The sequence below is a fragment of the bacterium genome, from assembly GCA_016124905.1.
Taxonomy (GTDB): Bacteria; Pseudomonadota; Alphaproteobacteria; order Rickettsiales; family RI-342; genus RI-342.
The window spans coordinates 1-112,883 of sequence record WGMV01000020.1 but is presented as its reverse complement, the minus strand read 5'-3'; the positions used below and the strand labels follow the sequence as shown (position 1 = coordinate 112,883).

General features: G+C 57.1%; 103 protein-coding genes, 1 tRNA gene and 1 pseudogene. 57 read left to right on the top strand and 48 right to left on the bottom strand.

All coding sequences use genetic code 11. The annotated features are described in order from the left end of the window. Window positions 1-3,027: acyl-[ACP]--phospholipid O-acyltransferase (locus GC177_06250; GenBank protein MBI1275555.1), on the top strand; the 3,027-nt coding region annotated here is incomplete at its 5' end. Here the strand turns inward: GC177_06250 and GC177_06245 are convergent. From GC177_06245 to GC177_06225, 5 genes are read right to left on the bottom strand one after another with little or no spacing between them, the layout of a single operon-like run. Beyond that, on the bottom strand, window positions 2,991-3,782 hold the full coding sequence (locus GC177_06245; protein MBI1275554.1) for a hypothetical protein: 792 nt from the start codon (window positions 3,780-3,782) through the stop codon (window positions 2,991-2,993). The two genes, GC177_06250 and GC177_06245, sit on opposite strands and share 37 nt — an antisense overlap. Next, window positions 3,779-4,486 carry an alpha/beta fold hydrolase gene (locus tag GC177_06240; protein MBI1275553.1) on the bottom strand — a complete coding sequence of 236 codons (708 nt, stop codon included), beginning with the start codon at window positions 4,484-4,486 and terminating at the stop codon, window positions 3,779-3,781. The genes GC177_06245 and GC177_06240 overlap by 4 nt, the downstream gene beginning before the upstream one ends. Continuing rightward, window positions 4,479-5,069, bottom strand: coding sequence for a TetR family transcriptional regulator (locus tag GC177_06235; protein MBI1275552.1), 591 nt, complete (start codon window positions 5,067-5,069; stop codon window positions 4,479-4,481). The genes GC177_06240 and GC177_06235 overlap by 8 nt, the downstream gene beginning before the upstream one ends. Before the next feature lie 60 nt (window positions 5,070-5,129). Further along, window positions 5,130-7,340: a penicillin-binding protein 1C gene (locus GC177_06230; protein ID MBI1275551.1), complete on the bottom strand. Its 2,211-nt coding sequence runs from the start codon at window positions 7,338-7,340 to the stop codon at window positions 5,130-5,132. Further along, window positions 7,337-13,348, bottom strand: a complete 6,012-nt coding sequence (locus tag GC177_06225) for a large extracellular alpha-helical protein (protein ID MBI1275550.1) — start codon at window positions 13,346-13,348, stop codon at window positions 7,337-7,339. Before GC177_06225 ends, GC177_06230 begins: the two co-directional genes overlap by 4 nt. A 422-nt stretch (window positions 13,349-13,770) precedes the next feature. Here GC177_06225 and GC177_06220 point away from each other — a divergent pair, with 422 nt between their 5' ends. Beyond that, window positions 13,771-14,415, top strand: coding sequence for a DJ-1/PfpI/YhbO family deglycase/protease (locus tag GC177_06220; GenBank protein MBI1275549.1), 645 nt, complete (start codon window positions 13,771-13,773; stop codon window positions 14,413-14,415). A gap of 241 nt (window positions 14,416-14,656) precedes the next feature. Here the strand turns inward: GC177_06220 and GC177_06215 are convergent, their stop codons facing one another. After that, window positions 14,657-14,836, bottom strand: a complete 180-nt coding sequence (locus tag GC177_06215) for a hypothetical protein (protein ID MBI1275548.1) — start codon at window positions 14,834-14,836, stop codon at window positions 14,657-14,659. A gap of 155 nt (window positions 14,837-14,991) precedes the next feature. Between GC177_06215 and GC177_06210 the strand changes: the two genes are divergently transcribed. From GC177_06210 to GC177_06195, 4 genes are read left to right on the top strand one after another with little or no spacing between them, the layout of a single operon-like run. Then, complete coding sequence (locus GC177_06210) at window positions 14,992-16,089, top strand: hypothetical protein (protein ID MBI1275547.1); 1,098 nt, start codon at window positions 14,992-14,994, stop codon at window positions 16,087-16,089. 4 nt (window positions 16,090-16,093) lie between these two features. Continuing rightward, entirely contained in the window at window positions 16,094-16,855 is a 762-nt protein-coding gene (locus tag GC177_06205; GenBank protein ID MBI1275546.1) for a hypothetical protein, read from the top strand. 18 nt (window positions 16,856-16,873) lie between these two features. Next, window positions 16,874-17,263 carry a hypothetical protein gene (locus tag GC177_06200; protein ID MBI1275545.1) on the top strand — a complete coding sequence of 130 codons (390 nt, stop codon included), beginning with the start codon at window positions 16,874-16,876 and terminating at the stop codon, window positions 17,261-17,263. 60 nt (window positions 17,264-17,323) lie between these two features. Beyond that, window positions 17,324-19,303, top strand: a complete 1,980-nt coding sequence (locus tag GC177_06195) for an AsmA family protein (protein ID MBI1275544.1) — start codon at window positions 17,324-17,326, stop codon at window positions 19,301-19,303. 21 nt (window positions 19,304-19,324) lie between these two features. On the opposite strand, the gene GC177_06190 is transcribed toward GC177_06195, so the two are convergent. Continuing rightward, the gene (locus GC177_06190; protein MBI1275543.1) at window positions 19,325-20,179 is read right to left on the bottom strand and encodes an SDR family oxidoreductase; all 855 of its coding nucleotides are present in this window, start codon (window positions 20,177-20,179) and stop codon (window positions 19,325-19,327) included. Window positions 20,180-20,366: 187 nt separating this feature from the next. Here GC177_06190 and GC177_06185 point away from each other — a divergent pair, with 187 nt between their 5' ends. Together GC177_06185 and GC177_06180 are read left to right on the top strand one after the other, a co-directional pair. Then, complete coding sequence (locus tag GC177_06185; protein MBI1275542.1) at window positions 20,367-20,639, top strand: hypothetical protein; 273 nt, start codon at window positions 20,367-20,369, stop codon at window positions 20,637-20,639. Between the two features lie 67 nt (window positions 20,640-20,706). Next, window positions 20,707-21,285 carry a polyisoprenoid-binding protein gene (locus tag GC177_06180; GenBank protein MBI1275541.1) on the top strand — a complete coding sequence of 193 codons (579 nt, stop codon included), beginning with the start codon at window positions 20,707-20,709 and terminating at the stop codon, window positions 21,283-21,285. Between the two features lie 2 nt (window positions 21,286-21,287). On the opposite strand, the gene GC177_06175 is transcribed toward GC177_06180, so the two are convergent. Further along, window positions 21,288-22,538 (bottom strand): MFS transporter, encoded by a 1,251-nt coding sequence (locus GC177_06175; protein ID MBI1275540.1) that lies wholly within the window; start codon window positions 22,536-22,538, stop codon window positions 21,288-21,290. A gap of 95 nt (window positions 22,539-22,633) precedes the next feature. Here GC177_06175 and GC177_06170 point away from each other — a divergent pair, with 95 nt between their 5' ends. Beyond that, window positions 22,634-23,713 carry a PA0069 family radical SAM protein gene (locus GC177_06170; GenBank protein ID MBI1275539.1) on the top strand — a complete coding sequence of 360 codons (1,080 nt, stop codon included), beginning with the start codon at window positions 22,634-22,636 and terminating at the stop codon, window positions 23,711-23,713. Between the two features lie 3 nt (window positions 23,714-23,716). Here the strand turns inward: GC177_06170 and GC177_06165 are convergent, their stop codons facing one another. Together GC177_06165 and GC177_06160 are read right to left on the bottom strand one after the other, a co-directional pair. Next, window positions 23,717-24,178 carry a hemerythrin domain-containing protein gene (locus GC177_06165; GenBank protein ID MBI1275538.1) on the bottom strand — a complete coding sequence of 154 codons (462 nt, stop codon included), beginning with the start codon at window positions 24,176-24,178 and terminating at the stop codon, window positions 23,717-23,719. A 99-nt stretch (window positions 24,179-24,277) separates the two neighbouring features. Beyond that, window positions 24,278-24,919, bottom strand: a complete 642-nt coding sequence (locus GC177_06160) for a carbonic anhydrase (protein MBI1275537.1) — start codon at window positions 24,917-24,919, stop codon at window positions 24,278-24,280. Window positions 24,920-25,036: 117 nt separating this feature from the next. On the opposite strand from GC177_06160, the gene GC177_06155 reads away from it, so the two are divergent. From GC177_06155 to GC177_06135, 5 genes are read left to right on the top strand one after another with little or no spacing between them, the layout of a single operon-like run. Beyond that, window positions 25,037-26,506, top strand: coding sequence for an NAD(P)-binding protein (locus GC177_06155; protein MBI1275536.1), 1,470 nt, complete (start codon window positions 25,037-25,039; stop codon window positions 26,504-26,506). Further along, complete coding sequence (gene gltB, locus GC177_06150; GenBank protein MBI1275535.1) at window positions 26,496-31,043, top strand: glutamate synthase large subunit; 4,548 nt, start codon at window positions 26,496-26,498, stop codon at window positions 31,041-31,043. Before GC177_06155 ends, gltB begins: the two co-directional genes overlap by 11 nt. A 12-nt stretch (window positions 31,044-31,055) precedes the next feature. Next, window positions 31,056-31,298 (top strand): N-acetyltransferase, encoded by a 243-nt coding sequence (locus tag GC177_06145; GenBank protein MBI1275534.1) that lies wholly within the window; start codon window positions 31,056-31,058, stop codon window positions 31,296-31,298. Beyond that, a complete protein-coding gene (locus GC177_06140; GenBank protein MBI1275533.1) occupies window positions 31,298-32,620 on the top strand; it encodes a mechanosensitive ion channel in 1,323 nt (440 codons plus the stop codon). Before GC177_06145 ends, GC177_06140 begins: the two co-directional genes overlap by 1 nt. A gap of 32 nt (window positions 32,621-32,652) precedes the next feature. Further along, window positions 32,653-34,479, top strand: coding sequence for a potassium transporter (locus GC177_06135; protein ID MBI1275532.1), 1,827 nt, complete (start codon window positions 32,653-32,655; stop codon window positions 34,477-34,479). Here GC177_06135 and GC177_06130 read toward each other — a convergent pair. Next, window positions 34,476-35,027, bottom strand: a complete 552-nt coding sequence (locus GC177_06130) for a YbhB/YbcL family Raf kinase inhibitor-like protein (GenBank protein ID MBI1275531.1) — start codon at window positions 35,025-35,027, stop codon at window positions 34,476-34,478. The two genes, GC177_06135 and GC177_06130, sit on opposite strands and share 4 nt — an antisense overlap. Before the next feature lie 111 nt (window positions 35,028-35,138). Between GC177_06130 and GC177_06125 the strand changes: the two genes are divergently transcribed. After that, the gene (locus GC177_06125; protein MBI1275530.1) at window positions 35,139-35,675 is read left to right on the top strand and encodes a DUF1993 family protein; all 537 of its coding nucleotides are present in this window, start codon (window positions 35,139-35,141) and stop codon (window positions 35,673-35,675) included. Between the two features lie 172 nt (window positions 35,676-35,847). On the opposite strand, the gene GC177_06120 is transcribed toward GC177_06125, so the two are convergent. Together GC177_06120 and recQ are read right to left on the bottom strand one after the other, a co-directional pair. After that, window positions 35,848-36,546: a deoxyribonuclease V gene (locus tag GC177_06120; protein MBI1275529.1), complete on the bottom strand. Its 699-nt coding sequence runs from the start codon at window positions 36,544-36,546 to the stop codon at window positions 35,848-35,850. Window positions 36,547-36,801: 255 nt separating this feature from the next. Then, window positions 36,802-38,622, bottom strand: coding sequence for a DNA helicase RecQ (gene recQ / locus GC177_06115; GenBank protein ID MBI1275528.1), 1,821 nt, complete (start codon window positions 38,620-38,622; stop codon window positions 36,802-36,804). 84 nt (window positions 38,623-38,706) lie between these two features. On the opposite strand from recQ, the gene GC177_06110 reads away from it, so the two are divergent. The 4 genes from GC177_06110 to GC177_06095 all read left to right on the top strand — a co-directional run bounded on the left by GC177_06110 (window position 38,707) and on the right by GC177_06095 (window position 42,550). Continuing rightward, complete coding sequence (locus tag GC177_06110) at window positions 38,707-39,153, top strand: hypothetical protein (GenBank protein ID MBI1275527.1); 447 nt, start codon at window positions 38,707-38,709, stop codon at window positions 39,151-39,153. Further along, entirely contained in the window at window positions 39,143-39,817 is a 675-nt protein-coding gene (locus tag GC177_06105) for an HTTM domain-containing protein (protein MBI1275526.1), read from the top strand. Before GC177_06110 ends, GC177_06105 begins: the two co-directional genes overlap by 11 nt. 264 nt (window positions 39,818-40,081) lie before the next feature. Next, entirely contained in the window at window positions 40,082-40,996 is a 915-nt protein-coding gene (locus tag GC177_06100) for a hypothetical protein (protein MBI1275525.1), read from the top strand. A gap of 222 nt (window positions 40,997-41,218) precedes the next feature. Next, on the top strand, window positions 41,219-42,550 hold the full coding sequence (locus GC177_06095; GenBank protein MBI1275524.1) for a DUF2254 domain-containing protein: 1,332 nt from the start codon (window positions 41,219-41,221) through the stop codon (window positions 42,548-42,550). A gap of 209 nt (window positions 42,551-42,759) precedes the next feature. On the opposite strand, the gene ligD is transcribed toward GC177_06095, so the two are convergent. The 4 genes from ligD to GC177_06075 form a co-directional block, all read right to left on the bottom strand. Continuing rightward, window positions 42,760-45,321, bottom strand: coding sequence for a DNA ligase D (ligD, locus tag GC177_06090; GenBank protein MBI1275523.1), 2,562 nt, complete (start codon window positions 45,319-45,321; stop codon window positions 42,760-42,762). Between the two features lies 1 nt (window position 45,322). After that, window positions 45,323-46,216 carry a Ku protein gene (locus GC177_06085; GenBank protein ID MBI1275522.1) on the bottom strand — a complete coding sequence of 298 codons (894 nt, stop codon included), beginning with the start codon at window positions 46,214-46,216 and terminating at the stop codon, window positions 45,323-45,325. A 244-nt stretch (window positions 46,217-46,460) separates the two neighbouring features. Next, on the bottom strand, window positions 46,461-47,543 hold the full coding sequence (locus GC177_06080) for a saccharopine dehydrogenase (GenBank protein ID MBI1275521.1): 1,083 nt from the start codon (window positions 47,541-47,543) through the stop codon (window positions 46,461-46,463). Further along, entirely contained in the window at window positions 47,536-48,564 is a 1,029-nt protein-coding gene (locus tag GC177_06075) for a DUF4166 domain-containing protein (GenBank protein ID MBI1275520.1), read from the bottom strand. The genes GC177_06080 and GC177_06075 overlap by 8 nt, the downstream gene beginning before the upstream one ends. A gap of 17 nt (window positions 48,565-48,581) precedes the next feature. Between GC177_06075 and GC177_06070 the strand changes: the two genes are divergently transcribed. Further along, window positions 48,582-49,043 carry a DUF2269 family protein gene (locus tag GC177_06070; protein MBI1275519.1) on the top strand — a complete coding sequence of 154 codons (462 nt, stop codon included), beginning with the start codon at window positions 48,582-48,584 and terminating at the stop codon, window positions 49,041-49,043. 54 nt (window positions 49,044-49,097) lie between these two features. Here GC177_06070 and GC177_06065 read toward each other — a convergent pair. The 6 genes from GC177_06065 to greA all read right to left on the bottom strand — a co-directional run bounded on the left by GC177_06065 (window position 49,098) and on the right by greA (window position 53,522). After that, window positions 49,098-49,171 (bottom strand) — tRNA-Gln (locus GC177_06065). Window positions 49,172-49,260: 89 nt separating this feature from the next. After that, entirely contained in the window at window positions 49,261-50,181 is a 921-nt protein-coding gene (locus GC177_06060) for a LysR family transcriptional regulator (GenBank protein MBI1275518.1), read from the bottom strand. A gap of 124 nt (window positions 50,182-50,305) precedes the next feature. Further along, a complete protein-coding gene (gene trxB / locus GC177_06055) occupies window positions 50,306-51,253 on the bottom strand; it encodes a thioredoxin-disulfide reductase (protein ID MBI1275517.1) in 948 nt (315 codons plus the stop codon). 69 nt (window positions 51,254-51,322) lie between these two features. Next, the gene (locus GC177_06050; protein ID MBI1275516.1) at window positions 51,323-51,925 is read right to left on the bottom strand and encodes a redoxin domain-containing protein; all 603 of its coding nucleotides are present in this window, start codon (window positions 51,923-51,925) and stop codon (window positions 51,323-51,325) included. Window positions 51,926-52,034: 109 nt separating this feature from the next. Then, on the bottom strand, window positions 52,035-53,030 hold the full coding sequence (locus GC177_06045; protein ID MBI1275515.1) for a hypothetical protein: 996 nt from the start codon (window positions 53,028-53,030) through the stop codon (window positions 52,035-52,037). Between the two features lie 15 nt (window positions 53,031-53,045). Then, entirely contained in the window at window positions 53,046-53,522 is a 477-nt protein-coding gene (gene greA, locus GC177_06040; protein MBI1275514.1) for a transcription elongation factor GreA, read from the bottom strand. A 2,663-nt stretch (window positions 53,523-56,185) separates the two neighbouring features. On the opposite strand from greA, the gene GC177_06035 reads away from it, so the two are divergent. The 3 genes from GC177_06035 to GC177_06025 all read left to right on the top strand — a co-directional run bounded on the left by GC177_06035 (window position 56,186) and on the right by GC177_06025 (window position 59,690). Then, the gene (locus GC177_06035; protein ID MBI1275513.1) at window positions 56,186-57,463 is read left to right on the top strand and encodes a hypothetical protein; all 1,278 of its coding nucleotides are present in this window, start codon (window positions 56,186-56,188) and stop codon (window positions 57,461-57,463) included. A 65-nt stretch (window positions 57,464-57,528) separates the two neighbouring features. Beyond that, complete coding sequence (locus GC177_06030) at window positions 57,529-58,521, top strand: polyprenyl synthetase family protein (GenBank protein ID MBI1275512.1); 993 nt, start codon at window positions 57,529-57,531, stop codon at window positions 58,519-58,521. Beyond that, a complete protein-coding gene (locus GC177_06025) occupies window positions 58,521-59,690 on the top strand; it encodes a coproporphyrinogen III oxidase (GenBank protein ID MBI1275511.1) in 1,170 nt (389 codons plus the stop codon). Before GC177_06030 ends, GC177_06025 begins: the two co-directional genes overlap by 1 nt. On the opposite strand, the gene GC177_06020 is transcribed toward GC177_06025, so the two are convergent. Then, complete coding sequence (locus GC177_06020) at window positions 59,677-61,008, bottom strand: ABC transporter substrate-binding protein (protein ID MBI1275510.1); 1,332 nt, start codon at window positions 61,006-61,008, stop codon at window positions 59,677-59,679. The two genes, GC177_06025 and GC177_06020, sit on opposite strands and share 14 nt — an antisense overlap. A gap of 69 nt (window positions 61,009-61,077) precedes the next feature. Between GC177_06020 and rsmI the strand changes: the two genes are divergently transcribed. Genes rsmI through GC177_06005 form a run of 3 tightly spaced genes read left to right on the top strand, consistent with a single transcriptional unit; the run spans window position 61,078 to window position 62,901 of the window. Then, complete coding sequence (gene rsmI / locus GC177_06015; protein MBI1275509.1) at window positions 61,078-61,932, top strand: 16S rRNA (cytidine(1402)-2'-O)-methyltransferase; 855 nt, start codon at window positions 61,078-61,080, stop codon at window positions 61,930-61,932. Beyond that, window positions 61,925-62,284 carry a hypothetical protein gene (locus GC177_06010; protein MBI1275508.1) on the top strand — a complete coding sequence of 120 codons (360 nt, stop codon included), beginning with the start codon at window positions 61,925-61,927 and terminating at the stop codon, window positions 62,282-62,284. Before rsmI ends, GC177_06010 begins: the two co-directional genes overlap by 8 nt. Beyond that, the gene (locus GC177_06005) at window positions 62,266-62,901 is read left to right on the top strand and encodes a BON domain-containing protein (GenBank protein ID MBI1275507.1); all 636 of its coding nucleotides are present in this window, start codon (window positions 62,266-62,268) and stop codon (window positions 62,899-62,901) included. Before GC177_06010 ends, GC177_06005 begins: the two co-directional genes overlap by 19 nt. Here GC177_06005 and GC177_06000 read toward each other — a convergent pair. Continuing rightward, entirely contained in the window at window positions 62,898-63,347 is a 450-nt protein-coding gene (locus GC177_06000) for a cyclic nucleotide-binding domain-containing protein (GenBank protein ID MBI1275506.1), read from the bottom strand. The two genes, GC177_06005 and GC177_06000, sit on opposite strands and share 4 nt — an antisense overlap. Before the next feature lie 107 nt (window positions 63,348-63,454). Here GC177_06000 and GC177_05995 point away from each other — a divergent pair, with 107 nt between their 5' ends. The 5 genes from GC177_05995 (at window position 63,455) to GC177_05975 (ending at window position 69,518) form a co-directional block, all read left to right on the top strand. Then, the gene (locus GC177_05995; GenBank protein MBI1275505.1) at window positions 63,455-63,862 is read left to right on the top strand and encodes a hypothetical protein; all 408 of its coding nucleotides are present in this window, start codon (window positions 63,455-63,457) and stop codon (window positions 63,860-63,862) included. 24 nt (window positions 63,863-63,886) lie between these two features. Beyond that, on the top strand, window positions 63,887-66,787 hold the full coding sequence (locus GC177_05990; GenBank protein ID MBI1275504.1) for a hypothetical protein: 2,901 nt from the start codon (window positions 63,887-63,889) through the stop codon (window positions 66,785-66,787). A gap of 124 nt (window positions 66,788-66,911) precedes the next feature. Further along, complete coding sequence (locus GC177_05985; GenBank protein ID MBI1275503.1) at window positions 66,912-67,670, top strand: cyclic nucleotide-binding domain-containing protein; 759 nt, start codon at window positions 66,912-66,914, stop codon at window positions 67,668-67,670. Between the two features lie 343 nt (window positions 67,671-68,013). Beyond that, window positions 68,014-68,751 carry a response regulator gene (locus tag GC177_05980; GenBank protein MBI1275502.1) on the top strand — a complete coding sequence of 246 codons (738 nt, stop codon included), beginning with the start codon at window positions 68,014-68,016 and terminating at the stop codon, window positions 68,749-68,751. A 107-nt stretch (window positions 68,752-68,858) separates the two neighbouring features. Beyond that, window positions 68,859-69,518: a hypothetical protein gene (locus GC177_05975; GenBank protein ID MBI1275501.1), complete on the top strand. Its 660-nt coding sequence runs from the start codon at window positions 68,859-68,861 to the stop codon at window positions 69,516-69,518. On the opposite strand, the gene GC177_05970 is transcribed toward GC177_05975, so the two are convergent. From GC177_05970 to GC177_05935, 8 genes are all read right to left on the bottom strand, one after another. Next, complete coding sequence (locus GC177_05970) at window positions 69,519-70,364, bottom strand: chemotaxis protein CheR (protein MBI1275500.1); 846 nt, start codon at window positions 70,362-70,364, stop codon at window positions 69,519-69,521. Then, window positions 70,361-70,951 (bottom strand): hypothetical protein, encoded by a 591-nt coding sequence (locus GC177_05965; protein MBI1275499.1) that lies wholly within the window; start codon window positions 70,949-70,951, stop codon window positions 70,361-70,363. Before GC177_05965 ends, GC177_05970 begins: the two co-directional genes overlap by 4 nt. 36 nt (window positions 70,952-70,987) lie before the next feature. Continuing rightward, entirely contained in the window at window positions 70,988-71,371 is a 384-nt protein-coding gene (locus tag GC177_05960; GenBank protein MBI1275498.1) for a response regulator, read from the bottom strand. Between the two features lie 7 nt (window positions 71,372-71,378). Then, a complete protein-coding gene (locus GC177_05955; GenBank protein ID MBI1275497.1) occupies window positions 71,379-74,117 on the bottom strand; it encodes a response regulator in 2,739 nt (912 codons plus the stop codon). Window positions 74,118-74,121: 4 nt separating this feature from the next. Further along, window positions 74,122-74,802 carry a hypothetical protein gene (locus GC177_05950; protein ID MBI1275496.1) on the bottom strand — a complete coding sequence of 227 codons (681 nt, stop codon included), beginning with the start codon at window positions 74,800-74,802 and terminating at the stop codon, window positions 74,122-74,124. A 128-nt stretch (window positions 74,803-74,930) separates the two neighbouring features. Beyond that, the gene (locus GC177_05945) at window positions 74,931-76,337 is read right to left on the bottom strand and encodes a response regulator (protein MBI1275495.1); all 1,407 of its coding nucleotides are present in this window, start codon (window positions 76,335-76,337) and stop codon (window positions 74,931-74,933) included. Between the two features lie 80 nt (window positions 76,338-76,417). Further along, the gene (locus GC177_05940; protein ID MBI1275494.1) at window positions 76,418-77,083 is read right to left on the bottom strand and encodes a ribulose-phosphate 3-epimerase; all 666 of its coding nucleotides are present in this window, start codon (window positions 77,081-77,083) and stop codon (window positions 76,418-76,420) included. Window positions 77,084-77,097: 14 nt separating this feature from the next. Beyond that, window positions 77,098-78,555 (bottom strand): methyltransferase domain-containing protein, encoded by a 1,458-nt coding sequence (locus GC177_05935; protein MBI1275493.1) that lies wholly within the window; start codon window positions 78,553-78,555, stop codon window positions 77,098-77,100. Here GC177_05935 and GC177_05930 point away from each other — a divergent pair. Together GC177_05930 and GC177_05925 are read left to right on the top strand one after the other, a co-directional pair. Beyond that, complete coding sequence (locus GC177_05930; GenBank protein ID MBI1275492.1) at window positions 78,554-78,718, top strand: DUF1674 domain-containing protein; 165 nt, start codon at window positions 78,554-78,556, stop codon at window positions 78,716-78,718. The genes GC177_05935 and GC177_05930 overlap by 2 nt on opposite strands. 70 nt (window positions 78,719-78,788) lie before the next feature. Beyond that, window positions 78,789-79,352: a hypothetical protein gene (locus tag GC177_05925; GenBank protein ID MBI1275491.1), complete on the top strand. Its 564-nt coding sequence runs from the start codon at window positions 78,789-78,791 to the stop codon at window positions 79,350-79,352. Window positions 79,353-79,356: 4 nt separating this feature from the next. Here the strand turns inward: GC177_05925 and GC177_05920 are convergent, their stop codons facing one another. From GC177_05920 to GC177_05905, 4 genes are read right to left on the bottom strand one after another with little or no spacing between them, the layout of a single operon-like run. Continuing rightward, window positions 79,357-80,151, bottom strand: coding sequence for an NAD kinase (locus tag GC177_05920; GenBank protein MBI1275490.1), 795 nt, complete (start codon window positions 80,149-80,151; stop codon window positions 79,357-79,359). 57 nt (window positions 80,152-80,208) lie between these two features. After that, window positions 80,209-81,363 (bottom strand): DUF2336 domain-containing protein, encoded by a 1,155-nt coding sequence (locus GC177_05915; GenBank protein ID MBI1275489.1) that lies wholly within the window; start codon window positions 81,361-81,363, stop codon window positions 80,209-80,211. Then, window positions 81,356-81,991 (bottom strand): 3-oxoacid CoA-transferase subunit B, encoded by a 636-nt coding sequence (locus tag GC177_05910; GenBank protein ID MBI1275488.1) that lies wholly within the window; start codon window positions 81,989-81,991, stop codon window positions 81,356-81,358. Before GC177_05910 ends, GC177_05915 begins: the two co-directional genes overlap by 8 nt. 1 nt (window position 81,992) lies before the next feature. Beyond that, the gene (locus GC177_05905) at window positions 81,993-82,691 is read right to left on the bottom strand and encodes a 3-oxoacid CoA-transferase subunit A (GenBank protein MBI1275487.1); all 699 of its coding nucleotides are present in this window, start codon (window positions 82,689-82,691) and stop codon (window positions 81,993-81,995) included. 306 nt (window positions 82,692-82,997) lie between these two features. Here GC177_05905 and rpsP point away from each other — a divergent pair, with 306 nt between their 5' ends. The 11 genes from rpsP (at window position 82,998) to GC177_05850 (ending at window position 91,174) form a co-directional block, all read left to right on the top strand. Next, window positions 82,998-83,465, top strand: a complete 468-nt coding sequence (gene rpsP / locus GC177_05900) for a 30S ribosomal protein S16 (protein ID MBI1275486.1) — start codon at window positions 82,998-83,000, stop codon at window positions 83,463-83,465. 69 nt (window positions 83,466-83,534) lie between these two features. Beyond that, a complete protein-coding gene (rimM, locus tag GC177_05895) occupies window positions 83,535-84,056 on the top strand; it encodes a 16S rRNA processing protein RimM (protein ID MBI1275485.1) in 522 nt (173 codons plus the stop codon). After that, on the top strand, window positions 84,053-84,766 hold the full coding sequence (gene trmD, locus GC177_05890; GenBank protein MBI1275484.1) for a tRNA (guanosine(37)-N1)-methyltransferase TrmD: 714 nt from the start codon (window positions 84,053-84,055) through the stop codon (window positions 84,764-84,766). Before rimM ends, trmD begins: the two co-directional genes overlap by 4 nt. Before the next feature lie 80 nt (window positions 84,767-84,846). Further along, window positions 84,847-85,242 carry a 50S ribosomal protein L19 gene (locus tag GC177_05885; protein MBI1275483.1) on the top strand — a complete coding sequence of 132 codons (396 nt, stop codon included), beginning with the start codon at window positions 84,847-84,849 and terminating at the stop codon, window positions 85,240-85,242. A 140-nt stretch (window positions 85,243-85,382) separates the two neighbouring features. After that, a complete protein-coding gene (gene leuC, locus GC177_05880) occupies window positions 85,383-86,795 on the top strand; it encodes a 3-isopropylmalate dehydratase large subunit (protein MBI1275482.1) in 1,413 nt (470 codons plus the stop codon). Window positions 86,796-86,798: 3 nt separating this feature from the next. Continuing rightward, the gene (gene leuD, locus GC177_05875; protein MBI1275481.1) at window positions 86,799-87,428 is read left to right on the top strand and encodes a 3-isopropylmalate dehydratase small subunit; all 630 of its coding nucleotides are present in this window, start codon (window positions 86,799-86,801) and stop codon (window positions 87,426-87,428) included. After that, entirely contained in the window at window positions 87,428-88,576 is a 1,149-nt protein-coding gene (gene leuB, locus GC177_05870) for a 3-isopropylmalate dehydrogenase (protein ID MBI1275480.1), read from the top strand. The genes leuD and leuB overlap by 1 nt, the downstream gene beginning before the upstream one ends. A gap of 18 nt (window positions 88,577-88,594) precedes the next feature. Beyond that, entirely contained in the window at window positions 88,595-89,146 is a 552-nt protein-coding gene (locus tag GC177_05865) for a hypothetical protein (protein MBI1275479.1), read from the top strand. Then, entirely contained in the window at window positions 89,136-89,612 is a 477-nt protein-coding gene (locus GC177_05860) for a hypothetical protein (protein ID MBI1275478.1), read from the top strand. The genes GC177_05865 and GC177_05860 overlap by 11 nt, the downstream gene beginning before the upstream one ends. Before the next feature lie 19 nt (window positions 89,613-89,631). Beyond that, window positions 89,632-90,672 (top strand): aspartate-semialdehyde dehydrogenase, encoded by a 1,041-nt coding sequence (locus GC177_05855; protein ID MBI1275477.1) that lies wholly within the window; start codon window positions 89,632-89,634, stop codon window positions 90,670-90,672. Between the two features lie 55 nt (window positions 90,673-90,727). Beyond that, window positions 90,728-91,174, top strand: a complete 447-nt coding sequence (locus tag GC177_05850; protein ID MBI1275476.1) for a hypothetical protein — start codon at window positions 90,728-90,730, stop codon at window positions 91,172-91,174. Here GC177_05850 and GC177_05845 read toward each other — a convergent pair. Beyond that, window positions 91,171-91,638 (bottom strand): RidA family protein, encoded by a 468-nt coding sequence (locus GC177_05845; GenBank protein ID MBI1275475.1) that lies wholly within the window; start codon window positions 91,636-91,638, stop codon window positions 91,171-91,173. The two genes, GC177_05850 and GC177_05845, sit on opposite strands and share 4 nt — an antisense overlap. Before the next feature lie 74 nt (window positions 91,639-91,712). Here GC177_05845 and GC177_05840 point away from each other — a divergent pair, with 74 nt between their 5' ends. From GC177_05840 to GC177_05830, 3 genes are all read left to right on the top strand, one after another. After that, on the top strand, window positions 91,713-92,066 hold the full coding sequence (locus GC177_05840) for a hypothetical protein (protein MBI1275474.1): 354 nt from the start codon (window positions 91,713-91,715) through the stop codon (window positions 92,064-92,066). Window positions 92,067-92,084: 18 nt separating this feature from the next. Further along, the gene (locus GC177_05835) at window positions 92,085-93,659 is read left to right on the top strand and encodes a hypothetical protein (GenBank protein ID MBI1275473.1); all 1,575 of its coding nucleotides are present in this window, start codon (window positions 92,085-92,087) and stop codon (window positions 93,657-93,659) included. A 98-nt stretch (window positions 93,660-93,757) separates the two neighbouring features. Then, window positions 93,758-94,879, top strand: coding sequence for a hypothetical protein (locus tag GC177_05830; GenBank protein MBI1275472.1), 1,122 nt, complete (start codon window positions 93,758-93,760; stop codon window positions 94,877-94,879). Between the two features lie 14 nt (window positions 94,880-94,893). Here GC177_05830 and murB read toward each other — a convergent pair whose 3' ends face one another. The 5 genes from murB to GC177_05805 all read right to left on the bottom strand — a co-directional run bounded on the left by murB (window position 94,894) and on the right by GC177_05805 (window position 100,777). Next, complete coding sequence (gene murB, locus GC177_05825; protein MBI1275471.1) at window positions 94,894-95,790, bottom strand: UDP-N-acetylmuramate dehydrogenase; 897 nt, start codon at window positions 95,788-95,790, stop codon at window positions 94,894-94,896. A 32-nt stretch (window positions 95,791-95,822) separates the two neighbouring features. Further along, on the bottom strand, window positions 95,823-96,686 hold the full coding sequence (locus tag GC177_05820) for a hypothetical protein (protein ID MBI1275470.1): 864 nt from the start codon (window positions 96,684-96,686) through the stop codon (window positions 95,823-95,825). Between the two features lie 3 nt (window positions 96,687-96,689). Further along, window positions 96,690-98,165 (bottom strand): UDP-N-acetylmuramate--L-alanine ligase, encoded by a 1,476-nt coding sequence (locus GC177_05815; GenBank protein ID MBI1275469.1) that lies wholly within the window; start codon window positions 98,163-98,165, stop codon window positions 96,690-96,692. Window positions 98,166-98,210: 45 nt separating this feature from the next. Continuing rightward, window positions 98,211-99,299, bottom strand: coding sequence for an undecaprenyldiphospho-muramoylpentapeptide beta-N-acetylglucosaminyltransferase (murG, locus tag GC177_05810; GenBank protein MBI1275468.1), 1,089 nt, complete (start codon window positions 99,297-99,299; stop codon window positions 98,211-98,213). Between the two features lie 164 nt (window positions 99,300-99,463). Then, window positions 99,464-100,777 carry an adenylosuccinate lyase gene (locus tag GC177_05805; GenBank protein ID MBI1275467.1) on the bottom strand — a complete coding sequence of 438 codons (1,314 nt, stop codon included), beginning with the start codon at window positions 100,775-100,777 and terminating at the stop codon, window positions 99,464-99,466. A 246-nt stretch (window positions 100,778-101,023) separates the two neighbouring features. Here GC177_05805 and GC177_05800 point away from each other — a divergent pair, with 246 nt between their 5' ends. The 5 genes from GC177_05800 (at window position 101,024) to GC177_05780 (ending at window position 103,961) form a co-directional block, all read left to right on the top strand. Next, on the top strand, window positions 101,024-101,371 hold the full coding sequence (locus tag GC177_05800; protein ID MBI1275466.1) for a hypothetical protein: 348 nt from the start codon (window positions 101,024-101,026) through the stop codon (window positions 101,369-101,371). 165 nt (window positions 101,372-101,536) lie between these two features. Then, the gene (locus GC177_05795) at window positions 101,537-101,923 is read left to right on the top strand and encodes an NADH:ubiquinone oxidoreductase subunit NDUFA12 (protein MBI1275465.1); all 387 of its coding nucleotides are present in this window, start codon (window positions 101,537-101,539) and stop codon (window positions 101,921-101,923) included. 4 nt (window positions 101,924-101,927) lie between these two features. Continuing rightward, a complete protein-coding gene (mlaD, locus tag GC177_05790; GenBank protein ID MBI1275464.1) occupies window positions 101,928-102,512 on the top strand; it encodes an outer membrane lipid asymmetry maintenance protein MlaD in 585 nt (194 codons plus the stop codon). A 6-nt stretch (window positions 102,513-102,518) separates the two neighbouring features. Continuing rightward, window positions 102,519-103,259: a DUF2155 domain-containing protein gene (locus GC177_05785; GenBank protein ID MBI1275463.1), complete on the top strand. Its 741-nt coding sequence runs from the start codon at window positions 102,519-102,521 to the stop codon at window positions 103,257-103,259. Continuing rightward, a complete protein-coding gene (locus GC177_05780) occupies window positions 103,260-103,961 on the top strand; it encodes a phosphatase PAP2 family protein (protein MBI1275462.1) in 702 nt (233 codons plus the stop codon). 1,154 nt (window positions 103,962-105,115) lie between these two features. On the opposite strand, the pseudogene GC177_05775 reads toward GC177_05780, so the two are convergent. Further along, window positions 105,116-106,825 (bottom strand): annotated as a pseudogene (locus tag GC177_05775) (TraM recognition domain-containing protein). Between the two features lie 196 nt (window positions 106,826-107,021). On the opposite strand from GC177_05775, the gene GC177_05770 reads away from it, so the two are divergent. The 4 genes from GC177_05770 (at window position 107,022) to GC177_05755 (ending at window position 109,831) form a co-directional block, all read left to right on the top strand. Continuing rightward, window positions 107,022-107,312 (top strand): hypothetical protein, encoded by a 291-nt coding sequence (locus GC177_05770; protein ID MBI1275461.1) that lies wholly within the window; start codon window positions 107,022-107,024, stop codon window positions 107,310-107,312. A 133-nt stretch (window positions 107,313-107,445) separates the two neighbouring features. Continuing rightward, window positions 107,446-107,679 carry a hypothetical protein gene (locus GC177_05765; GenBank protein ID MBI1275460.1) on the top strand — a complete coding sequence of 78 codons (234 nt, stop codon included), beginning with the start codon at window positions 107,446-107,448 and terminating at the stop codon, window positions 107,677-107,679. Between the two features lie 101 nt (window positions 107,680-107,780). After that, entirely contained in the window at window positions 107,781-108,455 is a 675-nt protein-coding gene (locus tag GC177_05760) for a response regulator (GenBank protein ID MBI1275459.1), read from the top strand. A 2-nt stretch (window positions 108,456-108,457) separates the two neighbouring features. Next, the gene (locus GC177_05755; GenBank protein ID MBI1275458.1) at window positions 108,458-109,831 is read left to right on the top strand and encodes a HAMP domain-containing protein; all 1,374 of its coding nucleotides are present in this window, start codon (window positions 108,458-108,460) and stop codon (window positions 109,829-109,831) included. Window positions 109,832-109,843: 12 nt separating this feature from the next. Here GC177_05755 and GC177_05750 read toward each other — a convergent pair whose 3' ends face one another. The 3 genes from GC177_05750 to GC177_05740 all read right to left on the bottom strand — a co-directional run bounded on the left by GC177_05750 (window position 109,844) and on the right by GC177_05740 (window position 112,188). Beyond that, window positions 109,844-110,212 (bottom strand): hypothetical protein, encoded by a 369-nt coding sequence (locus tag GC177_05750; GenBank protein MBI1275457.1) that lies wholly within the window; start codon window positions 110,210-110,212, stop codon window positions 109,844-109,846. Between the two features lie 117 nt (window positions 110,213-110,329). Further along, the gene (gene virB11, locus GC177_05745) at window positions 110,330-111,319 is read right to left on the bottom strand and encodes a P-type DNA transfer ATPase VirB11 (protein MBI1275456.1); all 990 of its coding nucleotides are present in this window, start codon (window positions 111,317-111,319) and stop codon (window positions 110,330-110,332) included. Further along, complete coding sequence (locus GC177_05740; GenBank protein MBI1275455.1) at window positions 111,316-112,188, bottom strand: hypothetical protein; 873 nt, start codon at window positions 112,186-112,188, stop codon at window positions 111,316-111,318. Before GC177_05740 ends, virB11 begins: the two co-directional genes overlap by 4 nt. Between GC177_05740 and GC177_05735 the strand changes: the two genes are divergently transcribed. After that, window positions 112,187-112,390 carry a hypothetical protein gene (locus tag GC177_05735; GenBank protein MBI1275454.1) on the top strand — a complete coding sequence of 68 codons (204 nt, stop codon included), beginning with the start codon at window positions 112,187-112,189 and terminating at the stop codon, window positions 112,388-112,390. The genes GC177_05740 and GC177_05735 overlap by 2 nt on opposite strands. A gap of 163 nt (window positions 112,391-112,553) precedes the next feature. Here the strand turns inward: GC177_05735 and GC177_05730 are convergent. Next, a partial coding sequence (locus GC177_05730) for a hypothetical protein (GenBank protein MBI1275453.1) occupies window positions 112,554-112,883 on the bottom strand: 330 nt, incomplete at its 5' end.

The window sequence follows — 112,883 nt, the reverse complement described above, 5'->3', positions numbered from 1 at the left end:
TTTTTTGGACCGCTGAAATATTCCCTGCTGCCGGATCATCTGAAAGAGGATGAACTGATGGCCGGCAACGGCCTGATTGAAGCGGGCACGTTTCTGGCCATCCTTACCGGAACCCTGCTGGGCGGGCTGCTTATTCTCAAGGAAGGCGGCGTGCTCGGCATCTCCACGATTGTTGTCGCTATTGCATTGCTGGGCTGGGCGGCAAGCTTCTATATCCCCAAGGCGCCTGCACCGGCGCCGGAGCTGCGCATCAATCCCAACCTGTTTGTGGAAACCTGGCGCATTGTCGGCCATGCGCGCGCCAACCGGGACGTGTTTCTTTCCATCATGGGGATTTCCTGGTTCTGGCTGGTGGGGGCGACGTTCCTGTCGCAGTTCCCGACCTTCACCAGCAAGGTAGTGGGTGGCAATGAAGAGGTGGTGACGCTTTTTCTCATCATGTTCTCCGTCGGGGTGGGGATCGGTTCCATGCTGTGCAACAAACTGTTGAAAGGCGAGATAAGCGCATCCTACGTGCCGCTTGGGGCGCTCGGCATTACGCTGTTTACGGTGGATATCTATTTTTCCAGCAGGGGGCTTCCCGCGCCGCATGGCGAGTTGATTGGTGCCATGCAGTATCTGATGAATCCGGATTATTTCCGCATCAATATCGACATGGTGATGATCGCCATTTGCGCAGGCATTTATATCGTGCCGCTTTATGCCATCATGCAGGTGCGCAGCACGCCAGAGCAGCGCGCGCGCATTATCGCCAGCAATAACGTGCTGAATGCCTTGTTCATGGTGGTTTCCGCCGTTGGCACGGTGGTGATGTTCGAACATGGGTTCGATGTGGCGGAAGTGTTTTTGACCATGGCCATTCTCAATGGTCTGGTTGCCATCTATATCTGCAAGCTTTTGCCAGGGCGCGTGCTGCGCGGTGTGTTGCGGATGATTTTCAGGCTGTGCTTCGGCGTGCAGGTGGAAGGCATGGCGCATTTCAAGAAGGCCGGAAAACCGCTCATCATTGTTTCCAACCATACGTCGTTTCTGGATGCCGCGCTGATCGTTGCCTATATTCCTGAAAAACTGACATTCGCCATCAATACGCAGCAGGCGAAGAAATGGTACATCAAGCCGCTCTTGTCGATGGTGGAGGCGTTCCCCATTGACCCGACCAACCCGCTTGCCACGCGCGCGCTGATTGAGAAAGCCAGGAGCGGCGCCAATATCGTTATTTTTCCAGAAGGCCGGTTAACGGTGACCGGGTCGCTGATGAAGATTTATGAAGGGCCGGGAATGATTGCCGATAAATCCGGCGCGGAGATTCTGCCCATTCGTATTAACGGCGCCCAATATTCACATTTTTCGCGTTTGAAGGGGAAAGTCCATCTGCGCTGGTTCCCTACCATCCGTATGACAGTGCTGGAGCCGCGCCGCTGCGTGGTTTCCGACGAGCTGCGCGGGCGTCATCGTCGCCGTATGGCTGGGGAGAAGCTGTATGACATCATGTCCGACATGATGTTTGAAAGTGGTGATTACAAGCGGACGCTGTTTAAGGCATTGCAGGATGCATGCGAAGTGCATGGTTACTCGCATGTGATGGTGGAGGATGTGAACCGCGAACCAATGACCTACGGCGACCTGCTGGTTCGCAGCGCGGTGCTGGGCCGCGTGCTTGCCCGTATCGCCAAGCCCGGGGAAATCGTAGGCATGTTGTTGCCCAACATGGCCAGCACGATCGTGACATTTTTTGCCGTGCAGCGCATCGGCTCGGTGCCTGCCATGCTTAATTATTCCACGGGTATCCAGAATATTCTTTCGGCATGCCGTACCGGGGTTATCCGCCAGGTTTACAGCTCCCGCCGGTTTGTGGAGCTGGCGAAACTCGGGGATATGGTCAATGCGCTGATCGATGCGGGCGTGAAGGTGTATTTCCTTGAGGATATGGTTTCCTGCGTCGGTCTGGTTGATAAAATAGCGGGTAAGTTCGGCTACGTTCGAAAGTCGCGTTCCAAGCCGGGTGATGCGGCCGTGGTGCTGTTTACCTCGGGGTCCGAAGGGGTGCCCAAGGGAGTGGTGCTCAGCCACAGCAATATTCTCGCCAATTGCAGCCAGCTGGCCGCGCGGGTGGATTTCGGTCCGAAGGACATTGTGTTCAACGCGCTGCCGGTGTTCCATTCCTTCGGCCTGACGGGCGGAACGCTGCTGCCGCTGCTGCATGGCATCCGCACGTTTTTCTATCCGTCGCCCCTGCATTACCGCATTGTGCCGGAACTGGTTTACGATACCAATGCCACCATCATGTTCGGCACGGATACATTCCTTTCCGGCTATGCCAGGTTTGCTCATCCATATGATTTCTACAGCCTTCGTTATGTGTTCGCCGGGGCAGAGAAGCTGAAGGAGGATACGCGCAAGGCGTGGTCTGAGAAGTTCGGCGTGCGGATATTCGAAGGTTATGGCGCAACGGAAACGTCGCCCGTGCTGGCCACCAACACGCCCATGCAGAATAAGCCGGGCACGGTGGGAAGGCTGATGCCGGGGATTGCAAGCAGGTTCGAGGCGGTGTCCGGTGTGACGGAGGGTGCCAAGCTGCTGGTGAAAGGGCCCAATGTCATGAAAGGCTATCTGCTGTCGGATAAGCCGGGTGTCGTGGTGCCACCCCAGGATGGGTGGTATGACACGGGGGATATCGTGCAGATGGATGAGGCGGGGTATATCACCATCAAAGGGCGTGCCAAGCGCTTTGCCAAGATTGGCGGAGAGATGGTGTCTCTTGCGGCGGTAGAGGCTTATATTTCTGCCCTTTGGCCGGGATACATCCATGCGGTTGTCAGCATTCCGGATGCCAAAAAGGGCGAACAGCTGGTTCTGGTGACGCACCATGAACAAGCCGGGCGTGAGGCGATTATACGCCACGCGCGTGCAAACGGCATCGGCGAGCTCAGCATCCCGCGTGACATCGTGGTGGTGAAGCAGGTGCCGCTGCTTGGCAGCGGCAAGGTTGATTACCCTGCCGTCAAGGCGTTGGTGACCACGGGTTGACGCTGCCTAATGTATTGCACCACGAAGGCCACGCCCATGGCGGCGGCCAGGTGCTTCAGCGTATGTCCGCTGACGGTGCCGTCGGTCAGGGCAAACAGCTGGTGATCAAAATGCTCCAGCAGCTTGGATGCGGCATACCAGCCCAATGTGAAATACAGGCATGTGCTGCCGGTATAACGCGGACGAGTGCACAGCAGCAGAAAGGGAATGACTAGCATGGGAAAAAACTGAATGAAGGCATAAGGACGCACATCACCCCGGCCCAGGCTTTCGGTATAATCCCAATACCAGACGCTGCCGATGCCAAGAAGGATGAGGGAAGGGAAGAAGCGGATGCCCGCCGTTGCGTCGATGCGTTCCATGATCAGGTAGGAAAAAAGAGCCATGAAGGCAATGGTCATGGGCAGCCGGTCCCATACCAGCGTGGCGTTGCCGGGCGTGAGGTGATAATAGCTCGAACCGAAACCAACCAGCGCTGTGCCCGCAAAAAATATATACCAGATATATTTTTCCCCGCGAAACTGGAACAGCTGCCTGCGCCAAGTCATGGCCAGCCCCCAGCAGCCAACCAGTATGAAGGCAAGGTTTCCTGCAACATCCCCAAAATTGGGAATGCCGTAAAAGGCACGCTTGTCGGCAAAATCATGGTAGGCTGGATCCTGTGGGATGGGGCCCTGCCAGTATAGCGCCGTTGCGGCGATCAAGGCGATGACGGCCATTGCGATGAGGGATTGCTTCTCGGAAAGCTGAATCATGAATCTCTCCTGAATGTACCGTGTTTGAGGAAATACAGGGTTTGTTCCAGCACATCCGTAGAGCTGGTGAAAAAGGTGTGACTGGCATGGACGGTAATGTGATCCTTCATGCCATCGACCCTTGTGCTTTCCACGGAAACTTTACCGTCATTGGGCCCGGGGATCAGCAGGGAACAGATGGGATCGATCGTTGCATCGCCGGCAATGACACCCAGTTCATAATCCACCGTGCCAAGCAAGGCGTTTAGGCTGTCCTGCCTAGTAGTGAGCTGCTGACCGGCGGGGCCGTAGAAATGCCGGTATAACGGGTTGTTCAGCAGATAATCCGCTATTTCGCTTCCGCCATTGGGCGTTGCCAGCAGCAGCACTCGGCCTAGCCTGACCGGGCGATGACGGTTAAGAATGCCGCGCACCAGCAGTCCACCCATCGAATAGCCGATAAAATGGACAGGGCGCGATTTGTCGGGCGTGTGTCGGTCGACGTAACGGCTGATATGTTCCACCAGTTCTTCCAGAGAATGTCGGGTGGAAGGGTAATTGAGATTCAAGACATAATAGCCCGCGTGGCCCAGTTTCTTTTCCAATGGCGCCATATGGCGCCGCGTGCGGGCAATGCCGTGCAACAGCACCACGTAATCACCTTTGCGGTTTTTAAAATGCTGGCGGATATATGGGGCGGAAAGCCAGCGGGACCATCTACGCATCTGCTTTCAGTCCTGTAAGGAAGCTGCCGACAAACATATCGGCCAGTTTGCCCGCGGATGCAGGGCCGGCTACATCCAGTTTGCCGCTGAGGGAAAGGGTGCAGATGCCGTGAAGGCCGGCCCATAATACCTGCGCGGCCTTGCGGGCCGTAGCTCTGGTGGTGCCGAGTTCTTTCATGACGGCCTGTTCCAGCAGGGTAAAGATGGCATCGATCTTCTCCTGATACCAGTCGGGCAAAGCGGCGCCTTCGGGCAGGCGATGCTCGAACAGAAGGCTCCAGCGGCGCAGGTGCGCGCGGCTGTAATCCATATAGCTGTGCGCCATACGGGCGATGGGATGTTTCCCGTCTTCGGCCAGGCGAAGTTTTTCCAGCAGTTCTTCCAGCGTGACGGCGTTGATGTGCAGCACCACGTCATCCAGGCTTTTGAACATCTGATATAGCGTACCGACCGTGTAGCCCATGCGGCTGGTGATGCTGCGCACGGTCAAGGCGCCAAGCCCTCCTTCATCCACAATGGCACGGGCCGAGGAGAGTGCGAGTTCCCGAAGTTCTTCCCGTGTGTGATCACTGCGGCGCGCCATGGTGAACCTATAAATTAATCATTGTTTATTTTTATGCCCTGGCGGCTGTTTTTTCAAGCATTACTTTACGCTGAAATGTACTGGAGGGAGTGCATTGGCCGGGCCGCCGTCCGGCTGGAGAATGTAGGCGGTCACGGTGAAGTCGCCGCGTTTCACCGGCCATGAATAGTCGGGCCTTTCCGTGCGGCCCAGGTAAATGCCATTGAGATGCCATTCCACGCTTTGCCCGGGTGGGAGTTTGTTAAGGCGAAAGGTGAAGAACTGGTCTGTCGCGGGGATGCGCGGATCATAGGCCAGTTGAAGTTTCTCGGTGGGGCGGAGGATGGCGGTGGATTCCACCGGAGCCGCATTTGCCTGGGCAATGGGTTGCAGACCGGCAGGCATGAAATATTCCCGGCGTTTGAAACATGCGTGCGATGATGGCTGATTGATGCCGGCCGGGGAAGGAAGGCAGACATCCTGCTGCACCAGCCGAGGGCTTAAATAAAGCGGCGCGGTTTCATGTTGCTGGTTGAGTTCGGCAAAGATGGAGCGCAACACGAGCGCTGGGCCGGAAGAGCCGGTAATCTTGTGCATGGGGGTCTGGTCGAGGTTTCCCATCCAGACACCGACGACGAAGCGGTTATTGTAACCGACGGCCCAGGCATCGCGGTAATCGGTGGAGGTGCCGGTTTTGACAGCGGTCTGGGTGGGAAGGTTCAGGACGCTGCCCGCGCCGAATTCCAGACGTCTGGCCCAGGGGTCCGACAGGATGTTGCCGATGAGGCTTGCGGCCTCTGGCGAGAATGCCTGGACAGTTCGGGCTGGCTGATCGTTCGAGGCGATGGCATGAAGCGGGCGCAGGCGGCCCTTATTGGCAAGGCCAGCATAGGCGGTGGTGAGTTCCAGCAGGGTAACCTCGCCATTGCCGAGCGCCAGGCCGTCGTCATAGAACCAGTCGGCTTTGGTGAGGCTCGCGAAGCCGAGCTGGTGCAGCTTGGTGAGAAAGGGATCGACCCCGACAAAGGCGATGGCGTGCAGTGCTGGGATATTCAACGAGTTGCCTAAGGCTTCGCGAAGGGAGATATTACCGTAGAAGCTCTGGCTGTAATTGTTGAAATGGTGCAGCCCGTTGCCCACGGCGCTGGCCAGCGGTGCGTCCTCCAGCAGGGTGGCGGGGCCCCAGCCTTTGTCGAAGCTCATGGCATAGAGAAAAGGCTTGAGCGTTGAGCCGGGCTGGCGGGGGGTCAGGACGGCATCCACCTTGGCGGCGGGGGTGTCGGCATGGGCCAATGGCCCGTTGCCGCCGATTACCCAGGCGAGGATTTCACCCGTCTGATGATCTGCCACCAGGACGGCGGCGTTCTGGACATGTTTTGACGTCAGCGCGCCGAGCCGTGCATCGAGCAGAAGCTGGACCTCGCGCTGCAGGTCGGCATCCAAGGTGGTGCGCAGGCTGTTGCGGCCGTCGGCCAGGTGGTAAGGCTGTTCGCGCAGGTAGCGGATGAAATGGCTAGCTTCCACCGGCGAGGCAGGCAGGTCGAGCATCAGATTGTCATCGAGAATGGTTTGGTATTCATCGGGTGAGAGAAGCCCCTCATCTTTCATGGTGGTGGCAAGTTGCTTTGCCGCGCGTTGCACACGGCCGGGGTGTGTGTGCAAGTCCCAGGCGGAGGGAGCGCGCGGCAGCACGGCAAGGGTCACCATTTCCTGGCTGGAGAGGGTGCCGACATCGCGGTCGAAATAATAGCGGGCAGCCTGTGCCACGCCGCGCCGGTTGGCAGCATAGGGCACCTGGTTGAGGTAGCATTCGAGGATGTCGCTTTTGCTGTTATTTCGCTCCAGCAGCGCGGCCTCCCAGCCTTCCAGCCAGCGGGACCAGAGGGTGCGCGGGCGCGGGTTGATGATGCGGACGACCTGCTCGGTGATGGTGCTGGCACCGCGGACGGATTTGCCCGCGCGGAGGTTCTGCCACAGGGCGGCGAGGCGTGCGCGCCAGTCCATGCCGTGATGGCCGTAGAAATGACGGTCCTCCGAAAGGATGAAAGCCTGCTGCAGGCGAAGCGGTATTTCGTGCAGCGCTCGGCGGTCGTTCTGGTTCAGCGGTGCCTGGTAGCTGGCGGTGAGGGGAATGCCGCTCCGGTCGGTGATGCGTGGCAGGGAGGTGCCACCGCCATATTCCCGCAAGGGCTGATCCAGCGGTTTCAGGCTGAGAATGGTGGCGATGGCGAACACCATGGCGCTGCCGAAAAGGCAGGCCAGAAGTGTTCCGAACGCTGAGCGGCGCGTCATGGTTTTGCGTCGGCTTCCGGCGGCATGATGCTGAAGCTGCCACCGGCGGCTTTGCCATAGACATCCGTATCATACATTTCCTGCGCCAAGGTGGGGGCGGCCGTGAAGCTGCCGCTGGCAATGGTCTGTGCCATGTAGGAAAGGTGATAGTTGCCCTGGGGCAGATAGTCGGCATAGAAGCGTGCGGCATCGTGCCGGAGTTCCTGATGGTAGAAGCTCCAGAAGCTGGCGTTGAAGCCGGTCCAGTCATTATGCTGGAACCAGAAGGATGCCTGGGCGGCTTCGAAACCCGCCTCATTCGCATCAACCGTGGAGCTGTTGGTGAGCTGCGTGTTCACCGGCTCCAGGCCGCCCGGGATGGGATCATCCACCACGACGAAGTTGCGGGCGGCGGGAAGGGACAGATAGAGATCCACCCGCACCAGCGCGCCGCGCTTGAGCTGCTCGCCGGGTTGAAGCAACTGCCATTTGCCGTCTTTTTTGATGCTGTATTCGCGCGTGACTTCCATGCCCGCATTGGCGGGTTTGCTTTGCGTGGCAGGCATGGCGTAGCTGAGTGCCAGGCCATAATAGAGCCTGCCCGTGCCTTCACGTGCAATGGAGACGGATTGCGGCTGGCCGATGAGGGATGGCGAGACGGGTTTGCTAAAGGTGACGGCGGGGTCCCTCCGGCTGTTGAAGCTGGTATTGCCGAAGGGTGTCTGGCCCAATGTGGCAGTGACGCTTATGGCCGGTGCGGCCTGTTCGTACTGGCGTGCGTATTCTGCCAGAGCCTGCGTGCAGAAGATGTTTTCCTGCGTGTTGGCCCAATGGGTTTTGGCGCCGCGCGTCTGGGTGATGGTGCGCACCAGTTTGAAGGGGATATCGCCCGCCAGCGTTTTGCCTTCCTCCGTGGCGGCCAGCGCGGTGAAAGCGCTCAGGATGGCGCAATTGTCGCGCATGGGGGTGACCATCAGCCAGTCATAGCCGGTATCAAGCGATTCCTTGAACTGGAACTTGCCGCCGGTCTGGCCGCTGCTGGCAAGCAGATTCTTCGCCGTTTCGAGGGCGGCGGGCATCTGATGCATTTCAAGCGCGGCCTTCAGGAAGAAGGCTTTGCCGAGCAGGCTCATTTCCGGCATGTGGGAGCGATAGCGGGCGATGTCCTCTGCGGTGGCACGGTCATCCTCCGCCAGTGCCGCCAGTGCCACGGCGCGCACGGTAGAGCGCATGCCGTTGGTGTAATGATCCGGCGTGGCATCGTTCTTCAGCAGGTTCTCCAGGTAGGCATTCAGTTTATCGGAAACGGTTTCCGGTATGGTGTGGCCTGCATCCGAGAGCCAGTTGAACGCCACGGCGGTGAAGGCGCTGAGATAAGGATCGCTTCGTTCGTCGGTGGGGACGAAGAAGGCCATGCCGCCGTTCGGCGCCTGGAAACTGGCGGCTTCATCCAGCGTGGTTTGCGGCAGGTTGTCGCTTTCCTTCCAGGGGGCGGCGGAGGCAGGTAAATAATCCTTCAGTTGCGTGTAGGTGGAAGCCATGACTCCTTTGGAGATTTTCTGCTCCCAGCACAGATAGGGATAGGTACGCATGTAACTGAATGCGCCTTCCAGATTGCCGATGATGGTGGGTGAAAGGGACAGGCTGATGCTGCCCTTGTCCGGCAATGCGCCTTTGGGGATGGAGATAGATTCCTTCGCCGTGTCCTGATCCGTGGTGCCATAGGTGGCGGCGAAGGAGAGGTTACGGTATTTCTTTACCGGTACATGGTGGGTGGTGGCGTCGCCATCGGCAACATCCTGTGCGCTGACATCAAAGGTGATGTCACCGGCATCCGCATCCCGCGAGGCGGGCAGCGTGGCTGCTTTCACCGGCAGGTAGACGATGCCGCGTTTGTAGGGCTCAAGCGTCAGGGTTTTTTCCAGGATGTTGTTTTTGCCCTCAATATCACCGCCGGCATTGAGGCGGATGGTGATGTCGCGTTTCTTATCCGTGCGATTCATGACGCTGAAGCCTGCATGGAAACTGTCGCCTTCCATCACCTGGCTGGGCATAACGGGGCGGATTTCCGTCGGGCGGTTTACCTTGAAACTACCCTGGCCAAGGCCGAAGCGATCGTGCGGGGTGGCGGCGATGGCAAGGACGCGCCAGCCGGTGAGGTTGTCGGGCACGGGGAATTCGATGGTGGCCTTGCCCTCCTTGTCCGTTTTCAGGGACGGGTTCCAGTAGCTGACGAATTTGAAGAGCGAACGCATGGACAGATCGTTGCCACCGTCGCCGCCCTGGTTGGCGCCTTTTTTCTCGAACTTCTGACGACCGATGAGCACATTCAGCAGGCTGTAGTTGCGGACGTCCAGCTCATCAAGCTGGTAGATGTGTTTTTGGGGGTCGTAATAATCTGTGCCTCCGGCAATGAGGTCGAGGATGGCTTCGTCCACCACGGCGACGGCGAGTTCCACCGGCTGGCCGCCCGCTTCGGGATGTGGAACGGTGGCCTGAAGCTGCACTTTCACCGTGTCGCGCGGTTTATAGACTTCCTGCGCGGGGGTGGCGGTGACGGTGATCTGTTTGTAGGGATCCACCACGTTTAGCTTGAGGTAGCCCATGCGCATGGCGGGTTTGCCGAGGTCGATCTGCCCGACGGGGACCAGGGGTTTTTCCACGCGCGGTGACACCACCATCACGGAAAGGTATGCACCGGGCAGCATGTCGGGCGTGATGGGGACGGTGATGACGGGTGTGTTGCCTTCCAGCTTTTGTACCTGATGGTAAAGGATGCCATAGCGTTCCACGCTGACGAGGGCCTGTGCACCCGGGTAGGGGTTCTTGATCAGGAATTTCGCCTGGTCGCCGACCTTATACTGGCGTGCCTCGGGGATGATCGGCAGGCCGGTCTGGTCGCCATTGTCCCACACGAAGCTGGAGGCGCCGCTGACGTAGAAATAATGGCTGGTGCTGTGCTTGACGCCGTGTGTATCGGCAATGGTGGCGGTGGCCTTGTAGTAACCGGCCTTGGGCGGGGTGAAGCTGCAGCTTCCCGGTTGCGCGGCGGAGGTGCCTTCGCAGCTGGAGATCTGCTTCCATTCGTTATTATATTCCGTGGTGTAGGCGTTGCCTGCACTTTTGACGCGCGCAGCTTTCGTTTCCTGCCGTTCGAACGTGAGGTTGACATCGGTGCCGGGAGTGGGCGCGCCTTTGGGGTCCACCACGAGATATTCCATGGTGCCGGGTTTGTTTTCCTCATAGAGCCATTGGGTGGGGTGGAGGCCGACAAGGCGGTTCACGCCCGTGTAATCCGCCTGCGCATAGCCGGTGATGAATTTGCCGCGTTCATCCTGCACCGCGCTTTCGACGGTCATTTTGCCATAGGCGATGTTGGTGTCCTCCGGCGTGAAGGAGGTAACCAGCTCACCACGATCGCCGACCTTGTCGGAGGTCTGGTAGATCTGCTGGTTGTCGGCCTCGCCTTCAAAGCTATCGAAATGGAAGGGGCGCGCGATGGTATTGGTGGGGGTGAAGGGGCGGCTGTCGAGAATGGCGGTGACGCGCGCGGTGGCGTCGGTGTAGGCGCCGCCGGAATGGAGTTCCGCCCGGGTTGTGACTTCTACCTTATCGCCTGCGTTGAAATGGTCGCCATTAAGCTGGCCGGTGACTTTGAAGGGGGCAGTGGTGAAATCGCTCACCAGCACACGCATGGGGTTGTAGGCTCGGGTTTGCGGTTCGCTTTCGCCTTCGGCTTCAGGCATGGTGGCGGTCAGCTGGAACTCATACCAGCCCACGGGGGCCTGTTTGCCTGTGGTGAATTCGCCACTGTAAGTACCGAATTCATTGAAGCGCACATGCTCGATATGCTCGGCGCTGGTGCCGGTGGGGTCCATGATGTCGAGCGTGTATTCCAGATCCGGCGGGGAAGTGAGGCCGCCATTTTCCTGATCGCGCAGGTAGAGCTTGTATTGAATGGTATCCCCGGCGCGGTAGATGCCCTGGGCGGTGGTGCCCCAGCTGCGCATGTGGCCGTGGATGCGTTCCGGCGAAGACCAGACATAATCCTCGCCTTCGGGAACTTGCGTGCTGATGCTGTAATTATAATCCACCGGAAGCAGGGCCATATCGCCGTCCTTGTCCACACGGACGAAGAGGCGTTCCTGGTTCCATTCGTAACGCTGCGTGGATTGCAGATTTGGGTCGATATCCACAGTGCCGGGCAGCCAGGCGGTTCCGTCTGGCCCGGTGATGGCGGTGCCGATGGCGCCGCCGCCGTTGCCAAGGCTGGTGTAGCTGTCGGTATAAAGCGACACATCGGCATTGCTCACCGGCTGGCCAGTGGCAAGGTCCGTCACCCAGAGCATGCTTTTGAAATGGCCTAGCTTCAGATGGACTTCGTAAGGCGTGACCTGTGCGAAGAGTTCCTGCGTGCGTTTAATGGTCCGGTTGCCGGCTTTGTCCAGAATATCCGGATTGGTTCCGACGATGCCATAGACGGCGCCGCTTTTACCGTGCAGGATATCGCGCAGGCCGAAGGGGACAGCGAACTGCTTATCCTGTACAGCGGGAACGGTCCGCTCATAGGTCTGGTTTGCTTTCGCATCTTCCGGCGTGAGGCTACGGTAATGAAAGCTGAAACCTTTGAGGTTGTTGACGTAGAAGGGAATTTCGCTGTCGGTCCGCATTTCCAGCAGGGCATGGCTATAGGCGAGCACAAAATTGGGGCGGCGCTCGCTGTTGTTGAAGCTGATGCGCAGATCATTCTCAAGCGGGCGGCCGAAAATATCGGTAATTTCAAATTGAGGCATGGGGGCTTTGGTGAAAAGCCCTTTCAGCCACAACCACCAGCGCTGATAGAAGGGAAGCGCATCGCCAAGCGGCATGCCTTCGTAATGCTGCCTGGCCAGCAGGCCGTAGGGCAGGTTGATGCGGTAGGTTTTATCCTTGTAGTGGGCGATGCGGAACATGTAGGAGGTGCCGTCATCCTCACTTTCATCATCGGCTTCCTCCTCGCGCTTCGGGAGGTTGATGACCGGTTTGAAGGCCAGGGCATGAAGCTGATTACGCATGATAGGCGCATTGAACACCAGGGAGATGGAGGCCATGGGGTCGCATTTCCGTTCGCCTGAGTCATTACCTGCGGGAATGGAGATGGAGGTTCCTTCCAGATCGGCGCATTCGATGCCGATGAATTGCGGTTTGGGCAAGGTGTCGAATTCAAAAACGCTTTCATTCTGGTTGCCGCCTTCCGTGCCGTAAAGCGAGCGAAGGCCGGGGCTGGCGTAAAGCAGGTAATGGGTGTCTTCCCTCAGGTGGCGGGAAGGATAGACCAGCCAGCTGGTGCGGCCTTTGTTGCCGTTTGAAACCTCTTTGGCTTTTTCTTCTGGAAGGTCGGTCACTACCAGCTTGCCGGTAGAGCTTTTGCTGACGGTGAAATAGCTGGGATACATGTCATCGGGGTCGGGGTCCGTGATGACGGTGAGGTGGATATCCTTCGTATCCGGTTCCTCGCGCAGGCTGATATGGTCTTCCACCTCATCTTCCGTAACCGGCTGGTTGAAGGTGAGACGAAGAACGGGCATTTCAGGCCCCTGCCAGCGGATGAAGCGGCCATAGCTCAGTTTGGGCAATGTGGTGGTAAAGCCATGTTCCACAGGTTCTGCGATGGTGGCGCCATCTTCGGCCTTAATACCGGGCTTTACCACCATGGTGTAATGCGTGGCCGGCTGCAATGCGTCTTTCTCACCGAGGTTGCAGGATAAGGCGCTGGTGTTCAGCCAGCGCCATTCGCAATTCAATGGTGGCGCGATGGTGATCGGAATTTCCCCGGCATCGCGCTCCATTCTGCCCAGGGGAACGACGGCACGGTTGAACTGCAGCACAATCTGGCGGCCTGCCTCTGCATTTTCGCCATCCGGGGTGATGCGGTCGATGCGGAGCGGTAGTGCTTCTGCATAAGACGACAAAGGCAGCATACTGACCAGCAAGGCCAAAAGCGCCATGCAAGGTTTGGCCATTCGGTAGGTCGTGTGTAGGGTCGTCACTGCCGCACCTCAGCATGCCGTTTAAGGCAATGGTTTTACCATGGTTTTTGCGATGCGCCAGTTTTATGCCGCTTGCCGGTTTAATGTTTGCCGGATCCGGACTTCTTACCACCGCCATCCTGTTTATTGACGGTGGCCCAGCCTATGCGTTCAGCCTTCTTTTTGGAAGCTCCCTTGTCTTCATAGGATTCCTCAATATGTTCGGCCTGACGTTTTTGCTTATCGGTATAAGCGGCTTTGCTACCACGTGGCATAGGATTCTCCTGTATCAGGGAAGGGTGAGAGTTTGTTATGGCAGGGTTTGTTTCAATGCGCCGTTTTCTTTTGAAGAAGGAATGTAAAAATTCAGCAGGGGGAGTTACTCCGCATGGATTCTTTATCCGAATCGGCATTGATTGGGGGTGCACATAAAGGAGGCGCGTATGAATCTCTTTGGAGCATCCGATAAGGAAAAAGACACCCTTGTTGCCGCACCCATACCCGAGGCCATCAAGAAACAGGCCAAGGTCGTTATCATCACCGCGGACGATACACAGGATCTGGAATTTTTTTATCCCTATTACCGATTTACGGAAGAGGGTTACCACGTGGATGTAGTGACGCCAAAAGGCGGGTCCTTCAAAGGCAAATATGGTCTGGGCCTGTCTCATACCAAACCCATTGGCGGTGTGAAGCCGGATGATTATGCCCTGCTTTACATACCCGGCGGCAAGGCGCCGCAAGAGCTGCGCCGTAACCGTGAAGTGCTGGCATTCATCAGTGCTTTCGCACAGACCGGAAAACCTATCGCCGCCATTTGCCATGGGCCGCAGGTGCTGATCGAATCCGAAGTGGTGTTTGGCCGCCGTATGGCTGCATGGCCTGAGGTTGCGCAGGAATTGCAAGATGCTGGCGCGCATTTTGTGGATGAGGAGCTGGTGATCGACGGGCCGTTCATCACGTCGCGCATGCCGGGTGATCTGCCGCGGCATCTGGCTGGCACGCTTGATTATTTGAAGCAGCTGGAATCTTCCGCACAGGATGATTCCTCCAAACATACCGACCGTCACTATTCAGCGGCGGCATAGGAGGCCCACCATGGTACCGTTTGACCCACAGCCTGGAATGATCGACCGGTTTGAAGCCCATCACCTTACGGGAGATCGCCATATCGGCTTTCCGATTACGGGAAGAGGGAATGCGACCCCGGTATCGCCACCGGTTTTTCCCGGCTTCTCACACTATCCATCCAGAAATATTTTTTAGCAATTATTGCCCATAATAAAAAAAGCCGTTCGTTTCCGAACGGCTTTTCTTTTTGCCCTTTTATTATTGGGGCATTTTTTCCGGCATGTGCCGATGTGGCTGTTCCTTGGTGGGTATTTCCGGCTTGTTGCGTTCCGTATCCTGTTTTCTCGTGGGAACGGTTGGCGGATTGTCAATGCTGCCGTGGTTGGCAGGATAGGCCGCGTTCATGTAAATCTGCGGGTAGGTTGAGGAATGAAACATAACGTCTCCTGTGTGAATGAAGCATCATTAAACCTCTATCCATCTAAAGCTGCGAGCCGCCTTTCCATCCTGCTCATAATATTCCCATAAAGTCTCATCCTGTATGGAATTTTTACTTAGCCCCATGTTTCATAAGCCTATGATAAAAGGCATTTATGATGAAGTATTCCGCTCATATGGAACATAGCGAATGGACCCTTTACCGCAGCCCCGCCGAGACGTGGGAGGCGATGTATGATGATTGCCTTCAGGCACGTATCTCGATTGAATTTGAGCAGTATATTTTCCAGAATGATGCGCTTGGTGGACGTTTTTTAAGGCTTTTTCTGCGAAAGGCGAAAGAGGGGGTGGCCATTCGCCTGCTGCTGGACCGCGTGGGCAGCCGTAGCCTTTATCAAAGCAGAAAGCTGGCATTGCTGCGCCGCTATGGCGTGCGTGTCGTTTTCTTCAATGCCGTTAAAGGATGGCGGCGCTTTCGACTTTCTGAATGGTACCCGCGCACACATGCCAAGCTGATGCTGATCGATTCCGCCATTGCCTATGCCGGGGGCGTGTGTTTCGATGCATCCATGGCGCATTGGCGGGATACGCATATGCGCAGCACGGGTGCGGTCGTGCAGGAGATATGCGCGGCATTCAATCATACCAACAAGCGTTTCTTTAATTTGCGCGCGCGGCGAGCCACCGTTCCTTTGCCACGATGTAAGGGTGATATTCATTTCGAAATCAGCCGCAAACGGCGTGAGCGTAACGGCATTTATCATGAGATGCTTAATCATTTTTCAAAGGCGAGTCAGTCGATTGAAATTGTCTCACCCTATTTTATTCCCAACCGTAAGCTTATTTATGCGTTGATAGACGCACGGCAGCGCGGTGTTAGGGTGCGTGTCATGCTGTCGGAGAAAACGGACAGTCTTTTGGCAGATATTGCCATTCGCCGGTATCTGCCTGCCTTGCTGGAAGCAGGGGTGGAGGTGCATTATTACCTGCCGGTGCCGCATCATGCCAAAATCGTGCTGGTTGATGACGCATGGGCCACACTGGGCAGCATGAATCTGGATTATCTCAGCCTGTTCCGTAACCGCGAGAGCAATTATCTTATCACCGATAAGGCATTGATTGCGGCGTTGCGAAAGGATTTTCAGGAGGATTTGAAAAAATGCAGCCGTATGACGCTGGCAAAGCTGGCCAAGCAGCCTTTCTATTATCACCCTATCGGCTGGGCGACCCATATGCTGCGCGGTTTTATGTAGGCCTATGACCGAAGCCCATACCATCATGATGTCCAACATCGGCTATGCGCGCGATATCGACGGATCACTGGCGGCGCATGTTTTGAAGTCTTACCGTCACCTGTGGTGTTCCAGCCGCGTGCAGCAGCGGGTGATTGGCCAGGTGAAAACCATCATGCGGCATTATGCGGTGGACTTGTGCTGCCTGCTTGAGGTGGACACGGGTATCCCCTCGCTGCCCTATAGCAACCAGCACCGTGCGCTGATGGATGAGGAATACCGCTTTGGCGATGCGGAGAATAAATATTTAGAGAACAGCCGTTTGCGTAAGCTGCCCATCACCATCGGCAAGAGTAACGGGTTCGTAGCGAGGCGGGATTATCCGTTTCAGAAGCTGTTTTTCAGCCGGGGCACCAAACGCCTGATCTATCGGGTGCAGCTTGAAAAGGGCGTGAGCCTTTATTTCACGCATTTTTCCCTCAATAACGCCATCCGCGAGGCACAGCTGGCAGAACTGTTCGACCTGGCCGATCAAAGCCCGGATGAGGTTATTCTGATGGGGGATTTCAATATTTTCGGCGGGCTGGATGAAGTGCGGCCTTTATTGCAGCGTCGGGATCTAACGCTTCTGAATAATCCGGAAGAGTTTACTTTTAAATTTCATCAGCGTTCCATGCTGCTGGACCTGTGCATCTGTTCTAATTCCTTGCTTGGTCGGGCGAAGCTTACCATTGTGCCGCAGCATTATTCCGACCACGCCGCGCTCGTGTTACATCTAACGGCATGAGATTTATGGGAATCGGATATGAAGCCCCGGCTCGCCGCTCGTTTTCTTATCCGGCGGCGGTTAATTCTGGTTCATCCGCTTGATTGGCAAGCGGCCATTTTAAAGCCTGCATTCCGGAGAAGCACCATGAGTAATTCCCAGCAATCACGCACCCAGAAAGTGCCAAACGATCAATATTCCAAACAAACAGACGATGTGAGCGGTAAAGGCTACAAAGATGCGAATTCATCCAGCCGACAGTCGCAACCACAGTTTTCGCAGACAGAGAACTGGGACCGCGCCGCGAATGAACGCAGCCGGTCAGACACCGCAAAAGGCGGCATGCGCAACGAAGGCGAAAATGCCAATGTAAAAACCACTGACGATCAGCATGAGGCGGATCAGCTTCAACAACAAAAGAACCGTTAGTCTTATTCGATCAACAGGCCGGTATCCTACCGGCCTGTTTTTATTTAAAGGAGAAGAAGGGTGAACCCCCGATCGTCACGGCTATCATGGCACGCTGTCCAACGCTTTTTACTTTGGGTGATCTGTGTGTTCGCCCTGCTTATTGTCAGTGCTATCGCATTCATTGCCAGTCCGTATTTCGCGCCGAATCTTTCCAACTGGCTTTCGGGCAAAAGCGGCAGGACCATTTCGTTTGAGAAGGGGATACATATTTCCTGGGGAAAGGATACACGCATCCGACTGGGTGATGTAAAAATTGCCAATGCCGACTGGGCCTCAAGCCCCAGTATTTTTGAAGCGGAGCGTATTGAACTGGTTATTCGGCTCCCTTCTTTATTAAAAGGCAAGCTGGTCATTCCCGAATTTGTCGCCATCCGCCCTGTGATTGCGCTGGAGAAAAATGAAAAAGGGCAAAGCAACTGGGACCTGACGCAAAACCCCGAAGCACTTGCCGCCAAGGCTCCCTTGCCGGAAGAGCGCGGCGAAATTCCTCTATTCGGCAGGCTTTACATTGAAGAAGGCAAGCTTACCTATATCGATAAGCCGGGGCATATTTCCACGAATGTGGATATTTCCACCGTGCGCGGCAAAAGCGACGGTGAAGAGGAGAATATTTCCGTCGCCGGTAAGGGTGAATATCAGAAACAGCCCTTCAGCCTTTCCATGCGTGGGGCATCGCTGCTCCAGCTGCGCAATAACGATACGCCTTATCCGTTCAACCTGAAAATCGGTGTCGGTAAAACCCATGCGGAAGTCAAGGGTACGGTGCAGGACCCCATCAAGCTTGAGAAGCTGGATATCACCCTGCTACTCAAAGGCGCCAATGCAGCGGACCTTTACACCCTCACGGGGATTGCTCTGCCGCCCACGCCGCCCTACGAAGTAAAAGGGCACCTGGTGCGCGAGGCGGATTACTGGAATTTCAGCCCGTTCAGCGGCCGCCTCGGCAGCAGCGATCTGCATGGCAGCGTGACGTGGCACCCAGAGCAGAAACCGCCCTATTTCCAGGGCGAATTCCTTTCTGAAAACCTGGATATGAATGACCTTGCGGGGTTTGTAGGGGCTGATAAGAAACCGGTGGATGAAACCCGCGTAATTCCCGATACACCCCTTGATATCAGCAGACTGGCGGCAATGAATGCCGATGTGGTGTTTCGCGGCAAGCATGTAAAAGCCCCTGACCTTCTGGATGATTTTTACATGAACCTTTCCCTCAAGGATAAGGTGCTCACCGTAAAGCCGGTGTCATTCGGGATGGCTGGTGGCAGCATAGACGCCAATCTTATCATCGATGCCAACCGGCAGCCGCTTGATACGAAAATGGACGTGAACTTTCGGCGCCTTTCCCTGACGAAGCTGTTTGCGCCGCTGGCCAAACGCTATGGTGAGAAGAATGTCAGCGCCGGTTATCTGGGTGGTAAGGCCAAGCTGGAAGGCAAGGGAAAATCCCTGCGCGACATGCTGGCCACCTCCAACGGCAATATCGGTATGGCCATGGAAGGGGGCGAGTTAAGCCGCCTGCTGCTTGAGCTGGTCGGGCTGGACATTTTCAAATCGGCGCAGTTGCTGGTAACCGGCGACAAGCCGGTTCCCATCAGCTGCCTTGTGGGTGATTTCGGCGTTACGGACGGTATTATGAAAACCCGCGAATTCCTGGTTGATACCAAGGTCACCAATATCCGCGGTGAAGGGCAGATCAACCTGAAGGATGAAGGGCTGAATATGCGGCTGGTGGTTTATCCGAAAGACGCCACGCTGATTTCCGCGCGTTCTCCTATCAATGTGACGGGTACCTTGAAGAAGCCCACGGTAGGGGTTGACCCTGTCGCGTTGACATTGAGGGGAGGCGCTGCCGTTGTGCTGGGTGCGCTGCTGACGCCCGCAGGCGCATTACTGGCATTTGTGGAGCCCGGTTTGGGAGATGAAGGGGACTGTGCCACCTTTATCCGCAATTACGGCAAGGATGTGGCCGCTAATGCAAAAGCGTCACCTTCCAAATAAGGAAAGTGACGCTTTCGTCTTCTAGCCATTCACGATTTCGCCGCCGTTGGGATGCATAACCTGACCCGTCATGTAGGATGCGTCCTCCGACGCTAGGAAGATATAACTCGGTGCCACTTCATCGGGCTGACCGGGACGGCCCAGGGCGGTGTGTTTGCCGAATTCAGCCACCTCCTCGGCGCTGAAGCTTGCTGGTATCAGTGGTGTCCAGATAGGACCAGGCGCAACCGCGTTCACACGAATGCCCTTTTCTGCCATAGATTGCGAGAGGGACCGTGTAAAGGCCACAACGGAACCTTTTGTCGCTGCATAATCCATCAGTTGTTTTTTGCCTTTATAGGCGACGACCGAGGCCGTGTTGATAATGGAGGCACCTTTCTTCAAATGCGGCAGGGCGATCTGAGTCATGTAAAACATGGCGAAGATGTTGGTGCGAAAGGTGCGTTCCAGCTGTTCGGGCGTGATGTCTTCCAGCCGTTCCTGCACATGCTGTTCACCGGCATTGTTGACCAGAATATTGAGTTTACCGAATGTGCGGACGGTTTCTTCCACGATGCGTTTGCAGGTGTGGATATCGCCCACATCGCCCTTCAGCAGAAGGCATTGAACGCCAGCTGCTTCGATATGTTTCCGTGTAATCCGGGCATCTTCATTCTCTTCCAGATAGCAAATGGCGACATGGGCGCCTTCCTTTGCGAAGCCGATAGCCGTAGCGCGGCCAATGCCGGAATCGCCTCCGGTGACCAATGCGACCTTTCCCTTGAGTTTTCCTGCTGGTTTATACTGTTCCATCAGGCTTTTTGGCGGTGGGTCCATGAGGTTCTCATTGCCGGGCTGGTGGGGCTGATGCTGCGGTTTGAGTTTGGTAACGGGCATAAATTTCTCCTTTGTTATACTCCCGCATGCTCCATCTTTCGGCTTAAGTATGCGCTGCTCAACCTTGGTGGCCGTATAAGCAGCCCGTAAGTGAAATTAGCGGTATTTTTATATGAGGGCTAAGAAGCTGCATGGCTTTCTGACGCATGCAGCTTCAACATAAGGGATGATATTTTAGGAGGCTTTTATGCGTCGTTATCTACCTTTATTCATTATGCTGGCGATTATCATTCCCGTGGTGGCCTATCTGATTATGCATGGTGTGGTGCAAGTGGTGCCCCTTTCCGAAGATAATTTCGGGCTGCAATTATTCCTGACGCTGTTTGTGATCGGCCTTGGCGTGACCGCGCCTTATCTCATGCTGAAAACGGCGTTCTTTTCCGCCCATTTGAAGAACAGCGAAGAAAAGGAACTGCATCTACGCGATATTCCCAAAGATAAGCGGCAGGCTGGAAAATAATAATCCAGATGGATGCGGATACTGAATTGCGTTATCTTCCACCATCTGTTTTTACAAGGATATTGCCATGAAGCACGCCACCCGCATCCTGATGCTGACCTCTGTCATGCTTTCGTCATCGCCTGTCTGGGCGGCGGACATGTATGAGTTTGATCCCATGCACAGCAACATTGTGTGGCAGGCCAACCATTTTGGATTTTCCAGCCCATCAGGTCGTTTTACCAAAGCCGAGGGAACCCTGACGCTGGATGAGGAAAAGCCCGAGCGCAGCAAGGTGGAAGTGGTGATTTACCCCGGCAGCGTGAATACGGGCATTGAGAAGTTCGACGATCATTTGCGCAGCAAGGATTTTCTGGACAGTGAAAAATTCCCCACGGCGCGCTTTGTCAGTACCAGTGTGGAGGTGACAGGAAAAAACACGGCCGATGTAACGGGCGACTTTACCCTGCATGGCGTCACCAAACCCGTGGTGCTGGAAGTGACGCTGAACAAGCTGGATGAAAACCCCATGTCGCACAAGAAAACAGCGGGTTTCAGCGCCATTACCACCATCAAGCGTTCCGATTTCGGCATTAACACGGCCTTGCCCGGCGTGTCCGATAAGGTGAATATTGATATGGAAATTGAGGCGATTATCAAAAAATAGGCTTAGGCCGGCTTATCTGCTTCCACCACCACGCGGCGCAGCTTGGGCACCAGCGTTGCGGTGGAGATGGCCACTACCAATGTGCATAGGCCGCCGAAAACCACTGATGGCACCAGACCCAGCAGGCTGGCTGCCGCGCCGGATTCAAACGCGCCTATCTCATTGGATGAAATGATGAACATGCTGTTGACGGCGGAGACGCGGCCGCGCATCGAGTCCGGCGTGAGGAGCTGCATGATGGTGGCGCGCATGACCACGCTGATGCTGTCGAACATGCCGCCCAATGCCAGGAACAGCATGGAAAGCCAGAATAGCTGGCTAAGGCCAAAACCGATCATGCAGCATCCAAAGCCGGTAACCGCGCATAGCAGCATGGTGGCGCGAATGCGCTTCAGCGGCCAGAGGGCCAGTATCAACGCTGTAACGATGGAACCCAGCGCAGGTGCCGCACGCAAGGCACCCAGGCCCTGAGAGCCGACATGCAGAACCTGGTCCGCGAAGGCGGGCAGCATGGCCACCGCACCGCCGAACAACACGGCAAACATATCCAGCGCCATGACGGAAAGAAGTACGCGGTTATGCCAGATGAACACCCATCCAGCCTTTATGCTCTGGATGGCGGCCTCGCGTTGCTCGCGGCTGCGGTAAGAGCGAGGTTTACCGCTGATGCTAGCCAGCGCCATGAATGCCATGCTCATGAAGCTTACCGGCAAAATCCACGCCACCTGAACGCCGTAGCCGCCATAAATCAGCCCCGCAATGGCCGGGCCTGAAATGGCGGCAATCTGAAAGCCGCTGTTGAGCCAGGCGGCTGCGGCCGAAATTTTCTCCCGCACAACAATCTGTGGCAACAGGGAAAAGGATGCCGGCATGATGAAGCTGCGCGCTAGGCCTGAAATAAACACCCCGCCATAAATCCAGGGCAGGATGTTTTGATGGTCGTGATTGCCAAGCAGGCCCCCTGCCATGATGAAAAGCATGAGGCTGTTCAGCACCAGTACCGCCATGCAGATTAAGTATATCCGGTGGGGTCTTCCATTATCCACCACATGCCCTGCGAAAAAGGCGCAAATGATGGCGGGGATGGCTTCCGTCAGGCCCGTGAGGCCCAGCATGAAAGGATCGCGCGTGATGGAATAAACCTGCCAGCCGACGATCACGGCCTGTGACTGCAAGGCCATCATGCCAAAGGTGCGGATGCAGAGCAGCAGCCTGAAATCGCGTGATCGCAAAACATCGAATGAAAGGGCCATGAGTAACTCTGCGCGGTGGACTGGTAGTTGCTTAAAGAGGGAGGGTGGCTAACGCAATGGTTTGCTTCATGCCTATTTTCTGTTACAAAAAATATATGAGTGACGGAATTTCCAAACATGAGCATGCCGGCATTGCGGTGCGTGGCCGGGGTACGGGGGAATTGCCCAAAGGGCGGTTCGAACGGTTTGAGGTTACGTATGAGCAAGGTGAAGCGACGCAGGTGCGAACGGAATGTTTCCATGACCGCTCAAAAACAATCCTGGCGACGAATGACAGTCCGGATGTGGGATTTGGTGTGACGTTGAATCCTTATCGCGGGTGTGAGCACGGGTGCATTTATTGTTACGCGAGGCCGACGCATGAATATCTCGGCATGTCCGCCGGGCTGGATTTTGAACGCAAGCTGATGGTGAAAATGGATGCCCCGCAGCTTCTGCGTGAAAAGCTTGCCTCGAAAGCATGGCGACCGCAGGTTATCGGCATGAGCGGCGTGACCGATTGTTATCAGCCGGTGGAAAAGACACTGGAGTTGACGCGTCAATGCCTGCAGGTGCTGGCGGAGTTTCGCAATCCCGTCGTTATTATCACCAAGAACCAACTGGTTACGCGGGATATCGACCTGCTGAAAGAGCTGGCAACCTATCAGGCGGTGCATGTGGTTGTTTCCGTCACCAGTCTGGAAGATTCGCTGGCGCGCCGTATGGAACCCCGGGCCTCCACCCCGCAGCGAAGGCTTGAAGCCATTCGTATGTTGAGCGAGGCCGGAATTCCCGTCAGCGTCAATGTGGCGCCGATCATTCCCGGTCTAACGGAGCATGAAATTCCCGCCGTGCTCAAGGCCGTTGCCGAAGCAGGGGCGCGCAATGCGCATTATGTGATGCTGCGTCTTCCCTATGGCGTGAAGGACCTGTTTCAGGACTGGCTGGAAGAGCATTATCCGCTTCGGAAAAAGAAGGTGCTGAGTCATCTGACGGATGTGCGAAACGGCAAGCTTTATACCGCTGAATTCGGCGATCGGATGCGCGGGCAGGGCCCTTATGCGGAGCAGGTCGCACAGATGTTTGCGCATTATAAAAAGCGTTACGGTCTCTCTTCCTCCACCATAAGGGTTTCTGCCGAACATTTTCGCAGGGTAAGGGTGGATGCGCAGATGTCGTTGTTTGAGGAGGGTTGAGGCCTATGCCGCCAGGGAAGATTGCGGAGGATTGCGTTTTAGCTCCAGCATTTCCACGGCAAGTTCCACCGATGCCTGACGGCTTAATATCTGCTGGGCTTTTTTGAAGATTTCCACTTCCTCGCGTTTCATGTGCTGATCAATGGCGTGCTTGAATTCGCCAAACGTCTCAAGCCAGCGGTCGCTGCCGACTGAGAGACGGGAGAGTTTGCTGATGTATTGGTTGATTTCCTGGTGGTTTTCCGCGGCCTGATCCATCAGTGAGCGGGTGTAGGGGTGACGCTTCAGGACGGCATAGAATGTCGCTTCTTTTGCATCCATATGCTGAATGAGCTCCTGCTTGATTTCATCAAATAGGGATTTGCGATGCGCATTGCTGCGGCATGCAATGAGCTTCTCCATCCACTCGCTCAGATGGCGGTGATCTTTTTCCAGATAGTTATAAATATTCATGGGATGCTCCATCTGTGCGGATGTCGTCGCACAGCATCATGGCAAGGGGGCCCATAAATTTTCTATTTCGCTTTAAGGACGAAAGATAAAACCCGCATTATTCAGCGGCGACTATTTCCCTTCGGCAATGTCGTTGAATTCCGAGGTGGTGTGGTCATATTCCGCAATCCGTCCCGTATTCATATCGAAATACCAGCCGTGCAGCTTCAGGTCGCCTGCTTTTACCCTGCTGCTCACCCAGGGGAAGGTCATCAGGTTGTCCAATGAGGTGAGGATCAGCGTTTGTTCCAGCGCGCGGTGCTGCTTGTCCTCGGGTGCGTCGGCCAGTTTTTCCATCACGGCTTCACGGGCGGATTTGCCAATGCCGATCCATTGACCAAGGAAATCATAATTTTCCTTGGTGTTTTCATGGTCGGCCAGGGCGCGGGCGCCGCCGCACAGGGCATGACCCAGCACAATAATGTGCTTAACCTTCAACGTGCGCACAGCAAATTCAATGGCGGCGCTGGTGCCGTGGTGGCGGTCATCCACTTCGCAGGGGGGGACGATGGCGGCCACGTTACGCACCACAAACAGGTCTCCCGGATCGGCCTTGGTGAGAAGGGCAGGGTCCACCCGTGAGTCGGAACAGGCAATGACCAGTGTTTCCGGCTGCTGACCTTCTTCTACGAGCCTTTTATACGTCTGGCTGAGGGAGCCGAAATGGCTTTCGTAAAATCTGTCGTAGCCGTCGAGAAGCTTACTGAAGGACATGGTTCTTTATCTCCCGGCACATTTATCTGGCGGATTCCTTAACAGCCATGGATGGCGGTGGCAAGCCCGTGCCTTTATGAATTAAGGATTTACTTGAGAAGGCTTAGTCCGGGCGCTATGCTGCGTTGCAAAAAGGCGGAATGCCGCCGAACCAAGGCAGGAGATAAGGCGTTGCTGAATTTTGTGAATGAGCCTCAGGCATATCCTGAAACCCGGCCTGCCAGCTTGCGTCGAGAAGATTTTCATGAGGTTTATAACCGGTTTGCGCTGAATGCGGCCAAGCAGCAGGCTTCGCGCTGTTCCCAGTGCGGCATTCCGTTTTGCCAGCAGCATTGCCCGCTGGGTAATCATATACCCGACTGGCTGAAGCTTGCCGCCGAAGACAGGCTGGAGGAAGCCTATCTGCTTTCCAGCTCCACCAACAGTTTTCCTGAAATCTGCGGGCGTATCTGCCCGCAGGACCGTTTGTGCGAAGGCAATTGCGTGATCGAGAAGGGTTTTGGTTCCGTCACAATCGGCGCGGTGGAGAATTTCATCACGGAGACGGCCTGGGAAAAGGGCTGGGTGAAGCCCATCAAGCCAGCGAGGGAACTTGGTTTTCATGCGGCCATCATCGGCTCCGGCCCGGCAGGGCTTGCCGCGGCTGAGACGTTGCGCCGCAAGGGCTGGAAGGTGACGATCTATGACCGGCATGACCGGGCCGGCGGGTTGTTGATTTACGGCATTCCCAATTTTAAACTGGAAAAAAGCGTGGTGCAACGCCGGGAGGAATGGCTGAAACAATCGGGCGTCACGTTTGTGCTTAACCGTGAAGTGGGCAAGGATGTTACGTTGACGGAGCTGCAACAGCAGCATGATGCCGTGCTAATTGCCGCGGGTGTTTACAAGGCGCGCCACTTGCAGGTGCCGGGGCTTGAACTGGAGCCTATCGTGCCGGCGCTGGATTTCCTGATTGCCAGCAACCGGCTGGGTCTGGGTGATGCCATCAAGGATGCGCCATCTGCCGAGGGCAAGAAGGTGGTGGTGATCGGCGGGGGTGATACGGCGATGGATTGCGTGCGCACGGCGGTGCGGCAAAAGGCTGCTTCCGTCACCTGCCTTTACCGGCGCGACCGCGCGAATATGCCGGGTTCCGCGCGTGAGGTGAAGCATGCGGAAGATGAGGGGGTCATCTTCAAATGGCTTTCACTGCCCAAGGCATTCCTGGGAGAGAAAGGCAGACTGCAGAAAATCACCATCGGCCATATGCGGCTTGGTCCGCCGGATGCAACCGGCCGTCAGCAGGCGGTGGAAGTGGAGGGCAGCAAGGAGCAGGTGCCCGCCGATATGGTGATTAACGCGCTGGGGTTTGAACCGGAGGAATTACCGGTCCTGTTCAACGAGCCGGAGCTTCATTGCCATGAGGATGGGCGCGTGTTGGTGACGGATGCGGATGAGACTTCCCTGCCCGGGGTATTCGCGGCGGGCGATATTGTGCGGGGCGCGTCCCTGGTGGTATGGGCTATACGCGACGGCAGGCAGGCGGCGGAGAACATGCACCGCCATGCCATGAAAAAGCAGCAGACGGAGGTGGCCCATGCCGCATAATTTGGGGCAGTCTGATCTGTTTGATATTCCGCTTTATCACCGCAATGTGGAAAAGCTGGCTGAGCATGGCATTCATGACCCGGATTTCGAGAAGGATGCCTGCGGTATCGGCATGGTTGCCGCCATCGATGGGCAACCGCGCCGCGAGGTGGTGCAAAAGGCCATTCAGGCGTTGAAATCCGTCTGGCACCGCGGGGCGGAAGCCGCCGACGGCAAGACGGGCGACGGCGCGGGGATCCATCTCAGCATTCCCAAAAGCTTCTTTGCCGATTACCTGGCCAGCATCGGGCGGGAATCCGTCCAGCGGGCGCTGGGGGTGGGGATGGTGTTTCTGCCGCGCAAGGACATGCACGCGCTGGAAGCCTGCCGCTCTATCCTCGAGCAGGAAGTCATCCGCATGGGGCATGGTATTTATGGCTGGCGGCACGTGCCGGTGAACCCGTCGGTGATTGGCGATATCGCCAATGATTCCCGCCCGGAGATCGAGCAGATCATGGTGTCTGACCTTAAGGGACTGGATGAGGCGGCGTTTGAGCGGGACCTGTACCTGATACGCAAACGCGCAAGCAAGGCGGCGCGCGAGGCGGGCATCAAGGAATTTTACATTGTGTCGCTTTCCTGCCGTTCCATTGTCTATAAGGGGTTGTTCAAGGCCGAGCAGCTGACGGAGTTTTACCCCGACCTGGCGGATGAGCGGTTTGTTTCCAATTTCGCCATTTTCCACCAGCGTTTTTCCACCAACAGCGCGCCCGCCTGGGCGCTGGCGCAGCCGTTTCGCGTGCTGGCGCATAATGGCGAGATCAACACGCTGCGCGGCAACATCCAATGGATGAAAAGCCACGAAGCCAACATGCACAGCCCGATTTTCGAGGGGCATATCGAGGACCTGAAGCCGGTGATTGAGCCAGGCCTGCTATCCGACACGGCGGCGCTCGACATGGCGATGGAGCTGCTGGTGAAGGGTGGGCGCTCATTGCCTTACGCCAAGCATATCGTGATGCCGCCGGCCTGGGGGTATGACACGCATCTGGATGAGGAATTGCGTGCTTTCTACAGCCATTGCAATAGCACCATGGAGCCGTGGGACGGGCCCGCGGCCATCGCCGGGTATGACGGCGAATGGGTGATTGCCGGGATGGACCGCAACGGGTTGCGACCGCTGCGTTACACGTTGACCAAGGATGGGCTGCTGCTGGTAGGGTCGGAAACCGGGATGGTGCCGGTGGAGGAAATCGACATCATCCGCAAAGGGCGCATCGGGCCGGGGCAGATGATCGGCGTGCATTTGCCGAAAGGCCGCTTTTATCAGGATGCGGAAATTAAGCACGAGCTGGCGGGGAGTCAGCCTTTCAAGGAATGGACGGCCGGGTGCAAATCCTTGCATAGCCTCGTGCAGCCGAGCAAGCATCAGCCGATTTCCGGCGAGACGCTTCTGCGCCGTCAATATGCGGCCGGCATGACGCATGAATATCTGGAACTGATACTCGACCCCATGGCCGTTACCGGCAAGGAAGGTGTTGGCTCCATGGGCGATGACACGCCGCTGGCGGTGCTGTCGTCCGGCTATCGCGGGTTGCATCATTTCTTCCGGCAGAATTTCAGCCAGGTGACCAACCCGCCAATCGATTCGCTGCGCGAGCGTTATGTGATGACGCTGACGACGCGGTTTGGCAATACGGGCAATATCCTCGACCTTCAGCGGCCGCATTCGCCGCATCTGCTGCTGAAATCGCCCCTGTTGCTGGATGCGCAGTATCAGGCGCTGATGCATTATCTGGGGCACCATGCCGTGCTGCTGGACGCCACCTATCCGGTGAATGACGATGCGGATGCACTGAAGCTTGCCTTGCGTGCGCTTCAGCACCAGGCGGAGAAGGCCCTTGGCGAAGGGCGCATGGCGTTCATTCTAAGTGATAGCAAAGCGGGGCCGGAGCGCATGGCCATCCCGATGGTGCTGGCGGTGGGCGCGCTGCAGTCGCTGTTCGTACGGCTGCACAAGCGTAAGCAGGTTTCCATTGTGGCGCATACGGCTGAATGCACGGATGTGCATGCGTTTGCGGTGATGGTCGGCGTGGGCGCAACGGCCGTTGCGCCGTATTTGCTGGAGGACACTGTGCGTGAGCGGCATGCGCGCGGGCTCTACGGCAAGCTGAGTGAGACCGAGGCGCTGGCCAATTTCACCAAGTCGATGGAAGACGGGCTGCTGAAGATCATGGCCAAGATGGGCATCTCGGTGGTGAGTTCCTATCGTGGCGGGTGCAATTTCGAGATTCTGGGGCTGGCGCGTTCGCTGGTGGCGGAATATTTCCCTGGGCTGCAATCGCGTATGTCGGGCATCGGGTTGCGCGGTATCCACAAGAAAATCCTGGCCTTGCAGGAAGAGGCCTATGACCCGGCGCGAATGATTCTGCCGGTTGGCGGTTTTTACCGCCAACGCGCGGGGCAGGAAGTGCATGGCTATGAGGCGAGTCTGGTGCATCTGCTGCAAAGCGCGGTGGAGAAGGGCGCATACCAGCTCTACCGCAAATATGCCGACGGGGTGAATGCGCAGGCGCCGATCCATCCGCGCAGCCTGCTCGGCTTTGTGAGCGGGCGCACGCCGGTGCCGCTGGAGCAGGTGGAATCCATCACCGATATCCGCAAGCGTTTTGTGACGCCCGCCATGTCGCTTGGGGCATTGTCGCCCGAGGCGCATGAAATCCTGACCATTGCGATGAACCGTATCGGTGCCTCTTCCAACTCCGGCGAAGGTGGGGAAGACCCGGGCCGTTATGAAGTTCAGGCAAACGGAGATAATTTGAACTCCACCATCAAGCAGGTGGCGTCAGGCCGGTTTGGTGTGACGGCGGAATATCTTAATGCCTGCCGTGAGATCCAGATAAAAGTGGCGCAGGGCGCCAAGCCGGGTGAGGGGGGGCAACTGCCGGGCTTCAAGGTGACGGAGATGATCGCCAGGCTGCGACATGCCACGCCGGGGGTGATGCTGATCTCCCCGCCGCCGCATCATGATATCTATTCCATCGAAGATCTGGCGCAGCTGATTTACGATTTGAAGCAGATCAACCCGACGGCGATCGTATCGGTCAAGCTGGTGTCGCAGGCGGGCATCGGCACGATTGCCTGTGGGGTGGCCAAGGCGAAGGCGGATAAAATCCTCGTGTCCGGCCATAGCGGCGGCACAGGGGCGAGCCCGCATTCCAGCATCAAATACACGGGCTCTCCGTGGGAACTGGGGCTGGCGGAAACCAACCAGATGCTGACCATGAACCAGCTGCGTCACCGTGTGGTGCTGCAGACGGATGGCGGGTTGAAAACCGGGCAGGATATCGTGATTGCGGCCATGTTGGGGGCGGAGGAATTCGGCATCGGCACGGCATCGCTGGTGGCGATGGGCTGTTTGCTGGTGCGCCAGTGCCACAGCAATACATGCCCGGTTGGCATCTGCACGCAGGACCCTGCCTTGCGCGCCAAATTTGAAGGTACGGTGGATAAGGTCATCAACCTGATGAGCTTTATTGCGCAGGATATTCGTGAGATTCTTGCTTCGCTCGGCTTTACCAAGCTGGAGGATGTGATTGGCCGGTCTGACCTGCTGACACAATTGAACCGAGGCGGGCGTGACCTGGTGGATTTGGACTTGAACCCAATGCTGATCGGGGCGGATCCTGGCCCACATGCGCGTTACTGTACATTGGGCGGTCGTAACGAAGTGCCAGCCAGCCTGGATAACCGCATGCTGGAACATGCCAAAACGGCGCTTGAAAGCGGACAGAAAATTCAGCTGGATTATCTGGTGAACAACACTTATCGCAGCATCGGCGCGCGGCTTTCGAGCTATATCGTGCGGCATTATAAAGGCCGTGCCCTGCAGGACGGGCATATCCATCTTGGTTTGCGCGGCAGCGCGGGACAGTCGCTCGGGGCGTTTCTGGTAAAGGGTATCAAAATTGCGCTGCGCGGGGATGCGAACGACTATGTGGGCAAAGGGCTTTCCGGTGGGGTGATTGCCGTGCAGCCGACGCCATCCTCACCCCTTGTACCGCAGGATAATACCATCATCGGCAATACGGTGCTCTATGGCGCCACCAGCGGCAAGCTATTTGCCAGCGGTCAGGCGGGCGAGCGGTTCGCCGTGCGCAATTCCGGCGCCACCGCCGTGGTGGAGGGATGCGGCGCGCACGGGTGCGAATACATGACCGGGGGGCTGGTGGCCGTGCTGGGCGAGGTGGGCGATAATTTCGCCGCCGGCATGACCGGAGGCATGGCCTTTGTCTATGATCCGGAGAACCGGCTTTCCATGCGCATCAATGCCGAGACCGTGGTGCACCAGCCCGTTGCCAGCAGCCACTGGGAAGGGGTGTTGAAGGCGCTTTTGCAGGAACACCAGCGGGAGACCGGCTCGATCATGGCGGGGCGCATCCTGCATGACTGGGATGAGCATCTACCGTATTTCATGCAGGTGTGCCCCAAGGAGATGCTCACCCGCCTCGATCAGCCATTGACCGAAGAGCGGCCTGGTAAGAAAAAAGCATCCTGACAGGAGGCGGCCATGAAGGACAACCAAGCGGCGCATCGCTTTGAACTGCAAGAGCAGGGGCACACGGCGTTTGCCGATTACCGGCTTGATGGTTCGACGCTTCATATCCTGTATGTCGAGGCACCACCCGCCTTGCGCGGCACCGGCGCGGCAGGCCGCCTGATGCAGGATATCGCCGATCATGCCCGGCAACAGCATCTCACCATCCATCCCGTCTGCGGTTATGCACGCAGCTGGCTGCAAAGGCACGCATGATGCTCGATCACCTTATTGACCGGATCAAAGATTCTCCTTTTTCCATGAGCATGCTGGCGCTGGGTGGATTGATTTTTGCCGTATGGGCCACTCATTTTCTGGTGAAAGAACTGTTGCTGCGCGGGTTTGACCGGCTGTTGCGCAGCACATCCTTCGGCAAGGACGAATCGTTGCGCGGCCACGGCATCATCGGCCGTCTGGCTAATATCGTGCCCATTCTGGTGCTGCTCACCGGCCTTCGGCTGGTGCCGGAACTGCCCGCGCCGATCGTGCAGGTGGTCACCAATGTCAGCGTTGCCTTTATTATTCTTTCAGTATCGCTTGCGCTGAGCGCGTTTCTCAACCTGGTGAACACGCTTTATTACCGCCGCCCCGATGCGGGCAGCAAGCCGATCAAGGGCTATATCCAAATCGCCAAAATCGTTATTTTCCTCATGGCGACCATCCTTATCATTGCCGCCCTGGTAGACCGTTCTCCGCTTATTCTGCTGTCCGGCCTGGGGGCGATCACCGCCGTGCTGATCCTGATTTTTCAGGATACGCTGTTGTCGTTCGTTGCCAGCGTGCAAATCTCTTCCAGCGATATGGTGCGTATCGGGGACTGGGTGGAAATGCCGCAGCTGAACGCCGACGGCGATGTGATCGACATCGCCTTGCATACGGTGAAGGTGCAGAATTTCGACAAGACCATCACCACCATTCCCACGCGCAAACTAATTACCGATTCCTTCAAAAACTGGCGCGGCATGCAGGAGGCCGGCGGCAGGCGCATCAAGCGGTCCCTGTTCATTGATCAGAGCAGCATTCATTTTCTGAACCAGGAAGAATATGACCGGCTGAAACGCTTTCGCCTGCTGGAAGAATATCTTCGCGATAAGGGGAAGGAACTAGCGGACTGGAACGAAAAGCTGGGCGAGCACGGCAAGGAATCGGTCAATACGCGGCGCATTACCAATATCGGCACGTTCCGCGCATATGTAGAGCGCTATTTGCGCACGCACCCGTCGGTGCATCAAGGCCTGAACCTGATGGTGCGCCAGCTTGCGCCGACGGCCGAGGGGCTGCCGCTGGAGATCTATTGCTTTACCAACAGCACGGTCTGGCCGATCTATGAAAATATCCAGTCCGATATTTTCGATCATCTTTATGCCATCCTGCCGGAATTTAACCTGCGGGCCTTTCAGAAGGCGGGCGGATACGACATCCAGCAAGGGCTGGCGGCCAAGCGTGGGGGTGAAGCGCCCGCTTATATGGAGGCCCCGGTAGCCGCCAAAACACCCCGACCGGTTCGGAACACTGGTAGATCGCGTAAAAAGCGCTAACATGGGCGCTAGCATCATTCAGGGACAGAGACGTGGATCATAGCTGGCTGGTCAATATTTTCGTGTTTCTGCTGGCGGGCAGTGTGGTGGTGCCGCTGGTCGGCCGCTTCAAGCTCGGGTCCGTGCTGGGGTATCTGGTGGCAGGGGTGATGATTGGTCCATTTGGTCTGGCATTTATCCAAAATCCCGAACAGATTATGCATTTTGCCGAATTTGGCGTGGTGATGATGCTGTTTCTTATCGGCATGGAGTTGGAACCCGAGGTTCTCTGGAGGTTGCGCCGTACCATCGTTGGGCTTGGAGGATTGCAGGTGGTGGCCACCAGTGCAGTGTTTGCGCTGATAGGTGTGATGCTTGGTTATGACTGGCGCATCAGCCTGACATGCGGCATGGCGTTATCCTTGTCGTCCACGGCCATCGTGCTGCAGATGCTGCAGGAAAAAGGACTCATCAAAAGTTTTGCGGGTGAGAGTTCATTTGCCGTTCTGCTTTTTCAGGATATTGCTGTCATCCCTATTCTGCTTATCATTCCATTATTGGCCGATGCCGCCGATGTGAAGGGGGTCAATGAAAGCCTGTTATCCGGCTTTCCTGCCTGGCTGAGGGCTGTGATCGTCAGCGGGGTGATTGCATCGATCGTCGTAAGCGGCAAATATTTTTCGCGGCACGTATTTCGCTTCATTGCCAAAAGCAATTTGCGCGAGGTGTTTACGGCGACCTCGCTGGCGCTGGTGGTGGGTATAACCCTGCTCATGCAAAGCATCGGCGTGTCTCCGGCTTTGGGGGCGTTTCTGGCGGGTTTGGTACTGGCTAACTCGGAATATCGCCGCACACTGGAGACGGATATCGAACCGTTCAAGGGATTGTTGCTTGGGCTGTTTTTCCTTTCTGTTGGCATGAGCATTGATTTTGGCATGTTTGCCGCACATCCCGTTGCCGTGCCTCTGGCCGTGCTTACTTTGGTGCTGGTGAAAGCGCTGGTGCTTTCCGTTTTGGGGTTCGGGTTTGAATTGCGAAGCGAACAGAACGGAATGTTTGCGCTGGCGCTGGCGCAGGGGGGGGAATTTGCTTTTGTGCTGTTTCAATATGCCTCCAGCTTTAATGTGCTGAACCTTGAGCAGTCGGGGTTTCTTACGCTGGTTGTGGCTTTGTCGATGGCGCTGACGCCGTTTTGCATGATGTTTAATGAGAAGTTTCTGGTGCCCTGCTTCATGAGTGTGCTGCCGGACAGGGAATTTGATACCATCGAAGAGAGTAACAGCGTCATTATTGCAGGCTATGGGCGATTTGGGCAGATTATCGGACGTTTTTTGCGTGGGCAGGGCGTGCCGGTGACGATTCTGGAAAAAGACCCCGACCAGATTGAATTGCTTCGCAAATTTGGTGGCCGCGGCTATTTCGGCGATGCCTCACGGCTGGATCTGCTGCAAAATGCCGGGGCGGATAAAGCCACGCTGTTGGTGGTGGCGGTGGATGATGCGGATAAATGCCTGGAGATCGTCAAGCTTGCGAAGGAAAACTTTCCCAGGCTCAAGGTGTTGGCGCGCGCGCGCAACCGGCGCCATGCTTATGAGTTGAGTAAGGCAGGTGTGGATTATTTTCATCGGGAATTGTTTGATTCCTCGCTTACCATGGCACAGCAGACGATGATCATGCTGGGGTATGATCCCGCCAAGGTAAAACAAAAGGCCAAGCGCTTTCGCCAGCATGACGAGAAAACGCTGCGTGAAAGTTTTCCCTTCTTCGACAAAGAACCGGAGCTTATCAGCTTTGCCCGACAGGCCAGCGGAGAGCTGGAGCGCATCCTTCAGGAAGATGAAGTGGACGATGCGCCGGCCCTTCGCGTGGTGGCTTCCTAGCGGGCGTAGGTCGCCTGCAGGGTGGCCGTTTCGATTTTATGCTGGTTCAGGTAGTAACCCACCTGTGCTGCTGGCGTGTTTGGGCCGAGCGGAAGGCTTTCCGTATCCAGCGCCCATAACGTAAAAATATAATGGTGCGGCTTGTCGCCCTTGGGCGGGCAGGCGCCGCCGAAACCGGGCTTGCCGTAATCGGTCATGCTTTCAATGGCGCCGGATGGCATGTTGGAACCGCTGGCCGCCGTTGGCAATTCGGTGGTGCCGACGGAGATGTTGAACACGACCCAGTGCCACCAGCCGCTGCCCGTCGGCGCATCGGGGTCATAGGCCGTGATGGCAAGGCTCTTGGTCTTTGCCGGGATGTTTTTCCAGCTCAGCTGGGGGGAGAGGTTTTTGCCTTCGCAACCAAAACCGTTGAAAACCTGATCGGCCGACAGGGTCTGGCCTGCCTTGATGTCCTTGCTGGCCAGGGCGAGGGGCTCGGCCGCGTTCGCCAGTGGCATGGCCAGCAATGCCGCGCCGCACAGAGATAAAGCCAGGGATTTTTTCATCGTCACCTCCAGATCGTATGCGTGGGCAGTATAAATGCATTGCAATGGAAGCGCTATTTCCTTTCAGGCAAAAAAGGTTAAAATGCGCTCTCATCTTTGCGGAGTTTTTTTATGTCGCTTTCCATGTATCAGGCATCTGCCCCCGTATTCGTACGCTTTCTTGAGAATTTCGCCCTTATTCTGGAAAAAGCGGCCAAACACGCCGAGGCCAGGAAGATCAACCCTTCCGTATTCGTTCAGGCCCGTCTGGCGCCGGATATGTTTCCGCTGGCACGGCAGGTGCAGATTGCCAGCGATATTGTGAAAGGCGGCATCGCAAGGCTGGCCGGTGTGGAGGTGCCCAGCTACGCCGATACCGAAAGCAGCTTTGCTGAATTGCAGGAGCGCGTGGCCAAAACCATTGCCTTTATTCAAAGCATCCCGGCCGACAAGGTGGATGGCAGTGAAGACCGTGCCATCAGCCTGAAGCTGGGCGGGCGGGAAGTCAGCTTTCAGGGGCAGCCCTATCTGCTGAATTTCGTCATTCCGAATTTCTATTTTCATCTGACCGCTGCCTACGCCATTTTGCGCCATAACGGCGTGGATATTGGCAAGCAGGATTTTCTGGGCGCGATGGATAGTCTGGGCGGATTAAAAAAAGCAGCCTAGTTCGCAGAACATAGCATCGCTCACATCAGGGTAAGGTTATGGATGTTGCTGAACTCGCTAAATACCTGGTGCTGGATAATTTGCTGGAAGCCTTGTGCTGGGGCGCCATCCTTGTGATTGTCGGGACGACGCTTCATTCCATCCATGTCACCCTCACCAACCCTCGGTAACGTTACGCTTCCAGAAGGCTTGTCTGACGAGGTTTTGTTTTTGGGCATTTGGAGAATTTATCGGCCAGGCGGGTGGGTTCTGGAAGCTTGTAGCGGGTTAGGCAGCGCAGGGTAATGTCTACCGCGCGTTGCATGGTCATACGATGGCCGGGAGAAATGAATAGCGGGTTTATATTGTCTTTGCTGCGGAGAACCACCCCGATCTGCTCCTTGTCCACCATCAGGGGGCTTTGGCTGCCCTTGGCGGTGGCAGGCATCTCGAACCTGCCGGTTAGGCGTGATTTGGCAACGCCCATGCTCGGCATATCGAGGATGACACCCAGATGCGCGGCAATGCCCATGCGCCTGGGGTGAGCAATGCCATGCCCATCCACCATCAGCAGGTCAGGTGCTTTTTTCAATTGAGCTAAGGCGGCCAGAATGGCGGGAATTTCGCGAAATGCCAGCAGGCCGGGGATATAAGGAAAATCCACCGGCACATCATGCTGGATCTGCTCAACCGGTTTCAAATCATCGGGATACATGGTGACGATGGCGGCGTGCGCCAATCCTCGCCTATTGTCATACCCCACATCGATGCCGGCAATGAGCCCTGTTTCCCCGCCATCATCCTGAAGCAGGATGTTTGCGCGCAGGGCATCCTGCATTTTGCGCGCCTGCGCTTCGGATGATGGTAGATGGAATGGAGCGGCTATTATCATCAAGCGCCGGAACGGGTTGGAAAAATGCGCCAGATATGCTGAGGCGCCACGCCATTGGGTTTATGAACATCGATGCCATAGGTCGTATGGTAGGTGCCGGATTTCCCGGTTACATTGGAAGCGCCCCACATGGAGGTGTTTTTGTTCTGATTGTCAGCCATAATTTTGCTCCTTATTTTTGAGTAAGGGCACCGTATCTTCGGCAGTCTAAAATAAAAGCATCCATCATGCGTAAAAAGATAAAGACCCTGTCAGTTATGCGGTTTCCTCCGCATATTGCCGGATGATAGCCAGAAACTGCTCGCCGTAGAGGCGTATTTTCTGTTCCCCCACGCCACTGATGCCGCGCAGGGCGGCAACGCTGGAAGGTTTTTGGCTGGCCATTTCATGCAATGTCTTGTCATGAAAAATAACATAAGGCGGAAGGTTCTGCGCTTTTGCCAGGCGCAGGCGCTCTGCTTTCAAGGCGTGGAACATGCCGGTATCGGACGGGGCCTGTGTTTCGGAAGAATATTTTTTTTCCTGCGCCAGCCCTTTGCGTTTCACGGTTATTCTTCGCAGTTGGAGATTCTGTTTTTCCTTGAGAAAAGCGAATCCTTCCGGCGTGATGCTCAATCCGCCATGACCCATGCTGTCTACTTTCAGGAAATGCCGGGCAACAAGCTGGCGGAAGATGCTCTGCCATTCCTGTGCGGAATGTTCCTTCCCAATGCCAAATGTGCTTACTTTGTCATGGCCGAATTGCCGCATGCGTTCATCCGGCTTGCCGATGAGCACGTCGATGGCGTATTTTGCGCCGAAACGCTGCCCGGTGCGGTATACGCAGGAGAGCGCCTTCCGGGCGGATTCGGTTCCGTCAAAAGTTTCGGGCGCGCTGTTGCAGTTGTCGCAATGGCCGCAGGGGGCGCCGCTGTCGCCGAAATAGTTCAGCATGATCTGTCGGCGGCAGCCCGCGGCTTCGCATAGGCCGAGCAGGGCAGAGAGCTTCTGCCGTTCAATGTGCTTCTGCGGTTCCGGCGCGGTGGAGTCATCGATGAAGCTGCGCTGCAAGGCAGCGTCACCCATGCCGTAGAACATGATGGCGCTGGCGGGCAGGCCATCGCGGCCCGCACGGCCTGTTTCCTGGTAATAGGCTTCGATGTTTTTGGGGATGCTCATGTGCGCTACAAACCGCACATCGGGCTTGTGGATGCCCATGCCGAAGGCGATGGTGGCCGCCATGACGATGTTTTCTTCCTGGAGGAAACGCTGCTGATGACGGGTGCGGGCTTCGCTGTCCATCCCCGCGTGGTAGGCAAGGGCGGTGATGCCCTGTTCCTTCAGCCAGGCGGCTGTTTCTTCCGTTTTTCCGCGTGAATGGCAATAGACAATGCCGCTGTCTTCGGCATGTTTCTCCCGAATGAACTGCAGCAGTTGCTGCCTAGCGTTGTTGCGAGGCAGGATGCTGTAATGAATGTTGGGCCGGTCGAAACCGGCGACGAAATGCCTGCCTTGCTTCAGCTGCAGGCGCTCGATGATGTCCTTGCGCGTGGGGGCATCCGCCGTGGCGGTCATGGCGATGCGCGGCACGTTGGGAAAACGCTCTGCCAGTAAAGAAAGCTGTGTGTAATGCGGACGGAAATCATGCCCCCATTGCGAGACACAGTGCGCTTCATCGATGGCAAAAAGCGCGATGCGCGTGGAATCCAGCAAGGTCAGGAAATCATCCATCAGCAGCCGTTCCGGTGCGACATAGAGCATGTCGAGCGCGTTTTCCTGAAGCTGGCGGCGTATATAACCAATCTCGCCGCTTTCTATGCCGGAATGAATGGCGGCCGCTTTTATGCCGAGCTGCTGCATGGCGGCCACCTGGTCCTGCATCAGGGCAATCAGCGGCGAGACGATGATTCCAACGCCCGGACGCATGAGGGAAGGAATCTGATAACAAAGGGATTTGCCGCCGCCCGTCGGCATCAACACAAAGGCATGGCCGCCCGATGCAACATGGGCGATGATGGCCTCCTGCTCGCCACGGAATTGTGGATAGCCATAGGTTTGCTGGAGGATGAAGGTGGCTTGGCGGCTTGTGTCTGTCATGGTGGTATCCAAGCATTCTGCGAGAATCGGCGCAACAGAAATCATGCCCTTGCTTATCGCGCTTAATCCTATGCATATAGGGCCATGCTGCATCATCTGAAGCTGTTATTGCCGGCGCTGGTTCCATCATGGCGATTCTTTGACTGGATTGCCCCGTCACCGCGTATTGAGATTCGGTTATATGAACGGCCCGACGCTGCCGGCGGTGACTGGAAGGAATTTCGACCAAGGCCTGAACGGCTGACAATGGGCCGGATGCTTGGGCGCTTGTTTTGGAATCCACGCTGGAACGAAACGCTTTTTCTGGTCAGCTGTGCCGAAAGGCTGATGCAAAACCCTGCGGAACACAGCAGCCGTGAGATCATGATGCGTATAGTCCTGGACCTTGAGCGGTCTGCCGATGCTCATGGGTTTCCCTATGTACAGTTCAGGCTGATGTTTCTGGTGCGACAGGGCAGTGAGATCGAACGGCACGAGGCATTTGTTTCCGGTATTACGCGTTATCATAAGGGGGGCGGCCATGAACCTTGATGCTGCCATGCGTATGACGGAAATATTGCTGGCATTGGCCTTTTTGCAGCAAAGCGCGGAGCATTTTGCATCCATTCGCGAAAGGCGTTTATTTTTGCCGCGTCTGCTGTTGAGTGCGTTGCTGCTGGCTGGGGTTCAGACGCCATGGGTGCTAATTGCGTTGGTGGCGCATGCGCTGGCTGTGTTGAGGCGGTTTCAAGGGCCCTATAATGGTGGCAGCGACCGGATGAGCCTGCTTATTCTCTGCTGCCTCTGCCTTGCTCGGTTTGTACCAGCATGGCAGGAATATGCGTTTGGTTATCTGGCTGTGCAGGTGGTGCTTTCGTATTTCATGGCGGGGTGGGTGAAAATCGTGAACCCCGAATGGCGAAGCGGGCAGGCTTTGCGCGATGTGTTTCTTTTCTCGGCATACCCCGCCAGCGAAAGCCTGAGGGGATGGGCTGAAAACCTGCGCCTGCTATGGGCCATGTCATGGGCCGTGATGCTGTTTGAACTGCTCTTTCCTCTAACCCTTCTTACCCCGTTCACGCTTATGCTGGGGCTTACCGTTGCCGCCACATTCCATCTGGCCAATGCCTGCCTGTTCGGCCTGAACCGCTTTTTCTGGTGCTGGCTGGCGGCTTATCCATCGCTGCTGTGGTTACAGCAGCGTATGTTTATGTGATGCTGCGGGCGATGTGGCGATGGGAATGATATTTTGACTGTCAATGGCGTCTATGTCTTTACATATCGTGCGACTTCGAATAGCGGGAATACGCGCGGATGTAGATGGAGATGAAGTGACAGATTTTGAAGTCCAGCTTACAGGGCTTCATAGTTTGATTGCTGCGGATTTCGTTTTATCAGTCTTTCATAGACAAGCGGCTTTCTTCAGGGCTTTTGCTTGTCATCCATGCTGGCGGTGCTATGACAATCCCAACATTATGGGATGGATAAGGTGTTTAAGAAACTTAAACAGAAAACAGACGATGTGAAGGTCCTCTTTAGAAAATTCTCTCATATCGGCCAGTTTGTCCAGCACTTGAGTTGGGCGTCATCTGACATTGCTCGGTTTACCTATGCTGTGCGTGAAGACGCAGCGGCGCGCTATGAGGATGAATTGCTTGAACGAGAATTGGCTAAACATGGCGATAAAACCATCAACCGGTATAATTGCCATGTTTTTTCTCAGAACTTCGAGGATGCTATCATCTCCGAAATTTACAGCCGGATTGGTGAGAAAGAACGCAGTTTTGTAGAAATTGGCGCGGGTAACGGGCTGGAAAATAATACGCGTTATTTGCTTACTCTGGGCTGGAGCGGCCTTTGGGTGGAAGGCAGTGAAGCAAATGTGGAATTTATCCGCAAGCGGTTTGCCCGCGAGATTGAAGAAGGCCGCCTCAAGGTGGTACAAAGCTTCATTACCAAGGAGAATATTCAGGAAATTCTCGATGCTAATGGCTATGGAGAATATGTCGATTATTTCAATATCGACATCAATCAGAACACATCGCATGTCTGGCGCGCGGTAAAAACCAGATGCCGCGTTGCATGTATAGAATATAACGCCAATTTTCATCCATCTGTTTCGTATGAAGTAGAATATGATCCCAATAAAATATGGGATAAGACGGCTCTCTATGGCGGTTCTTTAAAGAGCATGGAACTTATCGGACGCGAAAAAGGGCTGAGCCTGGTTGGATGTGATCTCAGGGGCATCAATGCATTTTTTGTGAAGAATGATGAGGCGAAAGGACGCTTCGTTGAGCCGTTTGATGCAGAAACGCATTATCAGCCAACGCGCTATACGCTTGCGCGCGTTCGCGGCAATACACGCGAAAAAGCACCTTGGTTACCTGTGTAGGGGTAATATTATCAAACTTGCGGCTTTTTGCATGGCTGACAAAGATGCGGACGGCCCAATTATATGGGCATGAGCGGCGGCTGCTAAAACTGGCAGCAGCCTCAATAGCGAGTGCACCTTCGCTAATCAGAAAAAATTGAGTATTTCATAAGGTTAGATCCTTCCGGCATTGAAATTTTATAATTTCAATGGGTTTAATGAAGGATAAGAGGAAGTCATAACATGAAAATCTTGTTACAGAATTATTGGGAAGCTTTGCGTTCAAGCTTCTGGTTCATCCCTTCTTTAATGCTTGCAGGCGGTATAGTTTTAGCCTTGGTGATGTTGAACCTTGATCGGATGCTTGAAGCCGATTGGTTTAAAGCAATTGGCTGGGTGTCGCTGCGCGGGCCCGAAGGCGCAAGAGCGTTGCTTTCATCGGTAGCAAGCTCAATGATGACCATTGCCAGTTTGACGTTCTCCATGACCATTATCACCCTTCAACTGGCTTCCACTCAGTTCGGGCCTCGCCTTTTACGAAATTTCATACGTGATCGTGGTAATCAGATGGTGCTGGGAATGTTTATCACCACGTTCGCGTATTGCCTTATGGTGCTTCGCGCGGTGAACGGCACAAAAGATCATCAATTTGTTCCCGAGCTTGCCATCACGACAGGTATTGCATTGGCGATGCTAAGCCTTGGTGTTTTGATTTATTTTATTCACCATATTGCCAGTTCCATTCAGGCAGGGTCTGTAATCGCCAAAGTGGGTGATGAGCTGCATTACGCCATGCACAGGCTTTATCCTGAAGAGCTTGGCGATGATGCGGACACGGTGGGTCCTAATGCGGACATGCCTATTGCTGATTTCAGTCAGCCGCCACATGTTATTTCTGCTTCCCAGAGTAATTATCTGCAATCAGTTGATAGTGATAGGCTGTTTGAATTGGCGAAAGAGCAAAAATTTGTTTTAAAAATCCTATACCGGCCGGGACACTTCATCATTAAGAATGCGGCACTGGTTCATGCATGGCCAACGGAGCGGTTGAACGATGAGGTGATCGAATCGATACAAGATGCATTTCATTATGGTAACATTCGTACTCTCACCCAGGATATTGAATTTGGTATACATCAGTTGGTCGAAGTTGCAGTGCGCGCCTTGTCGCCTGGCATCAATGATCCTTTCACGGCCGCGTCCTGCATCGATCGGCTCAGTGCAGCCATTGCGGAATTAAGCACGAAGAAATTCCCTTCGTCGTTACGTTACGATGAAGAAGGACATTTACGTATCGTGGTGAATGTATTGTCCCCGAGCGATATCATTGACAAGGCCTTTCATCAGATTCGCCAGGCATCGTATAAGATTCCTGCTACGACGCTTCATCTGCTGGGAACATTTGAGCGACTCCTGGAACATAGGTTGCCACGGGCCTTTCATGATGCGATCCTGAATCATGCTGGATTGGTATATGAGGGCAGCAAAAAGGGACTTGCCTATGTATGGGATCGTGAAGAAGCAAAAACCTATTATCGCCGTGTTATAGATATTTATGACAACGCAAGGGTTTAAACGCCTTTTGATTCATGATTCTCTCAAAAAACCGTACTAGAGAATATATGTGCTTTGCCAGGTAAGAGAATGGTCAAAATGAGGGGTGAATGGCGAAATAACAACAGAATGCGACGTTTATTTGTTTTCTAGTCTGGTGATGTTCAAGCCGGGGGTATATTGGTTGCGCAAGGGTGAGTTGGATCAAAGAGCTCCCAGTATACTATTGATTATAATCTATTATTTTGAGGTAATTTAGGGAGGGTTTGCTTGGTATGAAGGAAATCCTCCCATGGATCGGTCCTTAACTTGGCTAGGCGCTTCGGCAGGGAGTCGATGTTCCATTGATTCGCCGCTTTCACTTTTGGCAGTTCTTTCCAAGTGAGCGGAACGGAGACAGGTGCGCCGTCGCGTGCACGGGTGGAATAAGGAGCGATGGCGGTGGCGGTCTCGCCATTACGCAGGTAGTCAATGAAGATGCGGTTCTTGCGCTCCACTTTGCGCATGTTGGTAGTAAAGTGATCAGGGTCTTCGTCCTCGACCATCTGCGCAAAGCGACGCGCCCATGCTTTGGCATCATCCCAATTCAGTTTGGGGGTAATCGGTACGACTACATGCAGGCCCTTGCCGCCTGTAGTTTTGACGAAGCTCTCGAGTTTGAGTTTTTTTAGGCGTGCGCGAAAAGCAAGAGCAGCCTTCTTTACAATAGTGAACGCCACGCTAGGGTCAGGATCAAGATCGAATACGATGAAGTCAGGCCTATCGGCTTCATTCGCTTTGCTACCCCAGATATGGGTCTCGAGTACGCCCATCTGCACCAGTGCTTGCAGGCCTTCCGCGTCATCGATGACGAGATAAGGATCATGCGTCTTGGGGCCGATTTTGAGGGTGCGGATATGTGGCGAAAGACCTTTATCGGCATGGCGCTGGAAGAAACATGGCTTGGTGCTTCCCGAAGGGCAGCGCACTAGGCTGAGCCCCCGATTGGCGACGTAGGGTAGCATCCACTCTGCAACTTTTTGATAGTAATCCGATAAGTCTTGCTTGGTGTAATGCTGGTTAGGGAAGAGAACTTTTTCGGGGTGGGTGAGGGTGACGTTATCGTCAATGACGGGCTCGCTTTTAACGATACGGTGAGGACTGCGCGTAGCGGCAGTTTTTTTCGCGGCTTGCTTCGGCGCGATGGGAATGTCGCGTGTGATCTTGTTCGCAGGCTTATCCTCGCGCATGCCTTGGAAGGAAGGGTGACGAAGCGCGCCGTCTTCGGTCCATTCAGTGAATTCCACTTCACACACAAGCTTTGGTTCTGTCCAGAATACACCGCGTTTCCAGCCGGGTCCACGCCGTCCGGCATCGGAATATTTGGTATAAGGCATGGTCTTGCGAGTGAGTTTCTTTAATGTCTTCATCAACTCGTGTGCCATCTTATGGTCGAAGCCGGTCCCGACACGTCCGGCATAGACGAAATCTTTTCCTTCATAATAACCGAGAAGCAGCGAGCCGATCATGGAAGCACTTGCGGTGGAAGATGTATAGCCGCCTATAACGAATTCCTGACGTTTATGGCATTTCGTCTTGAGCCAGTCGCCGCCGCGACCAGAATGATAGGGCGCATCGGCACGTTTGGAGATGACGCCCTCAAGGCTTAAGGAGCAGGCTTTTTGATAGAAGCTGTCATCGTGGCTGGAAAAATGTTCGCTTAAGAATATTTTGGCATGCGTGCGTTTATCCAGAAGTGCGGAAAGCTGTTTCTTGCGCGCAAGCAGCGGTAGTGTGCGCAGGTCTTCGCCGTTCAAATACAGTAGATCGAAGGCATAGTAGGTAAGATCATCGCCCGATTCGGAAAGGGATTGTTTGAGGGCGGAGAAGCTGCTGATATGTTTGTCATTCAATGCAACCAGTTCACCATCGAGTATGGCGTTATAACAATCGAGCTTGGCGAGTTCACCGGGAACAGGCCCGAATTTTTTCGTCCAGTCGAGGCCGTTACGCGTATACATGGTGACCGTACCGTCATTTAGATAAGCAAGTACGCGATACCCATCGAACTTCACTTCATGAATCCATTCCTTACCCGTTGGCATTTCGGTAACGAGGGTGGCAAGCTGGGGAGCGATAAAGTTGGGAAGTTTTGATGCCTTTTTTGTTTTGACGGGTTTCTTTTTCGTAGCGGGCTTGCTGGCGGATTCGGTTTTACCCCAGACACGATCCCTCGCTTGGGCAATAGCATCCATCTTGCGTTTAGTGGTGATGGACGTGTTGTTCTTTTCGAGATACGCCTCACCCTGGCCGCGTTTGGCATAAGCATCATCATGTTTGATAAGCAACCAGTTATTACGACCTTTATCTTGCGGGCGAGCCTTCATGCGCACGAGTGCCCATTCACCCTTCAAACGTTTGCCTTTTAAACGGAATTTAAGAGAACCATTCTTAAGATCTTTTTTTGGATCACCCAGCGGTTCCCAACTACCCTGGTCCCATAGCATTACGGTGCCGCCGCCATATTCGCCTTTGGGAATAGTGCCCTCAAAATCGCCATAAGCCACGGGATGATCCTCGACCTCAACGGCTAAACGTTTATCGGCAGGGTCTAAGCTAGGGCCGCGGGTGACGGCCCAGCTTTTAAGCACGCCATCGAGTTCAAGGCGGAAATCGTAATGTAGACGTGTGGCGGCATGTTTCTGAATGAGGTAGCTGAAACCAGAGGTGCTGCGCGCTACTTTGCCAGAGGGTTCGGCAGTCTTCTTAAAATCGCGTTTTTTGTTATACAGGCTGAGCTTGCGCGGGGTCATATCAACCTGCCTTACGTCGCTTGGTACTGGTACTGTGCTTGGGCCTAGGGATGGCAGTAACCTTGCCGCTCGGCTTTTTCGCAGGATTTTTGGTGGATTTCTTGGTCATTTTCTTAGCAGAAGATTTTCCGGAAACGCTCTGACGCAATGCATCCATGAGGTTGATAACCTTGCCATCATCACTGGGCGATTCTTCGTATTCGGGTTCGCGATTCTCAAGCTTGGCGTCGATTAGTTCGCGCAACGCTTCGCGGTAATGATCATGAAAAGTCTCAGGCTTGAATTCGGCGTTTTTCTTTTTAATGAGCTGCTCGATAAGCGAAAGCTCATCCTTGCCGACCTTGCTGTTCTCGATGTCTTCAAAATACTGGTCGGCCTTGCGGATCTCGTCGCGGTAGCGAATGGTTTCGAGCATCATGCCACGCCCACAGGGTTTAAGTGCGCAAAGACGCTCTCTGCCAGCGATGGTGAGCTGTCCAAGACCGTAAGTACCAGTCTTGCGCAGACCCTCGCGGATAGTGGCAAAGGCATCTTCTGCATTATCGTCCTTAGGAACAACATAATATGGTTTATCGAAATACAGAGGGTCGATCTCGGTGCGCGGAACGAACTGTACGATCTCAAGCGTATCTTTCGAGGGAAGTTTTAGAGCCTTGATCTCATCCGGCTCAAGCAGGACATAGCGGCCCTTCTTGTATTCGTAGCCTTTAACAACATCATTCCGGGTGATCTTTTTATCACCGGCAATGAGCTGATGCTGAACACGGTCTCCGGTCCTGCGGTAGATCTCATGCATAGGCAAATTTCGCACTGCTTCGAGAGCGGCAAAGATATTTACTGGTACAGCGACCAGTGAAAGGCGGATCTGACCGCTCCAATAAGGACGAGCTGCCATTGGATGACTCCTTTAGTCGTTTATGCCAATAGCAACGCTTGACGCATAAAAGGACTATGGGAGATGTCTGGCAGAACAATAAAGGGTACGAAAGTCCATTCGCCATAAATAAGTATTTCGATAATGGCGGGTGAAGCGCTAAAATTGTGGTGGAACTTGCGACTAATTCGAGTTCTCTCGCGAGAGATTATGTGTCGAACTGAAAAATGTTGGCTGGAGAGAAACGATTTAGCTTGGAGCATCCTCAGTATACCATGGTTTCAATGGGATACTCCTTTAGCTCTGTCATATATTCCTCAAGCGTCACTTGTGCTACGCATGCATAAGCGCCTGGTTCGGGAGGCATGCCCATTGCAATTTTTTTAGCAAGCACAATGGCTGGAATGGTGGGGATGTGGGGGCCATAGCCATCTTTTGCGATAATGAACCATTTTCGTGCATGCAGTGTTCCATCCGGTGCTGTGCCATTGATGATTATGTGCATACCGCCATCGGCGTTACCGAAATGGTCGAACCAATTGCTTGCTTTTAATAAGGCTGCAGCATGGTTCGGCAAATTAATCGGCGCGCCGAACCGTACCAGCCATGAAAGCGCCCATAGCCCAAGATGAAGGGGAGCAAGTTGCAGACCGGCAGAGAATTGAATCGACTTGATTCTGTAAAACTCAGGCAACAGATCGAGATCAGGAATGTCGCAGTTTGCCATCCATCGTTCGCCGAGGTGAGGATATTCCTGCTTATATATATTCTGCCAGCCATAGGCATTTGCATGTCCTGCAAAAGGAGCTAACTTTTTGCCAACATAGGTGAGAATGCCCTCGGTGGTAGCAAGACCGCGTTCGGCTTTCTGACCCGGGCTGATTCCAAATCGCAAAGATTCGATGCTGGCAAACTCGTGTTTGAAGTGCTCAAGCACAGCAGAAGAAAGCCCAGGCACTGTGCTTGCGCCGCTGACGATGCTTACGCCTTTAGCTTTGGCAGCATCGTTCAGTTTCGTAATGCCGGTAACGAACGCGCGGCCATCGGCAAGATCAATGTAATGAACATCATTTGCAATGCAGGCTTCGGCTGTTTGGTAATCTGCCAGTTGAAAGGGACCGCAGGTATTTATTACTATGCCGGATTGAAGGCGTCTTAGCTGCGCGGAAAAGTCCTGATTCACATCTAACGCGGCTGATTGGGCATATACACCTAATTCTGAAGCAAGCACTTCGGCCTTTCTCGGGTCGCGTCCTGCAATGATAATTGGTATCTGTGCCTTTACCAGTGCCTGTGCGATGCGTTTGCCAAAATTACCGTAGCCGCCAAGGATAACGACCTTATGCATTGAGCTTAACCTCTTTCACATCGAAACTGCCGGAATAAGCGTAGATTACACCAAACCATGGATGCCGAATGTTCATGTGCATGCGAAAGCTCGAGCCACAGGTGGCTTCTTCCTCGGCATATCCTTGACCGAACAACCAATGCAGCGGGATTGGGATATTGTAACCAAGCACGCGCCAGACATAGCCTCGGTGGGTGAGGGTGACCTTACCATCCTTAAATTTGTAAGCGGCGCGCCAGCCAATGCCAACGCTCATATGTTCGATCACCTCGTTGCCGCCTGCGGGCAGCATGCGTGAACGGAAATGGTAAGGTATTTTACCAGGAAAACGAAACTCACGATCAAACACGAACGCGCGTGAATCTGGCTCGCTGCGAAAGGTAACGGTTGTTGGCACCTGCACTCCCTGATAGGGGACCAACATGCCTGCAGCCTTCATCAATGGCGTGAAAAGCCGCATAAGCTGTGATGCATGCACGTTCATCATGCCTTCAACAACCACTGTATCGCGCGTATAAGGCCGGTTTGCATAATGCTGATGCATTACCGGGGGCATTTTATGCCAGGACTCGCCAAAAATCGGCTGAAAGATTGGCTGTTTGTGGGTGCCGGTTCGCTTGTTAAGCTTTGATACGCCCTTTACGCGAATGAGCGTATTGCGCATGCCCCGCATTGCTGGGTATAGAAATGCCGCCATGCTTGGAGAGCGAAACAGCATGGCATTTATGCGGTTGAACCAGCCAATGTTGCTGCTGAGAAGCGCCATTATGCCAAGCGCATCTTTACCTTGATAATATTTGCCGCCGAATTTGATGACCATGCCATCATCCAGGTCGTAGCCTAGCTGGGTCACTTCCTGCACAAGTGAGTGGTTTTTGCCTTCACGGGCGTTGATGAGGTGAAGTGTCCCCGCTGCATCTCGAATACGCAATGCGTGTGCGGCCATTGAGCAGATGGGGCATTCTCCATCATAGATGAAGTACACATCGCCTTTTAATTTTACTGTTGCAGCTGGCTCCATGCTGTTAGGTATAATGCATGGATTATCTCTGGCTCAAATTGATTCATATATTAAGTGCCACTATCTTGTTTGGCACCGGCATCGGCAGTGCATTTTACATGTTTATGGCAAACCGGCGCAAGGATATCGCAGGCATTTACTTTGCCACCCGGCATGTTGTAATCGCAGATTGGCTGTTCACTACGCCAAGCGTCATCATCCAGTTCATCACGGGTGTGGCGCTTGCGCATCGGCTCGGATTGCCGCTGACAGACGGCTGGGTGTTCTGGGCGCTTATCCTCTACCTCTTCGCCGGCGCATGCTGGCTGCCAGTGGTATGGATGCAAATTAAAATGCGCGACATTGCTAAAGCTTCCCTCGAAACCGGTGCTCCCTTGACCGATCGATATTGGAAACTCGACCACTGGTGGACCATCCTGGGCTCGATGGCCTTCCCAGCGGTGGTTGTCATTATTGGGTTAATGGTGATCAAACCTTAACAGGCTAATTTATTTGCGTTCTCAGTCTGGATGAATGTTCGAACTTGGAAATGTTGGCTGGGGCGCCAGGATTCGAACCTGGGATGGCGGTACCAAAAACCGCTGCCTTACCGCTTGGCTACGCCCCAATAGGCCTGTTTGTGCTCTGACCGCAATGCGGTGAGGGAGGTTAGTTACAACAGCAAAACCGCGACGTCAATTGAGGAAATAAAGGAAATCAGACGGCGGTGGCCAGTTTTGCGTCGGCTTGTTTGTTGTGTTCAAGGGCTTTGCGCACCATGAAATCGCGGAAGACGCGCAGGCGCTTGGAATGGCGGAGCTCGGCGGGGTAAACGAGGTAGACGTCCACGGGGGGGCCTTTAAGCTCGTCCAGAATGCGGGTGAGCTTGGGTGAATGCTGCACCATGTAGCCGGGGAGGCCGGCAATGCCTAAGCCTGCCTCGCATGCCTGGCCAAGGGTGACCAGGTTATTCACCTTCATGGCGGGTTTGCGATCCAGGCCGGGCTTGGCACCGGCGTTCAGCACCCAGTTCACATTGTCATACGGGGTGCGCTGGCCTTCGCCGAACCCGATGATCTTATGGCTGTCCAGGTCTTCCGGTTTGGAAGGCACGCCATTGCGCTTGAGGTAGTCCGTTGAGGCGTAAACGCCGTTTTCGAATTTCATCAGGTGACGGTGGACCACGTCCGGCTGTTTGGGCTGAAACATGCGGATGGCGACATCGGCCTCACGCATGGCGAGGTCCAGTTCGCCTTCTTCCATCAGCAGGGTAACCTGGATTTCGGGATACATGTCGATAAATTCGGGCATCATGGGGGAGATCCATGCCGCGCAGAGCGAGGAGGTGACCGTGACGCGTAGCGGCCCCTTTGGACGGTCCTTGCTTTCGGTAATGGCGTTTTCAGCGGTGGCGAGCTTGGTGAATATGTCTTTCACCGTCTGGTACAGGATGTCGCCCTGTTCGGTGAGGATGAGGCCGCGGGCGTGGCGGTGGAAAAGGGAAACGCTCAGGCCGTCTTCCAGTTTGCTGACCTGACGGCTGATGGCGGACTGGCTGAGGCCGAGCTTGTCACCCGCCTTGGTGAAGCTGCCCGATTGCGCAACGGCATAAAAGACCTTCAACCTGTCCCAATCCATGACCTTACCTATGCAATAGGGGCATTAGAATATCTCCAATGCCGCATTATGGGTGCCATGTAATACGCTAATTATGCATTGTAAAGCTAATTTCCATGCCTAAATGGCATGGCTTGCCGGGTGTTTAAGCCGCGTGTTCGTTCAGGAAACGCTCGGCTTCCAGCGCTGCCATGCAGCCGGTGCCGGCGGCGGTGACGGCCTGGCGGTAGACGCTGTCCTGCACGTCGCCTGCGGCATAAACGCCTTCGATGGTGGTTTTGGTACTGTCGGGCGCGGTTTTTAAATAGCCGGTCTCGTCCATTTCCAGCTGACCTTTGAAGAGCTCCGTATTGGGGCTGTGGCCGATGGCGACGAAGACGCCGTCTGCCGCGTGATCGGTCACGGCATTGGTCTTGACGTTTTTGATGCGCACGCCGGTGACGCGGTTGGGATTCTGCTCACCGGTAATCTCTTCCAGCGCGCTGTCCCACATCACGGTGACGTTCGGCTTGGCCAGCAGGCGTTCCTGCAGGATTTTCTCGGCGCGAAAGGTATCACGGCGGTGAATGACCGTGACATGGGCGGCGATGTTGGAAAGATAGAGGGCTTCTTCCACGGCGCTGTTGCCGCCGCCGACGACGAAGACCTTCTGGTTCTTAAAGAAAGGGCCGTCGCAGGTGGCGCAGGCGGAAACGCCGAAGCCGGAATAGGCCTGCTCGCTCGGTATACCGAGCCATTTGGCGCTGGCGCCGGTGGCAATCACCAGTGTATCGGCCAGGTAGGTATCGCCGGATTCGCCAAGGCAGGTGAAGGGGCGTTTGCTCAGGTCCACGCTTTGGATGTGGTCATATACCAGGGTGGTGCCCACATGTTCGGCCTGTTTTTCCATCTGTTCCATCAGCCATGGGCCCATGATGGGTTCGGCGAAGCCGGGATAGTTTTCCACATCGGTGGTGATGGTGAGCTGCCCACCGGGCTGCATGCCCCGCACCAGCATCGGCTTGCGTCCGGCGCGGGCGGAATAGATGGCGGCCGTCAGGCCTGCCGGGCCGGAACCAAGGACGAGAAGCTGGGTTTTGTGCGTGGTGGGCATGGTGATTCCTGTGTCATCTTGTAAAAGACAAATAGGGCGGCAGAAGCCGCCCTACAAGTAGCGAATGGATTAGAGAGCCTTCGCTTTTTCGGCGAGGTAGCTGGCCACGCCTTCGGCAGTCGGCTTCATGCCTTTCTGGCCTTTGTTCCAGCCGGCGGGGCAAACTTCGCCATGCTGCTCGTGGAACTGGAGGGCATCCACCATGCGGATGGCTTCGTCCACGTTGCGGCCGAGCGGCAGGTCGTTCACCAGCTGATGGCGCACCTTGAAATCACCGTCGATCAGGAACGTACCACGGAAGGCGACGGATTCGTTGGTAAGCACGTCGTAATCGCGGGCGATCTGTTTGGTCAGGTCGGCCACCATCGGGAATTGCACATTGCCGATGCCGCCTTTGTCCACCGGGGTATTTTTCCAGGCCAGGTGGGTGAAGTGGGAATCCACCGAAACGGCGATGACTTCAGCTTTGCGCTGCTTGAATTCGGCCAGGCGGTTGTCGAACGCAATGATCTCGGACGGGCAGACAAAGGTAAAATCCAGCGGGTAGAAGAAGAGCACGCCGATTTTGCCCTTGATGTAGGATTTCAGGTTGAATTTCTGCTCGATGCTGTTGTCGGGCATCACGGCGGCGGCGGTGAAATCGGGGGCGGTTTTGCCAACAAGTACGGCCATGGGGGAACTCCTTTTGCTTTGTCTTGGGGAGGGGGTATTTAGAAGGCTCTGAAAGCCAGAGATTTGTGTTAAACCTCTAACGTCCCGGCTGCAACTGATTTTAGGGGTTCTAAAGTCCCATACGCTGCTGGATGAGGCCGGTGATGCGGCCCATTTCGTCCAGCGGGGCGGCGTTGAATGCCAGGGGAGGGGGCGTTTCCAGCATCATGGCATGGTCATGCTCCATCAGTTCCAGATGCAGGCGGTGATGCTTGGGGGCGATGGCCGGGCCGATATCGGCAATCCAAACCGGTTTTCCGGTAAGGCAGGCCTCCGACAGCATGGACATGGATTCGCCCGTCACGACGATCTCGTCTGCCAGGCCGAGCATGCCGGGATAGGGGTTGGTCTCGCGCGTCATGTCGGCATGCCAGAGCCAGTAATGATGCGGAACGGTCAGCCCGGCGAGGAGGCTGTCGGTCGCGGCCTGGCCGGTGCGGCGGCTGGTGGTGATGAGCAGGGTGGCGTGGCGGTCTTCCGCCAGGGCGTTGAGCCGACGCGCCAGCCTGGCTGCATCGGCTTCCGTAAATTCGCCATAGCGTGTGCTGCCACCGATGACGACCGCGATGAAAGGGGCTTTGTAGGCTTTGACATCCGGCTTGCGGGTGCGTGCTTCCTGTTCGATTCGCTGCGGCGTAAGGCGGTGCAGTGCGCCGCGGCACAAAAGGATGTTGGCGTGTTTGGCGGCAAGCCCTGCGGCGTGGGTGTCGTGTGTGGGGAGGATGAGCAGATCGAAATCCTGCCGATGCGCGCCGGGGTCCATCAGTTGAATCAGTTTCACCCTGCCGCCCAGCCGTTGTTTGAAATGGCGCGCTGCCAAGCCCGCGCGGCGACCGGCGGCAATGATGATATCCGGTGTGCCGTTTGGAAGTCTGGCAACGGGCATGGTAGCAGGCAACAGGCAGGAAGGCAGCCTGACCGGCCAGCGATAATCAAGCGGTACCTCGCGCCAGGCCTCGATACGGTCGGATGCATCGGTCAGGGCGGCGGCCAGCCCGGTGGACTGGCTGTTGTTGCCAGGGCGGCTGTCCGTCAGTGCCCAGATGACCGTTGCGGATGCCGGCACCGTGTATCCTTGTGGTTAGGCGACGTATTTGACCGCCAGAATTTCGTAATAACGGAGGCCGCGCGGGGTGTGGACTTCCGCCGTGTCGCCTTCCGTCTTGCCAATAAGGGCGCGGGCGATGGGGGCCGTGACGGAGATTTTGCCGTTCTCAAGGTCAGCCTCGTATTCCCCGACGATCTGGTAGAGCACCTCGTCTTCGGTTTCTTCGTCCACCAGATGAACGGTGGCGCCGAACATGACCCTGCTGCCCGAAAGGGTGGCCACGTCGATGATCTCGGCACGGGCGACCTTGTCTTCCAGCTCTATGATACGGCCTTCGATGAAGCTTTGTTTTTCTCGCGCGGCGGCGTACTCGGCGTTTTCGCTCAGGTCGCCATGGGCGCGCGCTTCGGCGATCGCCTTGATGACATTGGGGCGCTCGACGGTCTTGAGGGTCTTGATTTCCTCTTCCAGAAGGGCATAGCCCTTGGAAGTAATCGGGAATTTTTCCATCTTTATCCTGTTAATGTAGGGGGCGGAATTTCTGCGCATAATGGCGAGGCTGCCCCGAAAATGCAAGCGAGGGCGATAAAATTGCTCTTATCTACTTGTTCTTCCTGTCATTAGGTCGCATTTGTCATATTTTGTTAACATTTTATCAAGTGTTGCGTGCCAAGCTGAAGGATGAGGTGCTGTGGGCAAGGGGCAAACGCATGCAATGGAATGCAGCCTGTAACAAGAAAAATAATCGGGAATCGGGCTTTAATTTATTGGAATTGTCACTCGTTCTGGTGGTGGTGGGGCTCATCATTGCCGGGGTGTTTCAGGGCGCCAGCATGGTGGAGCGCTCCAAGCTTTCCGGTATTGTGAGCGACGCCAAAGGCGTGGCCGAAGCTGTGGCCCAGTTTCAGAAAACCTACCATGGATTGCCGGGCGATTTGTTGAATGCGTCAACCCTTTTGCCAGGCAGCCCGGCGGGGGGCAATGGTAACGGCAAAATCGAATCCACCACCGGTAACCGTGAGGATCTGCTTTTCTGGCAGCATTTAAGCGCTTCCGGTCTGCTAAAAAAGGAATTCACGCCGCGCAGCCTTACCCCGACGGAAACGGTAATGGCGGGCTCTAAGGATAATAGCGGCTTTGTTGCCGGTGAAAGTGACAATATCGGCGTGTTTCTCGCCCTAAGCGGTGTAATGCCAAGCGGCGCGCCCGCCATTACAGATACCCAGCTCAATGCTCTTTATTCGCCCACCAGCTTTGCCGCGGTGAAAGCCTATCCCGTGCTTTCGGGCAAGGAAGCGAAGGACATCGACACGCGTTATGACGACGGCAACCCGACCTCCGGCGCTATCCGCGCCCAGCCGGGGCTTGTTTATTCCGGCGGGGCATGGGGGCTCAGCACCTGCAGTTACACTGCCACCACCGACACGCAGGATTGCGCGCTGGTGTATGCGACCGAAAATAAATCCGCCCAGGTGCAGCAGGCCCGAAGCGTGGCCTGCGGTATTGTGGGCGATACGCGCAAATCCTCCGCGCGTAGTTGCGAGGTGAATGCATCGGGCACGCGCACCGGCCTGGTGGGTGATTATATCGAAACCTGCAATGAAAACGGCGCGTGGGAACTGAGCGGCCACACCTGCCGCAGCGTGAATTGCCCGGGTGGATCTTTCGCCCAGACACGCCAGGTCGCATGCCCGGCCAATTACGGATCCGGCAGCGTGACGCAGATCTGCGATGAAGGCGGTGAGTGGCTGACGCAAAACTCCACCTGTAACCCCGCCAGCGGCGATGCCTGCACCACAGCAGGCCTGCAGCGTGTGAAAGCCTGCCCCATCAACCAGACGGGCGCGGTATATGAAACCTGTAACGGCACCAGCTGGGACGTATCCAGCAATAACTGCGTGAACATCGCCTGCGCAGGCGGGCAGGCGGTGGGCAGCCATCGCACAGGCACATGCCCCTCTGGTTTTACAGGCAATACGTCGGAAACCTGTACCGCCAACGGCACCTGGGCGTCGACCTACAGCAACAATTGTCAGCCCAATGGCACTGCCTGCACTACCGTGGGCGCCACCCGCAAGATCAATTGCCCCACGGGCATGAGTGGGCCGGATAACCACGCCGATGCCATCAGCCAGGAATGCCGCCTGGTAAGCGGCTCCAACCTATGGGTGACGACTTCCAATAAATGCGTGATGCTGAAATGCGGCGATTATCAGGTCGGCCAGTCCCGCAAGGCGGATACGCCCTGCCCGAATCACCAGGTGGGTGATGTGATGGAAATCTGCACCGCCACGGGCAACACGGCAACCTGGGTGACCAGCACCCTGAACTGCGCGGCCGCGCGATGCATCGCGCAAAGCAATGTGGGTAACGCCAATTGGCCGGATACGAACCCGGGCGTGACGGCTACCGCCTCTAGCTGCGCATCGGGCTATGCCGCCAATGGCAGCCTGCCCACACGTGCCTGCAACACGGACGGCTCATGGGGGGCGGTGATCAACCCATGCGTTCCCGGCGCGCCGAGCATTAATTTCAGCTTCCCTGATATGGCGTATACCACCTGGACGACCGGTAGCGTGCCTACCTATGTGGATGATGGGGTCACGATTACCAACATGACGAATACCAACAGTATCAGTGTGACCTTCCAGGGGGCATATGATTCTGCCAATGATTTTCTGCAATTCGTCAATAACGATGCCACGGCCTATGGCAATATCACGGGTACGTATAATGCCGGCACAGGGGTGCTGAACCTTCTCAGCGCCGGCGGTACGGCCACCAACGCCCAGTGGCAGAACGCGCTTCGGCATGTGAGCTTCCGCAACCGTGAAATGCCGCTTTCGTGCAGTTACCGCACGTTGAGGTTCGCGGCGATGAACGCCTTTGGTTCCGCCAGCGCGGATATCAATGTCTATGCTCTGCCGCAGGAAGATTTCAGCGCCGCCTGGTTCGGCACGGTGTTGGCGTGGCTTGATGCAAATTCGGGCACCAGCACTAAAGTATCGGGGGCCCAGATTTCCAGCTGGGTCGGGCGGAATGGCTACACGGTGAACGGTTCCGGCACGGCACGACCGATTTTCTCAGATGCCGCGGTAAATGGTAGGCCGGTGGTGACCTTCTTCCGCACCCATAATCTTGATGGGGCAACCAATCTTGGCCTTAGCGGCAATATGGCGGTTAGCGACTTTGTGGTGACGAAGAGTGAATTTACCAGTAGCAGTTGTACCACTGCGGGTGGCGCGGGTTGCCGCTATCCTTGCGTCTATGGCTTTTATAACGGCGCAGCATGTACCGCCGGTGTGGCATGTACCTGGATACCGCATATCTATAATAATGGTACCACCTATCTTTATTTTGCAGGAAATGTCGCCGGCAGCGGGATTACAAGTCCGGTGTCAGGTGCGCTTCCGGCGGAATATTATATTCACAGCAACGTAAAGGCCGCAGGTAACGTGGGAACCACGTTGACCTCAAGGCTTAACGGTGCGGCGATGGCCACTTCACTGGGGGGACCCGACCAGGCCCCGAGCTTTGGCAATGCGCCGTTGTCTCTGGGGCAGTGTTACATCAGCTGGGCGGGGGCGGCGAAGTACGAGGGCTCGATTGCGGAAATGATCATTTACGGCACGGCCATTCCCAATTCATCGCGCGATGTGATTGAGAGCTATCTGGCTGGTAAATGGTGGCGCGACAGTTATTACTATACGGCACTGGGGCCGGTTGCATCGCATATGGCCGGGGTGCAGAGCATCACGGGCAGCCCGACCAAGCTGGTGATTTATCAGGCGCCGACCAACTGGGTGGCCACGCCGTGCAGCCCTTATGGATCCGGCTGGCAGGCCGCTACGAATTACAGCAGCTGTAAGGCGGCAAGGGCGGCGGGCAATACCACCAGCGGTACTTATACCATTGATCCTGATGGTCCTGGTGGCAACGCTCCTTTCAGTGTGTATTGTGACATGACGACCAGCGGTGGTGGCTGGACCGTGGTGTGGGTTGGCATTGGCGGCCAGAATAAAACCAGCCTTTCGACCACGGCTGCCTTCAACACCGCCGGTGCGACCACCGTGTCCCAGACCTTTAAATTCGATGACAATACCATCAACAGCCTGTTGACCGAGGGGTATATGCTGCGTTCTACCGGGCTTTATAATAACGTTCGTTATATGTCGTCCAGTTGCGAGTTTGCCGCCATGACGGCCACCACCCGTGCACCGTCGCCTGCCTGCGGTGTATCCTACACGAGCATGGCCTGGGCAGGTGCGGCTGGAAATCCCTTTACACACACGGAATGGACCGGCTTAAGTGATTGTAACAGCAATGCCTGTTACTTCCTGACGCGCCAATTGAACGCCACTTACAATACCTGGATCACCGGGAATGGCGTGAGTGGTGTATGGTGCAATGGCGGCCAGGCCAATTGCAACATGGTGATGTATGTCCGTTAGGCTATTGCCCTAAGCATGGCTTGCCCGCTATAGGTTGCCGCTGAAGCAACCGATACGGGCCATTCGTGAACGCCGTTACCCAACTACAGAGCTTTTGCGCCAGCCGCATGGAGGCGGTGAATGACCGCATCACCCATGCGGCGGGGCGACATGCGGAGCTGATTCCGGCCATTGCCTCGCATATCGGGGCGGCGGGTGGCAAACGGCTGCGGCCGATGCTGACGCTGGCCTGCGCCAGCCTTGGCGGCTACCATGGGCAGGGGGATGTGCCGCTGGCGGCGGCGGTGGAATTCATCCATACTGCCAGCCTGCTGCATGATGATGTGGTGGATGAGAGCCAGAGCCGACGGGGAAAGACCACGGCCCATGCCATCTGGGGCAACAAGGCGGCCGTGCTGGTGGGGGATTTTCTGTTCTCCAAAGCCTTTCAATGCATGGTGGAAGCCGGCTCCATCGAGGCCATCCGCGCGCTTTCCGATGCATCGGCCATTATTTCCGAAGGGGAGGTGATGCAGCTGGAATCCATGTACAGCCTGCAGATCACCGAGGCGGATTATTACCGGGTAGTGGAGGCCAAAACCTCCGCGCTGTTTGCCGCCGCCTGCGAGGTGGGAGGCATCGTCGCCGGGAAGGACAAGGATTTCATCACCCGGCTTTATACCTATGGGCAGATGCTCGGCACGGCATTTCAACTGACCGACGACTGGATGGATTATGCCTCCACCGGCGCGGCGATGGGCAAAGATGCGGGGGACGACTTTCGCGAAGGCAAGGTGACGCTGCCCGTGTTGTTTGCCTATAAAAAGTCAGGCCAGGAGGAACGCAGCTGGATTCAGCAGGCATTCTCCGGCGATGTGATGCCCGATGAGGCCAGCCTCGGGAAAATGCAGGGCATCCTTCATCAAACCGGCGCGCTGGACGCGGTGAAACAGGCCGCGCTCGCCAAGGCCGTCGAGGCCAGGAAGGCCATCCTGTCCATTACGCCCGCCGGGGGGATGGAGCCCCTGCAGGCGTTGCTGGGCGCGGTGGCGGATGCCTGCGTGGAACGGATCGCCTAGTGAACTGGCATCAACCCGCCGATGGCATCGCGCTTTATGTGCATTGGCCCTTCTGCAAGGCCAAGTGCCCCTATTGTGATTTCAACAGCCATGTGCGCGAGCGTGTGCAGCAGGATGAGTGGCGCCAGGCGCTGTTGGCAGAATTGCGGCACTGGCAGGAGCGCTTGCCCAATCGCAGGCTGACCAGCATTTTCTTTGGTGGGGGCACGCCCTCGCTGATGGAGCCGGAGACGGTGGCCGCCATTGTGGCGCAGGCGAAATCCGGCTGGAAGCCGCTGGATGATGTGGAAGTGACGCTGGAGGCCAACCCCACCTCAGTGGAAGCGGCCAAGATGCAGGAATTCGCCTTTTGCGGCGTCAACCGCGTGTCGATGGGTGTGCAGGCCTTAAAGGACGAAGATCTGAAATTTCTGGGGCGGGAGCATAGCGCGGCGGAGGCGCTGGCGGCGTTCGACAAGGTGGCGGCGGCGGTGCCACGTACTTCGTTCGATCTGATTTATGCCCGGCCCGGCCAGAGTGTGAAGGACTGGCGCGAGGAGCTGGCCATCGCGTTGAGGCATACGGGCAACCATGTGTCGGCCTATCAATTGACCATCGAGCCGCAAACGCCGTTTTACCTGCGTTACAACCGTGGTGATTTTGCCTTGCCGCCGGAAGACAATATGGCCGAGCTGTTCGACGTGACGAACGAGCTATGCGGGGCGGCGGGGCTGGCGCGGTATGAGGTTTCCAACCATGCCGCACCGGGACAGGAATGCCGCCATAACCTCACCTACTGGCAGGGCGGCGACTGGGTGGGCATTGGCCCCGGGGCGCACGGGCGCTTTCTCTGGAAGCAAGATAAACGGATGGCCAGCGTGACGCTCAAGGTGCCCGAAAAATGGCTTGAGCAGGTGAATGCGCAAGGGCATGGCGTGGTGGACGGCATGAGCGAAAGCATGCAGGATTTCGCGCTGGAGATCCTGATGATGGGGCTGCGGCTGGAGCAGGGGATCGACCGTGCGCATTTCGCCGCGCGTTGCGGCTATATGGTGGAAGATGTGATCGACGAGGATGCGCTGGCGGTGCTGGAAGCGGAAGGGCTGATGGTCAATGACACGCATCTGCGCGCCACCGCAAAAGGCCTGCCGGTGCTGAACCATCTTCTCTACAAGCTTATTTCTGCATGAAATATTCCGGCGCGCGGTCGATCATCCTCGCGCCTTCTTCCGTCACTTCCATGATGGTGAGCCCACGTTCGCAGGCGCCGTTCGGCATGAAGCGGAAGATGCCATCCGCCGGGCCGTTGAAGCCGGCCGGCTGGGTGAGGTTTTTTGTGCTGAAGATGGCATCGGGCGTGGCGGATGGCTGGCTGACCACCAAGGTGCTGGCCAGCGCGATGGCATCATAGGCCAGGCTGCCGAGGCGCACGGGCTGGTAATTGTAAACGCGCTGGAAATGCTGCTCAAACCGGGCATGCTTGTCCGGGTCGGCGGTGGCGAACCAGCTTCCGGCCAGGCTGGGCTGGATGCGGAAGGCGGGGTCGTCCCACTGGCCGGAACCGAGGATCTTGATGGATTTCATATCGATGCCCATGCGCTGCATGTCGCGCGCGATGGCGTTTAAGCGCTCGCCGCCCTCGGGAATCAGCAATGCCTGGAAATTGGGTTTGGGTTTGTTGCCGGGACCGATAGGCGGGAAGAGCTGCTGAAGCTCCTTGGTCACGTTGACCGAGGTTTTGGGATAATAGGCCAGGCCCGAAAGCGTCATGCCCAGGCGGGTGCCTTCGTTGTAGGTAATGGCGCCGACGGCCTCGCCGTAATTGTCGTTCGGCAGGATGGCGGCAATGGACTGGATGCCCTTGTTGCTGGCATAGGAAAGAATGCGGCCGATCTGCTGCTCGGGCAGAAAGCTCATGAGCAGGATGTTCTTGCCTGCCATGTCCTTATTGTTGGAGAAGGCAATGGCCATGATATTGCGCTCGGCCAGCAGGGGTTGGATGGCGCGCATCTGCGGGCCGAAGACGGGGCCGAGCACCAGCGATACGCCCGCCTTGTTCAGCTCGCGCATGGCGTTCAGCGCACTTGCTTCATCCTGGCCACTATCCTTGGGAATCAGCACGATCTGCGTTTGCTGGCGTACATTGGCGGGCAGGGAGTTGTATTTGTCGTTCAGGGCGAGGAAGGCGGCATCCTGCAGGGACTTTCCTAAGTTGGCATTAGGGCCGGTGAGTGGCACAAGCAGGCCGATTTTTACGGTGCGCGCGGCCGTCATGGGGGCTGGTTCTGCCGCCTGTTTCGCATTGCCGACGGCCGGTTGGCGCGGAGGTGTTACCGGCTTAACCGTGGCCGTATTGCCGACGGGCTGGCGCGTTTCGGCGGCCGGTTCATCCGGCGATGAGAAGAAGGGGATATCCCACTGGGCGCAACCCGAAAGCGTCAGCATGGCCAGGGCCAGCAGGCTGAACCGCAGAATGCCGGTGCGGGTTTTCATGGGCGTCTCCCTCATTTTTGTCCCTGTTGTATAGCCAATGAAGGTCGGATGCTATAGATAAAAACCATGGAACAAACCTCTGTTATGCTCCGGCCTCTCATGCCCGGCCTGTATGTCGTCGCTACGCCGATCGGCAATCTGCGCGACATTACCTTGCGCGCGCTGGACGTGCTGAAGGCGGCGGATGTGGTGGCCTGCGAGGATACCCGCACCAGCGGGGTGCTGCTTAAGCATTACGGCATCCGCACCAAGACGATGTCGCTGCATGAGCATAATGAGTTTCAGCGCCTCGGCATGCTGGAGGAACAGGTGAGAAGCGGCCAGTCGGTGGCGTTGATTACCGATGCGGGCACACCGCTGATTTCCGACCCGGGTGGCAGGGTGGTGGCGCATATGCGCGAGAAGGGATTGCCGGTTACCACCGTTCCAGGCGCCTGCGCGATGGTGGCGGGATTGACGCTTTCCGGCCTGCCGACGGAGCGATTCCTGATGGCAGGCTTCCTGCCGCAAAAAACCAAGGCGCGCTGCGACAACCTGCGTATGCTGGCGGCGGTGGATGCCACGCTGGTATTCTATGAATCCCCGCACCGGATGGAAGCCAGCCTGGCCGATATGGCCGCCGTGCTGGGTGGCGCACGCATGGCGGCGGTGGCGCGGGAGATCACCAAACTGCATGAGGAAGTGCTGCGCGGCACGCTGGATGAGCTGGTAGCGGAATGGCAGCGCCAGCCGCGCAAGGGCGAGATGGTGATTGTGGTGGAACCGCCAGCCGCGGCGCCCGCCGTGACGGGAAATGAAGAGGAGGTGCAGGCGCATCTGGCACATCTGCTGGAGGAGCATTCGGTAAAGGATGCCGCGCGTATGGCCGCCGAGGCCTTTGGGCTGTCGCGCAACAAGGCCTATGAACTGGCGCAGGCGTTGAAGGGCGGGAATGGATAGGCGGCGGCTTGCCCATTTTTTTGGACAGGCGGCGGAATGGCTGGCGGTGATATTCTACTGGCTGCAGGGTTACCGGCTGGTGGCATGGCGGTGGAAAACGCCGTCTGGCGAGGTGGATGCCCTGCTGACGCGCGGGCGCTGGCTGGTGGCGCTGGAAGTGAAGGCGCGCTGGCGTTCCGACGGCACAGTGCCGGTTGCGCCCATGCAACTGGCGGGCATTGGTCAGTCGCTGGAGCGGTTTCGGAGCAAAGAAAAACGATTTCGCCGCTGCTTCTGCCGCGTGGATGTGCTAACCATCAGCACCAACCGCCTGCCGCGGTGGATTCGCCATGCATGGGAGGAGCCGACATGAATCGTTTGAAACCTTCGTCCATTTTAGTGTGCGGCATGATGCTTGCCCTGAACGGATGCCCCGGATTTTCGGTCGCCACCACCGCTGGCAGCGCCGCTTATGCGGTTGTAGATGAGCGTTCGATGGGGGAGATTGTGGATGACGGTGTTATCCGCACCCAGATACTCCACAAGTTCTTTCAGCAGGACATGAACGACATGTTCGCCAATGTGGAAGTGGATGTGACGGAAGGGCGCGTGCTGTTGACCGGTGAGGTGGATCATGAGGAAACCATGGTGGAAGCGGTCCGCATGACATGGGAAATTCGGGGCGTGCGCGAAGTGATCAACGAGATCCATCCGACGGACAGTCATTATACCTTCGCTCAGCGTTCGTCCGATGCCTGGATCACCACCCAGGCGAAAAGCAAACTTCTGGCTGAAAAATACGTGCGTTCCGTCAATTACAGCGTGGAAACGGTCAATGGCGTGATCTACCTGATGGGTATCGCCCAGAGTGAGGAAGAGCTTAAGCGTGCCACCAACGTGGTTTCCCGCGTGCGGGGCGTCAAGCGCGTGGCGAGCTATGTGCGCCTGAAAGAAAGCGTGTATCGCAAGGGGCTGGAGAGCAATCTCTAGGTCTGGTCCGCCGGTTTTTCGGGGGCCGCCTGCGGTGCGGCCTTGGCATCGCCCAGGGAGGGCTGCACTTCATCCACACGCGGGGGCAGGGCGCTTTCCTGCGGGGGGTTAAGCCGCCGCACATTTTCGGACAATACACGGAAAATGCCGCGCAGGAAGGGGTCCATTTCGCGCAGTTTCTTTTCGAAACCTGCGCGGCTCAGCACGATCAGCTCGCTGACCTTGGTGGCCACGGCCGTGGCGGAGCGGGCGCGGTTGTCGATCAGCGCCATTTCGCCAAATACCGAATTGGGGCCAAGCTTGGCCAGAACCAGGCGTTCTCCTTTGTGCGTGCGGTATACTTCTACTTCGCCCTTTACGATCAGGTAGACTTCCGCCGTGTTCGTTCCTTCCCGGAAAATCAGCTGGCCTTCGCCAAAGGTGCGGCGGACGATGTCTTCATTCATGGCAACCTCGTTTATGTCTGTAACTATATAATTCAGAGTAGGTTAACTCTTTATTTACGGCGAACGTGGCATGGTGGGAGGCTATTGTTTGTCGTGGGGGTACATTCGTGAAACGCCTGAGGGGCCTTTTGTTCAGCGCTGTGCTGATGGCGGGCTTTGCCATTGCGCCTGTGGTGGCGCATGCGGCCACCGATGCGGACAAGGCCGCATTCGAAACCGCGTTTCAGGACATGCTGGCCGACCCCACCGATAAGGCAAAAACCCTGCATTATGCCGATATGGCCGACCGTGTGGGCGACCATGAAGCCGCCGTGCCGCCGCTTGAGCGGCTGCTGATGCAAAACCCCAATCAGCCTGACCTGATGGTGCGTATCGGCTATCATTATTACCACCTGCAATCCTATGCGATGGCCAAAAAATATCTCAACGACGCACTGGCCATGAAATCCATCCGTTCCAATGACCGTAACGAAGCCAATGCGCTTCTCGCTGATATTAAGTGGAAAGTCTATTAGCGCGCCTGACAAAGGATAAGAACCATGAAAGCAAGGACACTCCGCCATTTGCTGCTCAGCAGCGCCGCCCTGGTGCCTTTTTGCGCATTCGCTGACACGGAGCTTCCAAAAGTGGGGGTAGTCGGCGCTGAAAAGCAAACGCTGGAAGCCGCCGCGGCCCAAGGCACCAAGCGGGTGCTGAAGGCGGGTGACAGTGTCTTTTTCAAGGAACGCATCACCACCGACGCCAAGGGCACGAGCCAGATCATCTTTATCGATAAATCCACGCTGACGGTCGGCCCCAATTCCGACATCACGGTGGATGAATTCGTGTTCGACCCAAAGGCATCCACGGGTAAGCTGGTGCTTTCGGGCACCAAGGGTGTGTTCCGTTTCGTGGGGGGCGCATTGTCCAAAAAACAGCCGGTGACGATCAAGACGCCGGTGGCCACCATCGGGGTGCGCGGCGGTATTGCGGATGTGTCGATGAATGCGGAAACCGGCACAGCGGACGCGGCGCTGGTTTTCGGCAATAGCCTGACGGTGACGAACGACCAGGGCACCATGACCACGACGCAGATCGGGACGCAGATTTCCGTTCCCACAAACGGCGCGCCCATGCCGCCGGTTCCCTATCAGCCGCAGACGATCGCCAGCACGGTGAATGTGAATCCTCCGGCAACGGGCGGCGCTAATACGGGGGGCGAGGGCGGCCCTAATGGAGGCGGCAGACCAGAAAATGGTGGTGGTGCTGGACCCACCAACGAGGCGAACGGTGGCGGTAACCCCCCTCCGCAAAGCCCCGGTGCCGATGGGCAGGCGAATAATGGCGGGCCGGGCAGCCCTCCTCCGCCACCGGTTCCTACCAACGATGTGACGCAGAACTCCGCCGCCGTGCAGCAGGGTAACGCCCAGACCATCGTCCAGACATTCAATGATCAGGGGATCGATCCCAATTCAGTGCCGGGGGTCAATCCGGCGGTCATCACCCAGTATAATAACACCAACCCCATACCATTGACGGGGCGCGCTATTGATTACGGATGGGGCGGAAGTTACCTGGATGACATGGTCGGTTATCGTCAGGGCGGCAGGCTTGCTTTCAGAACAACCGATTATGACGAGCTGAATTTCGTTTTCGACAATTACAATTTTGCGGGCGGCTTGCAGCCCACGCGGAATTTCCTGCTTTCAGGAAGCCCGTTTACGGCGCGTTTCTTCAACTCCCCGACCGGGGCGATGAATTATTATGTCATCAGCGATAATCATCCCGATCTGATGACGCGCAAAACGCTGCACGGGGTTGTGGGTACCAAGCTTGCGGCATCCGCCCTGCCCAATGCCGGTGTGAGCTTTTATAAATTCCTGCCGGATTTCTCTTATGATTATGGGTATGATTCGCTGAACCCTAATGATGACCTGGGTTTTGACAGTTCCCTGGCGGCCATTGGCATGCTGCCCCAACAGATTGCGGCGACCTATGCTGGAAAACAGGCCCCCTATGGTCTGGCGATTGACTGGCAGCAGAACCGGATTCACGGCGGCGGCATCCTCTGGAGCTACCAGACCGACACTGTGAATGAGAGCGGCATCCTGGCCATTCGCGGCAAGGTGGACCGCAGCACCCTCAGCATGGTTCCCCTTGTGATGGGAAGTTACGGCATGTCCTTCTCCTCCACCAATACGGCAGGAATGTCTGATTTTGATGCGGATTACTCCAATGTCGATGTTTCCGGCGATCTGATGTATGGCGTCAACAGCACGCGCGTACTGGACGGTTTCGTGATGACAGGGGTGGACCATGATATCTATCCCCTGCAAGACAGTTACGATATCAACCAGGCCGCCGTCCGTGTGACGGACCCACAACTCGTGCCGCAGCCTGCGCCGCAATTGAATGTTCAAAGGGGGTTCGCCGCCGGGGTAATCGGCACATACAACTCTTCCACGGATGAGTATGATTCCTACAGCACTGTGATGAATGACTGGGATGCGGGCAATAGCCAATATGGCGTCTCCGTTACGGCAGGCATTCCAAACCGAACGGTGGAAGCGACGATGAAGCTCAAAAAAGTGGGCACCATCAATACTTCCAGCGTGATGGGAGGCGGCGGGACCGAGTATGTCGAGGCGCATTTCGGTAATCTGACCAATACCGATGACAGTTACCTGGTGTCCGACCGAACTTTCATTGCCGATCAGGATATTTACACCAATCAGTTTGTGGATACGACCGGCAGCAGTTCATTTCCCAACGTGCAAGGCGTTATGGCGGCTATGCCGGATACATCCGCGGTGACGGATTCGATTGTCAACAACACCAGTCTCTACGGCGATCTCGGCAATCTTCAGCAGGTGCAGAGTGCCATGAAATGCAGCAAATGCCAGTTTACCACCTGGGGTGTGTGGGCAGGCAATATGGCGGGCACGCATAATGGCAGTGTCCCGATCGAGCAGGTGGCGATGCTGATTCCGTTTGTGGTGGGTGCGCCCACTCAGAATCTGGGTTCGGTTGCGCTGACGGGTAATATAACCTATTCCGGCCAGGTGATCGGCCATCAGCAGAATGTGGTGGGCGGGGTTACGCAATCGACTGTGGCGCGCGCAGGTTATTTCAGCTCCGTCATCAATATGGGAACGCCTGATAAACGCCTTAACAAGCTTGATATACGTTTTGCCGATGAACGTTTCGGGATGAATAAGGGCGCCGCGGGCCCGACTTTTCCGAATACCGGCGTGGCGAACCTGAACGGCGTGGTGTTAAAAAAGCTGGATGCCGCCGGTGCGGAAACAGTTGTGAACGGTAAGATCAACGGTATTGCCAATATGGCGTTGTTCGGCCCGCAGGCCAATAACCTTGGCGGTAACTTTACCGCGGCGGTCAATAACTCCGATAACTCGCAGGTGCAGAAAATCATGACCGGCGTGTTTCGCGGCGGCAGGTAAAGGCCCGGGCATATCTGAACGGGTATGCGGCATAGGGGAACTATCGTCCCTGTTAACCAAAGGGAACTTGAACAAGCGCATGCTTGTTGACATGATGAACCTGTAACAACGGTTTCAGGGGCTCATGCAGCGCGTTCAACTGGAAGCAGGCCAGCTGGTCTTTAAAGAGGGCGATAAGAGCGATGTCGCCTATGTGGTTGAATCCGGCAAAGTGGAAATTCTCAAAAAAGCACCGCATGGCGATGTAAGCCTGGCTACCCTGGGGCCGGGCGAAATGTTCGGAGAGATGGGGCTGTTTGAAGACAGGCCAAGATCCGCCACGGCGCGAGCGGTGGAAATCACCATCCTCAATGTGATGGATCATCAGGCCGTGATGCAGATGGTCGAGCAATGCAGCCAGCCGCTGCGGCAACTGGTCAAAACAGCTTTTGAGCGTTTGCAGGCTGCAAATCAGAAAATCACGGAAAAGGACAAAGCCGTGACGGTGGTGGAGTGCGATTTCGACAAGGTGGTGATCATGCCCGATTGTGAGAAGCTCGCCACTATCTTCACGCCTGTTGAGGTGCCGGTCAACAAGCTGCCGTTTCGCATAGGCGGCTATTCACATCAGGAAGAGGCGCCGGGGGCCGGCAGTTCGCAAAACCACCTGGAGCTGCCCAGTGAGGGGCCGCCGCTGATGATTTCTCGCAAGCATCTGCAAATCGAACTGCAGGAGAATGTGGCCTATCTGGTGGACCGGGGGAGCCGTTTTGGCACCATCGTCAACGGCAAGGCCATCGGGCGCGGCAAGGGTGACTATAAGCACGCCCTCGCCAAAGGGGAATTCGCGGTGCGCCTGGGTGGCGTCCATTCGCCCTATCAGATCAAGCTGGTCTGTCAGTAAAGCCATTTTGAGGTGCGGCGCAGCACCAAAGCCCCTGTTGGCGGGGGTTGAGCAGCTTTATAACCATAGTGCTGATAGTCGCGCATGCGGTATGTTAACCGCTGGCGTTCATGTTAATTATTGATGGGGGTATAAAGGTAAATATCCACATCTAGATATAGGGGGTAAAGGCTATGCTCCATACCAGATAAGAATTTTTTGAATAAAATTTGTCGTTTGTTTAACATTTATCTGGAAAAAATACTTAACATCATGTAGAGTGCCTCTATTAACGCTTTAGTAACGGGTTGGGCTGGCTGATTCGGCTGGGAAAACCTCAGTAAATGCTAGTTAGGGGGCATACATGCGCGTATTGTTGGTCGAAGACGATCCATCAACCGCCAAGGCGATCGAGCTGTCGCTCGCATCCGAGGGCATCATTTGCGACACCACCGAATTCGGTGAGGAAGGTCTGGAAATCGGCAAGCTGTATGATTACGACATCATCGTGCTTGACCTGATGCTGCCGGATATCGACGGTTACGAAGTGCTGCGCCGCCTGCGCGCCGCCAAGGTCACCACGCCGATTCTTATTCTCTCCGGCCTTTCCGGCCCGGATAACAAGATCAAGGGCCTGGGCTTCGGTGCCGATGATTACATCACCAAGCCGTTCAATAAAGGCGAACTTATCGCCCGCATTCAGGCCATTGTCCGTCGTTCCAAAGGCCATGCCGAATCCGTGATTCGCACCGGCAAGCTGGCGGTCAACCTTGATACGCGCTCGGTGGAAGTGGATGGCAAGGCCCTTCACCTCACCAGCAAGGAATATGCCATTCTTGAGTTGCTGTCGCTCCGCAAGGGCACCACGCTGACCAAGGAAATGTTCCTGAACCACCTTTATGGCGGCATTGATGAGCCAGAATTGAAGATCATCGACGTGTTCATCTGCAAGCTGCGTAAAAAACTGGCTTCCTACACCAACGGCGAAAATTACATCGAAACCGTGTGGGGCCGTGGCTATGTGCTGAAGGATCCGCCGCAATCGGCTGAGGAAAAGGCACAGGAAAAAGCCTCAAAAAAGCTTGAACCGGCTGGCGTGTAAGCGTTAACGGTTGAATGAGAGGGCGGCCTTTGGGCCGCCCTTTTTGTTTGCGCCATTGAGCCACCGGATGATCCGTGCATAATTACCTCCATACAGGAGGCTTTATCATGAAAACGCTCGTTCTTTGCCTGATGCTTCTCATCCTGCCGCAGGCAGTGCAGGCCGCGGAAGCCACGGCATCCAAAAGCTTCAAGCATGTCATGCCGCTGTATGAGCATTTCGTGGTGGTTCCCATGTCGGCAGACTGGCCAATGACGTCGGCATTTCAGAAAAAGGACAGCGCCTTTTTCATCGCGGAGTTTGTACCGCGAAAGCAGACGATTGACCAATGGAGTGAGATGATCAGCATCACGGCTTATCCCACCTCGCCTACGGCGACGGCGAACGAATATTTTGCCAAGCTGAATTCCATCCTTACCAACCTGTGCGGGGCGGAAAATACGAACGCCAAAACGCTAAAAAACGGGCAGGATGAAATGGTGGCCATGCTGGCATGCGGCAGGCTGAAGGATAGCGCATCGGGCTTTGGCGGGCTTGGCAAAGGGCAGGGTGAACTTACGCTTTACCGCATCTTGAAAACGGAAAAGGGGCTGGTTTCCATTTTCTATTCCTGGCGGGGCGATGGGTTTGATGTGAAGAACGAAACGCACTATCCTGTCAGCCAGAATGTGATTGGCAAGGCGCGTGTGGCGCTGGATGAAATCATGCTCTGCGATATCAAGAAGCCCAAAGGCGACTGCTCGACTTATGTCAAATTTGTGGAATAATCAGGCGGACGGTTTGCAGTAAGTGGCGCTGAGGCCTGAAACCGATTTAACGGTATCGGTGATGCCGATCAGGCTTTCCGCGCTGCCGACGATGATATGGCCACCCGGTTTCAGTTGCGCGGCGAGACGATCCACGATGGCTTTTTTGGTCGGCACATCAAAATAAATCAACACGTTGCGGCAATAGATGATGTCGAACTGGCCCATGTGGGCGCAGGTGCCGAGCAGGTTGTGGGTGTCGAAACGGACCATGCGTTTGATGTCGTCTTTCAAAAGCCAGATATTTTCATTCTGGGTGAAATATTTCACCAGGTAGGTGATGGGTAGGCCGCGCTGAACTTCAAATTGCGAGAAGCTTGCCTCGCGCGCCTTGTCGACGATGGACTGGGAAAGATCGGTGGCGATGATTTCCGGCCGTAATTTGTCTTTGGCATCGGGCATGTCGCTCAACATCATGGCGAGCGTATAGGGCTCCTGCCCGGAGGAGCAGGCCGCGCTCCAGATACGAAGCGGCGCACGCCAGTCCGCTTTGGCGCGGATGTCGGGGATCAGTCTGGTGCGGAATTCCTCGAAAGGTTTCTGGTCACGGAAAAAAAGCGTTTCATGCGTGGCGATGGCTTCGTCCACGGCTCGCAGAATGGGGCTGTTGCGGTTGGCCAGCTGTTCGGCCGTGCCAAGGGTCATGAGGTTGCGCACCAGGCCCTGCACGCCTTCCAAACCTTGGGTGCGGGCAACGGGACCAAGGCGTGAATCGAGCAGGTAGAATTTATCGTCCGTCAGGGCGATGCCGGTTCGCCGCTTGATCAGGTCCGTCAGAAACTGCATGTCCTGTGCGGGAAGGCTCATAATTTGATTCCAAAGCAATCGAGCAGGTAGGGCGCTACCTGATCATCGGAAATAATGACATCGGCAAGCCCGGCATCCACCACGGCCTTGGGCATGCCGTAAACCACGCAGCTTTCCTGCGACTGGGCAACCACTACGCTGCCGTTCTTGCGGGCGATCTCCGCACCCAGCATGCCGTCTGAACCCATGCCTGTGAGGATGATGACCAGCAGGTGCCTGCCATAGACTTCACTTAGGCTGCGCAGCATGACATCCACGGAAGGTCGGCAGAAATTTTCCGGTGGTTCCTTGTTGAGGTGCAGGGTGGAGCCACCTTTTTCGTCCTTGTTTGCCACCATATGAAAATCACCCGGGGCGAGGTAGACGCCTTCATTGGTGATGAGTTCGCCTTCCACCGGTTCATGGCAAGTGCGCCCAAAGCTCTGGCTTATCTGCCCGGCCAGGGTGGTGGTAAAAATAGGCGGCATATGCTGGGTGATGAAAATGGGCACTTTGGGCATTTTGCCCCGCAATTGCGTGAAGATGCCGCACAGTGTCTGCGGTCCGCCGGTGGATGCGCCGATGGCCACTGCCTTGGGGGGCAGCATGGGCAGTTTCCAAGGGGAGGGGGTTCTGGCCACTCTTTATGCCTCGATCAGGCCGAGAAACGAGAGCTTTTCCTTCAGAATCACATCGTCAAAAGGCTTCATGATATATTCGTTGGCGCCGCTTTCCATCGCCATCTGGATGTTCGGCAGTTCGTTGTGCGTGGTGCAGAACACCACCACCGGGTTTGCGCCCGTCGGCAGTTTGCGCAACTCGCGCAGAAAAGTGATGCCGTCCATCACGGGCATGTTCCAGTCCAGCAGGATGAGTTTCGGCATGGGGTTGCTGGTGACGAAATCCAGCGCCTTCTGGCCATCCTCCGCTTCGCTCACGGTAAAGCCCAGCGGCTCAAGGATGCGGCGCGAGACCATACGCACCACCTTGGCATCGTCAACAATCAGTACGGTCTTATCATTCGACATAACTTACCTATGCAGGTTGCGGCGCGGCGGCGAGGGCGTTTTCCACTTCACGCAGAAGGCCATCGCGGTCCGTCTTGGAAACATATGCCTTAAACCCGGCATTCATGCCCTGACGGATGAGGTCGGCATTCATGGCGGAGGAGAAGGCGATGATGGGGATGTGCTTGTAGCGGGCGTCGTTGGTGAGCAGTTCGGCCAGCTCGATACCCGACATTTCCGGCATCTCCACGTCGGAGACAATGAGCTTGATATCGTTGCGCGCTTTCAGCATGTCCACCACTTCAAAAGCGCTTCCCGCGGTCAACACCTGGAAGCCTTTCGCCGAAAGGAAGGGCGCGCTCAGCGTACGGAAGAAGGGGCTGTCATCCACAATCAGGATGGTCTCCTTATGGTCGATATGCTGCTGGGCATCGCCCACGCCATTGCCGCTGCTCGCTTTGCGGCTGGTGTTGCCGAAGGCTTCCAGCATCACGGCGCCTGCGTCCAGCACGTCGGTAGTTTTGCCGTTCAGCACCATGGAGCCGATGACATACGGAACATGGGCGGACATTTTGATTTCCATGCGGCCGCTGATGATATCGACAATTTCCTTCACCACCAGGCCGAGCATCTTGCCTTCGTAGTTAAAGACGATGATGGAGTAGTTGCCTTCGGCGTTTTTCTCCAGCTGGCCATTGAGCGTAAAGAGACGCATCAGGTCGCCACGGTATTGCAGCACATAGGCTTCGCCGGAATGTTCCACCTGGTCGGGGGAGATTTCCTCCAGACGGCTGACCAGGTCCAGCGGGACGGCCTTGGGCGTATCGTCGGCGGCGGAAAAGACCAGAAAGGGGATGTTGCGTTCGTCAAACATCTGCTGGTTCTTGATACCGGTATCCTGTTTGCCCGTATCCTGAGCGGCCTCGCCGCTGCGGCGGGCAAGGGCGTTGGGATCAAGGATCATGATGACGCGGCCATCGCCAAGGATGGTGGAGCCGCTGTAAAGATCGACCGAAGCGAGCATGGAGGCCACCGGCTTGACCACGATTTCCTCGGTGTCGAACACTCGATCTACGAGCATGCCGAATTCGTAATTGCCCACCTTGCAGACCACCACGTAGCAGGTGGCGGGGATGGCCTCGCCGCACAGGCCCATGAGCGCGCCGAGCGAGATGATGGGCAGCAGCCGTTCGCGCAGGCGCATGACGGGGGAATTCTCGATGGTCTCAATGCGGTAGTGGCTTTCGGGTTTGCAATAGACCAGTTCCACTACGTTGATTTGCGGCACGGCGAAATAGCTGCCCTGTGTACCGACAATCAGCACCGGCACGATGGCCAGCGTCAGCGGAATCTTGATGCGGAAGGTCGAACCCTGGCCGATTTCGGATAGAATTTCAATGGATCCACCGATCTTTTCGATGTTGGAACGCACCACATCCATGCCGACACCGCGGCCGGAAATGTTGGTGACCTGCTCGGCGGTGGAGAAGCCCGCATGGAAAATATAGCCATGCACCTGCTGGCGCGACATGGCAGCGACGTCGGCCTCGTGAGCCAGGCCTTTTTCAATGATTTTCTGGCGGATGCGGTCGGTGTTTAATCCGCGCCCGTCATCGGCAACTTCGATGATGATGTGGCCGCCTTCATGGTAAGCGGAAAGGCGCACCGTGCCGGTGGAGGGCTTGCCTGCGGCGATGCGCTCGTCGGGTTTTTCAAGGCCGTGGTCCACCGAGTTGCGCACCATGTGCGTCAGCGGATCGCGAATGACTTCGAGCAGCTGGCGATCCAGCTCGGTATCCTCGCCTTTCATGACGAGTTCAATTTCCTTGCCCAGATCCTTGGATGTATCGCGCACCAGGCGGGGAAGTTTCGACCACGCATTGCCGATGGGCTGCATGCGGGTTTTCATGATGCCGTCCTGCAGCTCGGTGGTGATGTGTGACAGGCGCTGAATGGGGGCGACAAACTCCTGGTCGTGCTTGCTGCGCACGATCTGGTTCAACTGGTTGCGCGTCAGCACCAGTTCGCTGATGGTCTGCATCAGCTGCTCGAGCACGTCGATGCCCACGCGGATGGTCTGCACGCCGGCGGCGTTCTTGTTATCGTCGCCATGTTCGGCGGCGGCGGGTTTGGGTTTTGCGGCTTCGGGGAGCTTGACCGGGGCGGGGGCAGGTTTGGGTGCTTCCGCTACGACCGGTGTTTCTTCCACCTTTTCCGCTTCGATTTCCTCAGCCGGTTCTTCTTCCGTTTTTGCAGCTTTTTTGCCTTTTGGGGTTTTTTTGCCCTTGGCCTTCGGGGCGGGGGCTTCCTCTTCCGCAGCCGGTGCGGTGGCGCTTATATCCTCAAGGAAATTGCCGAAATCCGCATCGTTGCCGTGGGCGGGGGCATCGCCTTCGCCAATATAGGCACGCAGGCGGTTGATGAGGCTGGTGTCATCCCCGGCTGGCTCCGTGCCTTCGCTTTCGAGGTGCGACATGATGTGTTTGATCACGTCGAACGCTTCCAGCACCAGGTTGATGCCTTCCGATGATACGGCCATGGATTTGTCGCGGTATTTGCCGAGCACGTCTTCACCGGCATGAGCGACATGTTCCAGGCGCGAAAGGCCGAGGAAGCCGCAGGTACCCTTGATGGTGTGCAGCAGGCGGAAGATGCTGCTGATAATGCCTTCGTTGGTCGGGTCGCTTTCCAGCGCGATGAGTTGGTTATCCAGCTCTCCCATGCTTTCGCTGGTTTCGACTAAAAATTCCTGCAGCAGATCGTCCATAACACTAACTACGGGTTGCGGTGATGGTGAAGGAGGTGAGTTCGGGTGACAGATCGGCGCGGAGGGAAAGTCCCATCTGCTGCGCAATCTGATAAGTCCAGCCGAGATGCACGTTGTGGGCGCTCAGCAGGCTGGCATCGGCCAGGCCGAGAAGCTGCTTGAGGTTGGCATCTTCCATCTGGGTTTTGATGCCTTCGGCATGAAGGCGGAATTGCGGCTGACCGCCGGTGGAAAGGCTGCCGATCTTCACCTGGCCGCCACGGATCAGGCATTCGTCGCCGATCATCACCAGCAGGGCGGAAAGACGGACTTCTTCCGTGCTCATGCTGCCCTGGAGATGTTCGGGATGCTGCCAGTCGAAGGCGAGTTTGGTGCGGCCATCGCCGATATAGTCGCTGAATATCTGCTGCACATCGCTGAGCTGCATGCTGCTGCCCGCGCGGGGGCTGCCGTAGCATATACGGTAGAACTTGACGCGTGAAACGGCGTCTTTCGCGCTGCTCTCAATCAGCATGGTGGCGTCGGCAATGCCGTCCGGGTCGCTGTCGGCCAGCAGTTCCACGCCGTTATTGATGGCGCCGATGGGGCCGGTGATATCGTGGCACAGACGGGTGGCGATCAGCTCCGCCAGCCGGGTGGTGGTGGTGGTTTCGGGAGGGGCGTAGCTCATGGTTGCGGCCAGCATGGTTGGGTCCTGAGAGGGTTTGCGAGATTTCCGTTTTCAGAAAACCTCTGTTGCGACACTAGAGGGGCAAGATTAATAAAATCTTGCTCCCCACCCGTTTCATCCACAACCGCGTGGTGATTTTTCGGTCACGCGCGCACGGCCTCAACCCCGAGGTTCAAGCGGCGATACATGGTCGAGCGTCCCACGCCCAGTATGCGCGCGGCATCGCTGATGCAGCCCTTGCAGAGGTCCAGCGCGCGCTGCATGATGGCTTCTTCCAGTTCGTCCAGGGTTTTGAAATGGCCGTGCTGGTCCAGCATCGGCAGCCATTCCTGTTGCGTACCGCGGTAGCTCGAGGGCTTTCGGATGCGTGAGGCATCGTTGGCAACCGTGGGGGGCGCGGCGTTGATGTTGAGGAGATCGGGGCCGCTGATCTGGTCGGTCCGGCACAGGATGGCCGCGCGCAGCAAGGTGTGCTCCAGTTCACGGATGTTGCCCGGCCAGCCGTAGCTTTTCAGCACCGCCTTGGCGGATTCATCCATACCGCGCAGGGGTTTCTGCTCGGTGGCGGAATAAAGGCGCAGCATGCGCTCGGCCAGGTGGATCACGTCGTCTTCCCGCTCACGCAGGGCGGGAATGCGAATGCAATTGGCCTCCAGCAGGTGACGCAGATCGCTGCGCAGCAGGCCGTTTTCCTCAAGGTCGCCCAGGCTGTGTTCGGTGCCGGCGATCAGGCGTACGCCGGGCATTCCCTTGTTTTCCTGCAGGAGCTTGATGAGCCTTGCCTGGGCCGGGTGTGGCAGCAGTTCGATATGGCCGATGTAAAGGGTGCCGTTTTCCGCATGTTGCCATTTGCCCATGTAGGGCAGGGCGCCCTGGGTGAAATTGCCTGCCTCCAGCCCGAACAGACGGTTTTCCAGCAAAACCGTGTGGGTTGCCTTGGCGTTGATGGCGATAAAGGGCTTGCCCTGGCGCGCGGAGCTGCCGTGAATGGCGCGGGCGAACCATTCCTTGCCGACACCGTTTTCACCCTGCAGCAACACGGGTGCATCGTGCTTGCTGGCGGCTTCACCGGCCCTGACGGCGCGCGCATAGGCAAGCGAGTGCCCGGTGAGGTCGTTGAAGGTCACGGCGCTGTCCTGCAGGCGGGTGTAACGCAGGGCATCCTCTCCCAGGCTGCGCAGTTTCAGCATGTTGAGCAGGGTGACGCGCAGACGTTCGCGTGAGAAGGGCTTGAGCATGTAATCGCTCGCGCCGACGCGCATGCAATTGACGACGGTTTCCACCTTTTCGTTGCTGGTCAGCATGATGATGGGCAGTTCCGGCAGACGGGGGCGGACGGTTTCCAGCACATCGAGCCCGGAAAGGCCGGGCATGTGGTAGTCAAGAATCACGGCATCCGGCCGGGTTATATTTTGAGAGAGCAGCAGCTCAGCCGCTTCGCTGCCGCTGGAGGCCTCCAGTACCTCCATATTCAAATCCTGACGGATGAAATGCGCCAATGTGGCGCGCTGGCTGGCTTCGTCTTCCACAATCAAAATGGTTTCCGGCACAAGATACCTCCATGGGTTGAAATGCTACCCAAGGGTGTATCTTATTCCGATTTGGCACGCAATAGTAGAATGTGTAGCGATTATACACGCAGACGTTGTATGTTGTCCTTGTAGGTTTTCGGCCCGCCCTTAAAGACGGCCGTTCCGGCAACAAGCACATCGGCACCGGCATCGACGGCCTGTTTAGCCGTGGCTTCCTGTATGCCGCCATCCACTTCCAGATCAATGCGCCGTCCGCTTTTCTCAATCATGCCGCGCAGGATGCGGATCTTGTGCAGCTGGGACGAAATGAAGGACTGGCCACCGAAGCCGGGGTTGACGCTCATGACCAGCACGAGGTCAAGCATGTCCATGAGGTAGGCGATAGTTTCCGGCGGGGTGGAAGGTACCAGCGAGATGCCCGCCTTTTTGCCGAGCGATTTGATGAGCGAAAGCGAGCGGTGCAGGTGCACGCCGTTGGCGTGGCGGTTTTCGGCATGGATGGTGATGATGTCCGCCCCGGCATCGGCGAAAAGGGGGATGAAATGATCGACCGGTTCGATCATCAGGTGCACGTCGAAGGTTTGTTTGCTGTGCGGGCGGAGGGCCTTGACCACGTCCGGCCCAATGGTGAGGTTGGGGACGAAATGGCCGTCCATCACGTCCACGTGGATGTAATCCGCACCGGCTTCGGTAATGGCGGCAACTTCCTCGCCGAGTTTCGCGAAATCGGCGGAGAGGATGGAGGGGGCGATTTTTACGGGCATACGCTACCTATGAATCAGGCTGTTTTTACCAGACGGCCGACAAAAAATCCATCCATGCCGCCATGTTCCTGCCAGAATTCCGGCGTCAGACGCAGGTCGCCCTCCTTGGTGACGGCCTGTTCCAGCCCGGCAGGCAGGTCAGAGGGCAAAAAGGGTTTGCGGGTCATGTCCGCATGGCGTTGCAGAAATGCGTCAATCTGCTGTTCGCCTTCTTCCGGCAGGAGGGAGCAGGTGATGTACCAGAGTTCGCCGCCTTTTTTCAGCCAGCCTGGGGTCTTGTCCAGCAGCTCGGCCTGCAGTGCGGTAAGTTCGGCGATGTCCTGCGCGGTCTTCACATGGGGCAGATCGGGGTGGCGGCGGATGGTGCCGGTGGCGCTGCAGGGAGCATCCATCAGCACGGCGTCGAAGCTGAGGCGTGCCTTATATTCACGCGCATCGGCGATGACGCATTCGGCTTCCATCTTCAGGCGCTTGAGGTTGGTTTTCAGGCGTTTCATGCGCTGGGATGAGCGATCGAGCGCGACCACATAGCCGCCCGCGGCGGCGAGCTGGGCGGTTTTTCCGCCGGGGGCCGCGCCGATTTCCAGAATCTTTTTGCCTTTGAGGTTGCCCATCAGCATCACAGGGAGGCTGGCGGCGGCGTCCTGCACCCACCAGTTGCCGTCTTCGTAACCGGGCCAGGCGGTCATGTCCGCAGGCAGGTTGTCAGGGGCCCGCAGGGTGCCGGAAGGCAGCATGGTGCCGCCATGTTCCTGTGCCCAGGCTTCGGCATTTTCCTTAAATGTCAGGTAAAGGGGCGGTTCACTTTGCCAGCAGGCGGCCCAGAGGTTCAGGCGTTCCGCCGGGTAGGATGCTTCCAGCCGTGCGCGCAGCCAATCGGGCAGGCCGTCCAGCGGGGAGGCTGGCTTGGGCCAGGGGCGCGTCTGTTTGCTGTCGGTGATGCGGCGAAGCACGGCATTGGCCAGCTTGGCGAAGCCGCGCGTGGCGGGTTGCTTTTTGGCAACTTCCACCGCCGTATCCACCACCGCATGCGGCGGCATGCCAAGCCAGGCCAGCTGATAGCCGCCCATCCAGATGAGGATGCTGACCAGGCGTTGCTCATCGCTGAGCGGGCGGTCGATGAAATGACGCTCCATGGATTTGAGCTCGGGCAGGTGGCGCAGTACGCCGAAAACCAGTTGCTGGATCAAGGCGCGATCCGGCGGGATGAGCGGCAGACGAAGGCGGAGCTCACGGCAGGCAAGGCTCAAGGCTTCGTCGAAGCTTTTGTAGCGGTAGAGGATGGCCTCCAGCGTCAGCGCGGCGGCCTGGCGGGCGGCAACGCCGGGGGAGGGGCCCTCGGTTTTGGCGCGCTGATGATGCTGACGGGCGCTGCGGCGGAGCGTCATGCTTTCACGTTCCTGCGTGCGGCTTGGCGAAGATTTAGGATTATGGTAACTTGTCATCCCCTGCACATACGGTGTTTTTGCCATGACGTCATCTTCCAAAACAGGCGAAAAGCCACAAGTTACGCCCGATAAACCTGTCAATCAGGCGGAAAAACCCCAGAAATCCAAGGAATATGGCGGGCCCAAAGGGCCGGAGCCAACCCGTTACGGAACCTGGGAAAAGAACGGCATTGAGGTGGATTTTTAAGGGCCGTCACGCCATTTTCACATAGATTTGCAACCCTATGCACCGGTAACGCCGCTTTACGGAGATTGATATGGCAGACATTCAAACACTGAGCCGCGATGAGGTGAACGACCTGGTGGCCGATGAACACCGGTTCGAGCAGTTCGGGATTTCCGCCTTCAAACGCGATATGGGAGCCAGTATTCTGGAGGGGGCGGCGCGTTCATTCGCCAATTTTGCGGTTTTCTGGGGTGTGCCGGTTCTCGGGCCTTATGCCAGTGTTACCGCCAGCGCGGCAACGGCCTATGCCGATGATGTGCTCCGCACCGATGCGCGCGCCGAGCTGGTGAAACTGACGGTCGATAAGCTCAATGCCAAAAACGGCCTTGCCGTCAGCTTCAGCGAAGACGAGGCCAGAGGGATTGCCGAGCAATATCGCCGCAGCCCGACCAATGCCGTGGTGATCGGCGGGGCCAAAGCGTTTGCCGATGCTACGTTCATTCTTGGCGCGTTCAATGCCGTGGGCCAGGAAGCCTACAATGCCAATGAGGTGAGCAAGGAACGCCAGACAATCCACACCACCGAGCGTCTTTATATGGACAAGGTAGCGCAGGAAGAAGCCGTGGCCAACATGAAACCGGCAGTAGCCCTCTAGTATTTTAAGGGGCGAACTGCTCTTTGAGCATCCGTTCTTCCAGTTTATGTTCGGGGTCGAACAGCAGGGTAAGGCTGTGGCCGCGATATTCGCTCACTTCCACTTCGGTGACGTTGCGCACTTCGGTAAAATCCGCCACGGCGCTGACGGGACGCTTCTGCGCCTCGATCACATCGAAATGCAGCGTGACGTTGCTCGGCAGCAGCGCGCCGCGCCAGCGGCGCGGGCGGAACACCGAAATGGGCGTGAGCGCCACGATGTTTGACACCAGCGGCAGGATGGGGCCGTTGGCGGAAAGGTTATAGGCCGAGCTACCGGCTGGCGTGGCGACCAGGATACCGTCGCAGATCATCTCCTCCATGCGCACCACATGGTCCACAATGATGCGAAGCTTGGCGGCCTGGCGCGTCTGGCGGTGGAGTGAGACCTCGTTGATGGCCAGCGCTTCGTGATGGCTGCCATCCAGCGTGCGCACGAACATGCGCAGCGGATAGAGCGTGGTGGCTTCGGCAGTCGCCAGGCGCTCCTCCAGCCCGCCGACGCGGAAACGGTTCATGAGAAAACCCACCGTGCCCCGGTTCATGCCATAGACGGGAATGTTCTTGCCCATGAAGCGGTGCAGTGTGTGGAGCATGAAGCCATCGCCACCCAGCGCGATAATACCGCTGAGGTGCCGCTTGTCCTTGCGCAGATCAAGGAACTGATATTGCTCCTCCAGCGCCACGCGCGCGCTTGCGGCCTTTTCCGTATCATCGGAAACGAGCGCGAACGGTATTTTCTTTTTGAGCTGGATGACCATAGAAACTCCGCCTGTCAGGCCATCTTAACAGATTGAACTGAAAAAGGGTTAACTTGGTTAAGATTGCATGCCGATGCGGATATTGTGGCCAAGCAGGGCGACGATGTAGGCCATATTATCCACTTTTCCCTGATAGCCTCCGCGCATGATGCCTTCCAGCAATGCCTCGGGGAAGCGGGCGTTCTCCTCGTGGTTCTTGATGGCATCCAGTGCCATGTGAAAGAGCACTTTCATGGCCTCGCCCATGCCGGCGGGCATGTTGGCGGCCTTGTAAATGGCCTTGAAGCCGAGAGGGCCCTGATCGTGCAGTAACTGGCGCGCATTGTTCAGCGGCACGTTGGCGCGGCTGGCGATGGCGGCTTCGAAGAAATTCACATAGCCCCAGCAAAGCGCGCGGAGCATCAGTGAAGGGGTGAGCTTCTGCGTGCGGTTGAGCTCGTCCACATAGCTTTCCATTTCTTTCTGGCTTGCCTTGGCGACGAGCGTCAGACGCGCCCATTCCTCGGTGGCCATGATGGCGTCGTCCACGCGTGACGGGGCTGCCGAGCCACCGCTGGTTTCCATCAATGCGCCGCGCAGTTTCAGGGAGACCTTGCTCACAAGGCGGTCCATTACCTCACGCGGGAGGGCGTGGCGCTCCACCATGCGGATGAGTGAGGACTCGGCCTCGGGGAAGCGTTCGAATGCCTTGAGCACGCTCTGGTCGTTCAGCTTGGCGCCCTGGTTTTCGATGACGCGGGCCAGCACGTCCTGCGGGCCGTTTTCCACCAGCGCCATGACGACCGGCTCGTTCACCACGGGGCGGGTGGCGATGGCCAGTTGCTTAGCCACAGGCGGGTTATCCTTCAGGATTTCCAGCAGGTCCTTGTCTTCCAGCACCGGGCTGAACTGCAGCAGAGGGGAGGAGACATCAATCACATCCTTAGCCATGACCAGGGCGATATCGCGCGGGAGCATGGGGTCGGATTTCAGGCTTTCGGCGAGCACCTGGCGTATTTCCACTTCCACGTCGCGGCACATGATGCGAAACATCGACAGCGCCACGTCCATATCGTCCTGGCTGAGTTTGCGGCCGCTGAAATTCTGCGCGGCGCGTTTGGTGACGCTCAGACGGATCTCGCTGGGTATCTTGTCGGAATAATTCTCAAGCCGGGAAAGGACATCCTTCAGCCCGCCGTTCAAGCCGCCATTGATACCATTCTCGTCATCCATGAATGAAATCGCACTCCGTCTTGGCCTTGATTTCCTCAAGCGTTACGCCGGGGGCAATTTCCACCAGGCGCACACCCTTGCCTTTTTGGATGCGAAATTCTCCCAGCTCGGTGATGACGGTGTTCACCACGCCCATGCCCGTCAGCGGCAGGCTGCATGCCTTGCGCAGCTTGGGTGATCCGTCCTTGGCGGCGTGGCCCATCAACACCACAATGTTTTTTACACCGGCCACCAGATCCATGGCGCCGCCCATGCCTTTAACCATTTTGCCCGGAACCATCCAGTTGGCCAGGTCGCCATTCTCGGCAACTTCCAGCGCGCCTAAAATGGTGAGGTCGATATGGCCGCCGCGCACCATGGCGAATGACGTGGCGGAATCGAAATAGCTGCTCTCGGCGAGCTCGGTGATGGTTTCCTTGCCGGCGTTGATAAGGTCGGGGTCGGCCTGGCCTTCAAAGGGGTAGGGGCCCATGCCTAGCATGCCGTTTTCGCTGTGCAGCGTCACTTCCATGCCTTCGGGGATGTAATTGGCCACCTGGGTGGGCATGCCGATGCCGAGGTTGGCGTAGCAGCCTGGGAAGAAGTTCTTCGCGGCGCGCTGGCACATTTCTTCGTTGGTCCAAGGCATGTCATTTGCTCCGCGTGGTGAGGCGCTCAATGCGTTTTTCGCACAGGCTTGCCTTAATGAGTTTCTGCACAAAGATGCTCGGAGTATGGATATTATCCGCCCCAATGCTGCCAATGGGAACGATTTCCTCCACTTCCGCGATGGTCACCTTTCCCGCCATGCACATCATGGGGTTAAAATTGCGGGCTGTCTTGCGATAAATCAAATTGCCTTTTTCATCGCCTTTCCAGGCTTTGACGATGGCCAGGTCGGCCGTCAGGCCGGTTTCCATTACGTAATGGCGGCCGTTAAACTCGCGTGTTTCCTTGCCTTCAGCCACGATGGTGCCATAGCCGGTGGCGGTGTAGAAGGCCGGAATGCCCGCACCACCGGCGCGGATGCGCTCGGCCAGGGTGCCCTGGGGGTTGAATTCCAGTTCCAGTTCGCCGCTCAGGTATTGCTGCTCAAAGGTTTTGTTCTCACCTACATAGGAAGAGACCATTTTTTTGATCTGGCGGGTTTTCAGCAAAATCCCCAGGCCGAAATCATCCACCCCGCAATTGTTGCTGATGACGGTGATGTTTTGGACGCCCGAATCACGGATGGCGGAGATCAATGTTTCCGGGATGCCGCACAGGCCAAAGCCGCCGGACATGATGGTCATGCCGTCAAATAACAGGCCTTTCAAGGCTTCCTGCGCGGTTGGGACGAGTTTACTCATGGTGAAGCCTGTAACCTAATATTATTCTATTGGAAGCTAGCCATAGCGTAAGATTGGTCAACAGAGGATTAATAGCAGCTAAAATTAGCTGCTATTAACTTGGCGTTTGCTCACTGCGTTCGCGGTACGAGCCAATTATGGCGCGGGGCCTCAATAGCCCAACTCGCTTTGCTCGTATCTATGTCGTTAATGTTATTATTGGCGGATATTTATAGGGAAAGGTGAAAAAATCACTAGCCAAGGGGAATCTTTTGGGCTATGGACACCATCCCTTATTAAACTGACCATTAACCAAAGAACAGAATCATGGCTGTAAAACTTCGTCTGGCCCGTGCCGGTGCTAAAAAACGCCCCTTCTACCGTGTGGTAGCCGCCGATGCGCGTGCGCCGCGCGATGGTGAGTTCATCGAGCGTCTGGGCACCTACAACCCTTTGCTGCCGAAAGATGGCGGCCAGCGCCTGAAGCTGAATGCCGACCGTATCCAATACTGGCTCTCCACCGGCGCCCAGCCGACGGACCGCGTGGCCCGCTTCCTGTTTGAAGCCGGCATGCTGAAGAACAAGCCGAAATTCCTGGATTACAAGCGTGAGAAAAAGGCTGTAATCGAAGCCCGCGCCGCTGCTGAAACGGCTGCCAAAGAAGCCGCTGAAGCCGCTGCCGCTGAGAAAGAGGCCGCTGCTGCCAAGGCCGCCGAGGCTGCTGCCGCACCGGCTGAAGCCGCTCCCGCTGAGGAAGCCGCTGCTCCTGCTGCTGAAGGTGAAGCTGCCGCATAGTTTAGCGGTTCTGCTTTCGATAAGCCCCTGTGTGTGATAAACGCGCAGGGGTTTTTTGTTGGGTAAAACATGAAAAACGATGACCGGATATTGCTGGCTGAGGTTGGCGCCCCCCAAGGGGTGCGCGGGCAGGTGCGTTTGAAGGCGCACACGGCCGACCCGGAAGCGATTCTGGATTACCCATTGACCGATGAAAAGGGGCGCCCGCAGGAGCTTGAGATCGTAGGCATGACGGGGCAGGGCATGCTGGTGGTGCAGTTTCCCGGAGTAAGGGACCGGAATGCGGCTGAGGCGTTGAAGGGCATGAAGCTCTACACGCTGGCAGAGCATCTACCTGAGACGGAAGAAGATGAGTTTTACATTGAGGAGCTGCGCGGCATGCGCGTGGTGGATGCGGCGGGCAAGCCGCTCGGCGTGGTGCAGGCGGTGCTGCAATATGGCGCGGGGGATATACTCGATATCGCCTTTGACGATCCGTTGCGTAAGGGCGAGATGGTGAGTTTCACCAAGGCGAATTTCCCGCATATCGACGTGAGTGCACGGCAGATCACCTTCACGCCGCCGGATGAGGTGGAGGTAAAGGACGAATGAGCCTCCAGTTCCACAGCACCTTTATCACGCTGTTTCCGGAGATGTTTCCCGGGCACCTGGCCTATTCGCTGGCCGGGCGGGCAATGGAGCAGGGCATCTGGGGCTATAAGGCCGTGCAGCTGCGTGATTTTGCCAAAGACAAGCATGGCACGGTGGACGACACGCCCTATGGCGGCGGCGCGGGCATGGTGCTGAAATGCGATGTGATGCATGATGCGATTGAAAAGGCTAAAGAAATTGCGCTTGCGGCGCTGCCGGAGGCCCCCCGTTTGGTGGCCATGTGCGCGCGGGGGCGCAAACTTGGCCAAGCGGATGTAAAATCACTGGTAAATTCCAAAAATATCGTTATTATCTCTGGCCGGTTCGAAGGCATTGACCAACGGGTGCTGGACCATCACGGAGTGGAAGAATTCGCCATCGGCGATTACGTCCTTTCCGGCGGTGAGCCCGCGGCGTTGACGCTGGTTGATGCTTGTGTTCGCCTGATACCCGGTGTAATGGGTGAGCCGCTTTCCGCCGATGAGGAAAGTTTTTCGGCAGGGTTGCTGGAATATCCGCAATATACCCGTCCGCCCGTGTGGGAGGGGAGGGAGATTCCGGAGATTCTGACATCCGGCCATCATGCGAAAGTGAAAGCATGGCGGCAGGAGGAAGCGGAAAAGACCACGCGTGAGCGACGCCCGGATCTCTGGCAGGCTTATCGCAAGTGAGGATATCGCAAAGCCTTGAATGGCAAGGTTTTGCGATGATCTCATCCCGAGTTCATCAACCCTAGTTAAGGAGCGAAATCATGAACCTGCTTCAGCAGTTCGAGCAAGAGCAAATCGCCAAACTAGACCGCAAAGTTCCTGATTTTGCGCCTGGTGATACGCTTAAAGTGAATGTACGCATCATTGAAGGTAACAACGAGCGCGTTCAGGCTTTCGAAGGCCTGTGCATCGCCCGCCACAATGACGGCATCAATTCCTCTTTCACCGTCCGTAAGATCAGCCATGGCGAAGGCGTGGAACGCGTGTTCCCGCTGTACAGCCCGCGTCTGGAATCCATCGAGCTGGTGCGCCGTGGTGAAGTTCGCCGCGCCAAGCTTTACTACCTGCGCGATCGTCGCGGTAAGTCGGCCCGTATCCGTGAGAAGCTGGACCTGACCCGTGGTCAGGAAAAATCCGGCGAGACGGATGCGGCTTAATCGCTAAGTTTTAGCGATTGCATTGTAAAGGGCGTGGGAGTCATCCCACGCCCTTTCTTTTCATCAAAAATTCATGCAGAAGCCTTGCGCGGCTTGAACCTGTGTATTAACGTGCCTTTCTTCGGAAAAGGCTGGGATTTATGACAAGCAAACGTACCCTATTCGACAAAATCTGGCAGGATCATCTTGTGCGTGTGCAGGAAGACGGCACCGCGCTGATTTATATCGACCGCCATCTGGTGCATGAGGTCACCAGCCCGCAGGCTTTTGAGGGGCTCCGTCTGGCGGGCCGCAACGTGCGCCGCCCGGGCGCCACGCAGGCCGTGGCCGACCATAATATCCCGACCGAAAACCGCGCCAAGGGCATTCGCGTGGAAGATTCACGCATTCAGGTGGAAACGCTGGAGCGCAACTGCAGCAGTTTCGGCGTGCCTTATTTCGCGCTGACGGATAAGCGCCAGGGCATTGTGCACATCATCGGGCCGGAGCAGGGCTTGACGCTGCCTGGCATGACGATCGTGTGCGGGGATTCGCATACTTCCACACATGGTGCATTCGGTGCGCTGGCCTTCGGCATCGGCACCAGCGAGGTGGAGCATGTGCTGGCCACGCAAACGCTGCTGCAAAAACCCGCCAAGAACATGCGCGTGACGGTGAACGGCAAACTGCCGCTCGGCGTAACGGCCAAGGATATCGCGCTGGCCATTATCGGCAAGCTCGGCACTGCGGGCGGCACGGGCTATGTGATCGAATATGCCGGTGAGGCGATCCAGAGCCTTTCCATGGAAGGGCGCATGACGGTGTGCAACATGTCCATCGAAGCCGGTGCACGCGCCGGGTTGATCGCGCCGGATGAGACGACCTTCACCTATCTTAAGGGCCGCCCCAAAGCGCCGAAGGGCGACCATTGGGAGCAGGCGGTTGCTTACTGGAAAACCCTGCCGTCGGATGCCGGTGCCAAGTATGACCATGAGCTGACGCTGAATGCGGCGGATATCGCCCCCATCGTCACCTGGGGCACCAGCCCGCAGGATGTGGCGGCCATTACCGACAAGGTGCCCGCGCCGGAGCAGTTTGACGATTCCAGCCGCCGCGACGCGGTGGCGCGCTCGCTGGATTATATGGGGCTGAAGCCGGGGACGAAGCTGACAGAGGTCGGCATCGACAAGGTGTTCATCGGCTCCTGCACCAACGGGCGGATTGAAGATTTGCGCGAAGTCGCCGTGATTGCGCGTGGTCGCCATGTGGCGCCGAATGTGCATGCGATGATCGTGCCCGGTTCCGGCCTTGTGAAAGAACAGGCAGAGGCCGAAGGGCTGGACAAGGTCTTCACCGAGGCGGGGTTCGACTGGCGCGAGCCAGGCTGCTCCATGTGCCTGGCGATGAATGAGGACAAGCTGAAGCCGGGTGAGCGTTGCGCGTCCACCTCCAACCGCAATTTCGAGGGCCGTCAGGGCCGCGGCGGGCGCACGCACCTTGTGAGCCCGGCGATGGCTGCGGCAGCCGCCATTGCGGGCCATTTTGTCGATGTACGCGATTTGTTGAGGAAATAACCCATGAAAGCCTTCACCACCCTGACGGCGATTGCCGCACCGCTGCCCTTGATGAATGTCGATACCGACATGATCATCCCCAAGCAGTTCCTTACCACCATTGAGCGCACAGGCCTTGGCAAGGGGCTGTTCTATGAAATGCGCTATGCGGTGGATGGCACGCGCATTGATGATTTTGTGCTGCACCAAAAGCCTTACGACAAGGCGCAGATTCTGGTGGCGGGTGCGAATTTCGGCTGCGGTTCCAGCCGCGAGCATGCGCCCTGGGCGTTGAATGATTTCGGCATTCGCAGCGTGATTGCGCCGAGCTTTGCCGATATCTTTTTCAATAATTGCTTCAAGAACGGCATGCTGCCGATCGTGCTGCCGGAGGGCCAGGTGAACCAGCTGATGAGCGCCGCCAAAGCGGGCAAGCAGGTCACGGTGGATCTGCCCTCGCAGACGGTCAGCGCCGAAGGTGTCGGCCCCTTCGGGTTCGAGGTGGATGCGTTCCGCAAACATTGCCTGCTGAACGGGCTGGATGATATCGGCCTGACGCTGGAACATGCGGGCGATATCGATGCGTTCGAAGCGAAGCAAAAAACATCGCAGCCCTGGCTGTATAACGAATCCACGACTTTAGGAGCGGCCTGATGGCTTTCAAACTGCTTTATCTCCCGGGTGACGGCATCGGCCCTGAAGTGGCCGCGCAGGTGGAGCTGATTGTGCGTTACCTGACGGACAAGGGCATCATGGCGTTTGAGACGGATTCCGCCCTGATCGGCGGTGCCGCCTATGATGCGACCGGCAACCCGCTGCCGCCGGAAACGCTGACCAAGGCCAAAGCGGCGGATGCGATTTTGCTCGGCGCTGTGGGTGGTCCGAAGTGGGAGCCGCTGGCCTATGCGGTGCGCCCTGAGCGTGGGTTGCTTGGTATTCGTAAGGAGCTCGGGTTGTTCGCCAACCTGCGTCCCGCCATCTGCTTCGCGCCGCTGGTGGATGCATCCAGCCTCAAGCCGGAACTGGTGGCCGGGCTCGACATCATGATCGTGCGTGAGCTGACGGGCGATATTTATTTCGGCGAGCCGCGTGGGGTGGAAGCGCTGGCCGATGGCAGCCGCCGTGGCGTGAACACGATGGTGTATACGACCGAAGAGATTCGCCGTATCGGTCGTGTGGCGTTCGACCTGGCAGCCAAGCGCAATGGGCGTGTGTGCTCGGTGGATAAGGCCAACGTGCTGGAGACGACCGAGCTGTGGCGCGAGGAGATGGAATGGGTGAAGGCGAAAGAATATGCCAGCATCCAGCTTAGCCATATGTATGTGGACAATGCGGCGATGCAGCTGGTGCGCAACCCCAAGCAGTTCGACGTGATGGTGACGGGCAATATCTTCGGCGACATCCTTTCGGATGCGGCGGCGATGCTGACCGGCTCGCTCGGCATGTTGCCGTCGGCCTCACTCGGCGCGGCAGACAGCAAAGGCAAGCGCCCGGCGCTGTATGAGCCGGTGCATGGCAGCGCGCCGGATATCGCGGGTCAGGGCAAGGCCAACCCGCTGGCAACCATCCTGAGTTTCGCCATGCTGCTGCGCTATTCAGCCGACCGGGGCGAACTGGCCGATGCGCTGGAGCTTGCCGTGAATCAAACCCTCGAAGCGGGCATCCGCACCGGAGACATCGCCAAGCCCAATGAAAAAGTGGGGGGCGAGAAGGTTGTCGGAACCGCCGAGATGGGCAAAGCCGTGCTGGAACGTTTCGCCGCGCTGGTTGAAAAAGCGCAGGGCAAGCGGGGTGCGGCTTAACCAAGTGCGGGGAGGCATATGGGAAAGCTGGTAACGGACGATTACATCAACCAACTGGTGTTTGGGACCCTGGCGCATGGGAGGCTCTATCCCTGCGCGGAAGATGCCGACCTGACCATGGCCATCGCCCTGGGAAAAGCCGTGACGGAGGCGGTTAGAACCAAACCGCATCATGGACGTCATTTGGGGCGGCTCTTTAAAAATACCGTCTATGACGAATATTTCTGGATGGAAGCCATTGAGCAGGCCAAACCCAATCTCTATTTTTTGCCGCATAAGGATGATGAGCCTGATTTCATGCTGAAGGTGCTGGGCGAAAAAGACGTTCTGATTGAAGATGGCATTGTGGTTGAAGATGAAGAGACCCATGCATTGGCACTTGCGCCTGCCGTGCTTGAGATTGTGCAGCGGAATATGAAATACATGGGCTTTTCAGAAGCATCTTATGACCTTGATGTGCGTACCACGACCTATGACGGCTCTACCTGTGAGCCTGATTTCGGTGTGTATCTTCTGGTTGCCGGGGAAGGGCTTCGCAAGACGTTTTTAGGTGAGAGCCATGGTAAATAGGGTGCGTTTCACCCAACAGCAGCTGGCCGACGTGCTTCAGGGAAACACTCCCTTCGGCGTGCTTTACCAAACCCCGATAATGGGACGGCATTATTACAGAAACGGCAGGGAATCCGCCGATGTGATAACGCTCCGTCCGCTGGATAACGGCCCGGTGGCCTATGAAGGGCTGCTGGACGGCGCCGACGAGGTGCTGGTGTTCCTTGGCGCCTACGAGCAGCTCCAGGCATACGGGCTGCTGATCGCCGAGCCTTACAGGCAGCCGAGACTGGAAACGGACTGCCAGGACGCCATTTTATCCATGATTGCGAAAAACGATGATTTTTCCTGCTATTGCGGTATAGAGGCCTTTGACGTGGATGTCGGCACTTCCGAAAAGATGAGTTGCTATACCCTGGCGTTGCGTGGCAACGGCCTGATTGAGCAACTCGCCAAATATAACGAAGTACCGGTTCGGGTTTTATAATGAAATGAACGAGAGTGTTATGGGTTACAAAGTAGCGGTAGTCGGGGCGACGGGCAATGTGGGCCGTGCCATGCTGGATGTGTTGCATGAGCGGGATTTCCCTGTGTCGGAGGTGGTGGCGCTGGCCTCCGCCAAGTCCGAAGGCAAGGAAGTGAGCTTCGGCGACCATCAGCGGCTGAAGGTGAAGGACCTCGCCAAGTATGATTTCCGCGGAACCGATATCGCGCTGTTTTCTCCGGGGTCCAGCGTCTCCAAGGAATTTGCGCCGAAGGCGGCGGAGGCCGGTTGCGTGGTGATCGACAACACTTCTTATTTCCGCATGGAAAAAGATATTCCGCTGGTGGTGCCGGAAGTGAATGCCGATGCGTTGAAGGATTTCCGCAAGCGCAATATCATCGCCAACCCGAATTGCTCGACCATCCAGATGGTGGTGGCGCTGGCGCCGCTGCACAAGGCGGCGACCATTAAGCGCGTGGTGGTGGCAACCTACCAGTCCGTTTCCGGTGCGGGCAAGGAAGGGCTGGACGAGCTGTATGACCAGACCAAGGCGATTTACATGAACGAGCGCAAACCGCCGAAGAAATTCGCCAAGGCGATCGCCTTCAACGTGATTCCGCAGATCGATGCTTTCATGGATGATGGCAGCACCAAGGAAGAATGGAAGATGGTGGTGGAGACGAAAAAGATCCTTGATCCCAAAATCGAAGTGGCGGCCACCTGCGTGCGCGTACCGGTGTTTGTGGGCCATAGCGAGGCGGTGAATGTGGAGTTCGAATACCCGCTTTCCGCCGAGGATGCGCGCGACCTGCTGATGGATGCCGATGGTGTGACGGTGACGAATTTCGACGAGCGCGAGATGTTCGTTACTCCCGCCGAGATCTCCGGCGAGGACGGGGTGTTCGTCTCCCGCCTGCGGGAGGACCCAAGCGTGAAGCACGGGCTTTCCATGTGGGTGGTGGCAGATAACGTGCGCAAGGGCGCGGCGACCAACGCGGTGCAGATCGCCGAGACGCTGATTGAGCAATACGGTTTGAAACCGCAGGCGAAACAGGCGGCATAAACGCTTGATATGGCTGATCTATAGGGGTATCTTCCTGTAAAACAGGGAGATGGATATGGATTATACCGACAAGACGTTTGACGAGTTGCAGGCTTATTTTGAAGGCATCTGGCGGCGGCATTACCTGCTGCTGGACGATGTGGACCGCGAGCGGTTCAAAAAACCTGCAGAGCAAGCATTCCTAAGAGCATGTGCGCATGTGGAGGAGCGGTCTTCGCTTGTTGACGATGTGATTTACACTTCGCAGCTGGAAACATTGCGGTTGTTGCGCGAGGAGTTGCATACACGGTTTCAGGATGAGGATAACGCGGAGGTCGCCGAAGAGCTGCTGCACCAGCTGATCTGGTCCAGTTTACGGCCGAGCATTGTTCTAGCGGGTTCTGCGCTCGGGGCGTTTATGGCCGAGCAACGCGGCGGCAGCATTCCCGAAGATACGCAAAACATTATGATTCAGGCCTGCATTCAGGTGCTGAATGATACCAGGGCGAACCAGGTCGCCTAGGCTTTTACGGCAAACAGGCCTTCCACCTCAACCAGGGCGCCGAGCGGCAGTTCGGTGACGCAGATGGTGGAGCGGGCGTGTTTGCCGATGTCGCCAAGTACTTCGGCAATGAGGTTGGAGGCGCCGTTGGCCACCAGGTGGGCTTTCTCGAAACCGGCGGGGGCGCTGACGAAGATGCCGAGGCGCAGGCAGCGGTCGAGTTTGGCCCATTCGCCGCCGAGGGCGGCTTTCAACTGTGCCAGCACGCCGATGGCGCAGTAGCGGGCGGCTTGTTGCGCCTGTTCGATATCCTCATCGCCTTTCACCTTGCCGGTGAAAGCCAGCTGGCCGTCTTTCATAGGCAATTGGCCGGAGATGATGACCTGCCCGCCATGCACCACATAAGGCACATAATTGGCCGCAGGCGGGGTGGGGATGGGGAGCGTGATGCCCATTTTGGCAAGGGTGCTATCGATGGCGTGCATGGCAATGGACCTTCATTTCATATTTCCGTAAGCTTGCTGTGCTATATTTGCATGAAATAAGCAAGGTGTGAACCATGGATGCAGCGCTTCAAGCCATGTTAGCCGGTCAAGGCGCCGGGGGTGGCAATCACCGGATGTTCGGCATGTTCCCCGATATCGAATCCACCGGGCTGGAATCGGTCTTCAATCTCGGCCAGCTCAGTTTTGAGGAATTTCTCAAGAAACTCATGCCCATGCTGCAGCAGGCGCTGGTGTTTAACTTTCCCGGCGGCATGCTCTGGCAAAAAATCTTTCAGGAAATTGTCAAAATGTTGTCACAGCAGGTTGATACGACGGCCTACGGCATCAGCGTGGGCGAGGTGGGCAATAAGGTTGTCGCTTCCGCCGCGCGGGCAGCCGGCGCCGGTGGCAGTGGCCACGAACTATAAAAAATCGGACTACAAGAGATGATCGATACCCATTTGTTGAAAGGTTCGCTTGTACATGAGCGAAACCAGGCCGCGTTGGAAGCGTTGGGGGCGGCAAACCCAAAACGTATAGCCCTGATGGACATGGACCTGACGGTGACCACCGAGGCCGTGATCGATAAATCCTACGTAGCGCTTGGACTGGTTGCCGGTGGCGAGAATTATTACGACCTGGATGCCCGAAAAGAAAAAACACTTAATGCCGCCGAGCATACCAGACTGAATGAACTGGTAGATCACCTCAGGCAGCTGGCAGACAAAGTGGACGAATCCACCGAAACACCGCAGAGCAAAAAGGACCTTTTTGCCGAAATGGTGAATGAGCGTGGCACCCATGCTCCCGAGCGCTATACCGAAAATAATTACCTGTTGTATCTGGCCTTGCTGCAATGCGCGCAAAAAGACCCTTCCCGTAGCGAATATTACTGGCGCAGCGTGATGGACCGCATCACGCATCGCGTGCCTGAAGCCTACCGTTATGAGCCGTTCGCTCCCCTGATTGAGGAAGAACCGACGCTGAATGCGTTGCGCCCTTTGGCCAATGGCACCATGCCCCTGATGTCCGACACGGTGCTGGAAGCGATGGGTCGCCTTGCTGCCCGCATGTTCCATATCGACAAAGGCAGGGAAGATCACGCGCAGGGTATTCTGTTCCCGCTGGCGGCTTATGTGCTGGAGCATCTGGATGACGAGGAGGTCGCTCCCGTGTTCATCACCGCCACGCTTGTGCCTTTTGCTCAGGGCTTTACGAGCCAGATTTACACCTATCTCGGTAAAGAGCCGCCATTTGTCATCGGCACCGGATGTGTATTCAACGATGCAGGCGGTGTGGCGCAAATGGAGCCCATGGATAAACTGCACAAGCTTGATGCGCTGGAAGCCGTTCGTGATATTCTTCCTGAGGTGAGTGTGGCTTATGCCGGTGGTGATAAAATGCTCATCCGCAAAGCCAGTAGCGCCGATATTGTTCTTAAAGGTGATAGTCCCACCATATTGCGCATCATGCATGCCACAGGTGGTAAATTCCGTTTTTCACGTGATGATCTTCCGACTGTTGAGGATTTACGTGCAGCAGTGAAGGGTTTAAAAAAAGGCGATCTTGCACCAGAGGTCATAAGTGAGGCCCAGGGCATGAGAACTGTGCTGCGCCCTGTTCAAAACGGTTTAAAATATACAGTGCAGGTGCCGAGCGATGTGTTCGCCGCCTATGCCGATGCTGATCAGCTGGTCGATGCATTCCAGTCTCCCGAAGCGCATCGTTTAAATAACGGCCATGTGCAGGATTGGGAGCGGGTGGCGGCGGATCTGATGCTGAAGGCTGTGAAGCTGGAAGCGCAGCAGGCCCAGGTTGACAGTTGCATCAACCTTATCCAGCAGACACTGGATGCCCTGCAAGAGCGTGAACTGACCCAAACCACCGTGGATGACCAACTGGTGCTCGGCACGCTTGCGGAAGCCCTGCACACCAAGGCATTTCGCGATAATCCAAGCGGATTGGAGGCCAGGCTGCTGGAATCCATCCAATCCGGCGGGCCTTTTGCGGTAATATCCTGACATACATAGGTTATTTCATCAGCCATTGCCCCAAGGAGCCAATGACGGTATGCATGGGCCCGTTGCTGCGATAGAGCAGTTGAAGTAACGGGGTTTTCATGGTTCGCTGGCTTTTTGCTCTGCTGATGCTGCTTGCGGCAGGCCATGTGCATGACGCACAGGCGCTGGACCTGCGTGAGGATTGCGTGGCCTCATTGCTGATCACCGACACGGATTCCGTGCATGCGCCGCTGGAAGACAAGACCATCGACACCAGCACCTGCAATGATAAGCCCAAACCCCAGCAGGATGAGGATGGCAGCACCTGGAACCTGATTCATGCCGGGGAGGGGCAGGATGCGGCCTGGCGGCTGATCGGCCATGCGCTGGGGCACGAGCTCTGGTTCATCCGTAGCCGCGAAGTGCCGGACCCAAGCTATAACCAGGACCTGTATGTGATGCGCCGCAGCGGCAAAATGCTGACGCGCGTGATGGCGGTGATGGGTGGCGCCAACTGTCAGGGTGGCATCAGCAAAGTGGATGCGCAGGCCGACAAGGGTACGGTGACGCTGGAGCGTTCGGTTAATGCCGTGGCGCTGCTGGTGCTGCTTTATGGAGAAGAAGCCAGCGGCTTGCAGCTGGATGCGTTCGATGACGGCTTGACCGCCTGCCTGGCGGATGTGACGCAGACGGTCAATATTACCGACAAGACGACCGATATTTCCCGCATGGTGCTGCGCGCCCAGCTGCCGCTGCGCGACGGTGTGCAGGCGGATAGCTGCCTGGGCAGCGCGCTGCGCGAAGTGGCAGGCGAGGATAATGTGATTTCCGGCGATGAACTGGACCGTTTACGCGCCAAGCTGGATGGCAGCTGTATTGCGCAATCGGGCATCCGCACGGCTGGGCGCTATGCGCGCGGCTGTAATGGAGATGCCGCCTGCACGCAGGATAAGGATTACACGGAAGTGTCCTTCCTGAAAGTGGAACGCAAGCCGGAGCCCGGCCAGTACCATTTCTCGCTTTACGCGGCGGCTGGCAAAGTGAATGGCGCACAGGACGTAGGGCAGCTGCAGGGCGACATGACGCTCGCGGCAGCGATTGGAAGCTTTCAGCAGGATAGCTGTAAACTGGGGTTTGCGTTTCAGCCCAAGGGCGTGAATATCACGCAGGATGGCAGCCCTGCGGATTGCAAGGCCCCCGCCGGTGTGAAATATGCCGGGTTCTACGGACGGGACGATTAATCCAGCCGTTTATCTTACGGCGTGCCGATGCGTTTGATTTCCCATTCCAGCCATAAGCCGAATTTCTCATACACGCGTTTGCGCACTTCCTCGCCAAGTTCTTCAAGATCCTTAGCTGTGGCGTTGCCGGTGTTGATCATGAAGTTGCAGTGTTTTTCGGAAATCTGCGCACCGCCCCGCTTCAGGCCGCGACAGCCTGCCTCGTCCACCAGTTGCCAGGCTTTTTTGCCGAGCGAGGCGGCCGCGTCAGGATTTTTGAACGTGGAGCCGCCCGTTTTTTCACGGATAGGCTGGGTGGTTTCGCGCTGGGTGACGATCTCGTTAAGTCGTGTGCGCAACGTATCGGGGGCTTCATGGCACGCCAGGAACTCCGCCTGGGTGATGATGGCGCCTTCCGGCAGGCCGCCGAAGCGGTAGCGCATGGGCAGTTCGTCGCGGTTGAACCAGCGCAGGGTGCCGTCCGGCAGGGCGAGTTCGGCGCGCAGCAGACAGTCCTTGATTTCGCGACCATAGGCGCCGCCGTTCATGGCCACCATGCCGCCCACGGTGCCGGGAATGCCGATCATGAATTCCAGCCCGCCCGCACCCTGATCGGCGGCGCTCAGCGCCACGTTGCGGCCAAGCACGGCGGCACCCGCCGTCACCAGAAAGCCCGCCGGATGCGGCACGATGTTGAGGTGATTGAAGGCGCGGCCCAGGCGTATGGTAATGCCCGGCAAGCCGCCGTCGCGGATGATGAGGTTGGAGCCGACGCCCAATACGGTGAGCGGCATGTCGGCAGGTTTTTGCGCCAGCAACGCGGCGAGGCTGCTAGCGTCATCCGGCTTGAAGAGCCATTCCGCCGGGCCGCCGACCTGAAACCAGTTGCTTTGTTTGAGCGGCGCATTGGCGCGCCAGCTTCCATGCACCATGTCGGCATTGGCGAATGAGGGAGCTGGTGAGCTCATGCATGCACCGCCTGGCTGGGCACACCTTCCAGCAGGTTGCGCAATTGCTGGATGAAGATCTCCTCCGATTCGCTGAACACACCGTCGGAGGCCACCAGCGCCTTGGTGGTCTCGATCAGGAAATGTGCTTCCTGCGCGCTCATGGGCAGCAAGGCTGCCATGCTGTGTTTGAAGGCGGGCACGGTGACATAGGCATTGTCGGCATAGCGTGTGAAGGCGAACAGATCGCGGCTGTTCTTGCCAAGGCCTTTTTGAATAAGCGAACGTATGACCTTGCGCTCGCTTTCGAACAGGAAGCCGTCATCCATCGAAAGGTAAAGCAGCACATGCAGCATGTTGAGCAGGCGCTGGTATTTCTCCGCCGCCAGCGGGCGCAGATGGTCGATGAATTCGGGGATGGTGTGCACCGGCGTGCCGGTGAACTGGGCAATGCGTGTGGAAAGCGTTAGCCCCAGCTTGGCCGTCCAGGCGGAAAGGCCGCTCAGGCTGAGCTGCATGGAAGGATTGGTGAAGCGCTGCGGCGGAATGCCGTCGTAAATCTCCGCCACAAACGCACTGGAAAATACCACCGGCGTGCCGTCGAGCGACTGTTCCACCAGAAACCAGAATTCATTGTCCGACACCTGGCGTACCTCGCGCAGGAAGACGGTGCAGGTGTCGTTGAACGGGTCTTTGGAGGTAAGCATGCGCATCTGCATGCGGTAGCTGATGTCGCTCACCAGCAGGCCTGCCTGCATGTAGGTGTGCGGGTCGATGGCGGGTACGCCGAAATCCGCCAGCGTCTTATGCATCGCACTCGCATAAGGGTTTTGCGGGCGGAAGGATTCGGCAAACTGGTCGACCTGCGACTGATGGCTCATGCGTTAAACCTTTTGAGCATCCGTTTGATTGAGCAGCGCTTCCATCTGCTGCGGCAGGGCATGCGCCCAGGCGCTGATGCTGCCTGCGCCGAGGCAGATGACATAGTCGCCCGGTTTGGCCATGCCCAGTATCTCGCCTGCCAGGTCGTCGGGGCTTTGCAGCTCGCGCACATCCTTGTGGCCGTTCTGGCGGATGGCCTGTGCCAGCGAGGTGCGGTTGATGCCTTCGATCGGCTGTTCGCCGGCGGTGTAGATGTCGGTGATCCAGACGGCATCGGCATCATGCAGGCATGAAGCGAACTGCGGCAGTAAATCGCGCACGCGGGTGAAGCGGTGCGGCTGCACCACAGCCAGCACACGGCCCGTGGTGCCGGATGTCGGGCTGCCGGAGACGGCCTGCCGGGCTGCCTTCAGCGTGGCGGCGATCTCCACCGGGTGGTGGCCGTAATCGTCGATTACCGTGATGCCGTTCACCGCGCCGGTTTTGGTGAAGCGGCGTTTCACGCCCTGGAAGCCCGCGAGGCCTTCTTTCATTTTGGCATCGCTGATGCCGAGGTTCATAGCCACACCCATGGCCGCCAGCGAGTTCAGCACGTTGTGTTCGCCACGAATCTGGATGCGCACGCCTTCGATGGTGCGGGCGGTGAGGCCCATGCGGTCGGAAATCACGACATCGAAGGTCGTGCCGTCGGCATCCGGCTGCACGTTGACGGCGCGCACATCGGCCTGCGGGCTGAAGCCGTAGGTGATGACGCGGCGGTCATGCACACGGGCTTTGAGGGCCTGCACTTCCGGATGGTCGATGCAGATGACCGCGAAACCGTAGAAGGGCAGGTTCATGATGAGCTGGGTGAAAGCCTGACGCACGGCGTCGAAACTGCCCCAATGGTCGAGATGTTCGGGGTCGATGTTGGTGACGACCGCGACGGAAGCGGGGATTTTGATGAAAGTGCCGTCGGACTCATCGGCTTCCACCACCATCCATTCACCCTTGCCGAGGTAAGCATTGGTGCCGATGGCGTTGAGGATGCCGCCGTTGAGCACGGTGGGGTCCATCCCGCCGGTGGCGAGCAGGGCGGAGACAAGTGAGGTGGTGGTGGTTTTGCCATGCGTGCCGGAGATGGCGATGGTCATTTTCAGGCGGGTGAGCTCGGCCAACATCTCCGAACGGCGCAGCACGGGGATGCCTGCCTCGCGTGCGGCAGTAATTTCCGGGTTTTCCCAATCGACAGCGGTGGATTTCACCACGACGGAGGCGTTGGCGATGTTTTCCGGCTTATGGCCGACCATCACTTCCACACCCATGGCGCGCAGGCGCTGCACGTTGGCGCTTTCCGCCACGTCCGATCCTTGAACATGGTAGCCCATGTTGTGCAGAATTTCGGCGATGCCGCTCATGCCGATGCCGCCGATGCCGACGAGGTGAATGATGCCCACATCCAGCGGTAGCGTGCGGCCGATATTGAAAGATTTTTTCATGGCTATCCTGTTTATAAAAATCGGAAGCAGGATAGGGCGCAGGCGCTACTTCTGCAAGCACTCCATGGCCAGTGCGGCAAGGTTTCTGGCGGCATCCGGCGTGGCAAGCCTTCGTGCCTTTTCCGCCATGCCCGCCAGCATGCCGGGCTGGTGTATGGCGGCGCGAATCCAGCCGCCGAGCTTGGCGGGGCTGACCTTCTCCTCCTCCAGCAGGGTCGCGGCGTGGCCTTCCGCAAGGGCCTTGGCGTTGGCGTGCTGGTGGTTATCCGCCGCATAGGGGTAGGGCACCAGCAGGCTCGGGCGGCCTGCGAGCAGGAGTTCAAAGATGGTGGAAGCGCCGGAACGGGCGATGACGGCATGCGACCAGGCAAGGCGGGCGGGCATGTCGTTGAAGAAGGGCGCTATTTCGGCTTCTACGCCCAGTTCGGCATAGGTGGCTTTCAGTTGCTCCACATCCTCGGCCTTAGCCTGCTGCACAAGGCGGAGTTTTTTGCGATCATTCTCATCGAGCGTATTGATGGCTTCCGGCAGAATGCGGCCGAAGACTTTCGCGCCCAGACTGCCGCCGACTACCAGTAAATTCAATGTGCCGCCCGGTGGGGTGTAGGTGAGTTTCTGCAATTCGCCGATGGCGCCGCGGATGGGATTGCCGGTTACCACGGTTTTGGCTTCCGCCGGAACCTGCGCGGTGTTGGGAAAAGACAGCGCCAGCAGCTTCGCCATATTCGCCATGCTGCGGTTGGCCTTGCCAAGCACGGCATTCTGTTCATGCAGGATGATGGGAATGTTCAGCGCCCGTGCGGCAACCAGTGTGGGAAAAGACGGATAACCGCCAAACCCAACCACCGCAAAGGGCTTATGCCGCTTCAGCAGTTTCGCCGCCTGCACCGTACCCGCCGAAAGCTTGATGATGGCCGTCAGCTTTTTGATGATATTGCCGCTCGGGCTGCTGGCGGCAATCACCTCCATGCCCATTTTGCCGTCCAGATTGGCAAATGCGGGCTTCAGGGAAAGGCTGCGCTTATCGGTAATCAGCAATGGCTGCACGCCCTGATCCAGCAAGGCTTCCGCTACTGCCACCGCCGGAAAGACGTGGCCACCCGTTCCACCTGCCGCCAATACGCAAACCGCCATATGTACTCCTTTAGTGACGTGGGGCTTTGCCCCACACCCCACCAAGGGTCTGGACCCTTGGATCCCGGTATTTCTTTAGAACCCCATCGAAGAGGGGTTCTAAAGAAATATGGGGTGCAGGGGCCTTGGCCCCTGACAGGGTGCGGGACAGCGTCCCGCGTTACTTAAGCCGCACGTTTGCGGTTGGCGGGTATGGCGCGGGAGAGGATGTGGTCCACTTCGCCGGCGATGGTTTTGGCGTCTACCAGCGTGTCGATTTTGGCGGGTGGGAGGACTTTGGTGATTTCGGGGTCGGCTTTGATGAGGGTGACGAAATCGCCGCCTTTTTCCCACACCTGCATGGCGTTTTTCTGTACCAGGCGGTAGGCATCCTCGCGGGTGACGCCGGCTTGCGTCAGGGCCAGCATGATGCGCTGGGAGTGGTAGATGCCACTGAGCTTGTCCATGTTCTTGCGCATGTTCTTGGGGTAGACGACCAGGTTTTTGATCAGGCCGACGGCGCGGTTGAGGGCGAAATCCAGCGCGATGGTGGCATCCGGCGCGGCGACGCGCTCGACGGAGGAGTGGGAGATGTCGCGCTCGTGCCAGAGGGCCACGTTTTCCATGGCGGGCATGCAGTAGGCGCGGATGAGGCGGGCAAGGCCGGTGATGTTTTCGGATAGCACGGGGTTGCGCTTGTGCGGCATGGCGGAGCTGCCCTTCTGGCCTTTGCTGAAGAACTCCTCGGCTTCCAGCACTTCGGTGCGCTGCAGGTGGCGCACTTCCACGGCGAGGTTTTCGATGGAGGAGGCGATGACGGCGAGTGTGGCGAAATACATGGCATGGCGATCGCGCGGGATGACCTGGGTGGCGATGGTTTCCGGCACCAGGCCCATTTTTTTGGCCACGTGGGCTTCCACCGACGGCGGCAGGTGAGCATAGGTGCCGACGGCGCCGGAGATTTTGCAGGTGGCGATTTCCTCGCGCGCAAGTTCCAGCCGTTTGCGGTTGCGGGCGAATTCGGCATAGAAGCGGGCCATTTTCAGGCCGAAGGTCACCGGCTCGGCATGGATGCCGTGGCTGCGGCCTATGGTAAGGGTGTATTTATGTTCCTCCGCACGGGCGGCGAGGGCTTCGAGCAGGTTGTCGATATCCTTCAAAAGAAGGTCGGTCGCCTGCACCAGCTGCACGGCCAGGCAGGTGTCCAGCACGTCGGAGCTGGTCATGCCCTGGTGAACGAAGCGGGCATCGGGGCCGACATATTCGGCCAGGTTGGTGAGGAAGGCGATGACATCGTGCTTGGTTTCCTGCTCGATCTCGTCGATGCGGGCGATGTTGAAGGCGCCTTTTTCCCAGATGGTTTTGGCGGCGCTTTTCGGGATCATCCCGATTTCCGCCATCGCATCGCAGGCATTGGCCTCAATCTCAAACCAGATGCGGAATTTGTTTTCCGGCTCCCATATCTTGGTCATTTCGGGGCGGGAATAGCGGGGAATCATGGCGTTTCTCACAAAAAATCTACCTGCCTGCTCTAGCAGAGAGTGGGGCTTTCGCAAGTGTAAATGCGGTTTTTATGGAGGTGTGGATAAAATTTTGCTTTGTTAACCAATGCCTTGGCAGAAAAGTTACTTTTGGTCACTTTTTTTCGTTTAAATGTTAACGCTGTTAACCTTTGGTCAATCCGTTTGTGGTTTAATCCCACCATTGGATGACTAACTGATCCTGAGAAAATTAGGGAGCTATACATGACCGCCAACCCGTTTAACGACGAACGTGCCCTGAACCTGGCTTTTCAGGAGCAATGGCGTGAGGAAAAAGAAGACAATACCGAAAAACGCACGCTGGAAGATACGTTCAAGGATGCGGCGCTGATGTTCTCCGCCCTTATCGAACATGCCAAAGCCGGGCTTTTGAAGGCAAAAGATGCGGTGAAGCAGCCGTTCAGCGTGGTGGCGGATGCCTATTTCACCACGGTGGCCATCATGGACCAGATCAAAACGCACGGTCTGGTGAGCACGGTGGAATCCATCGTGAGTCAATTATCCTCGCAGGAGGCTGGGCGGGCCACGGCTTACGCGCGCGCCGTAAAATAATATTTCGATATTTCTGTTTGAGAACCGCGCTCCGGCGCGGTTTTTTATTGCCCCGCCGCCGCGAATAGGGATGACGGACAAAAGGCGGTGGAAAAGGTTGCGACAAGCGCCAGGATTGTTATGATGCGCGCTGCTTTTGCTAAATATAGTGGCAGGGACGCTACCATGAACCCGATCGGGACGCTGCTTTACACCGCCTTGTTTGGACAAACCGTCGGGCAGGATGAATTCGGCAACCGCTATTTTCAGGAACGCAAGGTCGTTCAAGGCCGCCGCCGCAAACGCTGGGTTGTGTATAAGGGGCTGCCCGAGGCCTCCAAGGTTCCCGCGCGCTGGCACCGCTGGCTGCATTACACCACGGACAAGACGCCGAAAGACAACAACCCAACCTATGTGTGGGAAAAACCGCATCTGCCCAACCTGACCGGAACCCAGCACGCCTATGTGCCGGAAGGGCATATCCATAAAGGCGGGCGCCGTTACCGGGTTTCCGCCGATTACGAAGCATGGGTGCCTGGGCAGTCCGCTTCCAACAGTTCATCAGGAGTTTGAGTTCATGTCGCGTACGATCGTTGAAACACTGGTTGGGGCCGCCGTGCTCGTGGTTGCCGCGGGGTTTGCCAGTTATGCCTTCAACTCAACACACATGAACACTCGCGGGTCTTACCCGATTTCCGCCACGTTCGACAATATCGACGGCATCTCTATCGGCAGTGATGTGCGCATCGGCGGGGTGAAGGTCGGCGTGGTGAACGAGGTAAAGCTGGATGAGCAAAGCTACCGCGCCCAGTTGTTTCTGGCGATGAAAGACGATGTCAAGGTGCCGGATGATTCCACCGCCGCGATTGTGAGCGAAGGGTTGCTCGGTGGTAAATATGTGGCGCTGAACCCCGGCGGGTCGGAAGAAATGCTCGACAAGGGCGGGCATATTTCCTTCACGCAGTCTTCCATGAATCTGGAAAGCCTGATCGGTCAGTTCATCTTTGGCGATAAGGACAAGGATGATGACGGTAAAAAATCCAAGAAGGCTGCCGCTGGGGGGCCTTCCGCCCTGCCGCAGAGCAGCAACCATGCCGGGGAAGCTCCCGCTGCCGCCGCTGCCGCCGCATCCGGCCCCGGTGATGTGGATCTCGGCCTGTAAAACATCATGCGCTCGCCACACCAGGCATGGCTGGGAGCATTCCTGCTGATTCTGCTGGCGGGCACCTTTGTTTCGTCATCCCATGCGCAATGGCTGGTGCCCCCCGGTGCCAAGCAGGAGGCTCCTCCTCCTCCGCCCACTGTTGAGGGAGGTGCTGTTGGTGCCGAAGCTGCGAATCCGGCCACGATTCCCCCACCGCCACCGCCACCGCCCCTGCCGGGGGAAGAAGCGCCCGCAGCGGATGCCGTGATTCCGCTTCAGGAGGCCGCACCTACCATCACCACCGACCCGCAAACGGGTGAAAAGGGCTTTGATTCCGGCGAAACGGTGGAGGATTACGAACCGGGCGAGGAATATAGCCAGCCGAAAGGAGCCAAAACCGCGCCCGATGGCAACCAGAATGACGAAGCGCCGGTGCCGATGACGGTGAATGCGGTGAAACTGCGGGCACTCAATAAGATCACAGCAAAATCGGAAGAAATCGAAGCGGCGATCGGCACGCCAATCATGTTCGGCAGGCTTGAGATTGTGGCGCGCAACTGTTGGCAGGCTCCCAACACGCAGCGGCCTGAAAATGCCGCGTTGCTGCAGCTGTGGGAGGAAAAACCCGGCGAAGAAGGCAAAATTGAGGTGTTCAATGGCTGGATGTTTTCTTCCAGCCCCTCGCTTTCGGCCATGGAGCATCCCGTTTACGACATCACCGTGATTGAATGCCTCAAGAAGCCGATGGGCGCCGGGGGCATGTAGATGCCAGCCAGGGCTGCGTATATCTGGATTCCACTTGCCATGATGATGGCCATGGCGGTGCTCTTTATGGCGTGGCCGGAGCTGGACCTTATTGTCGCCCGTGATTTTTATCATCCGGAAATCCGCTTTCAGGCCGGGCGTGACATGTGGCTGTTCAAAGGGCTTTACCTTGGTGTGCCCTGGATTACCAAATGTGTGATCGTCATCAGCCTTGGTATTTTGCTGATGGGCTGGCTGAAACCCCGCATCGACCGTCTGCCGCACTGGCCCACGCTGGTTGGAAAGCAGGTGATTTACGTGTTGCTGGCCCTGGCGCTTGGGCCTGGGCTGGTGGTGAATGCCGCGCTCAAGGACCACTGGGGCAGGGCTCGCCCAAGCCAGCTGGTGGAATTTGGTGGCGACAAGAGGTTTTCACCCGCCTGGCATTTCTCCGACCAATGCGAGCAGAATTGCTCCTTCACCTCCGGCCATGCGGCCATTGGCTTTTTTCCTCTGGCCATGGCCTGGCTGTTCAAAGGCAGGCGGCGGATGCAGATTCTGACGGGCGGGGTTGCTTTTGGTCTTCTGGTCGGGCTGGCGCGTATGGCGCAAGGGGGGCATTTTCTGAGTGACGTGGTTTTTTCCGGCTGGATCATTTATTTCACCAGCCTGTTTGCCTATTGGCTGGTGTTCACACGGTTTAAACCGGTAGTGCACGACTAAGTAGAAGCGGATTCGTCGCCACTCTTTTTCTCAGAAGCTTGTGCGGGAAGGCTGCCAAACGGATTGGCGGCGAAGGGATTGGCCGGAGCATTGGCCCCGCCATTGCCGTTTGTGCTTTTAGGAATAAAGGGGGAGGCCGGTTCGGGTAATTTGGCCGCAGGTTTGGGGGGCATGCTGCCAAAGGGATTGGCGGCAAAGGGATTGGCCGGGCCTGGCGCCGGTACAGCAGGCGCGGGGGCTGAAGAATTTTCCGCCGGTGCAGGCATGGCGGGCGCAGCCGGGGCGGATGCCGCCGCAAAGGGATTGGCTGGTTGCGGTGCCGCGGAGAAGGGATTTGCGCCTGCCGCAGGGGCGCTGGGCGGTGCCGGAGCAATGGCTTCGGGCGTTGCCATGGCTGGCGCGGCCGGTGCGGGTGCGGCTGCAAAAGGATTGGCCGATTGAGGTGCTGCGGCGGCTGTAACGGGTGCCGGTGCCGTGGCTTCGGCCGTGGGTATGACGGGGGCAACAGACGCTGGCGCGGATGGGAAAGGATTGCCTCCGGCGGCAGGGCTTGCTGTGGGCGTGCCAAAGGGAGCGCCTGCTTCCGGCGTTTTGATGACGGGAGCCGCAGGGCTGAAGGCATCGCCGGGTTTGGCGCCTTTGACGGGCGGCAGCGGAGGGCCGAATTTTTCCGGTGTTTGCGGCGCATCCGCTTTGGCGCCTGGCTTGGGCTGCAAAGGCAGGTCGAACGGGTTGACAGGTTTGGGCTTGCCTTTGTCGTCCAGCGCGCCTTTGGCAATGTTGCCGGGTTTGGTCGGTGGAAGTTCGAACGGATTGCCCGTCGGAGCCTGTGGTTTGGGCGTGGGCAGGGTGAAGTCTTCGTCTGTTTTGGCAGTGGGTTTGGCCGTGACAGGGGCGCCGGGTTTGGCAGCGCCCGGGGCGGGAGGCGCCTCGAAGGGGTTGGGTTTGGGGCCGCCAGCCGGTGCGGCTGCCGCGCCGGGCTTGCCGGGGCCGGGCAGGGGGGGCAGATCGAACGGGTTCTTCTTCTCGCCACCACCAGCGGGTGCGGGCGGGGGCGGAGTGTCTTTCTGGGCCGGCTCAGCCGCGGGGCCTGCGCCCTTACCTTTGCTGTCCTTCTTGTCTTCAGGCTTACCGGCCTTTTCGTCTTTTTTGCGGGGGTCGTAGGGTTCCTGCTCGGGCACGGAGGTTTTTTCCAGCAGGCGTTTGGTGAAGAAGGGGTCCTCAAAATATTTGATCTTTTTGCATTTAATGGGCGGCTGGGATTCGATGAGGATGATCTGCTCATCACGCGGAAGCTGAATGACCTCCTGCGGCAGCAGCAGGGCGCGCTGCGTCTCGGAGACGTGCATGGTACGCGCGGCGGGGTTGAGGTCCAGGAATTTGGGCATGTTGTGCGATTCCTGGCGCACGGTCTTGTTGCCCACCAATTGCGAGATGAGGTTGGCGGTGTCCACGTTGTTGGCGGCGAAGGTGATACGATACGTGGCGTTGGAGAGGAAGGAGTTCATCCCCGGTTCCTCGTAAATCCCTTTAAGCTGTTGCGTATCCTGCACGATGAGGAAGAGGCGCATGCGGTAACCGCGGAAATAGGCGATACCGGCCTCGAACTGGGGCATTTTCCCGAGCGTTGGGAACTCGTCCATCAGGAAGAGCACGCCGAAGGGTTCATCGGGTTTCGGCATGTGGCGGGTCAGGATGTCGGTGCCCTGCTGATAGAATACCTGCAGCAGCGGTTGCAGGCGCTGCAAGTTGTCCGGCGTCACGCCGCAATAGACGGTGATTTTCTTTTTCTTCCAGAGCCCGATGTTGAAATCGGACGTGGCTGTGGCGGTATCGATCAGCGGGTTGGCCCAGAGTTCGAGGCCGGAGTTGAGCGTGGAGGTCACGCCCGAGCGTTCCTTGTCGGCCTTCTGCAAAAAGGCGGCAATGTTCATGTAGCCCACGGGGTGAAGCTTCTTGCCGAGCGTATCCAGCACCACGGCGAGGTTGTAGCTCACGTCGTCGCTGCGCATGGTGCGGACGACTTCGCCGAAGGAGCAGGGTTTTTCCGGCACGGCGAGCAGGTAGAGCACCACGCCCACGAAAATGGCACGGGCTTCGTTCTGCCAGAATTCCTGCTCGGGCAGAATGAGATTGGCGATCTTCATCACGTCATCGACCATCTGGCCAGGTTTGGGGCTGATCCAGTCCATGGGGTTATAACAATGCGTGATCCCGTTGGGGTCGGCCGGGTTCCAGACATAGACATCCTGGCCTTGTTTGGCGCGCCAGCCGCTGCAGAGTTCGTAGTTTTCCAGCTTGATGTCGTGCACGACCACGCTCTGGTCCCAGAAAAGCAGGTTGGGGATGGCGAAGCCCACCCCTTTACCGGAGCCGGTAGGCGCAAACAGCAGGATGTGCTGGAAGCCGTCGGCGATGTAGTAATCGCCTTTCTTATATTGCCCCATCAGCACGCCCTGCTTGGCGAAGAGCCCGGCTTTTTCCACTTCTTTTTTGGAGGCCCAGTGGGCATCCCCGTGGATGGATTCCTTGGGTTTGAAAGGACGAAAATCCAGCAGCGGCGCGCGCATGCCGAACAGTGTGCCGAGGCTGACAATGACGGCGCCGCCTTCGGGGCCGATCATTTTCATCGCGTAAGCGTTACCCAGGGCTTCCTTGTATTGCCACCAATATTGGAACAGTGCCTGGTAATATTTCAACAGGATGTCGGGGTTCATGCTTAAATGAAGAATGTATTCCGCCCCGTAGATCGACACTACGCTGGCAATCAGGGCAATGTACATCGGCCCTGCCAGAATCACGGCCAAAACCGTGCCTAAAAACAGGCGGTTATAAAACTGCGAGCGATCGCTCAGCCCACTCATGCGAATCCCTTCACCATTTGCCTAAACTAGGCGCAAGCCCTGCTTATGGCAAGGGTAGCATAGGGGAGAATTGCTTATGTTTTGGTAAAGTTTTCGGCCGGGTGAAAATAGCCCCGCCAGGGCCGTGTAACAAAAGCATCATTTGTCCCGGAACCGCAGTTTGGCTATATTCTTCACATTAGGGAGCATTCCGTTTATGGCCACCACGCGTCAGGCAGACCAGAGTTTGATCGATACCGGTTCGGTAGAGGCCACTCATGCCGGGGATTTTCTGGAGCAGTTCAGCCAGGAATTCGGCAACTGGATGAAGGACCTGGAGCAACGCCTGGCCGATTTGCGCGAGGAATTTCCCATTCTGGACAAGCTTTTTCCTCAGGACGGCCCCAGCCAGCCCGGCGATCTCACCCCGGCTGCGCCCAATAGCATGACCTACAGCCCCGCTCCGGAAGAAGAAATCGACCCCCGGGACGACTGGTCCATCAGTTAAGCCGCTTCGCAATCTTACAAACTTGTAATGCTGTTTCCACAGCCATGACAGCATCGTTATGGCATAAGTTGCCTATGTTGTTGAGCAACATCCGCCCGCTTTGGCGCGCGGCTAACATAACAGGAGATGTATCATGAAACGTACCGTATCCGCTCTGGCCGCCGTGGCTTTCGCTTTGTCCGCCGGCGCTGCTTTTGCCAATGATGCCAAGCAGGCCGAACTGAAAGACGGCACCAAAATCGAAATCGTCGGCGAGGCCGTTTCCGTGATCCAGGCCGATGGCAGCAAAAAGCCTGCCCCGGATGGCACGCATACGCTGAAAGACGGCACAACCGTGACCGTTAAAGGCGGCAAAGTCGTTAAGTAAGTGAAACCTTCAAGCAATTGACGGTTTGACCAAAAACGAGAGGGTGCTTAGATTCTAGGCACCCTTTTTGTTTGGGGAATTTCTTAGGGCTGGAGAGTTGCGTGCGCGTATTGCTGGTGGAAGACGATGCCGATACGGCGCAGTTCATTACCAAGGGGCTGGGCCAGCATAATCACGTGGTGGATGTGGCCAATGACGGCAGCCATGGACTGTTCATGGCGCTGGAGCACCCCTATGACATGCTGATCGTCGACCGGATGGTGCCCAAGCTGGACGGGCTTTCCATCATCAAAACGCTGCGCGAATCCGGTAACCAGACGCCGGTGCTGGTGCTGAGCGCATTGCACCAGGTTGAGGAGCGGGTGAAGGGACTTTCCACCGGGGCGGATGATTACCTGGTGAAGCCGTTCGCATTCTCCGAACTGCTGGCGCGGATGGATGCGCTGACGCGCCGCAGCCGCACCACGGTGACGGAGACGGTGTTGAAAATCGGCCCTTTGGAAATGGATTTCCGCACGCGCAAGGTTTCGCGCGGCGGCAAGGATGTGCCGCTGCAGAACCGGGAATTCCGCCTGCTGGAATTTTTGATGCGCCATGCCGGGCAGGTGGTGACGCGCACCATGCTGCTGGAGAATGTGTGGGACGTGCATTTTGACCCCCAGACCAATGTGATCGATGTGCATATCAGCCGCCTGCGTCAGAAGCTGGATGAAGGCCATGACGGCGAAAGCCTGATCCATACCGTGCGCGGCGTAGGCTACAGGCTCAAAGTCTAGCGATGCAAAAGCTCGCCAGTCTTTTCCGGTCGGCCGCCTTTCCGTTCATGATCGCCTATGTGTTGTTTTACGGCATGAGCGCGGCCGGGCTGCTCTGGTTCGTGCGGTCCGCCACGTTGCAGGAAATGGAACGACAGATCCGGCTTTCCATCGAAATCCGCATGGCGGATGTGGGGCGGACCTTTGTGCTGGACGGCACGCGCGATACGATCGAGAGCATTCAACACCTGCTGGCCCGCAACGTGGACCGCGATACCTATATCCTGCTGCTGGACAAGAACTGGAACGTGGTGGCGGGAAACCTCGACGGATGGCCGCTGATGGATGCCAAACCATCGGGGCTTCATGTTTTTTACCTGAACCCCAATTTGCCTGAAGATAGCCCGCGTATCCTTGCCATTCATACCGAGCTGCCGCGCGGATACAGGCTGCTGGTGGGGCAGAGCCTGGAGCCGCTGGACCGCGTGGCGCATACGTTCCGAGGCGTGCTGGTGGTATCGCTTTGGGTGTGCGCGGCGTTCGGCGTGATGGGCGGAGCGCTGTTCGCCTTCTGGATTTTCCGGCGGCTGGAGCGCATCAACCAAACCTGTGCCAGCATCATGGCCGGGGACCTGCGGCGGCGTGTGCCTGTACACGGGCGGCATGGCGATGAGTTCGACCGGCTGGGCAGCCATTTCAACCAGATGCTCGACCGTATTCATGAGCTGATCGACAGCATCCGCGACATGTCGCGCAGCGTCGCGCACGATCTTCGTACGCCGCTCAACCGGTTGCGCAACCGGCTGGAGCGTCTGCTCGACAAGAACCTGCCTGCCGACGTGACCAAGCACCTGCGCATGGCCATCAAGGAGGTGGATGCGCTGGTGGATACGTTCAATGCCATTTTACGCATTTCCCAGGCGGAGACGGGGGCCGCAAAGGAGATGTTCACCCTGTTCGATCTGCGCAGCGGAATGATGGATGCGCTGGAGCTTTACGAGGCGCTGGCCGAAACGAAGGACCAGACCATTCGCATCGATGTGCCGGACAAGCCGGTCTATTATCTGGGCGATCAGCCGCTTTTAACGCAGGCTTTCGCCAACCTGCTGGACAATGCCATCAAATATTCGCCGAGGGAGACCGTCATCCATGTGTCGCTGCTGCGGCAGGATGACCGCGTGATTCTGCGTGTGGCGGATAAGGGCAAGGGCGTGCCGGAGGCTTATTACACCAAGCTGACGCAGAAATTCTTCCGGCTTGACCCAAGCCGTAACACCCCGGGCAACGGCCTGGGCCTCAGCCTGGCGCGGGCGGCGGTGGAACTGCATGGGGGGATGCTGGAATTCAGCGATAACCAGCCGGGCTTGATCGTGGATATGGTGCTGCCCCTGTCCTGAGGCGTGCAATCCTTACTGATTGCGCTGCGAGCCGTAGCTCTTTTGAATCACCTGGTTCTTCCAGCTTTGGTATTGCTGGGCCTGGTTCTGGTAATTCACGCTTGGGGTGGTGGTGCCGACCGTACCGTAAAGCTGGTTTTGCACCTGACGGCTGCCGCTTTGCAGGCGGTTCATGTAGCTGTTGGCGGAGTTGGCCGTGGTGTTGATGCGGCTGTTGTAATTGTAATTGGGGCGGTACAGGCTGTTGCTCGTCTGGCGGACGCTGTTGGCCATGTTGCTCACATACTGACGGGCGCGGTAGGCATTGTTATAGCCGTTGGCTTGTGCCGTTACAGGGGCAACCAGAAGGACCGTCAATGCCAGGGCTGTGAGCGTGCGCATGAGCATACCTTTCGCTGGAAATTTTTTAGACCCATGGGCAGGCGGGGGCAAGTGACAGTTTTGTGAACCATGCGGAAAATGCCGGGAAAACCGCTGTAATGCGGTGAAAACAGCGGGTTATTTCGTGCGTTCCTGGAAATGGATTTCCGATACGTAACGCATGCCTTTCTGGCCGCGCTTCAGCTGTACCACCACGTCGACAATGCTGCGCACATATTGCTCGATCTGGTCGCGGCTGATGCCGAGACCTGCCTGCAGCACCATCAGGATGAGCTGTTCGAAGGCCAGCGCGGGAGAATCCGCGTGCAGGGTGGCGATGGAACCGGGGTGGCCGGTGTTGACGGCGCGCAGGTAGCTGAAGGCTTCCGCGCCGCGCAATTCGCCGACGATGATACGGTCGGGGCGCAGGCGCAGGCAGGCCTCGATCAGGTGCTGGATGCTGACATTGGCGCGGCCCTGGCCGCCCTTGGAGGCGATGAGGTGGACGCGGTTGGGGATGTGGCTTAGCATGATCTCGCGCGCATCTTCGCAGGTGATGATGCGTTCCTCGCCCGGTATCTCCTTGAGCGCGGCGTTCATGAAGGTGGTTTTACCGGTGGAGGTACCGCCGCTGATGATGACGTTCTTGCGGGCCCTGACGGCCGTTTTGATGAAGCTCTTGATCTCGCCCGTGTTCAGCAGGCGGCGCAGTTCGGCATCAATCGGGTTGGCCTCCTGCTTGACGGCGGTGCTTTGGAAGGCGCCGATGGCCTCGTACTGGTCGAGGTCGAAATTCAGGATGGTCTGTTTGCGGATGGACATGGCCACCGTGCCCGGTTCGCATACCGGCGGGAAGACCACCTGGATACGGAAGCCGGAGGGCAGGTTGGCCGAAAGCAGCGGGGTTTCCTCGCTCACAAACTGTTCGGTGGACTGGGCCACAAGGCGGCCAAGGGCGCGAAGATGCTCGAAATCGAATGCCGGCACCTGCTCGCAGCGCATCTCGCCGTATTTTTCGATCCAGATCTCCTGCGGGTGGTTGATGGAGATCTCGTTGACGCCGTCTTCGTTGAAATAGGCGTAAAGCGGCGCGAGATACGTCTCAAGTGCGGTGATGTTGACGCTCATCGGACGAACTGCACTTGCTGGGTGACGGCGTTGGGGAATTGCAGGTCGCGGTTGACGAAGACCTTGATGCGCGTGCCTTGATCGATGGTGATGGTGGGACGCACATCGATATATTGCTTGATGACATCGCGCGCGGCGCCGCCGAGCGTGGTGACCAGCTCGGTGCTGGCGATGGCGGTGGGGCTGGCGGTGTCTTCCGTCGAGCCATCGGTGAAGGTGCGGCGGGAGGTGTTGTTGCCGCTGCTGCCGTTGTTATTTCCAATATCCATGGCCTGAACCGCGGCGGCCACGCCCAGCGTGATGGAGCTGGTGAGGATGGCGCTGGAGAATATCTCGAGGAATTTATTGTCCACCATGCCTTTCACGCCCGCGCGGCCAAGCGCATCCGTGCCCTCGGAGCCGATCATGATATCGACGCCATCGGGGCGGATGACGCGGGTCCAGACAATGAAGACGCGGTCCTGACCGCGCAGGATGCCGGTATTGTAGGTGCCGATGAGGCGAGAGCCCTTGGGAATCAATATATCGGTGCCGCCTTCGGCATAGATGTCGTGGCTGACAACGGCGCGCAGGCTGCCGGGAAGGTCGGTCGAGATGGCGGTTTCCAGCACGCAGTCGATCATTTTGCCCTGGGCGATAACCTGGCCGACGGGGCCGATATGGGTGGCGATGGAGCGTTCGGCCTCGGAATTGGTGATGGTGCGCAGGGCGAAGGCGCTGTTGGGATCATTGATCTGGTCGAGGCTGTTGGCCTGGGGCTGCTGGGGTTTGTTGGAATTGCTGCCGAATAATTTACCCATGCCGCCTTTGTAAATTACGGATTCCGACTGCATGCGCGCCATCATGGCCTCTTTGTTGGGGCCTTCCATGGTCAGGTCGTCTTTGCTGTTGGCCGGCACCAGAGGGGATTTATCCTCGGGCACAGGGGCCGGCGGCGGGGGAGGCGGCGGCGGTGGCGGCGGGGGAGGCGGCGGTGCTTCGTCCGCGGCGGGCTTGGTGATGCGGATGGGCTTGTTGTCGGTCTTCTTCAGGTCGTCCTTGTCATCGCTGAAGATATTGATGAGCACATAGCCCATCAGGCCCAGCAGCACGGCGATGACCACGGCGATTTTTTTAGGGGATGTGGCAACGGCAGGTATGCCGGAATCCAGTTTTTCCTCTTCGGCATCCGGTGGGTCGCCACCGAAATCGGGGAATTCGGGCTCATCGAATTTCTTGTTGCCCTGGGGGTCGATTACCATGCGCCGCCTCTTCCGCCCTGCATGGGGCTGCCCTGCATGGGGGCCACGCCGCCGTTAAAGACGCACACTACCTTGCCGCCGGAGCGGATGGAGAAGCGGGAGCCCACATAAGGCACCGTCAGCATGTTGCCCTGCATCATGGTTTGCGCGGGGGTTTCCCTGCCGGTTGCCTGGTCTACCATGTTGATGGTGGGGTGCATATCGGGCGAGGCGAACTGGAAATAAGTGGTGCGGCCATCGTCGTAGATTTTAACCGGGGCAATCTCGCCCGGGCCGGAGATGGTGTAATTGTAGTTGGGTGCTCGGGGAGATTCGATGGCGGC

Bases quoted from the DNA above. Each gene is read 5' to 3' on its own strand.
- GC177_06245 (MBI1275554.1), bottom strand. From the start codon at position 3,782: ATGATTCAGCTTTCCGAGAAGCAATCCCTCATCGCAATGGCCGTCATC.
- GC177_06240 (MBI1275553.1), bottom strand. From the start codon at position 4,486: ATGCGTAGATGGTCCCGCTGGCTTTCCGCCCCATATATCCGCCAGCAT.
- GC177_06235 (MBI1275552.1), bottom strand. From the start codon at position 5,069: ATGGCGCGCCGCAGTGATCACACACGGGAAGAACTTCGGGAACTCGCA.
- GC177_06230 (MBI1275551.1), bottom strand. From the start codon at position 7,340: ATGACGCGCCGCTCAGCGTTCGGAACACTTCTGGCCTGCCTTTTCGGC.
- GC177_06220 (MBI1275549.1), top strand. From the start codon at position 13,771: ATGAATCTCTTTGGAGCATCCGATAAGGAAAAAGACACCCTTGTTGCC.
- GC177_06215 (MBI1275548.1), bottom strand. From the start codon at position 14,836: ATGTTTCATTCCTCAACCTACCCGCAGATTTACATGAACGCGGCCTAT.
- GC177_06210 (MBI1275547.1), top strand. From the start codon at position 14,992: ATGATGAAGTATTCCGCTCATATGGAACATAGCGAATGGACCCTTTAC.
- GC177_06205 (MBI1275546.1), top strand. From the start codon at position 16,094: ATGACCGAAGCCCATACCATCATGATGTCCAACATCGGCTATGCGCGC.
- GC177_06200 (MBI1275545.1), top strand. From the start codon at position 16,874: ATGAAGCCCCGGCTCGCCGCTCGTTTTCTTATCCGGCGGCGGTTAATT.
- GC177_06190 (MBI1275543.1), bottom strand. From the start codon at position 20,179: ATGCCCGTTACCAAACTCAAACCGCAGCATCAGCCCCACCAGCCCGGC.
- GC177_06185 (MBI1275542.1), top strand. From the start codon at position 20,367: ATGCGTCGTTATCTACCTTTATTCATTATGCTGGCGATTATCATTCCC.
- GC177_06180 (MBI1275541.1), top strand. From the start codon at position 20,707: ATGAAGCACGCCACCCGCATCCTGATGCTGACCTCTGTCATGCTTTCG.
- GC177_06175 (MBI1275540.1), bottom strand. From the start codon at position 22,538: ATGGCCCTTTCATTCGATGTTTTGCGATCACGCGATTTCAGGCTGCTG.
- GC177_06170 (MBI1275539.1), top strand. From the start codon at position 22,634: ATGAGTGACGGAATTTCCAAACATGAGCATGCCGGCATTGCGGTGCGT.
- GC177_06165 (MBI1275538.1), bottom strand. From the start codon at position 24,178: ATGGAGCATCCCATGAATATTTATAACTATCTGGAAAAAGATCACCGC.
- GC177_06160 (MBI1275537.1), bottom strand. From the start codon at position 24,919: ATGTCCTTCAGTAAGCTTCTCGACGGCTACGACAGATTTTACGAAAGC.
- GC177_06155 (MBI1275536.1), top strand. From the start codon at position 25,037: ATGCTGCGTTGCAAAAAGGCGGAATGCCGCCGAACCAAGGCAGGAGAT.
- gltB (MBI1275535.1), top strand. From the start codon at position 26,496: ATGCCGCATAATTTGGGGCAGTCTGATCTGTTTGATATTCCGCTTTAT.
- GC177_06145 (MBI1275534.1), top strand. From the start codon at position 31,056: ATGAAGGACAACCAAGCGGCGCATCGCTTTGAACTGCAAGAGCAGGGG.
- GC177_06140 (MBI1275533.1), top strand. From the start codon at position 31,298: ATGCTCGATCACCTTATTGACCGGATCAAAGATTCTCCTTTTTCCATG.
- GC177_06130 (MBI1275531.1), bottom strand. From the start codon at position 35,027: ATGAAAAAATCCCTGGCTTTATCTCTGTGCGGCGCGGCATTGCTGGCC.
- GC177_06125 (MBI1275530.1), top strand. From the start codon at position 35,139: ATGTCGCTTTCCATGTATCAGGCATCTGCCCCCGTATTCGTACGCTTT.
- GC177_06120 (MBI1275529.1), bottom strand. From the start codon at position 36,546: ATGATAATAGCCGCTCCATTCCATCTACCATCATCCGAAGCGCAGGCG.
- recQ (MBI1275528.1), bottom strand. From the start codon at position 38,622: ATGACAGACACAAGCCGCCAAGCCACCTTCATCCTCCAGCAAACCTAT.
- GC177_06110 (MBI1275527.1), top strand. From the start codon at position 38,707: ATGCTGCATCATCTGAAGCTGTTATTGCCGGCGCTGGTTCCATCATGG.
- GC177_06105 (MBI1275526.1), top strand. From the start codon at position 39,143: ATGAACCTTGATGCTGCCATGCGTATGACGGAAATATTGCTGGCATTG.
- GC177_06100 (MBI1275525.1), top strand. From the start codon at position 40,082: ATGGATAAGGTGTTTAAGAAACTTAAACAGAAAACAGACGATGTGAAG.
- GC177_06095 (MBI1275524.1), top strand. From the start codon at position 41,219: ATGAAAATCTTGTTACAGAATTATTGGGAAGCTTTGCGTTCAAGCTTC.
- ligD (MBI1275523.1), bottom strand. From the start codon at position 45,321: ATGACCCCGCGCAAGCTCAGCCTGTATAACAAAAAACGCGATTTTAAG.
- GC177_06085 (MBI1275522.1), bottom strand. From the start codon at position 46,216: ATGGCAGCTCGTCCTTATTGGAGCGGTCAGATCCGCCTTTCACTGGTC.
- GC177_06080 (MBI1275521.1), bottom strand. From the start codon at position 47,543: ATGCATAAGGTCGTTATCCTTGGCGGCTACGGTAATTTTGGCAAACGC.
- GC177_06075 (MBI1275520.1), bottom strand. From the start codon at position 48,564: ATGGAGCCAGCTGCAACAGTAAAATTAAAAGGCGATGTGTACTTCATC.
- GC177_06070 (MBI1275519.1), top strand. From the start codon at position 48,582: ATGGATTATCTCTGGCTCAAATTGATTCATATATTAAGTGCCACTATC.
- GC177_06060 (MBI1275518.1), bottom strand. From the start codon at position 50,181: ATGGATTGGGACAGGTTGAAGGTCTTTTATGCCGTTGCGCAATCGGGC.
- trxB (MBI1275517.1), bottom strand. From the start codon at position 51,253: ATGCCCACCACGCACAAAACCCAGCTTCTCGTCCTTGGTTCCGGCCCG.
- GC177_06050 (MBI1275516.1), bottom strand. From the start codon at position 51,925: ATGGCCGTACTTGTTGGCAAAACCGCCCCCGATTTCACCGCCGCCGCC.
- greA (MBI1275514.1), bottom strand. From the start codon at position 53,522: ATGGAAAAATTCCCGATTACTTCCAAGGGCTATGCCCTTCTGGAAGAG.
- GC177_06035 (MBI1275513.1), top strand. From the start codon at position 56,186: ATGGCGGTTAGCGACTTTGTGGTGACGAAGAGTGAATTTACCAGTAGC.
- GC177_06020 (MBI1275510.1), bottom strand. From the start codon at position 61,008: ATGAGGGAGACGCCCATGAAAACCCGCACCGGCATTCTGCGGTTCAGC.
- rsmI (MBI1275509.1), top strand. From the start codon at position 61,078: ATGCTCCGGCCTCTCATGCCCGGCCTGTATGTCGTCGCTACGCCGATC.
- GC177_06010 (MBI1275508.1), top strand. From the start codon at position 61,925: ATGGATAGGCGGCGGCTTGCCCATTTTTTTGGACAGGCGGCGGAATGG.
- GC177_06005 (MBI1275507.1), top strand. From the start codon at position 62,266: ATGGGAGGAGCCGACATGAATCGTTTGAAACCTTCGTCCATTTTAGTG.
- GC177_06000 (MBI1275506.1), bottom strand. From the start codon at position 63,347: ATGAATGAAGACATCGTCCGCCGCACCTTTGGCGAAGGCCAGCTGATT.
- GC177_05990 (MBI1275504.1), top strand. From the start codon at position 63,887: ATGAAAGCAAGGACACTCCGCCATTTGCTGCTCAGCAGCGCCGCCCTG.
- GC177_05985 (MBI1275503.1), top strand. From the start codon at position 66,912: ATGCAGCGCGTTCAACTGGAAGCAGGCCAGCTGGTCTTTAAAGAGGGC.
- GC177_05980 (MBI1275502.1), top strand. From the start codon at position 68,014: ATGCGCGTATTGTTGGTCGAAGACGATCCATCAACCGCCAAGGCGATC.
- GC177_05975 (MBI1275501.1), top strand. From the start codon at position 68,859: ATGAAAACGCTCGTTCTTTGCCTGATGCTTCTCATCCTGCCGCAGGCA.
- GC177_05970 (MBI1275500.1), bottom strand. From the start codon at position 70,364: ATGAGCCTTCCCGCACAGGACATGCAGTTTCTGACGGACCTGATCAAG.
- GC177_05965 (MBI1275499.1), bottom strand. From the start codon at position 70,951: ATGCTGCCCCCCAAGGCAGTGGCCATCGGCGCATCCACCGGCGGACCG.
- GC177_05960 (MBI1275498.1), bottom strand. From the start codon at position 71,371: ATGTCGAATGATAAGACCGTACTGATTGTTGACGATGCCAAGGTGGTG.
- GC177_05955 (MBI1275497.1), bottom strand. From the start codon at position 74,117: ATGGACGATCTGCTGCAGGAATTTTTAGTCGAAACCAGCGAAAGCATG.
- GC177_05950 (MBI1275496.1), bottom strand. From the start codon at position 74,802: ATGCTGGCCGCAACCATGAGCTACGCCCCTCCCGAAACCACCACCACC.
- GC177_05940 (MBI1275494.1), bottom strand. From the start codon at position 77,083: ATGCCCGTAAAAATCGCCCCCTCCATCCTCTCCGCCGATTTCGCGAAA.
- GC177_05930 (MBI1275492.1), top strand. From the start codon at position 78,554: ATGACGTCATCTTCCAAAACAGGCGAAAAGCCACAAGTTACGCCCGAT.
- GC177_05935 (MBI1275493.1), bottom strand. From the start codon at position 78,555: ATGGCAAAAACACCGTATGTGCAGGGGATGACAAGTTACCATAATCCT.
- GC177_05925 (MBI1275491.1), top strand. From the start codon at position 78,789: ATGGCAGACATTCAAACACTGAGCCGCGATGAGGTGAACGACCTGGTG.
- GC177_05920 (MBI1275490.1), bottom strand. From the start codon at position 80,151: ATGGTCATCCAGCTCAAAAAGAAAATACCGTTCGCGCTCGTTTCCGAT.
- GC177_05915 (MBI1275489.1), bottom strand. From the start codon at position 81,363: ATGGATGACGAGAATGGTATCAATGGCGGCTTGAACGGCGGGCTGAAG.
- GC177_05910 (MBI1275488.1), bottom strand. From the start codon at position 81,991: ATGCCTTGGACCAACGAAGAAATGTGCCAGCGCGCCGCGAAGAACTTC.
- GC177_05905 (MBI1275487.1), bottom strand. From the start codon at position 82,691: ATGAGTAAACTCGTCCCAACCGCGCAGGAAGCCTTGAAAGGCCTGTTA.
- rpsP (MBI1275486.1), top strand. From the start codon at position 82,998: ATGGCTGTAAAACTTCGTCTGGCCCGTGCCGGTGCTAAAAAACGCCCC.
- rimM (MBI1275485.1), top strand. From the start codon at position 83,535: ATGAAAAACGATGACCGGATATTGCTGGCTGAGGTTGGCGCCCCCCAA.
- trmD (MBI1275484.1), top strand. From the start codon at position 84,053: ATGAGCCTCCAGTTCCACAGCACCTTTATCACGCTGTTTCCGGAGATG.
- GC177_05885 (MBI1275483.1), top strand. From the start codon at position 84,847: ATGAACCTGCTTCAGCAGTTCGAGCAAGAGCAAATCGCCAAACTAGAC.
- leuC (MBI1275482.1), top strand. From the start codon at position 85,383: ATGACAAGCAAACGTACCCTATTCGACAAAATCTGGCAGGATCATCTT.
- leuD (MBI1275481.1), top strand. From the start codon at position 86,799: ATGAAAGCCTTCACCACCCTGACGGCGATTGCCGCACCGCTGCCCTTG.
- leuB (MBI1275480.1), top strand. From the start codon at position 87,428: ATGGCTTTCAAACTGCTTTATCTCCCGGGTGACGGCATCGGCCCTGAA.
- GC177_05865 (MBI1275479.1), top strand. From the start codon at position 88,595: ATGGGAAAGCTGGTAACGGACGATTACATCAACCAACTGGTGTTTGGG.
- GC177_05860 (MBI1275478.1), top strand. From the start codon at position 89,136: ATGGTAAATAGGGTGCGTTTCACCCAACAGCAGCTGGCCGACGTGCTT.
- GC177_05855 (MBI1275477.1), top strand. From the start codon at position 89,632: ATGGGTTACAAAGTAGCGGTAGTCGGGGCGACGGGCAATGTGGGCCGT.
- GC177_05850 (MBI1275476.1), top strand. From the start codon at position 90,728: ATGGATTATACCGACAAGACGTTTGACGAGTTGCAGGCTTATTTTGAA.
- GC177_05845 (MBI1275475.1), bottom strand. From the start codon at position 91,638: ATGCACGCCATCGATAGCACCCTTGCCAAAATGGGCATCACGCTCCCC.
- GC177_05840 (MBI1275474.1), top strand. From the start codon at position 91,713: ATGGATGCAGCGCTTCAAGCCATGTTAGCCGGTCAAGGCGCCGGGGGT.
- GC177_05835 (MBI1275473.1), top strand. From the start codon at position 92,085: ATGATCGATACCCATTTGTTGAAAGGTTCGCTTGTACATGAGCGAAAC.
- GC177_05830 (MBI1275472.1), top strand. From the start codon at position 93,758: ATGGTTCGCTGGCTTTTTGCTCTGCTGATGCTGCTTGCGGCAGGCCAT.
- murB (MBI1275471.1), bottom strand. From the start codon at position 95,790: ATGGTGCATGGAAGCTGGCGCGCCAATGCGCCGCTCAAACAAAGCAAC.
- GC177_05820 (MBI1275470.1), bottom strand. From the start codon at position 96,686: ATGAGCCATCAGTCGCAGGTCGACCAGTTTGCCGAATCCTTCCGCCCG.
- GC177_05815 (MBI1275469.1), bottom strand. From the start codon at position 98,165: ATGAAAAAATCTTTCAATATCGGCCGCACGCTACCGCTGGATGTGGGC.
- murG (MBI1275468.1), bottom strand. From the start codon at position 99,299: ATGGCGGTTTGCGTATTGGCGGCAGGTGGAACGGGTGGCCACGTCTTT.
- GC177_05805 (MBI1275467.1), bottom strand. From the start codon at position 100,777: ATGATTCCCCGCTATTCCCGCCCCGAAATGACCAAGATATGGGAGCCG.
- GC177_05800 (MBI1275466.1), top strand. From the start codon at position 101,024: ATGACCGCCAACCCGTTTAACGACGAACGTGCCCTGAACCTGGCTTTT.
- GC177_05795 (MBI1275465.1), top strand. From the start codon at position 101,537: ATGAACCCGATCGGGACGCTGCTTTACACCGCCTTGTTTGGACAAACC.
- mlaD (MBI1275464.1), top strand. From the start codon at position 101,928: ATGTCGCGTACGATCGTTGAAACACTGGTTGGGGCCGCCGTGCTCGTG.
- GC177_05785 (MBI1275463.1), top strand. From the start codon at position 102,519: ATGCGCTCGCCACACCAGGCATGGCTGGGAGCATTCCTGCTGATTCTG.
- GC177_05780 (MBI1275462.1), top strand. From the start codon at position 103,260: ATGCCAGCCAGGGCTGCGTATATCTGGATTCCACTTGCCATGATGATG.
- GC177_05770 (MBI1275461.1), top strand. From the start codon at position 107,022: ATGGCCACCACGCGTCAGGCAGACCAGAGTTTGATCGATACCGGTTCG.
- GC177_05765 (MBI1275460.1), top strand. From the start codon at position 107,446: ATGAAACGTACCGTATCCGCTCTGGCCGCCGTGGCTTTCGCTTTGTCC.
- GC177_05755 (MBI1275458.1), top strand. From the start codon at position 108,458: ATGCAAAAGCTCGCCAGTCTTTTCCGGTCGGCCGCCTTTCCGTTCATG.
- GC177_05750 (MBI1275457.1), bottom strand. From the start codon at position 110,212: ATGCGCACGCTCACAGCCCTGGCATTGACGGTCCTTCTGGTTGCCCCT.
- virB11 (MBI1275456.1), bottom strand. From the start codon at position 111,319: ATGAGCGTCAACATCACCGCACTTGAGACGTATCTCGCGCCGCTTTAC.
- GC177_05735 (MBI1275454.1), top strand. From the start codon at position 112,187: ATGGTCAGGTCGTCTTTGCTGTTGGCCGGCACCAGAGGGGATTTATCC.
- GC177_05740 (MBI1275455.1), bottom strand. From the start codon at position 112,188: ATGGAAGGCCCCAACAAAGAGGCCATGATGGCGCGCATGCAGTCGGAA.